98 protein-coding genes and 6 tRNA genes (1 of these 104 running past the window's edge) are annotated in these 115,343 nt (G+C 43.6%); 57 read left to right on the top strand and 47 right to left on the bottom strand.

Features of this window, described 5'->3' with window-relative positions; genetic code table 11:
- Nucleotides 1-715, top strand: partial view of a tRNA 2-thiouridine(34) synthase MnmA gene (gene mnmA, locus HMPREF3034_RS03215; protein WP_036899401.1) — the 3' portion only. The gene continues 362 nt to the left of window position 1, outside the view; only the last 715 of its 1,077 coding nucleotides appear in the window; the start codon falls outside the window, past its left edge; its stop codon occupies nucleotides 713-715.
- 55 nt (nucleotides 716-770) lie between these two features.
- On the opposite strand, the gene HMPREF3034_RS03210 is transcribed toward mnmA, so the two are convergent.
- Nucleotides 771-1,952: an MFS transporter gene (locus HMPREF3034_RS03210; RefSeq protein WP_062433094.1), complete on the bottom strand. Its 1,182-nt coding sequence runs from the start codon at nucleotides 1,950-1,952 to the stop codon at nucleotides 771-773.
- Nucleotides 1,953-2,132: 180 nt separating this feature from the next.
- Here HMPREF3034_RS03210 and HMPREF3034_RS03205 point away from each other — a divergent pair, with 180 nt between their 5' ends.
- The 5 genes from HMPREF3034_RS03205 to HMPREF3034_RS03185 all read left to right on the top strand — a co-directional run bounded on the left by HMPREF3034_RS03205 (nucleotide 2,133) and on the right by HMPREF3034_RS03185 (nucleotide 9,921).
- The gene (locus tag HMPREF3034_RS03205) at nucleotides 2,133-3,878 is read left to right on the top strand and encodes an SGNH/GDSL hydrolase family protein (RefSeq protein WP_036899397.1); all 1,746 of its coding nucleotides are present in this window, start codon (nucleotides 2,133-2,135) and stop codon (nucleotides 3,876-3,878) included.
- Nucleotides 3,879-3,892: 14 nt separating this feature from the next.
- On the top strand, nucleotides 3,893-4,690 hold the full coding sequence (locus tag HMPREF3034_RS03200) for a Cof-type HAD-IIB family hydrolase (RefSeq protein WP_197421719.1): 798 nt from the start codon (nucleotides 3,893-3,895) through the stop codon (nucleotides 4,688-4,690).
- 361 nt (nucleotides 4,691-5,051) lie between these two features.
- Nucleotides 5,052-5,687, top strand: a complete 636-nt coding sequence (locus HMPREF3034_RS03195) for a lactate utilization protein (RefSeq protein ID WP_062433183.1) — start codon at nucleotides 5,052-5,054, stop codon at nucleotides 5,685-5,687.
- Nucleotides 5,688-5,760: 73 nt separating this feature from the next.
- On the top strand, nucleotides 5,761-7,827 hold the full coding sequence (locus tag HMPREF3034_RS03190; RefSeq protein WP_062433091.1) for a DNA topoisomerase 3: 2,067 nt from the start codon (nucleotides 5,761-5,763) through the stop codon (nucleotides 7,825-7,827).
- Nucleotides 7,828-7,863: 36 nt separating this feature from the next.
- The gene (locus HMPREF3034_RS03185; RefSeq protein WP_062433180.1) at nucleotides 7,864-9,921 is read left to right on the top strand and encodes a PorE family type IX secretion system protein; all 2,058 of its coding nucleotides are present in this window, start codon (nucleotides 7,864-7,866) and stop codon (nucleotides 9,919-9,921) included.
- Here the strand turns inward: HMPREF3034_RS03185 and HMPREF3034_RS03180 are convergent.
- The 3 genes from HMPREF3034_RS03180 to HMPREF3034_RS03170 are packed head-to-tail and all read right to left on the bottom strand — an operon-like array spanning nucleotide 9,918 to nucleotide 11,441.
- Nucleotides 9,918-10,268 carry a DUF5056 domain-containing protein gene (locus tag HMPREF3034_RS03180; RefSeq protein WP_062433088.1) on the bottom strand — a complete coding sequence of 117 codons (351 nt, stop codon included), beginning with the start codon at nucleotides 10,266-10,268 and terminating at the stop codon, nucleotides 9,918-9,920. The genes HMPREF3034_RS03185 and HMPREF3034_RS03180 overlap by 4 nt on opposite strands.
- On the bottom strand, nucleotides 10,249-10,791 hold the full coding sequence (locus HMPREF3034_RS03175; RefSeq protein WP_036899391.1) for an RNA polymerase sigma factor: 543 nt from the start codon (nucleotides 10,789-10,791) through the stop codon (nucleotides 10,249-10,251). Before HMPREF3034_RS03175 ends, HMPREF3034_RS03180 begins: the two co-directional genes overlap by 20 nt.
- 5 nt (nucleotides 10,792-10,796) lie before the next feature.
- Entirely contained in the window at nucleotides 10,797-11,441 is a 645-nt protein-coding gene (locus HMPREF3034_RS03170) for a DUF6249 domain-containing protein (protein WP_156431023.1), read from the bottom strand.
- A 123-nt stretch (nucleotides 11,442-11,564) separates the two neighbouring features.
- Here HMPREF3034_RS03170 and HMPREF3034_RS03165 point away from each other — a divergent pair, with 123 nt between their 5' ends.
- Both HMPREF3034_RS03165 and HMPREF3034_RS03160 read left to right on the top strand, forming a co-directional pair.
- The gene (locus tag HMPREF3034_RS03165; protein ID WP_036899387.1) at nucleotides 11,565-12,959 is read left to right on the top strand and encodes a methyltransferase RsmF C-terminal domain-like protein; all 1,395 of its coding nucleotides are present in this window, start codon (nucleotides 11,565-11,567) and stop codon (nucleotides 12,957-12,959) included.
- Nucleotides 12,949-13,434, top strand: coding sequence for a dihydrofolate reductase (locus tag HMPREF3034_RS03160; protein ID WP_036899384.1), 486 nt, complete (start codon nucleotides 12,949-12,951; stop codon nucleotides 13,432-13,434). Before HMPREF3034_RS03165 ends, HMPREF3034_RS03160 begins: the two co-directional genes overlap by 11 nt.
- A gap of 3 nt (nucleotides 13,435-13,437) precedes the next feature.
- Here the strand turns inward: HMPREF3034_RS03160 and HMPREF3034_RS03155 are convergent, their stop codons facing one another.
- From HMPREF3034_RS03155 to HMPREF3034_RS03135, 5 genes are all read right to left on the bottom strand, one after another.
- Nucleotides 13,438-13,938: an Lrp/AsnC family transcriptional regulator gene (locus HMPREF3034_RS03155; protein ID WP_036899382.1), complete on the bottom strand. Its 501-nt coding sequence runs from the start codon at nucleotides 13,936-13,938 to the stop codon at nucleotides 13,438-13,440.
- A gap of 93 nt (nucleotides 13,939-14,031) precedes the next feature.
- The gene (locus HMPREF3034_RS03150; protein WP_036899380.1) at nucleotides 14,032-14,496 is read right to left on the bottom strand and encodes an ExbD/TolR family protein; all 465 of its coding nucleotides are present in this window, start codon (nucleotides 14,494-14,496) and stop codon (nucleotides 14,032-14,034) included.
- Complete coding sequence (locus HMPREF3034_RS03145) at nucleotides 14,493-15,026, bottom strand: ExbD/TolR family protein (protein ID WP_036899378.1); 534 nt, start codon at nucleotides 15,024-15,026, stop codon at nucleotides 14,493-14,495. Before HMPREF3034_RS03145 ends, HMPREF3034_RS03150 begins: the two co-directional genes overlap by 4 nt.
- Nucleotides 15,027-15,028: 2 nt before the next feature.
- Nucleotides 15,029-15,550 (bottom strand): hypothetical protein, encoded by a 522-nt coding sequence (locus HMPREF3034_RS03140; RefSeq protein WP_036899376.1) that lies wholly within the window; start codon nucleotides 15,548-15,550, stop codon nucleotides 15,029-15,031.
- Entirely contained in the window at nucleotides 15,547-16,386 is an 840-nt protein-coding gene (locus HMPREF3034_RS03135; RefSeq protein ID WP_036899374.1) for a MotA/TolQ/ExbB proton channel family protein, read from the bottom strand. Before HMPREF3034_RS03135 ends, HMPREF3034_RS03140 begins: the two co-directional genes overlap by 4 nt.
- Nucleotides 16,387-16,803: 417 nt before the next feature.
- Here HMPREF3034_RS03135 and HMPREF3034_RS03130 point away from each other — a divergent pair, with 417 nt between their 5' ends.
- The 10 genes from HMPREF3034_RS03130 to cls all read left to right on the top strand — a co-directional run bounded on the left by HMPREF3034_RS03130 (nucleotide 16,804) and on the right by cls (nucleotide 26,819).
- Nucleotides 16,804-17,211 carry a DUF4332 domain-containing protein gene (locus tag HMPREF3034_RS03130; RefSeq protein WP_062433082.1) on the top strand — a complete coding sequence of 136 codons (408 nt, stop codon included), beginning with the start codon at nucleotides 16,804-16,806 and terminating at the stop codon, nucleotides 17,209-17,211.
- 350 nt (nucleotides 17,212-17,561) lie between these two features.
- Nucleotides 17,562-18,569, top strand: a complete 1,008-nt coding sequence (mutY, locus tag HMPREF3034_RS03125; protein ID WP_062433076.1) for an A/G-specific adenine glycosylase — start codon at nucleotides 17,562-17,564, stop codon at nucleotides 18,567-18,569.
- A 61-nt stretch (nucleotides 18,570-18,630) separates the two neighbouring features.
- Entirely contained in the window at nucleotides 18,631-19,113 is a 483-nt protein-coding gene (locus tag HMPREF3034_RS03120; RefSeq protein ID WP_036899367.1) for a hypothetical protein, read from the top strand.
- Nucleotides 19,094-19,912, top strand: a complete 819-nt coding sequence (locus HMPREF3034_RS03115; RefSeq protein WP_036899365.1) for a DUF3822 family protein — start codon at nucleotides 19,094-19,096, stop codon at nucleotides 19,910-19,912. The genes HMPREF3034_RS03120 and HMPREF3034_RS03115 overlap by 20 nt, the downstream gene beginning before the upstream one ends.
- 8 nt (nucleotides 19,913-19,920) lie before the next feature.
- Nucleotides 19,921-20,466, top strand: a complete 546-nt coding sequence (gene rsmD / locus HMPREF3034_RS03110; protein ID WP_062433073.1) for a 16S rRNA (guanine(966)-N(2))-methyltransferase RsmD — start codon at nucleotides 19,921-19,923, stop codon at nucleotides 20,464-20,466.
- A gap of 205 nt (nucleotides 20,467-20,671) precedes the next feature.
- Entirely contained in the window at nucleotides 20,672-21,022 is a 351-nt protein-coding gene (locus tag HMPREF3034_RS03105) for a type II toxin-antitoxin system RelE/ParE family toxin (RefSeq protein WP_036899361.1), read from the top strand.
- 2 nt (nucleotides 21,023-21,024) lie between these two features.
- The gene (locus HMPREF3034_RS03100; protein ID WP_062433070.1) at nucleotides 21,025-21,315 is read left to right on the top strand and encodes a helix-turn-helix domain-containing protein; all 291 of its coding nucleotides are present in this window, start codon (nucleotides 21,025-21,027) and stop codon (nucleotides 21,313-21,315) included.
- 361 nt (nucleotides 21,316-21,676) lie between these two features.
- Entirely contained in the window at nucleotides 21,677-23,620 is a 1,944-nt protein-coding gene (dnaG, locus tag HMPREF3034_RS03095; protein WP_036899358.1) for a DNA primase, read from the top strand.
- Between the two features lie 59 nt (nucleotides 23,621-23,679).
- Nucleotides 23,680-25,389: a hypothetical protein gene (locus HMPREF3034_RS03090; protein ID WP_062433067.1), complete on the top strand. Its 1,710-nt coding sequence runs from the start codon at nucleotides 23,680-23,682 to the stop codon at nucleotides 25,387-25,389.
- A 5-nt stretch (nucleotides 25,390-25,394) separates the two neighbouring features.
- Complete coding sequence (cls, locus tag HMPREF3034_RS03085; RefSeq protein WP_062433064.1) at nucleotides 25,395-26,819, top strand: cardiolipin synthase; 1,425 nt, start codon at nucleotides 25,395-25,397, stop codon at nucleotides 26,817-26,819.
- Between the two features lie 160 nt (nucleotides 26,820-26,979).
- On the opposite strand, the gene xseB is transcribed toward cls, so the two are convergent.
- The 3 genes from xseB to HMPREF3034_RS03070 are packed head-to-tail and all read right to left on the bottom strand — an operon-like array spanning nucleotide 26,980 to nucleotide 29,885.
- Nucleotides 26,980-27,171 carry an exodeoxyribonuclease VII small subunit gene (xseB, locus tag HMPREF3034_RS03080; RefSeq protein WP_036899352.1) on the bottom strand — a complete coding sequence of 64 codons (192 nt, stop codon included), beginning with the start codon at nucleotides 27,169-27,171 and terminating at the stop codon, nucleotides 26,980-26,982.
- On the bottom strand, nucleotides 27,171-28,466 hold the full coding sequence (xseA, locus tag HMPREF3034_RS03075; RefSeq protein WP_062433061.1) for an exodeoxyribonuclease VII large subunit: 1,296 nt from the start codon (nucleotides 28,464-28,466) through the stop codon (nucleotides 27,171-27,173). Before xseA ends, xseB begins: the two co-directional genes overlap by 1 nt.
- A gap of 21 nt (nucleotides 28,467-28,487) precedes the next feature.
- Entirely contained in the window at nucleotides 28,488-29,885 is a 1,398-nt protein-coding gene (locus HMPREF3034_RS03070; protein WP_036899348.1) for a S8 family serine peptidase, read from the bottom strand.
- 143 nt (nucleotides 29,886-30,028) lie between these two features.
- On the opposite strand from HMPREF3034_RS03070, the gene HMPREF3034_RS03065 reads away from it, so the two are divergent.
- From HMPREF3034_RS03065 to HMPREF3034_RS03025, 9 genes are read left to right on the top strand one after another with little or no spacing between them, the layout of a single operon-like run.
- Entirely contained in the window at nucleotides 30,029-31,396 is a 1,368-nt protein-coding gene (locus tag HMPREF3034_RS03065) for an MATE family efflux transporter (protein WP_036899411.1), read from the top strand.
- Nucleotides 31,389-32,027, top strand: coding sequence for a cytidylate kinase-like family protein (locus tag HMPREF3034_RS03060; protein WP_062433058.1), 639 nt, complete (start codon nucleotides 31,389-31,391; stop codon nucleotides 32,025-32,027). The genes HMPREF3034_RS03065 and HMPREF3034_RS03060 overlap by 8 nt, the downstream gene beginning before the upstream one ends.
- A gap of 1 nt (nucleotide 32,028) precedes the next feature.
- Nucleotides 32,029-32,526 (top strand): metallophosphoesterase family protein, encoded by a 498-nt coding sequence (locus tag HMPREF3034_RS03055; RefSeq protein ID WP_062433055.1) that lies wholly within the window; start codon nucleotides 32,029-32,031, stop codon nucleotides 32,524-32,526.
- Between the two features lie 47 nt (nucleotides 32,527-32,573).
- Nucleotides 32,574-33,722: a dTDP-glucose 4,6-dehydratase gene (rfbB, locus tag HMPREF3034_RS03050; RefSeq protein ID WP_062433051.1), complete on the top strand. Its 1,149-nt coding sequence runs from the start codon at nucleotides 32,574-32,576 to the stop codon at nucleotides 33,720-33,722.
- 5 nt (nucleotides 33,723-33,727) lie between these two features.
- Nucleotides 33,728-34,048: a hypothetical protein gene (locus HMPREF3034_RS03045; RefSeq protein WP_231725592.1), complete on the top strand. Its 321-nt coding sequence runs from the start codon at nucleotides 33,728-33,730 to the stop codon at nucleotides 34,046-34,048.
- Between the two features lie 21 nt (nucleotides 34,049-34,069).
- A complete protein-coding gene (gene purT, locus HMPREF3034_RS03040; RefSeq protein WP_369793972.1) occupies nucleotides 34,070-35,227 on the top strand; it encodes a formate-dependent phosphoribosylglycinamide formyltransferase in 1,158 nt (385 codons plus the stop codon).
- 5 nt (nucleotides 35,228-35,232) lie between these two features.
- Nucleotides 35,233-35,640, top strand: coding sequence for a sugar 3,4-ketoisomerase (locus HMPREF3034_RS03035; protein WP_062433047.1), 408 nt, complete (start codon nucleotides 35,233-35,235; stop codon nucleotides 35,638-35,640).
- Complete coding sequence (locus HMPREF3034_RS03030; protein ID WP_036899336.1) at nucleotides 35,628-36,566, top strand: GNAT family N-acetyltransferase; 939 nt, start codon at nucleotides 35,628-35,630, stop codon at nucleotides 36,564-36,566. Before HMPREF3034_RS03035 ends, HMPREF3034_RS03030 begins: the two co-directional genes overlap by 13 nt.
- A gap of 12 nt (nucleotides 36,567-36,578) precedes the next feature.
- Complete coding sequence (locus tag HMPREF3034_RS03025; RefSeq protein ID WP_052052945.1) at nucleotides 36,579-37,676, top strand: DegT/DnrJ/EryC1/StrS family aminotransferase; 1,098 nt, start codon at nucleotides 36,579-36,581, stop codon at nucleotides 37,674-37,676.
- Between the two features lie 273 nt (nucleotides 37,677-37,949).
- On the opposite strand, the gene HMPREF3034_RS03020 is transcribed toward HMPREF3034_RS03025, so the two are convergent.
- The 3 genes from HMPREF3034_RS03020 to HMPREF3034_RS03010 are packed head-to-tail and all read right to left on the bottom strand — an operon-like array spanning nucleotide 37,950 to nucleotide 40,668.
- A complete protein-coding gene (locus HMPREF3034_RS03020; protein WP_036900800.1) occupies nucleotides 37,950-38,531 on the bottom strand; it encodes a LutC/YkgG family protein in 582 nt (193 codons plus the stop codon).
- Between the two features lie 29 nt (nucleotides 38,532-38,560).
- The gene (locus HMPREF3034_RS03015; RefSeq protein ID WP_062433044.1) at nucleotides 38,561-39,934 is read right to left on the bottom strand and encodes a lactate utilization protein B; all 1,374 of its coding nucleotides are present in this window, start codon (nucleotides 39,932-39,934) and stop codon (nucleotides 38,561-38,563) included.
- Nucleotides 39,931-40,668, bottom strand: a complete 738-nt coding sequence (locus HMPREF3034_RS03010; protein WP_036900795.1) for a (Fe-S)-binding protein — start codon at nucleotides 40,666-40,668, stop codon at nucleotides 39,931-39,933. The genes HMPREF3034_RS03015 and HMPREF3034_RS03010 overlap by 4 nt, the downstream gene beginning before the upstream one ends.
- Nucleotides 40,669-40,912: 244 nt before the next feature.
- Between HMPREF3034_RS03010 and HMPREF3034_RS03005 the strand changes: the two genes are divergently transcribed.
- From HMPREF3034_RS03005 to HMPREF3034_RS02975, 7 genes are all read left to right on the top strand, one after another.
- Entirely contained in the window at nucleotides 40,913-41,782 is an 870-nt protein-coding gene (locus HMPREF3034_RS03005; protein ID WP_036900792.1) for an electron transfer flavoprotein subunit beta/FixA family protein, read from the top strand.
- 78 nt (nucleotides 41,783-41,860) lie between these two features.
- Nucleotides 41,861-42,883: an electron transfer flavoprotein subunit alpha/FixB family protein gene (locus tag HMPREF3034_RS03000; RefSeq protein WP_036900789.1), complete on the top strand. Its 1,023-nt coding sequence runs from the start codon at nucleotides 41,861-41,863 to the stop codon at nucleotides 42,881-42,883.
- Nucleotides 42,884-42,961: 78 nt separating this feature from the next.
- The gene (locus HMPREF3034_RS02995) at nucleotides 42,962-43,282 is read left to right on the top strand and encodes a four helix bundle protein (RefSeq protein ID WP_062433041.1); all 321 of its coding nucleotides are present in this window, start codon (nucleotides 42,962-42,964) and stop codon (nucleotides 43,280-43,282) included.
- Nucleotides 43,283-43,433: 151 nt separating this feature from the next.
- Nucleotides 43,434-45,146, top strand: coding sequence for an acyl-CoA dehydrogenase family protein (locus HMPREF3034_RS02990; protein WP_062433039.1), 1,713 nt, complete (start codon nucleotides 43,434-43,436; stop codon nucleotides 45,144-45,146).
- 233 nt (nucleotides 45,147-45,379) lie between these two features.
- Nucleotides 45,380-46,288, top strand: coding sequence for a M48 family metallopeptidase (locus tag HMPREF3034_RS02985; RefSeq protein WP_062433038.1), 909 nt, complete (start codon nucleotides 45,380-45,382; stop codon nucleotides 46,286-46,288).
- Nucleotides 46,289-46,417: 129 nt separating this feature from the next.
- Nucleotides 46,418-46,873, top strand: coding sequence for an NfeD family protein (locus HMPREF3034_RS02980; protein ID WP_062433036.1), 456 nt, complete (start codon nucleotides 46,418-46,420; stop codon nucleotides 46,871-46,873).
- Nucleotides 46,874-46,904: 31 nt separating this feature from the next.
- Complete coding sequence (locus HMPREF3034_RS02975) at nucleotides 46,905-47,858, top strand: SPFH domain-containing protein (RefSeq protein ID WP_036900871.1); 954 nt, start codon at nucleotides 46,905-46,907, stop codon at nucleotides 47,856-47,858.
- A gap of 112 nt (nucleotides 47,859-47,970) precedes the next feature.
- Here the strand turns inward: HMPREF3034_RS02975 and HMPREF3034_RS02970 are convergent, their stop codons facing one another.
- Nucleotides 47,971-48,519 carry a cysteine hydrolase family protein gene (locus HMPREF3034_RS02970; RefSeq protein WP_036900868.1) on the bottom strand — a complete coding sequence of 183 codons (549 nt, stop codon included), beginning with the start codon at nucleotides 48,517-48,519 and terminating at the stop codon, nucleotides 47,971-47,973.
- Nucleotides 48,520-48,714: 195 nt separating this feature from the next.
- Here HMPREF3034_RS02970 and HMPREF3034_RS02965 point away from each other — a divergent pair, with 195 nt between their 5' ends.
- Nucleotides 48,715-49,803, top strand: a complete 1,089-nt coding sequence (locus HMPREF3034_RS02965) for a UDP-N-acetyl glucosamine 2-epimerase (RefSeq protein WP_062433034.1) — start codon at nucleotides 48,715-48,717, stop codon at nucleotides 49,801-49,803.
- 594 nt (nucleotides 49,804-50,397) lie between these two features.
- On the opposite strand, the gene HMPREF3034_RS02960 is transcribed toward HMPREF3034_RS02965, so the two are convergent.
- From HMPREF3034_RS02960 to HMPREF3034_RS02950, 3 genes are read right to left on the bottom strand one after another with little or no spacing between them, the layout of a single operon-like run.
- A complete protein-coding gene (locus HMPREF3034_RS02960) occupies nucleotides 50,398-50,661 on the bottom strand; it encodes a hypothetical protein (protein WP_062433030.1) in 264 nt (87 codons plus the stop codon).
- Nucleotides 50,662-50,668: 7 nt separating this feature from the next.
- Complete coding sequence (locus tag HMPREF3034_RS02955; RefSeq protein WP_036897364.1) at nucleotides 50,669-51,019, bottom strand: phage holin family protein; 351 nt, start codon at nucleotides 51,017-51,019, stop codon at nucleotides 50,669-50,671.
- Nucleotides 51,020-51,026: 7 nt separating this feature from the next.
- Nucleotides 51,027-51,242: a YtxH domain-containing protein gene (locus HMPREF3034_RS02950; RefSeq protein WP_036897361.1), complete on the bottom strand. Its 216-nt coding sequence runs from the start codon at nucleotides 51,240-51,242 to the stop codon at nucleotides 51,027-51,029.
- Nucleotides 51,243-51,467: 225 nt separating this feature from the next.
- Between HMPREF3034_RS02950 and HMPREF3034_RS02945 the strand changes: the two genes are divergently transcribed.
- Genes HMPREF3034_RS02945 through HMPREF3034_RS02930 form a run of 4 tightly spaced genes read left to right on the top strand, consistent with a single transcriptional unit; the run spans nucleotide 51,468 to nucleotide 55,000 of the window.
- The gene (locus HMPREF3034_RS02945) at nucleotides 51,468-51,950 is read left to right on the top strand and encodes an SPOR domain-containing protein (protein ID WP_036897357.1); all 483 of its coding nucleotides are present in this window, start codon (nucleotides 51,468-51,470) and stop codon (nucleotides 51,948-51,950) included.
- 16 nt (nucleotides 51,951-51,966) lie between these two features.
- Nucleotides 51,967-52,386 carry a Holliday junction resolvase RuvX gene (gene ruvX, locus HMPREF3034_RS02940; RefSeq protein ID WP_036897355.1) on the top strand — a complete coding sequence of 140 codons (420 nt, stop codon included), beginning with the start codon at nucleotides 51,967-51,969 and terminating at the stop codon, nucleotides 52,384-52,386.
- Nucleotides 52,387-52,432: 46 nt separating this feature from the next.
- Nucleotides 52,433-52,996: a peptide deformylase gene (gene def, locus HMPREF3034_RS02935; protein ID WP_036897351.1), complete on the top strand. Its 564-nt coding sequence runs from the start codon at nucleotides 52,433-52,435 to the stop codon at nucleotides 52,994-52,996.
- An 18-nt stretch (nucleotides 52,997-53,014) separates the two neighbouring features.
- The gene (locus tag HMPREF3034_RS02930; protein ID WP_369796359.1) at nucleotides 53,015-55,000 is read left to right on the top strand and encodes a tetratricopeptide repeat protein; all 1,986 of its coding nucleotides are present in this window, start codon (nucleotides 53,015-53,017) and stop codon (nucleotides 54,998-55,000) included.
- 46 nt (nucleotides 55,001-55,046) lie between these two features.
- Here HMPREF3034_RS02930 and HMPREF3034_RS02925 read toward each other — a convergent pair.
- Both HMPREF3034_RS02925 and HMPREF3034_RS02920 read right to left on the bottom strand, forming a co-directional pair.
- Nucleotides 55,047-55,119 (bottom strand) — tRNA-Lys (locus HMPREF3034_RS02925).
- An 18-nt stretch (nucleotides 55,120-55,137) separates the two neighbouring features.
- Nucleotides 55,138-55,213: transfer RNA gene (locus HMPREF3034_RS02920), tRNA-Lys, on the bottom strand.
- Nucleotides 55,214-55,323: 110 nt separating this feature from the next.
- On the opposite strand from HMPREF3034_RS02920, the gene HMPREF3034_RS12785 reads away from it, so the two are divergent.
- Entirely contained in the window at nucleotides 55,324-55,515 is a 192-nt protein-coding gene (locus HMPREF3034_RS12785; RefSeq protein ID WP_255347963.1) for a glycoside hydrolase family 2 protein, read from the top strand.
- Between the two features lie 254 nt (nucleotides 55,516-55,769).
- On the opposite strand, the gene HMPREF3034_RS02915 is transcribed toward HMPREF3034_RS12785, so the two are convergent.
- From HMPREF3034_RS02915 to HMPREF3034_RS02885, 7 genes are all read right to left on the bottom strand, one after another.
- Nucleotides 55,770-55,842, bottom strand: a tRNA-Gly gene (locus HMPREF3034_RS02915).
- Between the two features lie 5 nt (nucleotides 55,843-55,847).
- Nucleotides 55,848-55,920: transfer RNA gene (locus tag HMPREF3034_RS02910), tRNA-Thr, on the bottom strand.
- 121 nt (nucleotides 55,921-56,041) lie between these two features.
- Nucleotides 56,042-56,686: an HD domain-containing protein gene (locus HMPREF3034_RS02905; protein WP_036897381.1), complete on the bottom strand. Its 645-nt coding sequence runs from the start codon at nucleotides 56,684-56,686 to the stop codon at nucleotides 56,042-56,044.
- Nucleotides 56,687-56,696: 10 nt separating this feature from the next.
- Complete coding sequence (gene menA, locus HMPREF3034_RS02900) at nucleotides 56,697-57,602, bottom strand: 1,4-dihydroxy-2-naphthoate octaprenyltransferase (protein ID WP_062433025.1); 906 nt, start codon at nucleotides 57,600-57,602, stop codon at nucleotides 56,697-56,699.
- A gap of 24 nt (nucleotides 57,603-57,626) precedes the next feature.
- Nucleotides 57,627-59,957 carry a putative porin gene (locus tag HMPREF3034_RS02895; RefSeq protein WP_062433022.1) on the bottom strand — a complete coding sequence of 777 codons (2,331 nt, stop codon included), beginning with the start codon at nucleotides 59,955-59,957 and terminating at the stop codon, nucleotides 57,627-57,629.
- On the bottom strand, nucleotides 59,954-60,208 hold the full coding sequence (locus tag HMPREF3034_RS02890; RefSeq protein WP_036897341.1) for a hypothetical protein: 255 nt from the start codon (nucleotides 60,206-60,208) through the stop codon (nucleotides 59,954-59,956). Before HMPREF3034_RS02890 ends, HMPREF3034_RS02895 begins: the two co-directional genes overlap by 4 nt.
- A gap of 12 nt (nucleotides 60,209-60,220) precedes the next feature.
- The gene (locus HMPREF3034_RS02885) at nucleotides 60,221-61,135 is read right to left on the bottom strand and encodes a DUF4468 domain-containing protein (RefSeq protein WP_062433019.1); all 915 of its coding nucleotides are present in this window, start codon (nucleotides 61,133-61,135) and stop codon (nucleotides 60,221-60,223) included.
- Nucleotides 61,136-61,538: 403 nt separating this feature from the next.
- Between HMPREF3034_RS02885 and HMPREF3034_RS02880 the strand changes: the two genes are divergently transcribed.
- The 5 genes from HMPREF3034_RS02880 (at nucleotide 61,539) to HMPREF3034_RS02860 (ending at nucleotide 70,481) form a co-directional block, all read left to right on the top strand.
- A tRNA-Ser gene (locus tag HMPREF3034_RS02880) sits at nucleotides 61,539-61,626 on the top strand.
- 283 nt (nucleotides 61,627-61,909) lie between these two features.
- A complete protein-coding gene (locus HMPREF3034_RS02875; protein ID WP_062433016.1) occupies nucleotides 61,910-65,086 on the top strand; it encodes a SusC/RagA family TonB-linked outer membrane protein in 3,177 nt (1,058 codons plus the stop codon).
- A 14-nt stretch (nucleotides 65,087-65,100) separates the two neighbouring features.
- Nucleotides 65,101-66,804, top strand: a complete 1,704-nt coding sequence (locus HMPREF3034_RS02870) for a RagB/SusD family nutrient uptake outer membrane protein (protein ID WP_062433013.1) — start codon at nucleotides 65,101-65,103, stop codon at nucleotides 66,802-66,804.
- Nucleotides 66,805-66,849: 45 nt separating this feature from the next.
- The gene (locus HMPREF3034_RS02865) at nucleotides 66,850-68,937 is read left to right on the top strand and encodes a beta-glucuronidase LacZ4 (protein WP_156431024.1); all 2,088 of its coding nucleotides are present in this window, start codon (nucleotides 66,850-66,852) and stop codon (nucleotides 68,935-68,937) included.
- Nucleotides 68,938-68,945: 8 nt separating this feature from the next.
- The gene (locus HMPREF3034_RS02860; RefSeq protein WP_062433009.1) at nucleotides 68,946-70,481 is read left to right on the top strand and encodes a sulfatase family protein; all 1,536 of its coding nucleotides are present in this window, start codon (nucleotides 68,946-68,948) and stop codon (nucleotides 70,479-70,481) included.
- A gap of 530 nt (nucleotides 70,482-71,011) precedes the next feature.
- Here HMPREF3034_RS02860 and HMPREF3034_RS02855 read toward each other — a convergent pair.
- The 10 genes from HMPREF3034_RS02855 to HMPREF3034_RS02810 all read right to left on the bottom strand — a co-directional run bounded on the left by HMPREF3034_RS02855 (nucleotide 71,012) and on the right by HMPREF3034_RS02810 (nucleotide 88,545).
- Nucleotides 71,012-71,815: a gluconate 5-dehydrogenase gene (locus HMPREF3034_RS02855; protein ID WP_062433006.1), complete on the bottom strand. Its 804-nt coding sequence runs from the start codon at nucleotides 71,813-71,815 to the stop codon at nucleotides 71,012-71,014.
- A gap of 40 nt (nucleotides 71,816-71,855) precedes the next feature.
- Nucleotides 71,856-72,767 (bottom strand): 5-dehydro-4-deoxy-D-glucuronate isomerase, encoded by a 912-nt coding sequence (kduI, locus tag HMPREF3034_RS02850; RefSeq protein WP_062433003.1) that lies wholly within the window; start codon nucleotides 72,765-72,767, stop codon nucleotides 71,856-71,858.
- Nucleotides 72,768-72,781: 14 nt separating this feature from the next.
- A complete protein-coding gene (locus HMPREF3034_RS02845) occupies nucleotides 72,782-74,167 on the bottom strand; it encodes a PTS galactitol transporter subunit IIC (RefSeq protein WP_036897322.1) in 1,386 nt (461 codons plus the stop codon).
- Nucleotides 74,168-74,185: 18 nt separating this feature from the next.
- Complete coding sequence (locus tag HMPREF3034_RS02840) at nucleotides 74,186-74,980, bottom strand: hypothetical protein (protein ID WP_156431022.1); 795 nt, start codon at nucleotides 74,978-74,980, stop codon at nucleotides 74,186-74,188.
- A gap of 61 nt (nucleotides 74,981-75,041) precedes the next feature.
- The gene (locus HMPREF3034_RS02835; protein WP_062432997.1) at nucleotides 75,042-76,988 is read right to left on the bottom strand and encodes a heparinase II/III domain-containing protein; all 1,947 of its coding nucleotides are present in this window, start codon (nucleotides 76,986-76,988) and stop codon (nucleotides 75,042-75,044) included.
- A 50-nt stretch (nucleotides 76,989-77,038) separates the two neighbouring features.
- Nucleotides 77,039-78,853 (bottom strand): DUF4955 domain-containing protein, encoded by a 1,815-nt coding sequence (locus HMPREF3034_RS02830; RefSeq protein ID WP_062432994.1) that lies wholly within the window; start codon nucleotides 78,851-78,853, stop codon nucleotides 77,039-77,041.
- A gap of 17 nt (nucleotides 78,854-78,870) precedes the next feature.
- Entirely contained in the window at nucleotides 78,871-80,082 is a 1,212-nt protein-coding gene (locus HMPREF3034_RS02825; RefSeq protein WP_062432991.1) for a glycoside hydrolase family 88 protein, read from the bottom strand.
- Nucleotides 80,083-80,096: 14 nt separating this feature from the next.
- On the bottom strand, nucleotides 80,097-83,114 hold the full coding sequence (locus tag HMPREF3034_RS02820; protein ID WP_062432988.1) for a chondroitinase family polysaccharide lyase: 3,018 nt from the start codon (nucleotides 83,112-83,114) through the stop codon (nucleotides 80,097-80,099).
- A 210-nt stretch (nucleotides 83,115-83,324) separates the two neighbouring features.
- Nucleotides 83,325-87,308: a hybrid sensor histidine kinase/response regulator gene (locus tag HMPREF3034_RS02815; protein ID WP_082721673.1), complete on the bottom strand. Its 3,984-nt coding sequence runs from the start codon at nucleotides 87,306-87,308 to the stop codon at nucleotides 83,325-83,327.
- 16 nt (nucleotides 87,309-87,324) lie between these two features.
- Nucleotides 87,325-88,545 carry a DUF4861 domain-containing protein gene (locus HMPREF3034_RS02810; protein ID WP_062432983.1) on the bottom strand — a complete coding sequence of 407 codons (1,221 nt, stop codon included), beginning with the start codon at nucleotides 88,543-88,545 and terminating at the stop codon, nucleotides 87,325-87,327.
- A gap of 296 nt (nucleotides 88,546-88,841) precedes the next feature.
- Here HMPREF3034_RS02810 and HMPREF3034_RS02805 point away from each other — a divergent pair.
- Nucleotides 88,842-88,912, top strand: a tRNA-Gln gene (locus tag HMPREF3034_RS02805).
- Between the two features lie 121 nt (nucleotides 88,913-89,033).
- Here the strand turns inward: HMPREF3034_RS02805 and HMPREF3034_RS02800 are convergent.
- From HMPREF3034_RS02800 to HMPREF3034_RS02790, 3 genes are read right to left on the bottom strand one after another with little or no spacing between them, the layout of a single operon-like run.
- Nucleotides 89,034-89,903: a 4-hydroxy-3-methylbut-2-enyl diphosphate reductase gene (locus HMPREF3034_RS02800; protein WP_062432980.1), complete on the bottom strand. Its 870-nt coding sequence runs from the start codon at nucleotides 89,901-89,903 to the stop codon at nucleotides 89,034-89,036.
- Nucleotides 89,904-89,914: 11 nt separating this feature from the next.
- Entirely contained in the window at nucleotides 89,915-90,982 is a 1,068-nt protein-coding gene (locus HMPREF3034_RS02795) for a DUF1573 domain-containing protein (protein ID WP_062432977.1), read from the bottom strand.
- A gap of 12 nt (nucleotides 90,983-90,994) precedes the next feature.
- Nucleotides 90,995-96,493 carry an alpha-2-macroglobulin family protein gene (locus HMPREF3034_RS02790; RefSeq protein ID WP_062432974.1) on the bottom strand — a complete coding sequence of 1,833 codons (5,499 nt, stop codon included), beginning with the start codon at nucleotides 96,491-96,493 and terminating at the stop codon, nucleotides 90,995-90,997.
- A gap of 257 nt (nucleotides 96,494-96,750) precedes the next feature.
- Here HMPREF3034_RS02790 and HMPREF3034_RS02785 point away from each other — a divergent pair, with 257 nt between their 5' ends.
- From HMPREF3034_RS02785 to HMPREF3034_RS02765, 5 genes are all read left to right on the top strand, one after another.
- Nucleotides 96,751-97,545, top strand: coding sequence for a hypothetical protein (locus HMPREF3034_RS02785; RefSeq protein ID WP_156431021.1), 795 nt, complete (start codon nucleotides 96,751-96,753; stop codon nucleotides 97,543-97,545).
- 465 nt (nucleotides 97,546-98,010) lie between these two features.
- On the top strand, nucleotides 98,011-99,027 hold the full coding sequence (locus HMPREF3034_RS02780; RefSeq protein ID WP_036897293.1) for a branched-chain amino acid aminotransferase: 1,017 nt from the start codon (nucleotides 98,011-98,013) through the stop codon (nucleotides 99,025-99,027).
- A 74-nt stretch (nucleotides 99,028-99,101) separates the two neighbouring features.
- On the top strand, nucleotides 99,102-99,734 hold the full coding sequence (locus tag HMPREF3034_RS02775) for a DUF975 family protein (RefSeq protein ID WP_082721672.1): 633 nt from the start codon (nucleotides 99,102-99,104) through the stop codon (nucleotides 99,732-99,734).
- Between the two features lie 103 nt (nucleotides 99,735-99,837).
- On the top strand, nucleotides 99,838-100,608 hold the full coding sequence (gene trmB / locus HMPREF3034_RS02770) for a tRNA (guanosine(46)-N7)-methyltransferase TrmB (protein ID WP_036897286.1): 771 nt from the start codon (nucleotides 99,838-99,840) through the stop codon (nucleotides 100,606-100,608).
- A 17-nt stretch (nucleotides 100,609-100,625) separates the two neighbouring features.
- Nucleotides 100,626-101,723 (top strand): Mrp/NBP35 family ATP-binding protein, encoded by a 1,098-nt coding sequence (locus HMPREF3034_RS02765; protein ID WP_062432968.1) that lies wholly within the window; start codon nucleotides 100,626-100,628, stop codon nucleotides 101,721-101,723.
- Nucleotides 101,724-101,871: 148 nt separating this feature from the next.
- Here the strand turns inward: HMPREF3034_RS02765 and HMPREF3034_RS02760 are convergent, their stop codons facing one another.
- The 6 genes from HMPREF3034_RS02760 to HMPREF3034_RS02735 all read right to left on the bottom strand — a co-directional run bounded on the left by HMPREF3034_RS02760 (nucleotide 101,872) and on the right by HMPREF3034_RS02735 (nucleotide 107,937).
- Nucleotides 101,872-102,348: a MarR family winged helix-turn-helix transcriptional regulator gene (locus HMPREF3034_RS02760; protein ID WP_036897279.1), complete on the bottom strand. Its 477-nt coding sequence runs from the start codon at nucleotides 102,346-102,348 to the stop codon at nucleotides 101,872-101,874.
- Between the two features lie 108 nt (nucleotides 102,349-102,456).
- Entirely contained in the window at nucleotides 102,457-103,557 is a 1,101-nt protein-coding gene (locus tag HMPREF3034_RS02755; protein WP_036897276.1) for a metallophosphoesterase, read from the bottom strand.
- Between the two features lie 573 nt (nucleotides 103,558-104,130).
- Nucleotides 104,131-104,814, bottom strand: a complete 684-nt coding sequence (locus HMPREF3034_RS02750) for a peptidylprolyl isomerase (protein WP_036897376.1) — start codon at nucleotides 104,812-104,814, stop codon at nucleotides 104,131-104,133.
- Between the two features lie 141 nt (nucleotides 104,815-104,955).
- Nucleotides 104,956-106,098: a cytochrome d ubiquinol oxidase subunit II gene (locus HMPREF3034_RS02745; RefSeq protein ID WP_036897274.1), complete on the bottom strand. Its 1,143-nt coding sequence runs from the start codon at nucleotides 106,096-106,098 to the stop codon at nucleotides 104,956-104,958.
- Between the two features lie 11 nt (nucleotides 106,099-106,109).
- Nucleotides 106,110-107,687 (bottom strand): cytochrome ubiquinol oxidase subunit I, encoded by a 1,578-nt coding sequence (locus HMPREF3034_RS02740; protein WP_036897272.1) that lies wholly within the window; start codon nucleotides 107,685-107,687, stop codon nucleotides 106,110-106,112.
- A 28-nt stretch (nucleotides 107,688-107,715) separates the two neighbouring features.
- The gene (locus tag HMPREF3034_RS02735) at nucleotides 107,716-107,937 is read right to left on the bottom strand and encodes a DUF4492 domain-containing protein (protein ID WP_036897268.1); all 222 of its coding nucleotides are present in this window, start codon (nucleotides 107,935-107,937) and stop codon (nucleotides 107,716-107,718) included.
- Between the two features lie 238 nt (nucleotides 107,938-108,175).
- On the opposite strand from HMPREF3034_RS02735, the gene HMPREF3034_RS02730 reads away from it, so the two are divergent.
- Genes HMPREF3034_RS02730 through HMPREF3034_RS02705 form a run of 6 tightly spaced genes read left to right on the top strand, consistent with a single transcriptional unit; the run spans nucleotide 108,176 to nucleotide 114,979 of the window.
- Nucleotides 108,176-109,045, top strand: coding sequence for a hypothetical protein (locus HMPREF3034_RS02730; protein WP_062432965.1), 870 nt, complete (start codon nucleotides 108,176-108,178; stop codon nucleotides 109,043-109,045).
- Complete coding sequence (locus HMPREF3034_RS02725; protein WP_036897264.1) at nucleotides 109,045-110,532, top strand: TolC family protein; 1,488 nt, start codon at nucleotides 109,045-109,047, stop codon at nucleotides 110,530-110,532. Before HMPREF3034_RS02730 ends, HMPREF3034_RS02725 begins: the two co-directional genes overlap by 1 nt.
- Nucleotides 110,533-110,546: 14 nt before the next feature.
- Nucleotides 110,547-111,533, top strand: coding sequence for an HlyD family secretion protein (locus HMPREF3034_RS02720; protein WP_036897261.1), 987 nt, complete (start codon nucleotides 110,547-110,549; stop codon nucleotides 111,531-111,533).
- A 40-nt stretch (nucleotides 111,534-111,573) separates the two neighbouring features.
- Entirely contained in the window at nucleotides 111,574-112,743 is a 1,170-nt protein-coding gene (locus HMPREF3034_RS02715) for an ABC transporter permease (protein WP_036897258.1), read from the top strand.
- A gap of 5 nt (nucleotides 112,744-112,748) precedes the next feature.
- On the top strand, nucleotides 112,749-114,002 hold the full coding sequence (locus tag HMPREF3034_RS02710; protein ID WP_036897254.1) for an ABC transporter permease: 1,254 nt from the start codon (nucleotides 112,749-112,751) through the stop codon (nucleotides 114,000-114,002).
- A 38-nt stretch (nucleotides 114,003-114,040) separates the two neighbouring features.
- Nucleotides 114,041-114,979 (top strand): cation diffusion facilitator family transporter, encoded by a 939-nt coding sequence (locus HMPREF3034_RS02705; RefSeq protein WP_036897251.1) that lies wholly within the window; start codon nucleotides 114,041-114,043, stop codon nucleotides 114,977-114,979.
- Nucleotides 114,980-115,343 lie beyond the last annotated feature (364 nt).

Here is a 115,343-nt window from a genome sequence, read left to right as displayed (position 1 = left end):
CTACGACCTCATTGCTACGGGGCATTATGCACAGACTGAAATTATAGATGGGGAGAAATGGCTTGTTACAAGTCCCGACCCGGTGAAAGATCAAACCGACTTTTTGGCTCAGATATACGATTGGCAACTGAAGAAAGCCATCTTCCCAATCGGACATTATGTAAAAGATGAGGTTCGACAGATTGCCGAACGAGAGCATCTTATCAATGCTAAAAGAAAGGATTCGCAGGGTATCTGCTTCCTTGGACAGATAGATTACAACGAATATTTGCGTCGTTACCTAGGCGAAAAGCAAGGCGATGTACTCGAATTAGAGACCGGTAAGAAGATAGGAACACACCGTGGACTGTGGTTTCATACCATCGGTCAGCGCCACGGATTGGGTTTCGGAGGTGGTCCTTGGTTCGTTGTGAAGAAAGATGTAGAGCAGAATGTGCTCTATGTGAGTAAGGGGTATGATCCTAAGACTGCCTATAAGCAAGAGTTTAAGGTGCATGATTTCCATTTCTTGACGAAGCCCGTGGAAATGAAAATGGTCACATTTAAGATTCGTCATACTCCCGAATACCATCCAGCTGTGATGGAAAAGATGGATAACGGAATGTATTTGGTGCGTGCAGAGAAGCCTATTCATGGTGTGGCACCGGGACAATTCTGTGTGGTTTACGATGAAAACCATCATCGTTGTTTTGGTAGCGGAGAGATAACGGTGTAAGGTTCTTCTTGCGATTATTCTGTATGATAAAGATAAGACGAGTTTTCTAAGGAAACTATTCTTCCTCTCTTTTATGCTGTTCAAAGAACTTTTTGGTAGCTGTAAAAAATAAGATGACGCCTGAAGTTTGTGCGATGGCGACCATCCAAAACGTTGCTGAATAGCCTAAATATTCGGCAACGACTCCTCCAAGTAATATTCCAATCCCGAAACCGGCATCCCATGACGTGAGAATACTGGAATTAGCAGTACCTCGTTCATCATGTCTGGCTACAGCGATGAACATATTGAGAAATCCAGGATACATGTGTCCATTGCCTAATCCGATGAGGATGGCCGACCCATAATAACCGATTACATTGGGAAAAGCGGCAAAGAGCGTGTATCCAACCATTGATAGTAACATGCCTTCGGCTGCATTTTGTGTCAGCAAACCACGTCGTAAAGCTTTTGCTCCTTGCAATCTTGATGCGAAGAGTCCTATAGATAAGATGGCAAAATAGGTTCCTGTGCCACCGGTAATACCCATTGTTTCTTTGCTATAAATAGCTAAATAGTTGCTCAAAACGCCAAAACAGAATCCGAAGAAGGCTATGTTGACTGCCATTAACCAACCTCTAATGAGGAAGAAACGGTCTAAGGATAATTGTCTTTTACGGCGTACTATCTGCTTTGTTGGGACTTGAATAGACGACGCAACCCACAATCCTATCAACGCAAAGAATAATGCTATCCAAAAAAGAATGGTGAAATCTTGCAGATATTTATAGATGTAGATGCCTACAGAAGGGGCTATCGCCATGGCAAGATTATTGCTTAAACCATAGAATCCAATTCCTTCATTACGCCTACTCGATGGTAAAACGTCGATGGCTACCGTGCTGTTAGCCACTGTTACAGCTCCGAATGGTCCGCCATGCAGAGTTCTGATGATGGCAAACATGAGCAAAGTCGAAGCTGCGATGTATCCTCCGAAGAAGACGAAAAATAGTGCAAAGCATATCACTAGCACCTTTTTGCGCGAAAAACTGTCTACGATGAAACCGGAGAAGGGGCGCGTGAGCAGGGCAGCAATGGTGTAGCCAGACAGTATAATGCCAATGATATCCTTCGTAGCACCAAATCGTTCGCTTAAAAAGATAGGCAGTAGAGGTGTCAATATGTAGAATGCGAAGTATATCATTGAATTGGCTACCATCGCTTTTAGGTAGTTACCATTCCATAGTTTTTCTTTCATATCGTCCTTGTTATATAGGACAAAAGTAGTCAATTATTCGTAGACAGAGGGTAGGAATGGCTTTGTATTTTATACATGTAGGCATTGTCAAGTTGTTTAATGCGGTGAATACGTGTTAAAATATAATGTTTATAAGTCGGAAAAGCATTATCTTTGCGACAAAGAAAATGAACTTTAATCATGAAAAGACTTTTTACTTCACTTGTTTGTTTGGTTCTTTTGACATTTTCAGGAGCTGCTCAAACAAAATGGTATTCACCTGTTAGTGGTGACACTCTGCTGATTCAAGGGCGTGCATGGAATGCTGAAATCGGCAAAAGTTACCAACGTATGCCCGAACGTTTCAAACCCTCGTTGCGCAAACCTTTGTGGAATTTGTCACAAAACAATGCCGGTCTTTATATAGAATTCATCAGTGATGCCCCTGAAATCAATATTCATTATAAGGTATCCGGCCCATTACAGTTGCCTAATGTGGTGACAATAGCTACGAGTGGAGTTGATCTTTATTCTTTTGATGAGGATGGAACTCCGCTTCCTTGTTCATGTTTTGCCAACAATCGTATTTCTTCTCAGTCGGTAGACTTTCATTATCGTGGCTTGACTTATCCCGGTGGACTTTGGCGTGAGTATCGTTTATATCTCCCACTTTATAACACTGTCGACTCACTCCAGATTGGTGTGCCACAGAATAGCAAATTTGAATTCTTGCCAACATCCACAGAACGTCCCATCGTAGTATATGGTACGTCTATTGGTCAAGGCGCTTCGGCTTCTCGTCCGGGTATGGCTTGGACGAATATAGTACAACGTCAACTCGATTTACCCCTTTATAATTTGGCTTTTTCGGGCAATGGTCGTCTTGAAAAAGCAATGTTCAATGCTCTTTCAGAAATCAATGCTCGTCTTTTCATCATTGATTGTATGCCCAATATGACGGCTAATGATTCTATCATGAACCTTTTGCGAGAGGGGGTAAATACGCTTCGTAGCAAATCGGATGCCCCCATTCTACTTGTTGAGCATTGCGGTTATAACAACTATCTAGTCGTTCATTCAGAGAAGAAGGAAGTAGAGTTGCTGAACAGTCGACTTAAAGCTGCTTATTTACAGTTGCAACGTGAAGGAGTGAAAGGACTGTACTATCTGACCAAGGACGAGTTAGGCGTTAATTCAGATCTAGATTCTCAGATTGATGGAGTGCATGCCAACGATATTGGAATGCGCCATTATGCCGAGGCATATACGAAAAAGATCTCTGAGATATTGGATTATCAACCGATGAAGAAGTTCATGCCGGTGCGCCAAACTCGCGACCAAGCCTTTTACAACTGGTCGCAGCGTCATTATGAAATCATGCAGCGTAATCGCCAAGTTAAGCCCGATGTGGTACTCATCGGTAATTCTATTACGCATTATTGGGCTGGAGAACCTGCTGCACCTATACATCGTGGCGATAAAGCATGGAAGAAATTGTTTGGTAAGCGCAAGGTGACGAATTTGGGATATGGTTGGGATCGCATTGAAAACATATTTTGGCGACTCTATCATGGAGAACTTGATAACATCTCACCGCGCCACATCTTCATGATGGCCGGGACGAATAATATTGGCTATAACACCGATGAAGAGATTGTAGATGGTATCGAAGGTTTGGTCAATCTCATTCAGAAGTTGCAGCCACAAGCTTGCATTCACGTCGTAAAAATCTATCCTCGTCGTGGACAGGAGGCTCGCTTACAACATCTCAACGACTTATTACAAGCGCGATTGTCCAACCATACGGATGTGGATGTGGTTGATGTGACCAAGCAACTTACGACACCTGATGGGCATATTGATGAATCTTTGTTTGTAGATGGACTCCATCCTAATGCCCAAGGATATGAACGCATTGCGCGGGTTTACCAAGATTTCCTTAGATAAAACTGTTTTTCAAATTGAAGAAGATAAAAGATAAATACGCCATATTCTCTGATATAGATGGTACTCTCGTCAGTTTCACTACCCACGAGATACCTCGTTCTGCTGTAGAAGCTATCACTGCTGCCCGCCAAAACGGTCATCGCTTCTATATATCTACGGGGCGTCCGGTGCCTATCATTACCAATCTTGGTGCTATCAGCCATTTAATAGATGGCTATATCACCACTAATGGTGCCCATTGTTTCGTGGGTGACAAGCTTGTTAACATCAATGCCATTGCTGAAGAGGATGTTTGTACGCAGCTGGCTGATGCCGACCGACAGGACTATGCCGTTATTATGGTTAGTAAGCAAGCACTCGTTGTCTATAACAACAAGCCTTGCGTAAAGCGAATTTTCTGCGATGATTTGAAGGTGGATGCTTTGAACTTCGACCTCACAATGGATGATATCAAGGGCGAACCTATTTTGCAGATGACTCCGTTTGTCACGGCTGAGCAGGAAGCCCGATTGATTCCGCAACTTAAAAGTTGTGAGCCGGGACGTTGGCATCCTGAATTTATTGACATCACGGCAGGACATATAGATAAAGGATACGGCTTGGAACGCATGGCAGAGAGCGAAGGCTTCGATATCAACCATACGGTTGCGCTGGGCGACGGTGGCAATGATATACCCATACTTAAGCGTGCCGGTATCGGAGTGGCGATGGGGAATGCGGCCGATTATGTCAAGGCTGAGGCTCAATATGTTACGGCCGATGTCGACGATGATGGCTTCTCGAAGGCTTTGATACACTTAGGGTTGGTGTAACTGTGGCATTCTTGAACCGGTTAACTCGTTAATTTGTCATTTTATCCATTCTTTTATAATTTACTGCGGAGGCTCAACAGCAATGCTGCCAAGCCTCCGCAGTTTTTTTGTTTAGCCTTTGCAGCATTGCTGCAAGGGCTTGGCAGTCTGGTAGTTGACCAGTAAACGAGGAAACAAGTAGATGAGGTGGAGGATGACTTCTTATATTTCTTGAGTTTATAAGTTTCTTGGTTGCTCCTAAGTGTTGATATTTTCCGATTGATAGGTTACCGAGTTGGAGACAAAAGGTGTTTTCCTGATGATTTCGTCTCATCTTTCCTGCCAAATGATTAACTTTGTTGCTAACATCAGATACAAAAACATGACAACTCAAGAATTAAGAAATCAGCGATTAGCCGACAAGTTGATTAAGAATCTTCAACGTCGTCATTACGACGCATATTATTGTTCCGACCGCGAAAGTTTGTTACAACAGGTACGCCAACTCATCCCTCAAGGTAGTTCAGTGTCATGGGGTGGCTCTATGTCTATTCGCGATACAGGCATCACAATGATGCTTAAGAATGGAAACTATGAGGTGTATGATCGTGACGATGTGACTACGCAGGAAGATAAAATGCGCATTTATCGCAAGGCTTTTGAATGTAATTTCTATTTGGCCAGCGTCAATGCCATGACCGAAGATGGCGTACTTGTCAATGTAGATGGTAATGGTAACCGTGTAGCTGCTATCATGTGGGGGGCAGACCATGTCATACTTGTAGTGAGTTTGAATAAAGTTTGTCAGGACGTGGATGCTGCGATGAAACGCGCTCGGTCTACGGCTGCACCTACCAATATGGCTCGTTTCGATTTCAAGACACCTTGTCAAGTAGACGGTATGTGCCACGACTGCAAGTCGCCCGATTCCATTTGCAATTATATCACGATTCAACGTATGTCGCATCCAGCCCATCGGCATATTGTATTGCTTACTCCCGAACCGATAGGTTATTGAAACTAGCATGTTGTCTCTGTCTGTTTTCGGATTTTCTTTGTACCTTTGCCTAACAATTCCATAACGAAAACGCATGATTGTTTGTATTGCAGAGAAACCCAGTGTGGCTAGAGACATTGCCCGAATCCTTGGTGCCAACTCCTCAAAAGATGGCTATATGGAGGGTAATGGCTATCAAGTTACGTGGACTTTTGGTCACTTGTGCGAACTGAAACAGCCCAATGACTACCATGAAAATTGGAAACATTGGAGTTTAGCTGCACTCCCTATGATACCGGAGCGATTTGGTATAAAAGTTATTGAAGATGATGGTATTCGCAAACAGTTTAAGATTGTGGAGCGACTTTACCAACAGGCCGACGAGATTATCAACTGTGGTGACGCCGGACAAGAGGGAGAATTGATACAAAGATGGGTGATGCAAAAAGCCGGAGTGAAGTGCCCGGTGAAGCGATTGTGGATTTCTTCTATGACCGATGAGGCCATCAAACAAGGTTTTGCCGACTTGAAAGACCAGCAACTCTATCAACCTCTCTATTTAGCAGGGCTTTCGCGAGCCATCGGGGATTGGTTGTTGGGCATGAACGCTACGCGGCTTTATACGTTGAAATATGGGCAGAACCGCCAAGTTTTGAGTATCGGAAGAGTACAAACACCGACTTTGGCGCTTATTGTGAACCGTCAGAAAGAAATCGATAACTTCAAACCTGAACCTTATTGGGTTCTAGCTACGATTTATAGGGATACTCAGTTTACTGCCACTAAAGGCAAGTTTATTTCGAAAGAAGAAGGCGAACAGGCCTTTTCTGTTATAGATGGTAAGCCGTTCGTAGTTATGGATGTTACCAAGAAGAAAGGTTCTGAGGCTCCACCTCATTTGTTTGATCTTACCTCTTTGCAAGTAGAGTGTAACCGTAAGTTTGGGTATTCGGCCGAGATGACGCTCAACCTCATTCAGAGTTTGTATGAAAAGAAATATACTACCTATCCGCGTGTAGACACACAATACCTGAGTGACGACATCTATCCGAAATGTCCAAGTATCTTAAATGGTCTTTTTCAAACGAAAATAGATTCGCAACCAGTCTATGCATCGCTCATAAAACCCATCGGTGGGCAGAAGTTGATGAAGTCGAAGAAGGTGTTTGATACGTCGAAAGTGACCGACCACCACGCTATTATTCCTACCGGTGTGGTGCCGAGTGGGCTTACTCAGTTGGAACAAAACGTGTTCGATCTTATTGCCAAACGGTTTATCAGTGTGTTTTATCCCGATTGTAAGTTTTCTACTACGACAGTATTAGGCAAGGTAGACGATATAGAATTCAAGGCAACGGGTAAAGAAATCCTCTCTCCGGGGTGGCGTACGGTGTATACAAAGGATGTACAAATTGTGGAAGAAGACGAGAATAAGAAAGAAGATGAGGAACGAACGCTGCCTACATTCGTGAAAGGGGAGAGCGGAACACATACACCTACACTGACGGAAAAATCGACTACACCTCCACCGTATTATAATGAAGCGTCGCTGTTGAGGGCTATGGAGACTGCCGGAAAGTTTGTGGAAGATGAGGAACTGCGTGCTGCTTTGAAAGAGAACGGTATCGGTCGCCCCTCATCTCGTGCCGGAATTATCGAAACTTTGTTCAAACGACACTACATACGGAGGGAACGTAAGCGACTGGTAGCAACTCCTACAGGTATCGAATTAATTGATACAATTCACGAAGAACTGCTGAAGAGTTGTGAACTGACGGGTATTTGGGAGAAGAAATTGCGCGATATAGAGCACCAAAAGTATGATGCTGGGCAATTTATCAATGAGTTGAAAGAGCAGATTTCAGCAATTGTCTACAACGTACTGTGCGATAATAGCATGCGAAGAGTAACGGTGACGGTGGATGAAAAGCCTGCCAAGAAGGCCTCAACTACTAAGAAAACCGAAGCTAAGCCAAGAAAGAAACGTGCTTCAAAGAAAGAATCGACTGCACAACAAACTAGCTTGAAGGCCGATGACAGCATTATCGGGCAGGTTTGTCCGGTGTGTGGAAAGGGACAAATCATAAAAGGGAAGGCTGCTTATGGATGCAGTAACTGGAAGAGTGGTTGTACTTTCCGTTTTCCTTTTGACAATAAATAGGCTTTTATTGCGTTGATGTTGTTGATTGACATCAACATGAAAAGAAAGTTTTTTCCATATATATTATTTCTTGCAGCCCTGTGTTTATCGTGCGGGGTAGATCGAAACATGCGCCGAGGTGAGACTTATTTGGCGCTAGGGGAGTATCATGATGCTGCCAGAGAGTTTCGCTCAGCTTACCAGAAAACCCCTCCAAAAGACCGAACTAAGCGAGGCGAGCGAGCCTTGAAGATGGCGGTGTGCTACGAAAAGATAAATGAGGCATCACGAGCTACATCGGCTTATCGCAATGCATTGCGTTATGGGAAAGGTAATATACACACGCGTCTTTCCTTAGCGCGGCAACTATTGAAAATCGGAGATTATAAAGCGGCTGCCGCAGAGTTTCAATTGGTACTCGATACGTTGCCCGATGATGTGTTGGCACGCAATGGTTTGTTCTCGGCACAGCATGCTTTACAATGGAAAAAAGATGGTAGTAGGTATCGAGTGCGTCGTGTCGACTTATTCAACTCTCGCCGTGACGACTATTCTCCCATGCTTTTTGGTGACAATTACGACCAACTTTATTTCACGTCTACGCGTAGTGATGCGGTTGGAAACGAATTGAGTGGTATCACAGGAACGAAGCCCGGCGATATTTTCTTTTCACAGAAAGATGATAAAGGGAAGTGGAGTAAACCCGAAGTGGTGGGTGGTAACTTGAATACCGCTTATGATGAAGGAGCTTGTTGCTTCTCTCCCGATGGCCGAGTGATGTATCTCACGCAGTGTACGACGAGTCCGTCGTCGTCTCGTTATGCTCAGATTGTGACCTCTAATCGTTCAGATGCCAATTGGAGTAAGGCTGAAGTGCTCAACATTAGTAGGGATACGTTGTCGGCTTTTGCTCATCCTGCCATCTCGCCTGATGGCGAATGGCTCTATTTTACGTCTGATATGCCGGGAGGAAAAGGCGGACTTGACATTTGGCGCGTGCGTTTATCAGCCAATGGAATGGGGGGTGTGGAGAATCTTGGTGAGCCCATCAATACCCCCGGAAACGAGGAATTCCCTACGTTCCGCCCCAATGGCGACTTGTATTTTTCGTCAGATGGGCATCCGGGGATGGGAGGATTGGATATTTATATCGCCCATCCCGACCGGCAGAAAGGTTATGTGTTGGAGCATCCCGGCTATCCGTTAAATAGTCAAGGAGATGATTTCGGGATGACGTTTGAAGGAAATCACAATCGTGGATATTTCTCTTCCAATCGCAATGATGGGCATGGATGGGATCATATCTACTCGTTTGAGAATCCGGAAATTACTCAGACGATGAAAGGATGGGTATATGAGATGGATGGATATGAGCTTCCTGCCGCACAAGTTTATTTGGTAGGAAACGATGGAACAAATAAGAAACTAAGTGTAAAAGGAGATGGCTCGTTCACGGAAACGCTGAAGCCGAATGTAGACTATGTGATGTTGGCAACGTGTAAGGGCTATCTGAATCATCAAGAAGCGATCAGTACGGGGACTGTGGAAGAGTCGAAAGAGTACATATTGCAGTTCCCTTTGGCTTCGATTACGGCTCCTGTGCTTATAGATAATATCTTCTATGACTTGGATAAAGCCACCCTTCGTCCCGAATCTTCGAAAGCTTTGGACGAGTTGGTAGGCTTGTTGAATCAAAATCCGCACGTTATCATTGAGCTAGCAGCGCATTGTGATTATCGTGGAAGTGCCGAATATAACAGGGATTTGTCACAATGTCGTGCGCAAACGGTGGTGGATTATCTCATCAGTCGCGGTATTGCCAAAGACCGTTTGACGGCCGTTGGTTACGGGAAATCGCAACCCAAGATGGTTAAGAGGAAGAATGTGGAGAAGTATGCATGGTTGAAAGTGGGTGATGTATTGACCGAAGACTTTATCAAAACAATGGATAAAGCACAACAAGAGATATGCAATCAACTCAATAGACGCACGGAATTCCGTGTGCTACGAACCACTTACGGTCTGCTGGATGAGCAAGGAAAACTCAAAGAAGATGCAGAGAAGAATATGAAGAAAGCCACTGAAAAGGTCTCAGATGATGATTTCTATTTCTAATATTCGCTGGTTACGACGTTGTAACACCCCACAATGACAAGGGTCATAATGCCGATATAGACGTACAACGGCGAGATGGTTGCCGACGTATAAAGCGACACGAAGGTGCCCGAAAGGTCACCGCTAAGGTTGGTAAAGAATGTTTTGAACCATTTGAATCCATCGGCATGGATGAATAGGGCGGCTCCGGCCAATGACCAAAATGCTGTCCATAGTCGGTTGAACCAAAGCGAATGCTTCGGTACTTGTCTCATGACGCGCCTCGAAAAGCCTCTATCTTCTATTTCTTGGCGGTTTTCTTCGAAGAACTGTATGAGTAGTTTATCATCATTTTCCATCATATCCATTCTGTTTAAGATAAGTTGTGAGTTTCTGTTTTCCGCGAGATAGATGGGACTTTACGGTGCCTTCAGCCATTCCCGAAATCTTTGCTATCTGCTCAATGCTTTGTCCTTCCATCAATTGCAAGGTGATGCAAGTGCGCTCTGAAGGTGAGAGAATGGCCAAAGCTTGGTAAATATCCATTCTTAAATTGTTATTCATTGACTCCGAGTTACGTTTGTTGACACTCGGAATATCCAACTCCTCGGTCGCTTTATTACGTCTTACGTAGTCGTAGAAAGTGTTGTAGGCAATGCGATAGAGCCATGTCGAGAAGTTGGCTGTGCCTTGAAACTGCGTAATATGTGTGTAGGCTTTTAAGAAAGTATCCTGTGCTAGGTCATCACTAAGCTGACTGTCTCCCATCGTTTGGTTCAGAAAGAAACGCCGTATAGGTGACTGATATTTCACAACGAGTCTGTCGAAGGCTTTACGGTTGTGGAAAACAGCCACCTGCGTAACGAGAGAGATGTCGTCAAGTGCTTTCACCGGCTTTACAAGGATTGGTCTTCGAAATGGTCGTTTTGGTCTTTTCTAGCACGTGTACGAGCCATCAACATTTGTCCGGCACCCATACATAGAATCAAAAATCCGATACCTACCAGCTCTTTTGCGCCCAAGAAAGCAAATAGAAGTGCTAATCCAAGGCCGATAGAGCAGTTACGTATGCCGCGTTGCCATTGATATTCGTTATCTGTTTTGGTCGCAGTGCGTATCACTTCGGGTAAAGGTTGTCCCATAGCCATAGACTTTTCAGCCAGTGCAATCTTGTCATTATGACGCTTAATGAGGTAATAGATGCCCCATGCGAATAGGAGAAAGGGGGCTATGGCGATTAAGAATCCAAAGAAAATAGCGGGGATGATGAACCAAGGTTTGGACATTGTACGTTCAAAGGGAGATATGTTGGAATCATCATCTTCGGCAGAATTCGGCGCCACAGAGTAATAACTGTCTGTTGAGTCGACTGCTTCTGCTGTGACAGATGTGGTATCTGAGTAAGCCTCAATACCTTGTTTGGCACTGTCGGTGGGCGCAACGAGCGTGGATTGATGTTGGTGTCGATGTTTTGGAGCGGCCGGAAGCACGGCTGTACCCACTGCTAACATCATTGTAATTGCGATAAGATACTTTTTCATATAGCTTTTTTGTTCTTTTTCTGATAGTTAGACGACAGAACAACTCTTTTGGTTGCAAAGTAATAAAAAAAGTTGGTAATGCGGGAAATTATACCTATTTTCGCACGAAAAGAAGCGCAGAGAATGAATTTACCACAAGAGTTTGAGCAGCATACACGTACCCTGATGGGAGATGAATTATATCAAATACTCCAAAAAGGGCTTGAAGATACGCCGCCGACAAGCATTCGTTTGAACCCTTTGAAGACCAGTGGGTACAATGTTTCTGTTCCTTTGGCCGATGGGCAAGTGCCTTGGTGTGAGCAAGGAGTGTACCTTCAAGAGCGTCCAAACTTCACTTTTGACCCCTTACTTCATTCCGGTGCCTACTATGTACAGGAAGCGGGATCTATGTTTTTAGACCTCGTGATGCGCCAATATATTCATCGGCCGGTTACTATGTTGGACCTTTGTGCTGCTCCGGGAGGCAAATCGACCGTTGCCAGAGCCGCTTTACCAGCCGGAAGTGTACTTTTCAGCAATGAGCCGATGCATGTTAGAGCTAATGTTCTGGCTGAGAATATACAAAAATTTGGTCATCCTGACTGCATCGTTACCAATAACTATCCGCGTGATTATCGTAAGGTGGGTATCTCATTTGACGTTGTTTTGGCTGATGTACCATGTTCCGGAGAAGGCATGTTTCGCAAAGATGAGGGTGCAATCGGTGAATGGAGCTTACAGAATGTGGATAAATGCCAAACTCTGCAGCTTGATATTATTCGCGATATATGGCCTTGTTTGAAGCCGGGAGGATTGCTCATCTATTCCACTTGCACCTTTAACAGCCGTGAAGATGAAGAGAATGTGAATGCTATCATCGCCGAATTGGAAGCCGAAATACTCCCTGTTGCAATTAATGATGATTGGAATATCACAGGTTCGTTGGTAGATGACCGCCCTATGTATCGTTTTATTCCGGGTAAAACGCGTAGTGAAGGCCTCTTTATGGCCGTGCTCCGTAAGCCCGTAGAGGCTGATGAAGCGAATAAGAAACAGCAAAAAGCTCCCAAGAAGAATGATACTGTCAAAGGAATAGAGCATTGGTTGCAAGGCGATTTTGCTTTTGTAGAGAATAAAGGACAGGTTCGTGCCATTCCAACGGCATGGTATGGGCTTTATTCTTTGGCCGTAAAAGCCTTGAAAGTGATTCATGCCGGTGTAACGATTGGTACACAAAAAGGACGGGACATCATCCCTGACCAGTCGTTGGCGTTGAATATTGCGCTCTGTCAAGACGCTTTTCCGCGTGTTGAGATTGACGAGTCGACCGCCTTGTCTTATCTTCGTAAGGAAGCCATTATGTTGCCGTCGGATACGCCAAGAGGGTTTGTGTTGCTCACGTATCAGTATTTTCCCCTCGGATTTGTGAAGAATATAGGTAACCGAGCCAACAATCTTTATCCGCAAGAGTGGCGTATCAAGAGCAGCCATATTCCCGAAGAGAACACTCACGCCATCTATCTACATGATGATTAATATTATTGCTTGTCTTTCAAAAAATCGAGCTATCGGGCTGAACAACCAATTACTCTACCATATCAAAGCTGATATGGCTCGGTTTAAACAGCTTACCATGGGGCATACCATCCTTATGGGACGACGCACTTACGACTCTTTACCCCACGGTGCATTGCCCGGTCGACGCAATATTGTGCTTTCCCGACAGCTTCAAACTTTGCCCGATAGCGAGGTATATGCCTCATTAGAGATGGCATTGGAGCATTGTGCGGAAGATGAGTATATATATATAATAGGTGGAGCTGAACTTTATGAGCAGACTATTGGGATGGCGCAACGTCTCTATCTCACCATTGTTGACGACCGACCGATGTATGCAGATACTTTTTTCCCACTGTTTGAATCTGATTTTAAACTCGTCTCCATCTCTCAATACGAAAAAAGCGAAGACGCTCATTACGCCTTCGCTTTCTTAGAATATGTCCGTGTATAATTTTTATACCTCGTCTTCCTCTTCGTCTTCTGCAGTCTGTGGGAAATTCGTGATAGGCAACTGACGGTCTATGGGAGTGCTGAACGAGATGGTAGTCTCGCTACGTGCCAAGCCCAAAGGTTGTAACTTGTCGTGGATAATCTGCATCAGATGATGGTTGTTGTGCGCATATAGCTTGATAAACAAGTCCATAGCACCGGTTGTAGCATGACATTCTACCACCTCAGGAATCTTCTTCAAGGCGGCTATTACTTTGTCGTGCGACTCCGGATCTTTCAGATATAGTCCTACATAAGCGCAGGTCTCATACCCAATTTTCTCAGGCTCAATGATGTACTGTGAGCCCTTCAATACTCCTACATTAGCGAGTTTCTGCATACGTTGATGAATAGCTGCTCCGCTAACGTTGCATGCTCGTGCTACTTCCAAGAATGGAATGCGAGCATCTTCAGCAACAAGACGAAGGATTTTCTTGTCTAGTGAGTCCAAATGATGATGTGACATTGATTATTTTTTAATTTGGTTGCAAAGTTAATACGAATGTATGAGTTTTGCAACTTTAATTACAGTTTTGTTTTAAATCGTTAGATTTTTTAATTATTTACTATTCTTTTTTGTTGCAGAATAGTTGATTTTACGTACATCTGCTTGTCTTAATGCTTGTTTAACTTCCGATATGATGTGCATCGGAGTGTTCCTATCGGCTCGCAACGATATCGTCATAAGTGTACGGTCTTCGCTCGACATTCGGTTTTTCTCGGCCGATAAGTAGTCTACAATTTCACCGATTGTAATCACCTTATCATTCAGTTGCAGACGTGTACCAGCCTCTGTGGTCACCCCATCTGCCGATACAGGGCGGCCAACATAGATGGTACTCACAGCTGATTTCTTTGTCAATCGGGTCAATTCCGTACCTTGTGGCACTCTATATTTCACTTTTACGGTCAGCTTTCTCATGTGTGTCACTATCATAAAGAAAAATAACACGGTGAAAATCAGGTCGGGTAGGGAGGCTGTATTCAGCCCCGGAATGCCACGATGATGGTTGCGATAAATCATGGTTGTCCTCCTTTCCCTGCGTCAGCAGTATGTTCTGCTTCCACAATACGTTGCGGACAGATAGTGCGTATCTGGTCTTTTTGCTGCGGAGAGCACTGTTCGTAGCTTCTATGATATATGCTCAAGGCGGCTTGGTTGCGCCAAATGCGGTAGGCAACTGCCAATTCGTTCTGTATATTAAAATAGGTGTCGTAACTTGAAACTGGGTCTACGTCCAGTGAAATAAGATGATTTCTTTTTCTAGTTTGAAGGAAGGTGCCTACTCGTTGGTGCAGTGTGCGTATGTCGGCAGGCTTTCCGTCTATTGTCAACTGATTACGGGCTGTCACTTTCAGCGCCATCATCGTCTTGCTGTCTACACTTGTTTCCATCGCTTCTGCCTGCTTATCTATTGGCGGAAGTACGCGCGAAAGTCCCTTGCTTACGTCCATTGACGAAGCCACAAGGAAGAATATCAGCAACATGAATGAAATATCGGCTGTTGATGTGGTATTCAGTTCCGGGACTTTATGTTTGCGATGGCTGAACATGTTTACTTCAATTGATTCTCACGACGATAGCGTGTCATGCCGAAGATGACTGCTGCGATGGCTGCCAATAGTAGGAATAGCGATGTATAAATCAGCAAATCGGCCACTCTCAGAGCTACAAAGTCATCGAATACATGACCGTTAATGGTCATCGGATTACCAGAACTCAGCACCAATGACAGCAAAATAACCACGCCAAGTGCTATTATTCCGTAACGCCGGATACGTCCCACGGGGATATTGTTGACCACCTTGTTTTCTGTTGCACGCATCATCTTGACCGTTTTTACCATGGCCAGTCCGGCCAATACAAGCGTTCCGACAAGCAATATAGCGGCATACACCATGAGTAAGTCGGTGAACAAGGGGGCATTGAAGTTGGAATCGTCGTCGAAAGGTCGATCGAATCCTATCAGATAGAACAGACCGAATACCACGACAGCCAATCCTGTCAGCACATAGAGCACGCGTTGAGATATTCGCTCGGTGCTCATTGTTTTAAGATGACTCCACTTCCACTTCATCGTTTCAACTTGTATTTCATCACAGCATCAAGCAATGTAATGGCCGACTCCTCCATTTGAGCCGTTAAATGTTCGATTTTCGAGAGGATATAATTGTAGAAAATCTGTAGAATCAGCGCTACGATAATACCGAAGATGGTTGTAATGAGCGCCACCTTCATACCCGATGCCACGATGGTAGGGCTAATATCGCCTGCCATTTGTATTTGGTCAAAGGCCATTACCATGCCGATAACGGTTCCCAAAAAGCCTAGCGAAGGAGCTATGGCAATGAATAATGTAATCCAAGAACAACCTTTTTCGAGGTTCGCAGCCTGTACCGAACCGTATGAAGCAACCGATCGTTCCACGTTACCGATGCTTTCGTTGATGCGTTCCAAGCCTTGATAACAGATGGAAGCAACCGGTCCGCGTGTGTCTCGGCAGAGTTTTTTGGCTTCTTCTATCTTTTCTTCGGCAATTAGTGCGTCAAGGTCTGCCATGAATTTCTTGGCATTAATTTCCGACAAACTCAGGTAGATAATACGCTCAATACAAAATGCCAAACCGATGACCAAGGCCAATGCCACGAGCGACATAAATCCAGCGTTACCCTCAATGAACTTGGTTTTGAGCATCTGGTGCAATCCTTGAGGCGCTTCTTCCATTGCTGCCGATTCGACGACAAATCCACCTGCATCCGCCACACTGTCTGTACCCATGGATAGAGAGTCTAGTGTGGCCGCAGCGGTATCTGTTTTTTCTGGCGTAACAACGCGGCTTTCTGCATTTGCTATGGTGCAGGTCATACCTGTGACGAGTATGCAAATGAGTATCTTGGTTATCTGTTTCTTCATTATTTTAAATGGTTGTATATTAAAATAGAGGGAATATTCTAATTGTAGAGACGGTGTATACACCGTCTGGCTCGTATAGAATCGTATATAAACTGCACTATCACTGAGAGAGACAGTAGACCTACCGTCTCTATACGAGACTGATGCAATTTATGAATATCTTCCTTTTAAAAAAGTAGGATATGTCTTTGACAGCGCCCCTTCAATCAGCTTTCAAAGGTACATATTTTGGTATAGACCGACAAGATGGGGTGTCATAAATTTGTTTAAAACCTTCCTTGGCAGACAAGAACTTCGTTATGGGGCAAAAAAATAGTGACAAAACATTTGGAGTGTATTGGAAAATAGCCTTTCTTTGCGAAAGTCTCTGATGCAAAGGAGTATGAAATGAATTGTTTAACTATTTAAATTAGAGATATGAGTTATAAAATTGAAGACATCGAAGGAGTAGGTTCTGTTTATGGCGAGAAGCTGGTAGCTGCCGGAATCAAGACTGTTGAGCAGTTGTTGGAGAAGTGTACGAAACCCGCAGGACGCAAAGCTTTGGCCGAAGAAACTGGTATATCCGATAAATTAATATTGAAGTGGACCAACCACGCTGACCTTTTCCGTATCAATGGAGTGGATCCTCAATTTGCAGAATTGCTCGAAGCTGCAGGGGTAGATACCGTGAAGGAGTTCCGCCATAGAGTAGCTGAGAACTTGCAACCCAAGTTGGAAGCCACCAATAATGAGAAGAATCTATGCAACCGTGTCCCTTCGGTTACTGAATTACAGAAGATGATTGATCAGGCAAAGGAATTGCCTACGACATTAGAATATTAGGGTATTAGCTTTGGGGTGTGCCGAGATTACAAGATGGAAACATCGTTCTAGGTGCACCCCTATCCCTTACTTGATTGATTGCAAAGGCTCTACAGCAATGCTGCAGAGCCTTTGCTGTTTTGTTGAAGAGACGAGGCAGGAATGCTGATGAGCCGCTGCAGTAACCTGATTAACAAGTAGACGAGTTGACAGGTAAACGAGTTGGATGTCATAAGTAGGCTAGGTATGGTTTTATCACGGTCTTTTCTGAATAAAGGAGGAGGTGTTCGGTCGGCTTATGATATGTTGTTGTGGAATAAAAGGAGGGAGAAAATGCGTGGCTTTCAAAAGAAAATCATACTTTTGTGTGTATGAAACGACAACACGCTTTTGCCCATACTCTGTTGCAATGGTACCGGGAAAATGGTCGGTCGCTGCCTTGGCGAGAGACGCGAGATGCCTATGCTATCTGGCTCAGTGAGGTAATTTTGCAGCAAACGCGTATTCAACAAGGACTTGATTATTGGTTGCGATTTATGCAACGATTCCCTGTTGTGGCTGACTTGGCGGCTGCTGATGAAGACGAGGTGTTGCGATTGTGGCAAGGATTAGGCTATTATAGTCGCGCTCGCAACCTGTATGCTGCTGCCAAACAGATAGTGGAGTTGGGACGTTTCCCCGAAACTTTGGAGGAAATCAAGCGATTGAAGGGTGTCGGCGATTACACTGCTGCAGCTATAGGGTCTATTGCTTTCGGGCTTCCGGTGGCCGCAGTTGATGGCAACGTGTACCGTGTGTTGGCTCGATATTTCGGCATTTCCACGCCTATCAATTCTACTGAGGGCAAAAAACTGTTTGCTGCAATGGCGCAAGACTTGCTTCCGTCCGACCAAGCTGCTACTTACAATCAGGCCATTATGGACTTTGGTGCCATCCAGTGCACGCCACAATCGCCCCGCTGTTTGCTCTGTCCTATCAACGAAACATGTGAGGCTTTGCGCACAGGACAGGTGGAATCGCTGCCCGTGAAACTCAAGACGGTCAAGGTGACGGAACGACAAATGAGTTATGTTTATCTACGTTGGCAAGGCAAAACGTGTATTCGCAGGCGCGGTAAGGGGGATATTTGGCAAGGATTGTGGGAACCGCCAACTTTAGATGTGGTGCAGGCTGTCGGTTTGCCAACGGGCAAACAGCTATGCAAACAGGTGAAGCACGTGCTTACCCATCGTGTACTCTATGCTGATTTTTATTTCCTTGAAGTCGATTTACAACCTCAGTTACCTGCCGACTATCGGTGGATTGAGGAGTCGGATATTGACCAATACGCATTGCCACGGCTCATCGAAATTCTCTTTGAAGCGATAGACAGGCGGTAGGAGGAAGTTATTTGAAATAAATTTCCGTTTGTCTTTGATTTCTACTATCTTTGCATACAAGATGAAACCGAAAGTCAAGAGCAACCATATATTGATGTGCTGTGTACTGGCGTTGGCCGTATTATGCTTTTTAAGTGTAAATGCGCCCGTTCGATTCAAGCGCGAACAGCAACAACGCGAGCTTGTGGTGAAGCAACGACTCTTGAAGATAAGGCAGGCAGAGATGCAATACCGACGTTTACATCGAGTGTATGCGGGCAGCTTTAAGCAGTTGACTGATGCCGGATTGTTGGCGGACAGTCTCTCTTATATTCCTTTTTCAGGTGGGCAACGCTTCTCATTGACGGTTTCCATGGCACTCGGTAAAACTGGCAGACAGATTCCGCTCATGGAGTGTGGAGCCACTTATGGGCAGTATCTGCAAGGACTTGATGCCTATAGTATAACCAATTTAATCGAAGAAGCCAATGCTGCGGGACGCTATCCCGGACTAAAGATTGGCGACATCACAACCGATAACAACAATGCAGGAAATTGGGAATAAACATCCAAACGTCACCGGACGTGTGACACTACGTATCACCAAACACTCACTTTCGATTGCTGTGGTCGATTCAAAGGCTACTGATAAGTTGGTGTACGAACCGTATATCATGCGTAGTGGCATCTCGACGGCTGCCAATCTGCGTGAGGCTTTCCGCGAAAACGCAATTCTTGAACAAGGATATAAGAAAGCGCAGGTAATGATAGACACTCCTGTGTTGATGATACCGTTGGAAGAATTCCAAGAGGAAGCGATGGAATCGCTCTATCACTATACGTTTACGAATAGCGAGAACGACTGTGTGCTGCACAGCGTGTTGCCGGTTATCAATGCTGTGGCGCTCTATTCCATCAATAAAGATTTGAAGTTGGTGCTCGATGATCACTTCGCCGACATCCGTTATATGCCTATTGTACAACCCATGTGGAGCTATTTGTATCGTCGCAGTCAGACCGGTGCATGGCGCAAACTCTATGGTTATTTCCACGACGGGAGGCTTGATGTGTTCAGTTTTGCGCAGGGACGATTCAAGTTTTGCAACTCTTTTGATGCCGGAAACTCACGTGATTCAGCTTATTTTCTGTTGTATGCATGGCAGCAGATGGGGTTCGATGTGCGTGGCGATGAACTCCTGTTGATGGGAGGAATACCTGATCAAGAAGATTTATTAGCAAACTTGCGCCGCTATTTGCAAAAGGTTCATGTGATGACAGCATCGGCAGAATTCAATCGAGCTGCTATTACGAAAATCAAAGGAATACCACTTGATATGGTTGTATTGTTCTTAAAAGGAAGGTAAAGAAGATTATGAGAATCATCACAGGAATCTATAAAGGTCGTCATTTTGAAATACCGCGTTCGTTCAAGGCGCGTCCTACGACCGATTTTGCAAAAGAAAATATCTTCAATGTGATGCAAGGATACATGGATTTCGAGGATGCCAGTGCTCTTGACCTGTTTGCCGGGACAGGCAGTATATCCTTGGAATTGGTGTCGCGTGGCTGTCGTCAGGTGGTCAGTGTGGAGGCCGATCGTGACCATGCCAACTTTATTCGCCAGTGTTTTCAAAAATTGGGTACCGATAAAGATATTCTTGTGCGTGGTGATGTATTTCATTTCGTGAAGAAATGTCATCAACAATTCGACTTTATTTTTGCCGACCCACCTTATAGTTTGCCTCATTTAGAGACGATTCCCGACCTCGTGTTGCAGCAGGGGGTGCTTGCTGAGGGGGGGATATTTGTTTTTGAGCATGGTAAACACAATGATTTTTCGGCTCATCCTTGTTTTGTAGAGCATCGCGCTTACGGCAGTGTGAACTTCTCTATCTTTAAAATGAGAGGTGAAGAATAATATGTTTGTGAGTTTTTAATTTTATCGTTACATATCCAGTTTATGACGGTAGGTTTACTTATGTTTCTTGTCAATGGGTAAAGAGGATAAAGTGTAGAATACGAATGTTGTTTAGCTGTTCTTTTTACTACATGAGGCTAAGTACATGGAGTAAATAATTGGCTTTTTATTTGCTAATATGTAATTTTTAAATTACCTTTGTGGTATGAAGCAAAGGACGGTTATTACATATAAAGACTATTTTGATAAGTTCTTTGCTGCACAGACTCAGAAGGTGCGCGATAAGATTATTAAAGTCCTTGATATAATAGAATGGATGGAACGTATTCCCTCTACTTACCTTAAATATATGGAGGGGACTGACGGACTATTTGAGATACGTGTACAACTTGGAAATAATATATTTCGTATATTCTGTTTCTTTGATGGAAACAAATTGGTAGTTCTTCTTTCCGGTTTTCAAAAGAAAACGCAAAAAACACCAAGCAAGGAAATAAAACGTGCCGAGAAGTTGATGAAAGAATATTTTAAAGAGAAGTCAGAGGAGGAAAGGTAATTATGAAAACAATGACATTAGATGAAATCAAGAATAAATATTATGGTGAAGTTGGTACGCTCGAAAGAACGCGTATAGAAAATGAATTAGAGGCTTTGCGGATAGGTATACAGATAAGAGAAGCGCGTGAGAAACTGAGTATGACGCAAAGCCAATTAGCCGAACGTGTGGATAAGAAACGTACATTCATCTCGAAAGTAGAGAACGATGGCGGGAATATAACACTTAAAACCCTCTTTGATATTGTAGAACGTGGGTTGGGTGGAAAGCTTAATATCCAAATACAAGTGTGATAGCCAAGAAAAGGCAGAATCTTAGAAACTGAGTGTATAGTTTGATTCAAGTAAACTGCGGTTATAAACCATTGTCATATGGAACAACCAAAACAATTTTCTAGAGTTCCTTTCTATCCCGTAAGCAGCTATTAGTAAGTAATATATGAAATGAATGGGAACTACTTGCCGTTTAGGATGTTTGTGTGCAGATATGGTAAATAAATAAAAGTAAACCCTTTGATTTTAGTGTGCTTTATATTATCTTTGTAGAAGCTAAGCTGCACTCGGCAATTTGAAAGTTAACTTTCATTGCGCTCGTTTGCATTATCTTTGTAAAAGTTAAAAAGGGAACTTGTTTTTGCCCTTGTATTTCCTAAACATGATAGATAGACAAACAGTTGAAAGAATCAAAGATGCTGCGAATATCGTAGACGTAGTATCCGAATTTGTGACGTTGCGTAAGAGTGGTAGCAACTTCAAAGGGTTGTGTCCATTCCACAACGAGAAGACTCCTTCGTTCTATGTATCGCCCTCTCGTGGGACATGTCATTGTTTTGGTTGTGGCAAGGGTGGCAATTCTGTGAGTTTCATCATGGAACATGAGCAGATGACATATCCTGAAGCGCTACGTTGGTTGGCTAAGAAATTCCATATTGAAATACAAGAACGAGAGCTCTCTGACGAAGAAAAACGTGAGCAAAGTCAACGTGAAAGTATGTTCATTATGAACGAGTGGGCTGCCAACTACTTCCATGATGTGCTGCATAATCATGTAGACGGTGTGGCTATCGGTATGCAATACTTCCGTAGTCGTGGCTTCCGCGATGACATTATCAAGAAGTTTCAGTTGGGTTATGATACCAATGACCGTCACGCATTGGCCACTGCTGCACGTAATAAAGGCTATCGTGATGAGTATTTATTGAGTACAGGTATCTGTTATCGCAATGATCGAGGGGAACTTATCGACCGTTATGCCGGTCGAGTAATTTTCCCTTGGGTAGGTGTGAACGGCAAGATAGTAGGCTTTGGAGGACGCGTATTGGACTCTAGGACGAAAGGAGTGAATCAGAAATATGTCAACTCTCCGGAGTCGGATATCTATCATAAAGACCACGAACTCTATGGTATCTACCAAGCAAAGAAAGCTATTGCTAAGGAAGATAGGGTATATATGGTGGAAGGTTACACCGATGTCATCTCCATGCATCAATGTGGTATTGAGAACGTAGTGGCCAATTCGGGTACAGCTTTGAGTGTCCATCAGATTCATACGCTGCACCGTTTCACCTCGAATATTACCTTATTATATGATGGAGACGCCGCCGGTATCCATGCAGCATTGCGTGGTACGGACATGTTATTGGCCGAAGGAATGAATTTGAAAGTGCTTTTGTTGCCCAATGGGGAAGATCCTGACAGCTTTGCACGGCAACATACGGCGACCGATTTCCACGATTATATCTTGAAACATCAGACTGATTTCATCCAGTTTAAGACTGATTTGCTCTTGAAAAACGAGACTGATCCACAGAAACGTTCGGAAGCTATCAACTCAATCGTGAAGAGTATTTCGGTGATACAGAACCAAATACTGCGCGATACCTACTTGCACGACTGTGCACAACGTATGGGTATCAATGAAGTAACGCTCATAAACACGATGAACAGGTTTATTTTGGAAGAGCGAGATGAGCAAAAAAAAGAAGTAGAACGGCAGCGTAGACGAGAAGAAATAGGTGTATCTGAGGCTCTTTCTACATCTACAGCCCTCATTATACAGCCTCAAAGCACTAAGGTTGAGCAGATGTTGATGCAGCTGATTGTGCGATATGGTGAGCGTATCATCTATGATAATGTGGAAGATGAAGATGGTCACGTACACAATTTATCACTGTCTCAGTTCGTAGCCTACAATTTATCGGAAGATGGTTTGGAATTTCATGATGAGTTGTTTAATCGTATGTTGGCCGAAGCGGTGGAACATCAGGCGGATGAAGGATTTAAGGCTGAACCTTATTTTGTGCATCATCACGATATTAACATGAGTCGTATAGCCACCGATATGAGCGAAGACAAGGTGATATTATCGGAAAGTCATAAGGTGGTAGAGGATGAGGAGAGTCTTCGACAAAAGGTGTTGCACTTGATACTTGATTTCCGTATGGATTTCGTAGAGCAACGATTGCAAGACCTAAAACGTGAGATTGCCACTGTAGGTAATGATAGTGAACGCATGATGAAGATGCTTGCGGAATACAAGGATATGCAAGAGATACGCAACGCATTGGCTCGTCAACTCGGAAATAACATCATCTTATGACATTTTAACGCATATAACTTGCTGTCAGATGTAATAAAAATGTATATTTGTAATTACGTATGACGGATTTATTTTATCTTTTTATCATTTGGGGAATACTGTATATCATTGCCTTTGTATTCTTTCCGATATGGCGCAAAAGGCGCGATGCCGGCAAAGGATTGTTCGTAAAGCACGACGATGATAACAAAATTACGGTGACAAATGCCCTGAAGAAGTTGAATTGCCATTTCACTTGGAAGCAGGAACAAGGCAAGGATATTACTAAATACGATTTCCAGAGTGGGCATTTCCGTATAGAAATAGAGCAGAATTCTCCCTATATCCAACTATCTTATTTATTCTTTTATACCACCAAGACCGAATATTTGGACTTGGTAAGAGCCTTGATGAATCAGTGTAATCTGAATACTGAGACACTCAAAATGGTGTATTCGCTTGACGAGAAAGATAATTCTGTGGACTTGCACATGACAACCGGATTGCTTATTAACGAACAAACATCGGTCAAAATACTCTCGCGTGCCATGATAGATATGTTTAGATGGCAGAGTGACTTTGTGAGTCGAATCGATAAAATGATTAAAGACAGCAACAAAGCTATTGGTCTTGACTTTGAACGAAAACATGCCGAGCTCGCCAGAGAAACTTTCCTTATTCGTGAACAAGAGATTCAGCACCAAGTGGCAGGGCCGAGATGGCGACAGACAAAGGAGTGTCCCATTACATTAGAACAGTTGTTTAGTTCTGTACTAGGGCTGTCGGGGGTTGTTCCCATGTCGCTTTGCATCTTTAGCGAAAGCGAGATGAGAACTATCAAAGAGACAGACGAGATAAGAAAATTTGCTCCGGCATCTACTATTATAGGTAAGGATGACTTCTTACAAGATGAAGCTTTGTTGTCTGTTTCGCTTTTGACAACCGGTCAACTCGTTGCTGAACGTACGGTAAGTATTCATGTTCGATCGGAGAAAAAGGCTGATAACTCTCTTTATTTTCGCATGACCGTGACCTTACTTCCGCTATCCATGACAACAGATGTGAAGGCAGGAAGTGATGATAATGCCCCTAAAGTGGTGTCGGTATTGGCTGCTTATGACCTTACAAATCCTAAGAAGCGACTCGATGAGTTCCGTTATATGTGGAAAGAAGCAATAGAAAAGACTAAGCGTGGAGAAACTGATGACTTGTCGGAAGAGCAAAAATTGATTGCCAAATGTATGGAGCCGGCATTGGCTTTCAATGCTTATCGGGGGCGAATTCTTTTTAATCAAAAACGATTCTGCGAAGCTTTATTCCTTTTGGAGCCTGCTTATGTAGCCATGAGTCAGCAATTTGATACTTTGAAAGAGGATATGCGAGAAGCTTTCTTTGAGGTTTCTTACCTTATAGGTTTTTGCTATTGCGAATTAAAACAGTATCAGCGAGCTTGTTATTATTTGGAGATGACGCTTCCACAACGGCGCATCACGTACACAGAAGAATACGTTAACTGTCTTGTAAATGGTAAAGATTTCAGGGCAAGTACTGTTATTGATGGCTTATTACAGGAAATGGAACGGACAAAAGCCATTAGTGGACGAACTCATAACGACATGGAAGTTTCGTTTATCAACTTCCTCTATCGTCGGAAAGCTAGTGTCTATATAGATAAACAGCGCTATGATGAGGCCGAGAAATTGCTTCGTAACATGCTTGATGACCCTGAAAATAGCGATTTTGCCATCAATGAATTGGCCTATATCCAAAAGATTAAGACAGGAGGATAGCTGGTATGATTTACATTCATTGGGCATTTTTGGTCGTCTACACATTTGTTGTTGTGGCTGCTATGATTAAAGTACTAATGGACAATAGGCAACCTGCCAAGACAATGGCATGGGTGTTGGTACTTTCTTTTATGCCTATTGTAGGGATAATCCTTTATTTTTTTCTTGGACAGAATACTAGAAAGGAACGCATGATAAGTCAACGAAGCTTGGATCAGTTGACAAAACGCTCCATGCTAGAGTTTGCTGAACAGCGTGATTTACGTTTACCAAAATCGTATCGAGCGCTTATCAAGCTGTTTACCAATCAGAGTCTGTCGCTTCCCTTCAAAGATAATGAAGTAGATATTTGTACCGATGGCTATCAGTTTTTTCTATCCTTATTGAGAGACTTTGGTACTGCCGAGCATCATATCCACCTAGATACATATATCATAGAAGACGATCCACTGGGCAATCTTATTGCCGATGTACTGATAGATAAAGCTCGGCAAGGAGTTGAAGTGCGTCTGGTTTACGATGATATGGGATGTTGGAAGACGCGTAACCGATTCTTTGAGCGTATGAGAGAGGGCGGGGTGGACACTCGTTCGTTTATGCCGGTAAAGTTTCTGTCGTTTTTTAGTAGCAAAGTAAACTATCGCAATCACCGTAAACTTTGCATCATTGATGGTCGAGTGGGGTATATTGGTGGTATGAACATTGCACTTCGATATGTTAAAGGGGATAAAATGCCGTGGCGAGATACCCATTTGCGTATCGTCGGAGGGGCTGTCTATGCTATTCAAAAAGCTTTCTTGATAGACTGGTATTTCGTTGATCGCACATTAATAACCGACCATGCGTATTATCCGGAGCCCGATTCGCGAATAGACAACAACTGTTTGGCGCAGATAGTAACCAGTAGTCCGGTACAACCTTGGCCCGATATCATGCAGGGATATGTGCGTATTCTGCTCGAAGCCCGCCGATATGTGTACATGGAGACGCCTTACTTTCTACCTACCGAGCCCATTCTTTTTGCCATGCGAACAGCTGCTTTGGCCGGAGTAGACGTCAGATTGATGATTCCGATGCGTACCGATGCGAAGCTAGTGGAATGGGCTAGCATCTCATATGTGATGGAAACGCTTGAAGCCGGGGTAAAAGTTCATCTTTATCAGGCAGGATTCAACCATTCCAAAATGTTGGTTAGCGATGACTTCCTGTGTAGTTGTGGAAGTTCAAACATCGATTTCCGTAGTTTTGAAAACAACTTTGAATCAAATGCTTTTTTCTATGATAGCGCGTTAGCTTTACGTATGAAGAAAGTGTTCTTAGACGATTTGCAACAGTGTGTACCCATTGAGAAGGTACAAAGGCTTATGCGTCGTCCTTTCCTCTTGCGACTTTGGGAATCTATTATTCGCTTACTCTCGCCACTGCTGTAGGGAGGCAACGTTACTGTTTGGGCTTTGCAGCATTGCTGTTCGGTTTAGGCAGTAAGTCTGTTCGGCCTTTGCAGCGATTTAAACTTTTTAGTTTATGAGTTTGTGAGTTGCAAATTAGGAAACTCATAGAGACTTTCTCATCAATCAAGATGTTTTTTCTTTATTTCTCCAAGACCTTTTTTATCTCGGCATCTGTCTTGGTTAGCTTGTCCTTACACAGCTTGATGAGCTTTTGAGCCTGCTTGAGTTGCTCGGTCATGTGGTCGATGTCAAGTTCATTATTCTCCATGCGAGCCACAATTTGTTCCAATTGTCGTACGGCTTCTTCGTATTTAATATCTTCTTTTGCCATTATTTGATGATTGATTTGATGGTTCCTTGATAGAATCGGGTTTCTATTTCATCGCCCGATTTTAATACTTTGGTATTGCGAACGGCACGTCCGTTGTGAATGGTGATGCTGTAACCGCGCTTTAATAATAGTGTTGGGTCGAGGGCCTCGGCGCGTTGTGCCAACATATCCAAGCGATGATGCCCTTGCAAAAGTTTACGCTCGGCACCCGGATGGAGTCGCAATGCCAGTTGGTCTATGCGATGACTGGCTTCGGCAACAGACTGCTCCATGAGTTGAGACAGATGCTGATAGAGGCGATCGAGACGTGCCGACTGTTGCGTTTTAACCAATGAGAAGAGCATGGGTATCTTGTCTGTGAGTCGACTAAGCCGTACTTGCTCCATTTCCATGCGTCGCTCAATGGTCTTAACTATGGTCTGTTCGGCTTCTTCTACGCGAATAAGCACCTCAGCCAAGTGGTTGATGAGAAACGCTGCGGCTGCCGTTGGTGTCTTTACGCGTGTATGCGAAATCATATCGAGCACCGATTCGTCGCGCTCGTGTCCTATGCCGGTGATGACTGGGAGGGGGAAGTTGGCTACGTTCTCGGCCAATGCCAATGTGTCGAAACCGCTTAAATCGCTCGTAGCACCACCACCTCGGATAATGACAACAACGTCGAAATCGTCTAATCGATGGTAGATGAGGTTGAGAGCAGCGATAACACTCGCCTCAACCCCTTCTCCTTGCATCGTCGCGGTGAATAATGTTGGGTAGAAAGCCAGTCCATATTCGTTGTCCGATAGTTGATGGCAGAAGTCTCCATAACCTGCAGCTCCAGCACTAGAGATAACAGCTATGCGCTGAGCAAACATGGGGATGCGTAGTTCGCGTTGCAAATCGAAGACCCCTTCTTGTTGTAGTTGTCGTATAATTTCTTGGCGCTTACGTGCCATGTCGCCCATGGTGTATTCCGGATTGATGTCGGTGACAATCCATGAGAAACCGTATGCTTCGTGAAAATTGGCGTAGACCTTGAGCAAAACTTTCATGCCGGGATGGATTTGCTGGCCGGTGATGCGCTCGAAATGTGGTCGTACGTATGCCCATGTGTTCTTCCAACACTTGGCAGAAGCCCTAGCGATGGGCGTATTGGTGGCGTTGTCTTTCTGTATCAGCTCCATGTAGCAGTGCCCACGAACCTCGCGTGCCTCTGACAGTTCGGCTTCTACCCAATATTCGCGAGACAGGGTTGTCTCAATAGTCTCGCGTACCAATTGGTTGAGTTCGTATAAAGTGAGTGTATGCTGCATAGAGATGAGAGAATAAAAGGGTTATTTACCTGACTGGAAAGCTTTCCAGAAGTCGGGCAAACCGTATCCCATGATGGTGTCTGGATGAACGAAGTTATTGCCACTCTTGCGTACTAAATCGATGATTTCGAGTGCAGTCTTGTCGGGAAGTGCCTGCCATAAGCAAGCTACCATACCCGATATGAGTGGAGCAGAGAACGAGGTGCCCATATCGTTGATGATGGTTCCACGTCCTGAAATGACAGTTGTGGGACTTCCATAAGCCATTACGTCGGGTTTGATGCGCCCGTCTGCCGTTGGGCCAACGGCACTGAAAGCCGCATTAAGACCGTTGGGACTGATGGAGCCTACGGTTAGTATATCGGTAGCATCGGCTGGGAAATTGATTTTTTTCCATGTTCCCATACCGTCGTTTCCAGCACTGTTGACCAGTACAATACCCTTGCCGGCCAACATAGATGCCGTATGTGAGATGAGTGTTTGCTGGCCGTCAAGTTCTTGGTAAGTATGACTAGTGGTGCGGTCGTCAAATTCATGAAAGCCCAGTGAGGAGTTGATGATGTCTACACCGGCTGAGTCGGCATACTCTACAGCCTCAGCCCAGTAGTCTTCTTCGGCTAAACTCTCTGTATATTGGTCTTCGCAACGTATCAACATGTACGAAGCGTCGGGGGCGGTTCCCCTGTATGTGTCTGCTTGATTGGCTGCCATGGTTGATAAAACCATCGTACCGTGGTCTAATTCCGCGAATATATCTGTGCTTCGGGGAACCACGAAGTCGGCCAATCCAGCCAATTTGATGTTATGAAAGATGGGGATTCGGTCTACATTCATGAATCCGGCATCGAGTACGGCTATCACTTTGTCTTTGCCGGTATAGCCTGCTCGATGCATCTGAATACCGTTCATGGCTTTGATTTGTTCCTCGGCCATGCCGTAAGGATTGTGCGAAACGGTGTCCCAACGGTTGAAATCTTTCTTGAAATTGACGCGTTGGGAGGGCTCGATAGAGTCGGGTGAGGAGAAAACGTGGCGGATGTCGCGGATGAAAGGGAGACCTTTCAAGCAGTCAATCTGTGATACTTTGGTGCAACGCACAAGTACAGAATTGTTCCATTTGCTTTTGCCAACAACCTCAAGTCTATTATTTTTGAGTGTTTGAATATAGCCCGGGCTCACCGGAAGATCGGTAGAATCGATGGCAATATGCTGTCGTTGGCGGCGAGCAATGGCTCGTGGCGAGAGGAATTCCTCCGGATGCAGGATAGAAAAAGGGGTACCTTGCTTATCGGTAAGTATGATTCTGAACATAAAACATTTACCGCCGGGGTAGGAAATCTTATGCGATTCGTAGCCTTTTGCAGCTATCTGAAGGCTCGTTATCATCATGATAAACGCTAGCGATAAATACTTTCTCATGCCTATTTTACTGATATTTTGACTTGCAAAAATAATTAAAACCATTTGAAACACAAAAGAATACATCGCTTTTTCAATAAAATCGCATAGGGACGATAGCATGTGTGTTATTTTTTTGTAACTTTGCAACAATGACAACCGGTATAGATAATAAGGCGGCTACCCTCGAATTAGGTACCCAACCGGTGGGGAAGCTGCTTTGGCAATATGCTTTGCCCGCCATCATAGCGATGACGGCAGCTTCGTTATACAACATTATCGACCGCATATTTATAGGACAGGTGGTTGGGCCTATGGCTATTTCGGGGCTTGCCATCACGTTCCCGTTTATGAATTTATCGGCAGCTTTCGGTGCTGCGGTGGGCATCGGGTCGTCTACGGCGGTTTCGGTGAAGCTTGGACAGCGCGATTATGACTCGGCAGAGAATATTCTTGGCAACACCGTAACGCTGAATTTGATGGTCGGATGCTTCTTGACGATAGTGTGTTTGTTGTTTCTTGACCCTATTCTTCGATTTTTTGGAGCGAGCGACCAAACCATTCCTTATGCACGAAGCTTCATGCAAATCATCCTATTGGGTAATGTTTTTACACACATGTATTTTGGTATGAATGCCATGCTGCGTGCTGCCGGCAAGCCCCAAAAGGCGATGATGGCCACCATTATGACGGTGGTGATGAACGTATTGTTGGATGTTGTCTTTATTTGGTGGTGGCATTGGGGAATCCGCGGTGCTGCTTTGGCAACCGTATTGTCGCAAGCTACTGTACTCGTATGGCAATTGAAACTCTTTAGCAACAAAGATGAATTGCTACATTTGAAGCGGGGTATATATCGATTGAAAGAAAGTTTGGTGAGGAATATTATTGGGATAGGTATTTCACCATTCCTCATGAACGTGTGTACTTGCATCATTGTCATTTTTATGAACAACCAGTTTGTGCGTTATGGAGGCGACATGGCGGTGGGCGCATACGGCATAGCGAACAGCATTGAAACCGTGTTTGTGATGTTTGTCATGGGCATTAACCAAGGTATGCAGCCCATTGCGGGTTATAACTATGGGGCATTGCAGTTTGATAGAATGCTACGTGTGCTGAAACTTTCTGTGTTAGCTGCCAGTGCTATCACCTTTGTGGGATGGTTGGTGGCCATGTTCCTGCCACAGATGTGTGCTCGTATGTTTACGACCGACCTCTCTTTGATAGATAAGGCCGTCCATGGTTTGCGTATCACGATGTTAGTATTTCCGATTATCGGGTATCAAATGGTGGTGACGACATTCTTCCAATGTATTGGCAAAGTGAAGATTAGTATCTTCCTTTCGCTGTCTCGACAGCTATTGTTTCTGCTGCCTTTGTTGGCCATATTGCCTCAATTCTACGATGTTAATGGCGTATGGGCATCGTTACCGGCATCAGATTTCATTGCAGCTGTGGTGGCCGCGTGGATTATGGTTGTCTATATGAGAAAATTCAAAAAGCAATTTAACGACTCTATACATGAATAATAAGCATATCATCATCAATATCGGGCGGCAGTTTGGAAGCGGCGGTCGTATCATAGCCGACCTATTATCCAAGGAATTTGGGTGTACGCTCTATGATAAGGAACTCCTGAATTTGGCAGCAAAGGAGAGTGGTTTCTGTGCAAAGTTTTTTGAACAGAATGATGAGCAGAAAGGTTTTATGCGTGTATTATTTCATGCTCACGTGCCCATTTTAGGTGAAAGTAACTTCTATCGAAACAATATTTCGCAAGAAAGTCTGTTTCAATTCCAGAGTGATGCCATCAGAAAGGCGGCCGAAAGTGGCAGTTGTGTGTTTGTAGGACGTTGTGCCGACTACGTATTACGAGATCGTAAAGACAGTGTTAACATCTTTATCACAGCTGATATAGATGAGCGTGTACGGAGAGTATGCGATCGTAAAGGCTTAACAGAGGAAGAAGCACGCAAGTTGATAGAGTATAAAGAAGACGAAAGAGCATCATATTATAACTATTACACGGGCAAGAAATGGGGGCATAGTGCCTGCTACGACCTGTGTATCAACTCGACTCATTTGGGAATAGAAGGTACTGTGCAGTTGATTGCCGACTATATTCGCAAGCGTTTCGACCTAGCTGAGGTTGCAGAATAGCATGAGGAAGATAGGAATTATCAGCGATACGCATGGATATTGGGACGATCAATACTTGAAGTATTTTGAACCTTGCGATGAGATATGGCATGCCGGTGACATCGGAACAATGGAATTGGCCGACCGGTTGGCTGCTTTTCGCCCATTGAGAGCCGTCTGTGGCAATATAGATGGTGGCGATTTACGTTTGATGTATCGCGAAACGCTTCGTTTTAAATGCGAAGATGTGGATGTGTTGATGAAACATATAGGGGGCTATCCGGGCAATTACGACTGGTCGATTCGCAAGATTATCTATGCCTCTCCGCCACAGTTGTTCATCAGTGGACACTCGCATATCTTGAAAGTGAAGTTCGACAAATCGCTCAATCTGTTGCATATCAATCCCGGAGCAGCCGGGATGCAAGGTTGGCATCACGACCGTACCATCGTAAGACTCGCCATTGACGGTAGTAAATTTACTGATTGCGAAGTGGTGACGTTAGGAACCAAGGGGTAAATATAGGAACGATAATATTATTATATAATCATTTAAAGATTTAGATAATGAAGACTTATCTCGTTACAGGTGCCGCAGGTTTCATTGGAGCAAACTTTATTAAGTACCTGCTTGGCAAGAAATATAAAGATCAAGACATCAAGATTATTATCTTGGATGCACTGACTTATGCCGGAAATTTGGGCACTATTAAGGATGATATCGACAATAAACGTTGCTTTTTTGTGCGTGGTGACATTCGCGATAGGGAACTAGCCGACAAGCTTTTTGCTGAAAATGATATCGATTATGTGGTCAATTTCGCTGCCGAAAGCCATGTCGACCGTTCTATTGAAGACCCTCAACTCTTCTTATCTGTTAATATTCTCGGTACGCAGAACTTGCTTGATGCAGCTCGTCGTGCTTGGGTGACAGGCAAAGACGAACAGGGGTATCCTGTTTGGAAGCCCGGTAAGCGATTCCATCAGGTTGCTACCGACGAGGTATATGGTTCACTTGGAGCCGAAGGATACTTCACCGAAGAGACTCCTGTGTGTCCTCATAGCCCCTATAGTGCGTCTAAAACGAGTGCCGACCTCTTTGTGATGGCTTATCATGATACCTACCACATGCCGGTAACCATCACTCGTTGCTCTAACAATTACGGCCCTTATCATTTTCCGGAGAAGCTCATTCCATTAATCATCAACAATATCTTGGAAGGCAAGAAACTCCCTGTTTACGGCAAGGGAGATAATGTTCGCGACTGGTTGTACGTAGAAGACCATTGCAAGGCCATTGATATGGTCGTGTGTGAAGGTCGCGACGGCGAGGTCTATAATGTGGGTGGACATAACGAAATGAAGAATATCGACATCGTGAAGTTGACCATTAAGACCATCCACGATATGATGATGGACGACAAGAGTCTCCGTCAAGTATTGAAGAAGCAGGAACTTGATGAAAACGGAGAGATTCGTATAGATTGGATTAACGACGATTTAATCACTTTCGTATCTGACCGTTTAGGGCACGATCAGCGTTATGCCATTGATCCAACCAAGATTAAGAACGAGTTGGGATGGTATCCTGAGACGATGTTTGCACAAGGAATCGTGAAGACTATCAAGTGGAATCTAGAGAATCAACAGTGGATTCAAGAGGTAACCAGTGGCGATTACCAGAAGTACTACGAACAGATGTACGGCAATAGATAACGATAATGGCAGACAAGCATGCTATAGATACGGTGGGAGCGGAACTTCATGCTTTCCTCATCCAATTGGGGAAGAAGCCCGATTGTGTCAGTCATAAGACAGCACATTACGTAGAACACATTCTTCACCTGTTGAGTGCGGACGATGAAGAAACCTTGCTTCATTTCTATGGTATCTTCGGTCATCGGCAAGAAACGTTGAAGTCGTTGGCCGATGAACGCAAGATATCGATGGAAGAATTGGCTGCACAGATAGCAAAACATTTACGTCAACTAGCCATTACGCCTGAGTGGCAGATGGTAAAGAATTTGATACACCCTCAATAACCTATACACAACGTCATGACAATGAAGAAGATTATGCTGCTAGGTTCAGGAGAACTGGGCAAAGAATTTACGATTGCGGCCAAGCGTGCCGGCCAGTATGTAATAGCATGTGATAAGTATGACAACGCTCCGGCTATGCAAGTAGCCGATGAACGCGAAGTTTTTAGCATGCTAGAGGGTGATGCTTTGGCTGCCATGGTAGCTAAACACCGTCCTGATATCATCGTTCCTGAGATAGAAGCTATCCGTACCGAGCGACTTTTCGACTTCGAAAAGCAAGGCATACAGGTCGTTCCGAGTGCCCGTGCCGTCAATTATACGATGAATCGTAAGGCTATTCGCGACCTTGCAGCTAAGGAGTTGGGCATTCGTACAGCCAAGTATTTCTATGCAAAGACCTACGATGAGTTCAAACAGGCAGCCGACGAGATAGGTTTCCCTTGCGTTGTGAAGCCGTTGATGTCGTCGAGTGGGCATGGTCAAAGTATTGTTCGTGGCGACGAAGAACTCGATGCTGCTTTCCACAATGCGATGGAAGGGAGTCGAGGGGATGTAAAAGAAATCATCATAGAGGAATTCATACACTTTGAAAGTGAATTTACGTTGCTCACTGTAACGCAAAAAAGTGGTCCCACATTGTTCTGTCCGCCTATTGGACATGTGCAGCAAGGTGGCGATTATCGCGAGAGTTGGCAGCCTTATGCCATTCCCGATGAGGCTTTGAAAGCCGCGGAAGAGATGGCCGACAAGGTGACTAAGGCGTTGACGGGAGCCGGTATATGGGGCGTAGAATTCTTCCTGACTAAGGACAAAGAGGTTATCTTCTCTGAATTATCGCCCCGTCCGCACGATACCGGTATGGTAACATTGGGGCATACCACCAATTTGAGCGAGTTTGAATTGCACTTCCGTGCCGTTATGGGACTTCCTATTGCCGGCATACACTTGGAACATTACGGTTGTTCGGCCGTGGTTTTGGCGAAAGAAGAAGCCGACCATGCACCGGAATTTAATCTAGTTGAAGCGTTGAAAGAAGACCATACACGTATTCGTATCTTCGGAAAGCCCGACCAGCACGTAGGCCGTCGCATGGGTGTGGTGCTTTGTTATGGCGAGATAGGGTGCGATATGGATGCCCTACGTGACAAGGCTAAGCGATTGGCAGCAACTGTATTATAAACATCATGGAGCTAGGTAAACTCATTCATTTACAAAAAATCAGAGACCTTCGGGGCAATCTTACTGTGGCACAAAAGGGCGAAAACCTCCCTTTTGTGCCACAGCGTGTTTATTGGGTTTACGATATTCCGAGTGGCGGCTGCCGTGGTGGGCATGCCCACAAGCTGTGTCTAGAATTAATAGTAGCCGTGAGTGGCTCGTTCGAAGTGGTGCTTGACAATGGGAAAGAGCAGAAAACATATTTCTTGAACAATCCCAATCAGGGCTTATTAGTCGATACCGGCGTTTGGCGTACGCTCGAAAAGTTTTCTTCAGGAGCCGTATGCTTGGTGCTGGCTTCTGAACCTTTCGAGGAGTCCGACTATATTCGGGAGTACAACGAATATATCAATTACATGGAATGTTTGAAATAAAGCGATATAGTCCGGATATGAAAGAGGCTTGGGATGGCTTTGTCAAGACATCCCGGCAGGGCACTTTCTTGTTTGAGCGCGACTATATGGATTATCATTGCGACCGTTTTTCCGACTTCTCTTTGATGATTTATGTAAAGAACAAGCTCTTTGCCGTGTTACCGGCCAATCGCGATGGTGACATGCTTTATTCTCATCAGGGACTTACTTATGGCGGTTTGCTCACCCAATGGCAAGCTACTGCCGAGACAGTGTGTGAGATTTTCCAATGTATCAACGACTTTTTGAAGTGCGAAGATATTCATCGGGTGGTCTATAAAGCCATTCCGTGGATTTACCACCGGCTACCTTCCGAGGAAGATTTATACGCACTTGTCCATGTCTGTAAAGCACGGTTGATGGCACGCGATATAGCCAGTACCATCGTATCTTCTACGAATTTGAAATTTACAGAACTGCGCCGACGAGGCAGTCGCAAAGCTTTGCAACATCAGGTAACGATAGAAGAAACCACAGACTTGGCTTCCTTTTGGGATGTACTTAATGCCAATTTGCAATCAAAGTATCATGCGACACCGGTACACACGTTGGCAGAAATACGCCGACTTAAAGATTTTTTTCCTCGAAATATTCGTGCTTTCGTGGCCAAATTAGGCGATGAAACACTTGGAGGTGTCCTTGTTTATGTGTCAAATCAAGTCGTTCATTGTCAGTATATATCAGCCTCACCAAGCGGTAAGGCTTTAGGAGCATTGGACTTACTTTTCGATACACTCATTCATCATACATTCAAAGACGTACCATATTTTGATTTTGGAAAATCAACAGAGCAACTTGGCAGTTATCTGAATACTAAACTAATCTTTCAGAAAGAAGGTTTTGGTGGTCGAGGCGTTTGTTATGACTGGTATGAGTGGCAACTTTAAATACGCGGCAGTATGATACCATTTCTTCAATATAAAGATGTGAATGCGCCTTACGAGGCGGAAATTCGACATGCTATCAACTGCGTGATAGAGAGTGGATGGTATTTGCAAGGTACAGCTACGCGGCGGTTTGAAGAGGAATATGCCGAATACATCGGTAGCCGACACTGTATTGGGTGTGGCAATGGGTTGGATGCGCTTACGCTTATATTCCGTGCTTATATCGAATTGGGATTATTACGCGAGGGTGATGAGGTCATAGTGCCCGCTAATACTTATATTGCTTCAATTTTATCTATAACACGCTGCAGGTTGAAACCGGTTTTGGTAGAACCGAATATAGAGACTTTGCAGATAGACGAGCAAGCTATTGAACGATCCATTACCTCTCATACGCGAGCTATTCTTATCGTACATTTGTATGGACGATGTGCTTATACTGCTCGGATAGCCGAACTTTGTCGGCAACACCACCTATTATTAATAGAAGACAATGCGCAGGCTCACGGGTGTACATGGCATGGTAAGAAGACGGGTTCGCTGGGTGATGCAGCTGCACACAGCTTTTATCCCGGCAAAAATCTAGGCGCCTTGGGTGATGCCGGGGCTGTTACGACCGATAACCAAGCCTTGGCTGACTGTATTCGGGCATTGGGTAACTATGGTAGCAATCGCAAATATGTATTTGAATATCAAGGCGTGAACAGCCGAATGGATGAGATTCAGGCTGCCGTTCTGTCGGTAAAACTGAAGTATTTGGATGAAACGAATGCGCGTCGCAAGGCAATTGCCCACTTTTACGAGACCCATATCAATCATTTAAGGATTCATATTCCGCGTATATCAGCAGATAATGTGTACCATCTTTTCCCTATATTATGCGAAGGGCGTAATGTGGTACAGGCCTATTTGCAGGCACATGGCATTGGAACTATGATTCATTATCCCATTCCACCGCACAGGCAGAAGTGTTATGTAGATTGGAATCAACTTGATTTCCCCATTACCGAGCAGATTCATCGACAAGAATTGAGCTTGCCCCTTCATCCCGCTTTAAGTGATGAAGAGGTGGAAGAGGTGGTTCAAGTGATAAATTCCGCTCCTAAATAATGAAATAAGAGACTAGAAGAAATATAAGAATTTTGAAATCTTAAGAGGTATATTAAAAAGATATATAGTGTTTTTTGTAGATGTATATATACGATAAAAGGCGATGAAACCATCGCCTTTTATCGTGTCTTTTTTTATCTAGCTTCACTGCAAGAGTGAGGCAACATTGCTGTTGGGGCTAGGCAGTGATGCTGTAGAAGCTTGGCAGCAAAATTGAACCGTCTTGGCAGTAAATCAATCAAGATGCTTGAACAGTGCCCAACTGATTGATGCTTAGTCTAAGATGACCACCGTTACGCTGCGAGCTGCTTGTGCACCCATGACAAGAGACTGTTCGATGTCGGCCGTTTTAGATGGTCCGCTGATGAAAGTACCGAAGTTATATCGTTCATCCATCTTGATACGCTTGTAAGCATCGTGCATGTTATCGACGATGTTTTGGCGATCGAGCAGGATAACCAGATTCTCTGAGATAAACATGATAGACTTCTCTTTCATGGTTTGAGGTACCCATACGCAGGCATTCTCAGCCACCCCAACCTCTCCTTGAATAATTCCGACATCGGTACCATTAAGGTCTGCGGCTTCAGCCGCGGTATCAGGATTCTTTTGAGCAATGGTAATGGCCGGTAGATTGCTAGCAAATACTTGCGCTTCGGGGTAAGCCTGACGTACGATTTCGTTTAAGTCGTCGGTCTTCTTGGCTTCCACTATCTTTCCACCGGAGGTGATAGTCGTTTGAATAAATTGCTTGACGGTGTCCTCATAGCGGATGCCGTTGATGTTCATATCGGGCATGTCAAACTGCTCCTTAGTGTTGGCGCGTAATTTGGCGAATAATTCTTCCTTGTTCATTTCTATGTTCGTTTAGTCGCAACAATGGATTATTTTACTTTTCCCTCGTTCCATAATTCGTGGAAAGACTTCTTGGCAAATTCCGGTTTGGCATGTCCGATGCCCCACGGATTGAGTCTTTGGAGATGTGTGAGAGCTTCTGGTACGTAGTTGGCAAGTGGTGCAAACTTCAAAGCTGTGGTATAGAGGGTGGGCGAATTGAATAGCATTTTCATCCCCATAGACATGGTCTTCTTCATCGGATCAGCTTTGCCGTAACTGTCAAGCCGTTGCCGCCAGAGATAGATTTGGCTTCCCGGATCGACGTGAGTGGGGCATACGTTGTCGCAACTCAAGCATAATGAGCATGCACTGACGTTGTCGCTGTACTTCTGTGGATCTTTCAACATACCTAAGTTTACGCCGATTGGGCCGGGAATAAAGTATGTGTAGCTATATCCACCCGACCGACGATAGACCGGACAAGTGTTCATGCAAGCACCACAACGAATGCATTTCATGCTTCTCCAGTGGTCGTCATCGGCGAGCATATTGCTACGACCATTGTCTACAAGAATCACGTGCATCTCGGCATCCGGACGTGCTTGGCGGAAATGAGAGGTGTAGGTGGTGGTAGGTTGACCTGTTCCGCAACGACAGAGCAGGCGCTGGAATACGGCCAATGAGTCGTAGTCGGGCACCAATTTCTCTATACCCATTGACACGATGTGCAACTTTGGCATCGAAGTGGTCATGTCGGCATTTCCCTCATTGGTGCAAACCACACAATCCCCCGTACTTGCCACACCGAAGTTACAGCCTGTCATGCCGGCTTCTGCTCCCATAAACTCCTCACGAAGGTGATAGCGTGCGCAGCGTGTCAAGTAGGTAGGGTCGTAATTTCCAATCTCTTTGCTGATACCTTTTTCCTCAAACATGCGCCCAACCTCTTCTCGTTTTAAGTGAATAGCAGGCATCACGATGTGGCTGGGACCTTGATGGAGCAATTGGATGATGCGCTCTCCAAGGTCGGTTTCCACAACGTCTATGCCGCGACTCATGAGATAATCGTTCATTCCGCACTCTTCGGTGAGCATGGATTTCGATTTCACCATCTTCTTCACTTTGTGACTTTCGAGAATATCAAGTACCGTCTTGTTGAACTCTTCGGCATCTTTGGCCCAATGCACGATGACACCTCGGGTCTCCAAATTCTTGGAAAACATTTCCAAATAGTCGGCTAGATGAGTGATGGTATGCTTCTTGATAGCGCTGGCATGGTCGCGTAGAGTCTCCCATTCGGGCAGTTGCTTGGCCATGATGTCTCTCTTGGCGCGTACTGACCAAAAGGTTTGGTCGTGCCATGTGGTCTTTTCCACATCTTTATTAAATAATGTGGCGTTCTTAGAATGAAATGTGCTCATAGTCCTGCTGCTAAGATTTCTGCTACATGAATGAATTTGATAGGCTTGTTTTCGCGCTTGGCAATGCCTTGCATGTGCATCAAGCACGAGCTATCGGGGCCTGTAATATATTCAGCTCCGGTAGCTATGTGACGCGCAATCTTGTCGCGTCCCATGCGAGTAGAGACCGCAGGCTCTTCTACGGCGAACATTCCACCGAACCCACAGCACTCATCCGGGCGTTCAGGCTCTTTCACCGTGATACCTTCTACAAGGTTCAATAAGTCTATAATTTTATTATATTGGGGGATGTTTCTCTCGGAAGGAGAAGACAGTCCTAATTCTCGTACACCATGACAACTGTTGTGTACACTCACAACATGTGGAAATTTGCTGGGCAAAGACCTCACCTGAATGATGTCGTGGAGAAATTCCACGATGTCTTTGATGCGTGTAGAGGTGACGCATTCATGCTCTCCTTCAAGGATACGAGGATAGAATGTTTTGACAAAAGCTGCACATGAGGCCGACGGAGCTACTACATAGTCAAAGGCTTTGAACATGTCTTCAAACTTCATGGCCAATGGTTTGGCCATGTTTTCAAATCCTGCGTTGGCCATAGGTTGGCCACAGCATGTCTGCTTAACAGGATATGTTACGTCTAGTCCTAAGTGGGTAAGCAACTTATAGGTAGCCACTCCTGCTTCTGGGTACAGTGCGTCTACGTAACAAGGTATAAATAAACCTATCTTCATATTATTAGTTTGTTCGCTAAATCTTCTTATCGCTTACAAATTTAACTAAAATATTAATATCTTTATCAAGTCGTGTTATAAAGTTTCGGGCATTGTACTTATTTAACTAGAAAGGCTCTTTTACATTGATTCACATTCGTGTTTTATACGTTCGATTTCATGTTTTTTATTTGGAATTACGTGAGAATTTAAGTACTTTTGCGACCATGTTGACGTAAAATCGAACAATATATATATTAAATTTATGACTTTGAAAATCGTTGTACTTGCCAAACAAGTACCAGACACAAGAAATGTTGGCAAAGATGCGATGACTGCTGAAGGAACAGTTAATCGTGCTGCTTTGCCCGCAATCTTCAATCCTGAAGATCTAAATGCGCTGGAACAGGCTCTTCGTTTGAAGGACCAGTATCCGGGGTCTACTGTAGGTGTACTGACAATGGGTCCTCCTCGCGCAGGCGAGATTATCCGCCAAGGACTTTATCGTGGTGCCGATACGGGTTGGTTGTTAACCGATAGACTATTCGCCGGTGCTGATACGTTGGCCACAAGTTATGCTTTGGCTACCGCTATCAAGAAGATTGGTGGTGTAGATATCGTAGTTGGTGGTCGTCAGGCCATTGATGGTGATACGGCACAGGTAGGTCCTCAGGTGGCTCAGAAGTTGGGTTTGAATCAGGTGACATATGCTGAAGAAATCCAAAAGGTAGAGAATGGTAAGGCAACAATTCGTCGTCATATTGATGGAGGTGTGGAAACAGTGGAGGCTCCGTTGCCAGTTGTCGTGACAGTCAATGGAAGTGCTGCTCCTTGTCGCCCATGTAATGCGAAATTGGTCATGAAGTATAAGTATGCTACATGTCCTATGGAGCGTAAAGGCAATGAACCTTGGACAGCGCTGTATGCCGAACGTCCTTATCTGACATTGAATCAATGGTCGGTAGCCGATGTTGATGGTGATGTTTCACAATGCGGTTTGAGCGGCTCTCCTACAAAGGTAAAGTCGGTTCAGAATATTGTGTTCCAAGCAAAAGAAAGCCAGACTCTGACGGGTAGCGATGCTGATGTGGAAGGTTTGATAAAGGAATTGTTGAACGAAAAGATTATAGGATAAGTGATTGAGTTTTTGAGTTGTCGACCTTTGTAGGACGGCATAGACTCATAAACTCATAGGCTCAAAGACTTGATCATTATGAATAACGTATTTGTATATTGTGAGATTGAAGGCACAGAAGTAGCTGAAGTATCTCAAGAATTGCTGACCAAGGGCCGTAAACTGGCTAATCAGCTGGGCGTAGACCTGCATGCTATTGTTGCCGGAACAGATATCAAAGGCAAGGTTGAAGATCAGATACTGCCCTATGGTGTGGATAAATTGTTTGTATTCGACGCAGAAAGACTATTTCCTTACACCTCTGCTCCCCATACAGATATACTCGTAAATCTGTTTAAAGAGGAGCAACCCCAAATCGCTTTGATGGGTGCTACGGTGATAGGACGTGACCTTGGTCCCCGCGTATCTTCTTCATTGACCTCTGGCTTGACTGCCGATTGTACACAATTAGAGATTGGTGACTACGACGATAAGAAGACCGGTAAGCACTATGAGAACATGCTTTATCAGATTCGTCCGGCTTTTGGCGGTAACATCGTGGCTACTATCGTGAATCCAGACCACCGTCCTCAGATGGCAACGGTTCGTTCTGGTGTAATGCAGAAGGCTATATATGAGGGACAAGCAAAAGGCGAAGTCGTATATCCTGATGTAGCTAAATATGTACCAGAGACCGATTACGTGGTAAAAGTCATTGACCGCCATGTGGAAGCAGCGCAAAACAATTTGAAAGGTAGTGCTATTGTAGTAGCCGGTGGTTATGGTGTTGGCAGCAAAGAGGGCTTTGAACAGCTTTTCCAGTTGGCTAAAGAACTTCATGGAGAAGTTGGTGCCAGTCGTGCAGCTGTGGATGCCGGTTGGGTAGACCACGACCGTCAGATTGGTCAAACAGGCGTTACCGTTCATCCAAAGGTATATATTGCTTGTGGTATCTCAGGTCAGATTCAGCACATTGCAGGTATGCAAGATGCCGGAATCATCATCTCTATTAATAATGATCCGGATGCTCCGATTAACAAAATCGCCGATTATATCATCAATGGTACGGTAGAAGAGGTTGTTCCGAAACTCATTAAGTATTATAAACAGAATAGCAAATAATAAAAGAATAGGAGATAACGGAAGTTATTAGGATTTAGTCGGTCTTTTGACCGACGGAAGTTAACAGACCAATGTCTTATGGCGAATAGTTTTACCGATATTATTGCTTGGAGAGAAGCACACGATTTTGTATTGCGTGTGTATGGAGTTACAAAGATGTTTCCAAATGAAGAGAAGTTTGGACTTACCTCTCAATTCCAGCGTGCAGCAGTATCTATTGCAGCAAATATATCGGAAGACTATCGTAAACTATCCAAAGCTGATAAGCTCAAGTTTATGAATATAGCTCAAGGAAGTTTGGAAGAGTGTCGTTATTATATCATTCTTTCGCACGATTTGGGATATATTAATGAGGATAAATATTTGGAATTGAACACCCAAATAGAAAAGACAAGTTAGTTTCTCAATGCTTATGTAAAGGGAATTGTGGAAAACCATGCTTTACAAAAAGAGCAAGATGCTCAATCATAGATAAGCTATTGTCTGTTAACTCCGGCGCGTAGCGCTTAACTTCAGATAACTTCAGTTACCTACCATAAACGATAATAACATGGCAAACTATTATACAGACCATCCAGAGATAGGATTCCACTTGAATCATCCTCTGATGAAACGCATCGTAGAACTAAAGGAACGTAACTTCGTAGAGAAGGAACAGTTTGAAGATGCACCCGTAAATTATGAGGATGCGATTGAAAATTACAAGCGTATCTTGGATATTACAGGTGATGTAGCGGCTAATATCATTGAGCCAAACTCGGAAGATGTGGATATTGAAGGGCCACACTTGGAGAATGGACGCATGATTTATGCAAGCAAAACATACGAGAATTTGGACGCAACACGTAAGGCCGGACTGTGGGGAATATCCATGCCACGTCGCTTTGGTGGACTCAATCTGCCCAATGTAGTGTTCTCTATGCTCTCTGAAATCATCTCTGCCGCTGATGCAGGATTCCAAAATATATGGAGTTTACAGTCTTGTATCGACACGCTTTATGAGTTTGGAACAGAAGAACAATGCCAAAAATACATCCCACGTATCTGTGCCGGCGAGACGATGTCAATGGATTTGACCGAACCGGATGCCGGTTCCGACTTGCAACGTGTAATGTTGAAGGCTACATTCGACGAGAAAGAAAACTGTTGGAGGCTCAATGGTGTGAAGCGTTTCATTACCAATGGCGATTCAGATATCCACTTGGTATTGGCTCGTTCGGAAGAAGGAACACACGACGGACGTGGACTTTCTATGTTTATTTACGATAAACGCGATGGTGGAGTAGACGTTCGTCACATCGAACATAAACTCGGTATCCACGGTTCTCCTACTTGTGAGCTTACTTATAAGAATGCTAAGGCAGAGCTATGTGGTAGTACTCGTCTCGGACTTATCAAGTATGTGATGGCCTTGATGAATGGTGCTCGCCTTGGAATTGCAGCACAGAGCGTCGGCGTAGAGCAGGAAGCTTACAACGAAGGACTTGCTTATGCTAAAGATCGTACCCAGTTTGGCAAGAAGATCATCGAATTTCCGGCTGTCTATGACATGCTTTCACGTATGAAGGCGAAGCTGGATGCCGGTCGTTCATTGCTTTATCAGACGGCTCGTTATGTGGATATTTACAAGGCTCTTGACGATATTTCACGCGATCGTAAACTCACTCCAGAAGAGCGACAGGAACAGAAAAAGTACACACGTTTGGCCGATGCGTTTACTCCTTTGGCTAAGGGTATGAACTCAGAATATTCCAATCAGAATGCTTACGATGCTATCAGTATCCATGGTGGTTCTGGTTTTATCATGGAATACAAGAGCCAACGCTTGTTCCGCGATGCTCGTATCTTCTCTATCTACGAAGGTACCACGCAGCTACAAGTGGTTGCTGCCATCCGTTATATCACCAATGGAACTTATCTTGGCATCATGAAAGAGATGTTAGAGACAGAGGTTTCTGATGCTTTCAAGCCTTTACAAGCTCGTACAGCTAAACTCGTGGCTCTCTATGAGGAAGCTTTAGAGGGGGTGAAAGCAGCCGATAATCAAGAGGTACAAGACTTCTTAGCTCGTCGTTTGTACGATATGACGGCTGATATCATCATGTCATTGCTTATCATTGACGATGCTAATCGTGCTCCAGAACTCTTTACCAAGAGTGCTAACGTATATGTTCGTCATGCTGAGGAAGAGGTTTGTGGTCATGCGACTTACATCAATAACTTCGATGCAGACAGTCTTGAGAGTTTCCGTGCTACTGAATAAGTAGACATATACGTATTATATAATAAGGTATATTCCCACATTAAAAAAGGGAATATACCTTTTTTGTTTTCTTACAGTTCAGCGTTCTACAAAGATATGATAATTCTCTTCGATTTCCAAGTATATTCAAGTGAATGTTAAAAAACTGCATTTTCCACCATCTTCACGACCTCATCATTGCGAAATTATTTACCTTTGCCATGTATTTATAGATATTTCAAAAATTAGAGAAGATGAAAAGTTGCAAGTTATTATTGCTCTCTTTAGTGGCATCTATGTTGATGGCTTCTTGTGGAACTACATCAACAGTGCCAATTACCGGGCGTAAACATTCCTTAATGGTATCGGATGCCGAGGTTTTAAGTTTGAGTAAACAGGAGTATACCAAGTTTATGAAAACGGCTAAGACGTCTACCGATGCTGTCAATGTTGCCATGGTGAAGCGAGTAGGACAACGTTTGGCCAATGCCGTAGAGACTTATTTGCGTAACAATGGTATGGCTTCAGAAATTCAGAATTTCGCTTGGGAGTTTAATTTGGTACAAGATAAAGTGGCCAATGCATTCTGTATGCCCGGTGGTAAGATTGTGGTTTACGAGGGACTCCTCCCGTACACACAAACCGAAGCAGGCTTGGCTATTGTTCTAGGGCATGAGATAGCTCACGCCGTAGCCAAACATAGTGCCGAACAAATGTCTAAGAAGATGCGTCAGCAGTATGGTACACAGATTGGTGGTAGCGTACTATCGGCTATCGGATTGGGCGATGTGTCGGGTATTGCTTCTGCTGTTGCCGGCCAATATTTCTCGTTCCGTAACTTGAAGTATTCTCGCGACAACGAGACCGAGGCTGATCATATGGGCTTGATATTTGCTGCCATGGCTGGATATAATCCCGAAGTAGCTATTCCTTTTTGGAAACGCATGGCACAAGGTAATGGTAATAACAACGACATGTTTAGCGATCACCCCTCTGATGCCAAACGTATCGCAGCTTTACAGCAGCAGATGCCTGAAGCTTTGAAGTATTATCAAGCATCGGGAGCAGCTGTCAAGGCAACAACATCCGGATCTTCTACAACCTCAAAATCTTCGAAAAAGACTTCTTCAAGAAAGACAACCGTCAAGAGTAAGAGACGTTAGAATGTTGTAGCAGGAGCTATTAAATATATAAATGGAGTTATAGTCATGAGATTATAGCTCCATTTTTTTTGTAGTCAAAAATCTTTTCTTTATCTTTACAGGCGCGAACCTATATTCACAAAATAAGCTATGATAGAATACTTTACACAACATTATTGGCTCTTTTGGACAATTATTGTCTTCGTATGTTTAATCCTTGAACTTACTTCGGGCGACTTCTTCGTCACTTGCTTTGCCATAGGAGCATTCGTAGCATGCGGTGTCAGCCTGTTTGATGTGCCTTTCTGGGCACAAGTTTCTATTTGGGCTGTTGCTTCGGTTATGAGTATTTGGCTCATCAGACCTCGTTTGGTAGCTTATATTCATGCAGGTGGCGACGAGCGATTGAGTAATGCTGATGCTTTGATAGGACGTGTGGGGCGTGTGAGTGAAACTATTGTGGCCAACGCTTCCGGTCGTGTGAAGATTGATGGTGATGATTGGAAAGCCGTGGCACCGACTGTATCTGAAGACATTGCTGTCGGAAGTAGGGTGAAAGTGGTGTCGCTTGACAGCATCATCCTAACCGTGGAACCTGTAGACTAATTTTTATTTTAAACTAAATATCTATCAAATTATGACATTAACCTCTATCGTATTGATTGCTATTGTCGTCTTGGCGCTTATCTTTGTCAAGATGGCTGTGGTCATAGTTTCGCAGAGCGAGACGATGATAATAGAACGTCTGGGACGCTACTATGCTACGCTTAAACCCGGAATCAACGTGATTATTCCAATCATAGACCAATCGAAGACTATCGTAACAATGACGCGTGGCATGTATCGATATTCGAATACCATTGATTTACGTGAGCAAGTGTACGATTTTGCCAAGCAGAATGTGATTACCAAGGATAATATTCAGATGCAAATCAATGCTCTGTTGTATTTCCAAATCGTTGATCCATTCAAGGCTGTGTATGAAATCAACAATCTGCCCAATGCCATTGAGAAGCTTACGCAGACCACTTTGCGTAACATCATTGGTGAGTTGGAACTCGACCAAACGCTTACCAGTCGCGACACCATCAACACCAAGTTGCGTGCAGTGCTCGATGATGCCACCAATAAGTGGGGTATCAAGGTGAACCGTGTGGAACTTCAAGACATCATTCCGCCCGAAAGTGTACTTCAAGCCATGGAGAAACAGATGCAGGCAGAGCGTAATAAGCGTGCCATGATTCTTACAAGCGAGGGTGATAAGCAGTCGCAGATATTGCAGTCTGAGGGTGAGAAAGCAGCTACCATCAACCGAGCTGAGGCCGACAAACAGCAGGCTATCCTTCGCGCCGAAGGTGAAGCACAGGCTCGAATCCGTAAGGCTGAGGCCGAAGCGGTGGCTATTGAGAAGATTACGGAAGCCGTGGGCAAGAGCACCAATCCGGCCAACTATCTGCTCGCTCAGAAGTATATTGCCATGATGCAAGAACTGGCTTCGGGCGATAAGGCAAAGACTGTATACCTGCCTTATGAAGCAACCAACGTGATGGGAAGCATAGGAGGCATCAAAGAACTATTCAAAGGCGAATAAGTCTAAGCTATCATTAAATCATAACAAAAGCCGGAATCAATATCCGTCTATCATCTTCTACAGGTGAAGACAATGGATATTGGCTCCGGCTTTTTAGTGTATATACGTATCGTTAAATCACTTCTGCACCGAGCGAGTGTTCGAAATGACCGAGCGCCCAAGCATGTCCTTGTGGATTGAAACTAGCTACGGCAGCCTGATGTACAACAATTTTAAAGCCAAGGTTGTAAGCATCCATAGCCGTATGAAGCACGCAGATGTCGGTACAGACACCTACTAGATGCACCTCTTCAATGCCACGCACACGCAGTTGTAGGGCTAAATCGGTGTGAGCAAAGGCCGAATAACGTGTTTTGTCGAGATAGTAGACGTTTTTATCAGCCTTGATGGTTTTGTAATAGTCGCCCAGTTGCCCATAGAGTTGTCGTCCCTCAGTGCCTTCAAGGTTATGGGGCGGGAAGAGTTTGCTCTCCGGATGGAACTCATCATTGGTTTTGTGTAAGTCGATAGCGAATACAACGAATTCGCCTTCATCGTGAAACTGCTTGGTAATATCTACGATGGCAGCTTCTATCTGCTGTCCCGGTTCGCCACAAGTGAGTTTTCCGTCGGTAGCCACAAAGTCGTTGGTGTAGTCGATGTTGATAAGTGCTTTCTTCATGTCTCTATATTCTTAGTTTTCGATGATTGTCTACAAAGTTACTCAATAATGTGTATATTGGGGCATGGTTGGTAGGGTTATTTACATATGGCTGTGAATCTTCTCCCTTTGTTCCTGCTGTATTCCCTATTAAATCGTTACCTTTGCCAATCAAGAATAAATATGATATAAGAATCGTTTTAACAACTTTATGATATGAATATTTGTATTGTAGCCGGTGCACGTCCCAATTTTATGAAGGTAGCCCCTATTGTCCATGCCATTCAGCGGGCAGCGAAAGAAGGTAAGGATATTAATTTCAAATTAATTTATACTGGTAGCGAGGATGACCCTACGCTTGAGCCGTCGCTGTTTGATGACTTAGAGATAGCACGTCCCGATATGTATTTGGGTGTAGACTGTGAGAATCTGAACGAACTTACCGGTCAGGTGATGTCGGCATTCGAGAAGTATTTGGATGCTACTCCAACAGATGTTGTCATCGTTGTAGACGATTTGGCCTCCACGATGGCAGCAGCTATTGTCACCAAGAAGCGTGGTGTGTGTCTGGCTCATTTGGTTGCGGGCACTCGCTCGTTTGATATCAATATGCCGAAAGAAATCAATCGGCTTGTCATTGATGGCTTGAGCGATCTTCTTTTCACTGCCGGGATAGGTAGTAGCAGTATGGCTACGCGTGGCGGTACGGACAATGCGCAAGTTTATATGGTTGGGAATATCTTGATGGATACGCTACGTTTGAACCACGGAAAGGAGCAACGTCCTGCTGTTTCAGATGATTTGAAAGATGGGGAATACTTGATGTTCACGCTCAATCGCAAGGCTTTGATGGCTAATGAGGACAATTTGAAAATTATGTTGGCCCGTTTAATAGAGTCTGCACAGTCATTACCCATTATTGCACCGTTACGTGGAGCTGCAGCCGAAGTAGTCGAGGCTTGTTTGCCGGCCGACGCTGAAGGGTTTAAGATTATCAATCCGTTGACATATTTGGAGTTCGGATACCTCATGGAGCACGCCAAAGGGGTGATTACCGATTCCGGTAACGTGGCCGAAGAGGCTACTTTCCGCCAAATACCATGTATCACGCTCAATAGTTATACCGAACATATCGAGACTGTCAAGGTGGGTACGAATGTGTTGGTGGGCGAAGATGCCGAGTTATTAGGCAACTCTGTCAGTGGGATGGTGAATGGACAGTGGAAGAAAGCCGGTATCCCTGAACGCTGGGATGGCCGTAGTGCCGAGCGCATTGTGCAAATTTTGTTAGATTTAAGGCGATAGTTATCGCGACTTATTGGTCGCTGTTACGTCGATATTTTTTTGTATAATAGATAAAAGGCAGGTCTGAGCGTACTCTATATTTATCGTGTATGAATATAAGGAAGTCTTTCAGATCTGTCTTTTATATTCTTATTATCTGAGAGTCTAAAGGTATTCAGGTGTGAATAGGATTGTGCTTCGGACAAAAGATATTTTGTTTGTCGGATGAGTTGATTGGTTATAAACTCAAAGACTTATCAACTCAACTTCTTGCAGGGGCTGGACAATAATGCTGTTCGGCCTTTTCAGTAATGCTGCATAGACCGAACAACGAGTTTGCAAGGCTTTGGCAGTAAAATGAAAGTGGAGCTTGTAGAGGCTCTGAAAGCCTTGTTAAGAAGGTAAAATGTCGCAAATAAGTTAATAATTGTTATAATAATGCGTTTTTATCCTTACATAGTTTGCACGTGTTTAAATAATTCGTACATTTGCAATGTGTTTTTCATAGTATTAGATTTAAGGTTAACAAGGTTGGAGTACAGCGGTACTCCTTTTTTTATGTCTTATAGTTAACAGTCTATATTCAAAGTGTCTACAAACTGCTTGCTATCAACTTTATTTCTTTTTGAACTTCTGATAGAGTTTCCATCCTAGTATGATGCCATCAAGAAGTCCTGCTCCGGTATTCATAAATCCGGAGAAACGTTTGGATGGAGTGGATGAAACCATATCTTTGGGCGCATGGAATAAGTCGGTCCAAAGTGTTTTGATGCGTTTGTCATCGTGCTGAATCTCGCTGAGCAACACTTCTTTGCGCAATCTGATATCGCTGAGTGAGCGGAAACTTTCTATGGGTTGGTTTGGCTGGTCGGTATACATAATGCAATTATTTAGACATGAGAAGGCTTGCTAAGAAGCGTACAAGTGGACGTTCTATCCATGCCTTTCTGAATGCCACAAATAAAATAAGAATAAAGATATAGCCACCTGCCACCAAGCCGAAGGCACCGACACTGCCCAGCAATGGTTGCAATGCGTAGGCAAGTGCAAATGATAGGTAGATGAGAGCCAACAAAAGAAGCAGGGCAAAGGTCGCCGCTATGGCGATAGCAGTGAACAAACGCACAATCTTATCTATTACATCGAGCTTCACGTATTCGCTTTGAAGCCCGATGTAATGCTTGACAACCTCTACCAGTTGCCCGATGTTGTCGATGTTTCTGTCGTTAGAAAACATGTACTCCTTATTCTGTAACGGTGCTGGCGTCCTTGATGTCGTCTACCAAGTCGTCTACTTCCTTACGTGTGAGTTTGATGTTATGCTTCTGGCAGAAGTCTTCTACAGTGTCAGCAATCTTGTTACGAGTGTCTGTTCCCTTTTCGGGAGCCATGAGAATGCCAAGTGCTGCGCCGGCAATAGCGCCACCAAGGAAAGCTCCGATATAACCTAATGTCTTCATAAGCTTGTTTTTTAATTAAACGATAAAAATAGTCTTAGGCAAATATACTAAATGTTTTGTGAACGCAACCGGTATCCTAGGTGATTTTTTGTTAAATAGGTTGTATTCAAACGATTTAACAATCTTTATGCGGGGTTGGCTCCTGTATTCATTGGATATTTTGTAATTTCGCAAGATAATATTAGTAACGACCAATTAAGTTTAATCGTCTAAACAATAAGAAATATGAAGAAGTATATGGTAGCATGTGCCGGACTATGTGTGGCATTGGCTTTTACAAGTTGTAAATCGAGTGAAAGTGCTTATAAGAAAGCTTATGAAAGAGCTAAAGCACAGGAACAGACAACAACCGAACCAGAGACAACTACTCCGACAGTGACACCAGTAACACAGCAGCCTGTAACCCAAACTACGGTTGTAGACAATGCTGATAACGCTACCGTGCGCCGTGAGAACTATGCAGTAGTGAGTGGCCCGGCTATTAACGGATTCGGTGTGGTAGTTGGTTCTTTCTCTTTGAAGGCTAACGCTGAAGGACTTCAGAGCACATTGCAGTCTGCAGGTTATACCCCATCTATCGTGTTTAACAGCGAACGCGGTATGTATCGTGTTGTAGCAACGTCTTTTGCGTCTAAGAGTGATGCTGTTCGTAGTCGTGACGACTTGCGTAGTAAGTATCCCGATGCATGGTTGCTCTTTAAAAAGTAAACCATACATATACTGAGTGGGACGTATACTTGCTATAGATTACGGTAAGAAACGTACAGGACTTGCAGTCACCGATCCGTTAAAACTTATTGCTAACGGATTGGCGACTGTTTCTACGTCTGAACTATTCGACTATCTCCAACAGTATATTGGACGCGAGCCGGTGGAGCAATTGGTCATAGGTAAGCCTATGCAAACCAATGGATTGCCGAGCGAGAACCTACAGCGTGTGCAGCAATTTGTCAATCGTTGGCGCAATGCTCATCCCGAAATTCCCATCGACTATTATGATGAACGGTTCACATCGGTGCTTGCTCATCGCGTGTTGATAGAAAGTGGAGTGGGGAAGAAAGTCAGAAGGGAGAACAAAGGACTGGTAGATGAAATCAGCGCGACTATTATCTTGCAGGATTATATGTCGAGCCGTAGGCTATAAGGCCGAATAAACACAGAAACAACAAAAAATAAATTAGAACGAGAAAGTGATATTACCCATTTATACTTATGGTCAGGGTGTGCTTCGTAAAGTGACAGAAGACATCACACCTGATTATCCTGAACTTGACAAACTCATTGCCGACATGTTTGAAACGCTTACAGCTAGCGAAGGTGTAGGGCTTGCCGCACCGCAGATAGGAAAAGCTATTCGCTTGGCGGTGATTGATTTGGATGTGTTGAGTGGTGATTTACCCGAATATAAAGACTTCCGTCATGCTTACATCAATCCCCATATCTTGGAGATAGACGAAACTTCTAAGAAGGTGACGATGGAAGAGGGATGCCTCTCGATTCCCGGTATTCACGAGGGAGTGCCACGTTATTCGCGCATTCGCGTGAAGTGGATGGATCCTGATTTTACCGAGCATGAGGAATGGATAGATGGTTATTTGGCTCGTGTCATGCAACATGAGTTTGACCATTTGGATGGAAAAATGTTTGTAGACCATCTGACTCCATTCCGTAAACAGATTATCAGTAGTAAATTAAAGTCCATTGTCAAGGGCAAATTCAGTTGCAGTTATCGCGTAAAGGTAGCTCGCAAATAAGATAATTCTTAGTTTGCGATGATGAAGAATAGAAAACTTGTAGTCTTGATATTGTTCTTGTGGTGTACCGTTTCTATGCGAGCGCAGTACAACACGAACAGACTTTTAATCTCAGCAGAGATTGCATTGGACTATCATGACTATGTGGTTGCTATTCAGCATTGCAACAATATTCTTTCGGGGAAACCGTATCTGTACCAGCCTTGGTATTATCGGGGAGTGGCCAAAGAGTGTTTGGGTGATTATGCTGGGGCAGAAAGTGACTTTACGGAGGCTGTCAAACTGAATCCCTACATCTATCAGATATTCAATTTTCGTGCGGAGAGTCGCATGAATCAAGATAAGTTTCAAGATGCCATCACCGATTTTGATGCGGCATTGAAGCTGAATCCCGATCAGAAAGGAAGTTGGTTTAATCGTGCTTATGCTCGCTATAGAAGTAAAGATGTAGAGAAAGCACGCGAAGATTTAAAATATGTCATCAAACGGTGGCCTAGTATGCCCAATGCTTATGGCTTGATGACAGAAACATATTTGAATGCCAACGACACGGCTACGGCTTCACGGTGGTTGGAAAAGACGTTGAAGGTGAATCCATACGATGGCAACTCGTGGTCTATCGTGGGGCGCTTGAATCTTCAACGTAAGAATTGGGCTGCGGCAGAGAAGGCTTTCTCCAGTGCTATTCATTATACTCCGAAGGTTGTCAACAACTATACTTACCGTGCAATGACACGCGTCAATCTCAATAAATTGCGTCAAGCAATGGAGGATTACGACCGTGCAATCAGCATGAATGGTAATAATTTTATTGCACATTACAACCGCGGATTGCTCAGACAGACATTGGGAGATGATAACCGTGCTATAGAAGATTTTAATTATGTGCTTGGTTTGGAGCCCGATAATTTATTGGCGCTTTATAATCGTGCAATCCTATTGGACCGAACGGGTGATTATCGGGCTGCTATTCGAGATTATTCGCGGGTAATAGAGAAGTTCCCAAACTTTTGGAATGGTTTGACGAGTCGTGCCAACTGTTATCGTAGACTCGGTATGACGGCCAAAGCGGAACTAGATGAGTTTAGGGTATTGAAGCGACAGATGGATAAACACGTGGGTATCCAGCAACGTTGGTCGCGTAGTAAACTTCGTCAAGTACGCAAAATGAGCGATATTGACGTTGAGAAGTACGACCAATGGGTGGTTCAAGACAATGAGGTGACGACACCGGAATATAAGAATGAATATCGTGGAAACGTACAAGATAGAAATGTGGAAGTAGAGTATATGCCGATGTTCTTGCTGTCTTATATGCCTTATAAGAATGGTATTAACAGCTATCAATTGGTTGATCGCGATGTGGAGACATTCAATCGAACGATTCGTCCAACTTTGCCGGTATATATTTCTTGCAAGTCCAATGCGTTGACGCAGGAACAGTCGCGTCGGTATTTTGTCGCTATTGATAGCTTGACGACGCGAATCTCTGATATCAAGAATTACAATCAGGTAGCCACTTTGCTTTTTCAACGTGCTGTAGCCCACGCAAGTACGCACAATTTTTCGGAAGCTTTGAACGATATTAACGATTATATGACCATGGATTCGGTCTCGGTATTGGCCTATTGGCAGCGTGGAGTGTGCCAAGCCATGATGTCTAATTATGCTCAAAGTAATGGGAATGATTTGAAAGTTGTTCTAGGTAAGTCGCTTGATGACCTGCGACGAGCTTCTGGAATGGCCGGAGAGAAAAATGCATTCGTCATCTATGACATTGCCAATCTACATGCTATGCAGCGTAATTATAATGATGCTATTGATACATATACACAAGCCATTACGCTGAATCCTAGTCTTGCGGAAGCTTATTTCAATCGTGGATTGACTTATATCTTTAGTGGTAATAAGTCGAAAGGGCTTGCTGATTTGAGCAAGGCCGGTGAACTAGGTATCTATGATGCTTACAGTGTGATGAAGAAATACGCTTCGGAAAAACATTAAACTTACGGGAATAAAAAAAGAGAAACATCGAAATGTTTCTCTCTTGTGCGCCCTTAGGGACTCGAACCCTAGACCCACTGATTAAGAGTCAGTTGCTCTACCAGCTGAGCTAAGGGCGCGTTGCTCTGCCTTTTGTGTGGTGCGCCCTTAGGGACTCGAACCCTAGACCCACTGATTAAGAGTCAGTTGCTCTACCAACTGAGCTAAGGGCGCATTCTCTATCCAGCGAAATGAGCATTTCTGAATAGCGAGTGCAAAGGTAATGCGTTTTTCGTTAACCTGCAAATGTTTCTCGTGTTTTTTGCCAAAAAATCGGCTTAAAGGTGCAGAACACTGCACTTATGGTGCGCTTGAATCTTAAGGGAAATGATGGCGAACAGATTCTACCTGTTATCTATAGTGATAATTATTTTCATCTAATGCCGTCGGAGTCTAAGACTATTACTATCACATGGAATAATCAAGACTCCCGTGGGTGTACTCCTGTTATAGACGTAAGTGGTTTTAATATGTGATGTATTAAGTTAAAGTTACTTCTTGGGGCTCAGTTTTATTAACTGAGTCCCTTTTTTAGTTTGATCATCATGCTTCTGTGGCTGAAAGTAGTCTTGCTATAAAGTTCTAAAAAGCCAAACTATATCTTAGACTACAGCCCACATAAATACGCATAATTATGCCTCATTTTGACATTTCAGCGCTTAAACATATATAAAAACAAGGGATTTTTGCTTGTTACAAAAACTTTGTAACTACTTGATAAACAACGAAGAGCGGTAAACGAGACTCGAACTCGCGACTTTTGGCTTGGGAAGCCAACGCTCTACCAACTGAGCTATTACCGCTTGTGAGCCGATACCCGGACTCGAACCGGGGACCTATTCATTACGAATGAATTGCTCTACCAACTGAGCCATATCGGCATCAACATGCAGATTGCATCTCTCTGTGTAGATGTGAGTGCAAAAGTAGTCTTTTTTTTTAGATTGACCAAACTTCCTGTAAACTTTTTGAGCGTTGAAATTGAAGAACAAAAAACGAGGGTTAAGCTTGTTTTTGCTCTGCAATCTCTTGGTCGTATATACGGTCGAACTGCGTTCTAAGAGCTGGTTCAATGGCTATTATATCTCGTATCTCCTTGAGATTCTTCTCGTTCGGGCTATTCCTAATCCATAGATGGATGTACCCACTGGCAGAGTACTTCTCCTGCATGTGCGATTTGAAGCGTTCCCATTGTGCTTCCTTGTCAAATTCCGGATGCTGTTCCAGTCCGAATTGTACAGCTCGTGTGAATACTGTATCGGGTTCTAAATCGCGGTCGGCCTCTGCTACTATTTTGCCATAGATGCTTCGTGGTGCATGACTGGCACTTGCTCTGTGGTCTTCCACGGCCTCTTTCATAATCTTGATTTGCTCCGGTGAGAACCATTTCTTGAGTCTTGCATCGGCCAAAAGTATCTTTCCTCCAGTGATATGATGGATGGCGCGAGGTCCCTTCATGCCCAAGTCATGGTAGGCAGCAATGGCATACGACATGTTGATATTGGCTCCTACGGTTTTGGCAAGCAGCAAACTATTTTTGATAACCCGATTGACATGACCTAGTCCATGACTTCTTCCGAATTCATTATAGCGCGGGAGAATGTTTTGCTCAACAAACTCCATCAACTCCAAATCTACGTTTTCTATAACCATATTATTATAATAGGAGACTTAAGGAAGTCAATACACCATATATAAACATATTACGTGCCGTTTGTCCCAAAATGAGATTAAGGGTCTTACCACGATTTATTTCTACCATCTTGCGCCATGTACGTGTATGCATGATGAGGTAAATAGCAGGTAAACCAATTGCTACTAAATGGACATCAACCATCCATAGTACTATGATATTCAGTGCTACAGCTACCCATCCACACGCCAAATACAGCCACTCGGTATTCTTTTCACCTATCATGGTGACCAATGTGTGCTTTCCGGCAGCCATGTCGTTCTTCCTATCGCGATAGTTGTTCACGAGCAACAGGGTATCAATGACAAGTCCGCAGGCTATTGAGGCAATGAATACTGGCCATGTAATGTCTGTTGTTACCAGATAATAGGTACAGCAAACCGGTATGATGCCGAAAAAGACAAGTACTAATATGTCACCCATACCAATATAGGAAAGATTCGTGGTGTATAGAAAACAAAAGACTACACACAGCAATCCCACGACGACCATCTCAATCCCGCCATACCATATAAGAGGTAATCCAATCAGACAAGCTATGAGCGTAGTGACGATTAAGCCCTTTTTCATGGCTTCAGGTGTTATCCATCCCTGCGCACAAGCCCTTCGAGGACCGAGTCGGGTATCATCGTCATTACCTCTGATAAAATCAAAATAATCGTTGATGAAGTTTGCATTGATTTGCATTGTGAATGCGAAGAGCAGACAAAGGATGGCAGGTACAGTCCTGAACAGCCCTTGTTCCATGTGCATAGCAGCCATAGCTATGGCCACCATGATAGGAACTGCTGCTCCCGTCAAGGTCTTTGGCCGCGACGCCAACATCCATGCTTTCAGTGAATTTATCTTGATTCCGTTCTGTCCTTCCATGATAAACTGACTCCGGTATATTGATTAATTGAAGAAGTTCCAACTAACCCCGAATCTCAATAGGCTTCCGTTCAGTGGGTGATGAGGTGTCAAGAAGTAGTTCCTCGTACCACTTCCAGCGTTTACATGACTGTACATCACGAAGAATCGAGTATGTTTCAGGTGGAAATTGGCATATACGTTTACGATAGGGTAGTTGCCTATCTTCACTCTGCTATCCTCGCCTGTGGTGTTGGTATTCGTTTGTACGGCATATTGACCAAGTGCCGGACTGTAGTCGGGAGCATAGTACGAAGTGAAATAACGGGCATCGGCTCCGAAGTCACAGTTCAATACACGGGCTATCTTGAATCTCAGATAGAGGTTGGTATAAGCATTCAATGTTGGGAGAGGGAGTACATCGCTTTTGCTCGACTTCTGATATGTGATGACACTCTCCCAATTTATCGGGCCGAAAGTGAAATCTTGGCTCAGTTCTGCTGTTAATACATTGATGGCACCACTGTGTTGTTTCACTGCCACGGCATTGGCTGTACGCATATTTTCACCTGCAGTGTAACTTTGGGCGAAATAAGTATAGTTCTTCAGATTGTCGGCAGATACTCGCAAGAGTGTCCGTGTCTTTTTAATAGATAACGCACCTTGTAACCTTGTATGCAGTATCTTGCTCATGTTATCGTTGTCCCACCAGAAGTGACGGGCATGATAATGGCGATAATAGAAGGTAGGGTTGTTGCGGTGGAAGAAGCCCGATGCAGCGAGTTGAACCGTATCTCCGAGAAATTTGAAGTTCAGGTCTGCCGTGGCATCCAGCTTTAATTGTCCTGCATCCTTACCTGCCAACCACGTCTCTAACACGGCATTGTAGTGCAACATCTTCCCTTGGGTCTTATTCAACTGTGCCCCCACGCTGATATTATGCTCGTTGTAGGTGTCCACACCCTCGGCCGAGGGTAGGGTGAAGTGGCGCATGTCGCTTGTCAAGAAACCTTTCAAGCCTGCCTTGGCATACTTGTTGAATCCCTCTAACAGCGAGATGGCGAATGTGTTCTTCAACTCGTAGTGGCGTGTAGCATCGTAGATGGAGTCACCCCCTAGTCGCTCTTGGGCTTTGTATGTGTTGGCGTAGAAGTTCTCCGGTGTATTATAGGCCTGATAGATGCGCCGTGCATAGTCGAATTGCAGGGTATGGATGAAGCTCGTTACAGGCACATATTCGTTTTTCAACCATGTTGTATCTTCTTTAGCCTTGTTAGCTACAGCTATCAAACTGTCTGCATGTTGTTGTCCGTTCACCTTGATTCGCTCGCTGTTTTGGTCTTCTTTTACAGGCTCATTGCCCATTACCTTTGCGTCGTCTGGTCGTCCGGCAAAGGTCACGGGTTCTTTTTCCTCTTCGTTTCTTCTTCGTTTAGGTTCATCGGCAAGTCCCTCTTTTTCTTTAGCTTTCCTTAGCTCTTGCTCTTTTTTCGATGCAAGAGCAAATTTGCGTGCCTTGATTTCATCCTCGCTCATAGGTACCTTGCGGTTGAATCCTAGGTTATATCGCTGCGAGAAGAATATATGTTGGTTGTCGTTTCGATTCCAGTTTTTAGACAGGGCGGTCGGTATCTCGTCGGTGGAGTAGTTATCGGTGAAACTCTCCGGGTGCTTGATATAGTTGTCGTTGGTGATACCACCGTTCTCGGCCACCTTTTGATGGTTGGTCGAAAAGAGCAAGTGAGCCTGATAACGGTCGGCTATATAGCTGCCATACATGGTATAACCAAAGTGCGATGTACTCTGATTGGCATAAAAACCGCGTCCATAGAGATAGTCCAAATTGAATCCTACTCCCAATTTCTTGCCCGCATTGACTCCGAATTTTGCAGTAAAATGATCCTCACCATTGATTTTCCCACCGCCTGTATTGTAAGTTAGATTGGTGAAAGGAGACAAGGTGTTGGTAAATTGGAATTTGTCTACGGGTATCACGAAGAAGTCGTAGGGGGCCGTAAAGATAAACTGTCCTATTTCGGGACGGTCTATAAATACCCGATGGATGCGTGGTGCGCCAAGATTTCCTGTGGTATTGTATTCGCCTCTTAATCCCGTCGTGAAGTTGGTATTCATGTACATGTGGGAGAGGGTATCCAACTTGGCAGACTGCATGTCTCCAAAGCGCGAATCCACCGTCCACACTTTGATGCCTTTGGGAATCTCTTTGTGGCTGCCAAGACTGTCAGCCTGATTCTTCTTATTCCTCGTACTGATGTTTCCACTAGCGTCTATTTGGTTGAATTCGTTGTCGTCAAACTGTGCTAGTGCGACTCCCGAGACGCACAATAGACATAGTGTGATGAATATTTTTCTCATTTATGGAACATTCGTAATGCGACCTCAATGAACTTAATCACTACGCCTGCCAACATGACAATGATGGCAATGTTTTTCTGCATCGTGAAGAGATACATGCAAACACCGATGATGGCTAGTACCATGAAGCAGATGTTGAGTATGTTTCTCAACTTGAATAGAGAATCTCTTGTGTCGATACGCTCCATACGATGCTTGGGTCTGACAGCTATTTGCTCTTCTGTCGTGTGTTCCTTATTATCCTGTGTCATACTTGTCTCTTTTTATCTTAATGCTCCTGCTAATACTGTGAAAATCTCATTCTTGCGGTCTATGGTGCCTCTTCTGAACTTTCCGGTCAGTTTGACAAGCTTTGTACCGGCCTTGTTTAGACACTTCTTGTCTGTAATCAAGTCTTCGGCCGACGATTTGAAACCTGTCGGGCGGTCGGCCTCATACGAATAGTTCATGCGTTCCATTGAGATGTGGGCGCGTCCATCTTCGCATTTGGCAACCAATATGTAGTTGAATTCGGTTCTGTCTACCGAAAGGAAGTTGTTGCTGAAGACCATCCATTCCTTGAATTTGCCTGCAATCACATTCTCATCTTCATTGACAAGAGCCATACGACTGTCTATTTGGCCATCTTCTGTCATCAATTCTTGCATTCTTTCGTATAGCAATTGATAGATTTCCTTGGCACTTTTACCGTTTGCTTCAAGTTCTGTCTCAAACACCACCTTGCCATCTACTTCAGGAACTGCGCCTATCAGATAGCTTTGTGCTTCTGCTTGCTGTGCAGCAACAGCTGTTTCTTTCTTCTTATCTACGGCTTTGGTAGGAGCTGTAGGTACTATCCACCCTCTCTTGACATCACTGGTAGTTTTCTTCATTGTGCCCTCATCGGTTGGCTGTGTAACTGGTTTTTCTATTTTTGTAGCCGGTATTACAGTCTTTTGAGCCGGTGTTAATGGGGTAGCCGGTATTGTTTTTGTAGGTGTAGACTCTCCTGTTTCTGCTTTTATTTTAGCCAATTTCTTTTGCAGCTTAGCTGCTTTCTTAGCTTCTTTGATGGCTTGTTTAGCTATTTTTTGAGCCTTTTTGGCTTCTTCTAGTTGCTGTTTAGCATTTTCTACGACGGTTTGCGCTTGCATGCCTAGTGACAAACATAACATGATGGCAGTGAAAATCTTTTTCATTAGCTGATGTTTTAAACTAGTAATAATAGGCAAAGTTAGTAAAAAAGATGAGAGATGGGGATATAAAGAAAATGGAATAGACTAACTTAACCATTATTAACGCTTTGGTGCAGAGCCTCGGCAGCCTTGCTGTTCTGCCTATGCAGTATCGCTGTTTGGCTGTGGCAGGAATACTGCCTTGCCCCTGCAGTTTGATAGTAGATGAGTTAACGAGTAAACAAGTAGACGAGTTCTTGGGTGGAGAGTGGTGAGTTAGGAGTGAGAAGTGATAAGTTATAGGTGTGAATTAGAACACTTATTTATGTTAAAAACTCTCAAACCTAATGTTACTATCTACTTTTTAGCTCGTTATATGCCGGAAATCGCTAAAAAAGTAATACTTTTGCACCGCTTTATAATACAAGGAGAGGTGCTCGAGTGGTTGAAGAGGCACGCCTGGAAAGCGTGTAAACCCCTAAAGGGTTTCGTAGGTTCGAATCCTATTCTCTCCGCAGTTCAAGTATGATAATTAATCCATTATGTAATTATCAGTCCTCTTTCAGCCTTTTTCTTATTATAGAATTATTTGATATTCATAAGATTCGTCGTTTGGTTTCCTTATGGTTGTCAACGATGACGGCTATTCTTCGTGCTGGGAATTATCGTATAATGAATAGGAAAAATACGATTTTGTACATTGTTTGTACGATTTTGGACTTTCATTTTCTGCATATTTTATATATTTGCAACCATAATTATCGATGAAATAACACTAACCTAAATAATTTATAGTCTATGGATTTATTCATGACCAATTCATTTTTACGACGATTGTGCCTTGGTTCTGTAATGGCCTTTCCGTCTGTTACAATGTTTGCAGGGGGGGCTATTCCCACCTTCAATACTGCTGTTATTCAGTCTCCTATGCAGAAGACCGTTACGGTTAAGGGAACTTTGACAGATGCTTCCGGCCCAATGATTGGGGCGACAATTCTAGAAAAGGGAACATCCAATGGCGTAATCTCTGATTTAGATGGTAAATTCTCTATTCGTGTATCATCTCCTAATGCCGTATTGGTGGTATCCAGTGTAGGCTATCTCACCAAGGAAGTGAAGGTAGGTGGACGTGAGAGTATTAATATTGTATTGGAAGAAGATCGTCAAACCTTGAATGAGGTAGTGGTAGTAGGTTATGGTACGCAGAAGAAAGTGAACATGACAGGTTCTGTTTCTGCTGTCAATGTAGCCGAAATGGCTAAGAGTCGTCCTATCACGAATGTTTCTCAAGCTTTGGCCGGAGTCGCTGCCGGTGTGTCGGTGATGTCAAACAACAACCAGCCGGGTAACGACAACGCTTCTATTTTGGTTCGTGGTCAGGGTACGTTGAATAGTTCTGCACCTCTTATTATTATTGATGGAACCGAAGCCGGTATCAATACTGTGAATCCACAGGATATAGAATCGGTATCAGTATTGAAAGATGCAGCTTCTTCTGCCATCTATGGTTCGCGTGCAGCTAATGGTGTTATCCTTATTACTACGAAGTCTGGTAAGCGCGGTAAACTTACTGTTGACTACAATGGCTATGTGTCTTTTGAGTCAATTCGTAAGACATTGACCCCTGTATCAAACTATGCCGACTACATGGGAATCATCAATGAAGGTTATAAGAACAGTAAAAAGTCTGAACCATTTACCCAAGACGTGATTGATGCTTGGCGCAATGATGGTGGTAAGGATCCATTGAAGTATCCTAATACCAACTGGATTGATGAGACGTTTAAGACAGCTGCTTCTACCAATCATGCCATTTCTGTATCCGGAGGTTCTGAGAAAATTCGTTTCTATGGCTCATTTGGCTATCTGAATAATCCGGGTGTCATGTACAATGCGGGCTTTAAGAAGTACAGCGGACGTCTGAACTTGGATGCCGACGTGACTAAATGGTTGAATATCGGTATGCATATTAACGGTTATGTATCGGATATGGAACCGGGTAATAATGAGATTGATAATGTCTTTAAGTATACATCAGCCACCACACCGGGTATGGTTTTCCGTGCTCCTGATGGTCGTTTTGGTGCCATGAACAATGAGCAAGACGCTGCTCAGTGTGCTAATAATAACCCTTTGGTACGCGCTTTCAAGTGGACAGGAAACAATCGTAAGAATAATTTCCACCCTCGTTTCACTGCTACCTTGAAGCCGATGACGGGCTTGTCTCTTGCATTGAGCTATTCATACGAGCTAGTAGACCAAGAAATTTCGCGCAAGCCTGTATTGTTAGAGAGTTGGAATTTCCAAACCGAAAAGGTTACTGCTACCACTAAGTCTAGATATTCTTATTATAATTATGACGGTAAAACAGAGCGCTATTTCAATGATGCTGTGTTGCGTTATGAGAATAAGTTGTTCAAGAACCAACTGTCTTTCAATGTGATGTTGGGTGCCAGCCAAGAGCTATATAGAAGTAAACACTTCAATGTTTCAAAGCAAGACTTGATTGATTTGAGCATGGATGCACTCGATGGAGCGACCGGTCAAGCCAGCGCCGGAGGTAATAAGACCGAGTGGGCGATGCGCTCTTACTTCAGTCGTTTGAATTTAAACTGGCAAGATAAGTATCTTTTTGAGTTTAATCTTCGTGCCGATGGTTCTTCTCGATTCCAGTCTAACAAGCGTTGGGGATACTTCCCTTCAGCTTCTGCTGCATGGCGTATTGATCAAGAAAAGTTTATGGAAGCTGCTTCCAGCACTTATTTGAGCAACTTGAAGCTCCGTGTTTCATACGGTTCTTTGGGTAATAACGCTGTCGGAAACTACGATTCTCAGTCGCTTTATACAAGTAATGCCGGTGGTTACAACTATGTATTAGGTAATTCAATGGTTACAGGTATGGCCATGAAGGCACTTGCTAATCCGCTATTGACATGGGAAACGACAAAGGTATTCGACATTGGTTTGGACTTTGGTTTCTTCAATAACCGTCTTACCGGTACTATTGACTACTTTAATAAGCGCACAACCGACATCTTGATTAATCTACCTGCACCCAACGTACATGGTATTACGTCTCTTCCAAAGACCAATAGTGCCATCGTTACCAATAAGGGTTTAGAGTTAACATTGGGTTGGCAAGACCATATTAATGATTTCACATACGGTATCACAGGTAACCTTACCTATGTCACCAACAATGTTGATAAGTTTAAGGGTACTGATAAAGGTGGTCAATCTATCAGCGGTGCCAACCTAATTTGGGAAGGTCACAGCATTAATTCACAGTATTTGTTGCGTGTAGACCGTCTGTTACAGACCGATGAAGACATGAAGTTGGTACAGCAGATGATAGATAATGCACCGGTAGACGAAAATGGTAAAAAGAAAAATCCGTTTGCTGCATTCGGTACACCCCAAAAGGGAGACCTCCTTTATAAGGATGTTAATGGTGATGGAATTATCGATAACCAAGATAAAGAAATCGTCAGCGATGGTCCAAATCCCAAGTTCCTCTTCGGTCTTAATTTGAATGCATCTTGGAAGGGATTCGATTTCTCTGCCTTGATTCAGGGAGCTATGGGTGCAAAAGTATTCTGGCAACACGATGCTTACAATACTCCTAGTGTACGTATCGGCTATCAGTTGAACAGTGATGTTGTTAAGGGACGTTGGACAGAAGGCCGTACTGATGCCACATACCCACGTCTTTTGGAGTACCAAGACCGTCGTAATATCCAGACAAGCGACTTCTTCCTTGAGAATAAGAGCTTCGTTAAGATTCGAAATATCCAGTTGGGTTATACCATTAATCAGAAGTTGACCAGAAAGATCGGTCTCGAACGTCTGCGCTTCTATGGCAGTTTAGAGAACTTCTTTACTTTCACCAACTACAGAGGATTCGATCCTGAAGTCAGCGGAATGGCTTATCCTTCTATGAAGCAGGCTGTACTTGGTATCAACTTATCATTCTAATAAATTCTAAGAACATGAAAAAGATTTATTCTATTATACTAGGTCTGCCCCTTATCCTAACGTTGTCGGGATGCTATGACCTCGGACGTGTACCGGCAGACCAAATGAATGCTTCTCAATTCTACCAGAATGAAGAGCAGACAAAAGAGGCTATGATGGCCGTATATAGCAACATGCAAAACGACCATGCGTTCGGAATGCACTTTGCTATGGATGGTTTGGGTGGTATATCTATGGGGTATGGTGTGTATGCTTACCAGAATTTCCAAACCGGTAGGTATGATGTGAACAACAATTGGATTCTCAATAAGTGGACATATCTGTACGAAGGTGTTGCAAGAGCAAACAATGTGTTGCAGAATGTGGACAAGGCTAACATGTCAGACGACTTGAAGAAGCAGTATAAGGCGGAAGCTAAGTTCATGCGTGCATTGTATTATTTCACCTTGATGGACTTCTTTGGTGAAGTGCCTATCTATGATGAGACGCTCGTTATTACCGATAGCTACAGCGATATGAAGAAGCCACGTAACTCGATGGACGAAGTTCGTAAGTTTATATTGGATGACTTAACCGAAGCTTCAAACGGTTTACCGGAGAAGTGGGGCAAATCTGACATGGGACGCGCAACTAAATATGCGGCTGTTGCTTTGATGGGTAAGGTGTATCTTTATGCAAAAGACTATACCAAAGCATCCGAAAACTTCAAGAAAGTCATCGATAGTAAACTCTATGCATTGTACGATGACTATGCAGGATTGTTCAAACCGGGTGGTGACGAAAGCTCTGAGATGATATTTGCAGTTCAGAATATGGGTGGAGTTGGTACCGATCATGGTATGCCGATGGCATTCTATATGGGTTCTCGTGAAACCTTCGGAAGCTGCTGGAATAATGTGATGGTTTCTCCGTATTTCGTAGATTCGTACGAATATAAGACTGGTGAGCCTTTTGATATGGAGAAGTTATTCCCCGGAATCACGAAAGATAATAAGGTGAAAATTGCTACATTCCGCGCAACTCTGAAGGATGGTAAGGTTGTAAAATACCCGGCAGCCAAGGATAAATTGCTTGAGATGTATAAGCAGCGTGATCCACGTATGATGGCAACAGTTATCTTACCTTATACGCGCTATGCTGGTTGGTATGCCAATGCACCCGAAGATTGCGAATTTATCATAGCTACCGGTATTAACAGCGGTAATGGTTATATCCGTCCAAATCAGAACTATGAGACATATCTTTGGCGTAAGTTCGTACCCGAAGGTAATATGGGTGGTGCTATCAACAACCGTCAACATACACCTATCAACTTCCCATTGATTCGTTATGCCGATGTTTTGTTGATGCAGGCTGAGTGCCTGAATGAACTCGGACAGCAGGATGAGGCCGTGAAACTTATCAATGAAGTACGTAATCGTCCTAGTGTTAAGATGCCTGGAATCAATAGTGGTCCTGACTATTTGAAAGCTACTACGAAGGAAGAAGTCTTCAAGCGTATTCGTCATGAGCGTGCCGTTGAGTTCGCTGGAGAAGGTTTGAGTTTCAGCGATATGAAGCGTTGGAAGACACTTGAAGAACTCGATGGTCGTAAAGAAAGCGACATTACAGGAAAATATCGTTATACCCGTTCTGTAAAATCGAGAGATTATCTCTGGCCTATTCCCGGACCTGAGAGAGAAAAGAACTCTGCTTTGACGCAGAATCCCGATTGGTAAGATATGAATATAGATGATAGAACTTTATTGCAAAGCCGAGGCAGCATGGCTGCCAAGGCCTTGCTGCATCGTAGCGAAGGCTTTGCAGCAGCCCTGCAGAGCCTTTGCAGCATTGTATTGTTTGGTGTATTGTTGTGCTATTCTGTTCCGATACAGGCGCAACGTAGTTATCAATCCTTAAACGAAAAGTGGCAATTCCGCTTCTCTCATCAGGTACAAAAGGGGAGTGGAACATTGGTTGATCTCCCACATACGTGGAATGCCACAGATGCTTTGAGTGGTAAGCCCGACTATAAACGTGGTATCGGCAACTATACCAAGAAGTTTTTTATTCCTCAAGAGTGGAGTAGCAAGCGCTTGTTCATCCGTTTTGAAGGAGCAAACAGTGTGGCTCACGTCTTTATTAATGGCAAGTTCTTGGGCGAACATCGCGGTGGTTATACGGCCTTTATCTTCGAGTTGACCGATAAGGTTGACTACGGAAAGGATAATACAGTCCTCGTTCGTGTGAACAATGCTGAAGATTTGAGTGTGATGCCACTGGTGGGCGACTTCAACTTCTATGGTGGTATCTATCGTGGAGTGTCGTTGTTGTTGACCGAGAAGACTTGTATCTCGCCTCTAGACCATGCCTCGCCGGGTGTATATCTCCAGCAAGAGCATGTCAGTGCAGCCTCGGCTCATGTCAATGCACGCGTAGTTCTCTCCAATTCAAGCGCTGAAATCAGCAAGGCTCAAGTGCGCTTGACCGTCTCTGATGGTTTGAAAGAGATTTTGAAGGAAACAAAATCGGTGGATATTGCAGCCAAAACCGACTTGCAAACACTCGATATTCCCTTTACTATCAATAAGCCCCGACTATGGAATGGTTGCTCCAATCCATTTATGTATCGGGTTAATATTTCGCTATGGGATGGTCAGCGAAAGATAGATGAAGTAGAACAACCATTAGGTATTCGCAGTTATTATTTTGTTGCTAACCAAGGATTCTTCCTCAATGGCAGACATTTGCCTTTACATGGTGTATGCCGTCATCAGGAAAGAGCGGTTGTTGGCAATGCCTTGACTCCTCAGCATATAGAAGAAGATGTGGCTCTTATGCGCGAGATGGGTGTCAATGCTGTGCGCTTAGCTCATTATCCACAGTCTACTTATACCTATGATATGATGGATAAGACTGGCATTTTGGCATGGGCAGAGATACCCTTTGTAGGTCCCGGAGGATATGCCGATAAGGGCTTTGTAGATACCAAAGCTTTTCGAGATAACGGAAAACAGCAGTTGCGTGAGTTGATTCGACAGAACTATAATCATCCTAGTATCTTTGTATGGGGACTGTTCAACGAGTTGAAATATTTCGGTGATAACCCCGTGGAGTATGTGAAAGAGTTGAATATTTTGGCTCATCAAGAAGACCATACACGTCCTACTACCTGTGCGAGCAATCAAGATGGTGACATGAATTTCATCACCGATGTCATGTCGTGGAATCGTTATGATGGCTGGTATGGTTCAACTCCTAAGTCACTAGCCACTTATTTGGACAAGATGCATGCCACCTATCCGAAATTATGTATCGGTATTAGTGAGTATGGAGCAGGTGCAAGCATCCGTCAACAGCAAGATTCGTTGAAGCAACCGATACCTACGAGTATGTGGCATCCGGAGAATTGGCAGACTTATTACCACATGGCTAACTGGGATATTCTCTCTCATCGTCCATTTGTATGGGGTACGTTTGTGTGGAATATGTTTGACTTCGGAGCAGCACATCGTACCGAAGGCGACCGCATAGGTATCAATGATAAAGGATTGGTAACCCACGATCGCAAGACGAAGAAAGATGCTTACTTTTTCTATAAAGCGAATTGGAATCCCGAACCAATGGTTTATATAGCCGGAAAGCGTGCCAAAGAGCGCACTCATCGCCAAACCGAGGTTCTCGTTTTCTCTAATTGCAAGGTGGTAACATTGTCGCTCAATGGCAAGAAAGTGGCTACACAGCGTCCTGATTCCATGAATGTATGCCGGTTCCATGTGTCATTACAAGATGGACAAAATACGCTTCAGGCTGTTGGAGCAGATAAGAAGATAAAACTATCTGATACTTGTGAATGGATTTTAAATAAATAAACCTATCAATGAAGAATAAGACAAACAAAATATTATGTGGTCTGATGCTTGCACCATACACTTTGTGTGCGGCCGCACAGACCGACAATCGCCCCAATGTAATCTATGTATTTCCCGACCAATTACGTAATTGTGCGCTGAACTTCTGGTCGCAAGAAGGCTTTAGAGACAATGTTAACTTCAAAGCCGACCCCACGCATACACCGCATATCGACCGTTTTGCGCGAGAATCGGTGGTACTCACATCGGCTCAAAGCAATTTCCCTTTGAGTAGTCCGCACCGTGGTAGTCTTTTAACGGGCATGTATCCAAATCGCAGTGGTGTATCGCTCAATTGCAATTCCGACCGTCCGAATAGTTATATTCGCGAGTCGACGACCTGTATAGGCGACGTGTTCAGTAGCAATGGATACGATTGTGCCTATATCGGAAAGCTGCATACCGATCGTCCGGAGAGGAATGATCCAGATCGTCCCGGGCAGTATGTACAAGATGCGAACCCTGTGTGGGATGCCTTTACGCCCGTAGAGCGCCGCCACGGATTCAACTATTGGTATTCTTACGGAACGTTTGACCAGCATAAGAATCCCCATTATTGGGATAATAAAGGCGTGAAACATGAGCCACATGAGTGGTCACCGATACACGAAGCCAAGGTGGCTGCAGCCTATATTCGCAATCAAGCCAATGTAAGAGACACGAAGAAACCTTTCTTTATGATGGTTGCGATGAACCCGCCTCACAGTCCTTATCGCTCAATGGACGACTGTATGCCCGAAGACTATGCACTCTATGCCAACAAACCGATAGATAGTTTGCTCATTCGACCGAATGCAAATCTAAATATGGATAAGGTAAAATCGGCAGCATATTACTTTGCTTCGGTGTCGGGCGTAGACCGTGCGTTCGGTATGATACTCGATGCGTTGAAGGAAGCTGGGCTTGATAAGAATACTATTGTCATCTTCTCATCAGACCACGGAGAGACCATGTGTAGTCAGAATACCGACGACCCCAAGAATTCACCGTATACAGAGGCGATGAACATTCCGTTTATCGTGCGTTATCCGGGACATCTCACTCCACGTGTAGACCCATTGTTGATGTCTTCTCCAGATATTATGCCCACAGTATTGGGTTTAGCCGGACTTGGAAAAGATATTCCATCAACGGTTCAAGGGCGCGATTATTCGGATCTGCTCAGTCATGAGAACTTGAAAGCTAAGCGTCCGGATGCAGCTCTCTATATCCAAAATGTGAATGGGGAGAAAGATGCTGCGGGCAAGACAATAGACTATTTCCCATCGGCACGAGGCATCAAGACGGCGCAATATACGCTGGCTATCTTTATAGATAAGAAGTACAGAGTGAAACAAACATTGTTCTTCGACGACCAAAACGACCCTTATCAGCAGCATAATTTGGATGTAAATGCGCATAAAGCTGTTTATAAGAAGTTGTTTAAGCGCATGACGCAGTTATTGAAAGAGGTGGATGATCCTTGGTATTCCAAAGGAATCGTGAAGAAACTCAAGAATAAATAGGGATTATAGAAATTGCGTTTGTAGAATCAAATTGTAGTAACAATAGCCCGGAGGGCTACCCATTCATAGCCGGAGACTGTTGAGCGAAAGCGAAGATAGTCTCCGGCTTGTTTGTGAGTCAAAGTTCCAATCTGATAAGACTACCCGTGTCTATATTTAATATATGGTATCATCTTGATATGGGGAGTCTTTCAGACTCAGACATGTATTTTGTCCTTTTTCCGGAGGTTTACGCTATCGCTTTAACCACCGGCTATGTATGGGTTGTCCTTCGGACAGTTCTTGATTGTAGGGATACACATGTCGGATTCACAAGCAAATCGTATTCTTGATACATGATGATGAGTCGATGGTTGAGGCGGAGTGTATAGCCAACAGGAAAAAGCGAGGAAAAGAGATATTAGATGGCAATCGGGCTTTTTGATACCATTGTCTTAGGAGACCGGAAAATAATAAGGGCTGACTCTATATCACATAGAATCAGCCCTCTCAATTGTATACCTAATCTTAAAAAAACGTTGATGACAATTTTATGGTTGCTTACCGATGTAAGCGAGGATGCCACCGTCTACATACAAAATGTGTCCATTGACGAAGTCGCTGGCGTTGGATGCAAGGAAGACAGCGGGACCCATGAGGTCTTCGGGAGTTCCCCAGCGTGCAGCCGGAGTCTTACTGATGATAAAACTATCAAAAGGATGACGGCTTCCATCAGCTTGGCGTTCGCGCAAAGGTGCTGTCTGTTGGGTGGCGATATAGCCCGGACCGATACCGTTGCATTGGATATTGTGCTCTCCGAACTCCGAACAGATATTGCGGGTAAGCATCTTTAATCCGCCTTTGGCAGCTGCGTAAGCCGATACGGTCTCTCGTCCAAGCTCGCTCATCATTGAACAAATATTGATAATCTTGCCTGCACCTTTCTTCTTCATGCCCGGAATGACGGCTTTACTCACGATGAATGGAGCATTGAGATCGATGTCTACCACTTGTCGGAAGTCTTCTACCGACATCTCTTCCATAGGGATGCGCTTGATGATACCGGCATTGTTGACCAATATATCGATGGTTCCTAGCTCATGTTCAACGTTTGCTACGAGTTCACGTACCTGCTCTTCGTCGGTCACGTCGGCGATATATCCTTTTACTTCGATGCCTTTGGCTGCATAATCGGCCAATGCACGGTCTAGATGTTCTTGACTGCGGCAGTTGAAAGCGATCTTAGCTCCTGCCTTATAATATGCTTCAGCAATGGCAAATCCTATTCCGTAGGCTGCTCCTGTAATCAAAGCTACTTTCCCCTCAAGGGAGAAGTTTTTTGAAAATGTGTCCATATAACGATTGATTGTTAGGTTTCAAATTCTGATAAAACATTTATTTCAGGTCGTTCGTCTTGATTACCTGCATGTCGCCATAGTCAAGATTCTCACCAGCCATACCCCAGATGAAGCTGTAATTACTTGTTCCGGCAGCACAGTGGATACTCCATTGCGGAGAAATAACGGCCTGTTCGTTGCTCATCCACATAGGACGTGTTTCCTGTGGTTCACCCATGAGATGGCAAATCATTTGGTCTTGAGGTACTTGGAAATACAAGTAGGTCTCCATACGGCGCAAGTGTGTGTGGGCAGGCATGGTGTTCCAAACGGATCCGGTCTTCAATTCTGTGAGTCCCATCTGCAACTGGCAGGTGCGAACTCCGGCTACACCGTCGATAATTAATTGATTGATGACACGGTCGTTTGAACCGGCCAAAGAACCGGCTTTGATAATCTTGGCTTCTTTCAACGTCACTTTACGCACGGGATAAGCTGTGTGGGCAGGTGCACTGTTGATATAGAACTTAGCCGGAGAGGCTGCATTCTTAGAAGTGAGGGTTATTTCTTGAGCGCCACGACCGATATATAGTGCCTCTTTGAAGCCTAGCTGATAGGCCTTTCCGTCGACTGTGACGGTACCTTCGCCACCAATATTGATGATACCCATCTCGCGATTGTCGAGGAAGTGTTGCGTGCGGAGTGGGGCGATAGATTCTAGTTTCAGTGGAGTAGCAGTGGGCTCAGCTCCACCAATAAGGAATCTGTCGTACATAGAGTACACCCAGTTCACCTCGCCGGGAGCAAAAACCTTTTGTATAAGGAACTCCTTGCGTAGGCGTTGAGTATCATAATGCTTGGCATCTTCTGGATGATTGGCATATCTTACCTCATAGTGGGTATAGCTATTTTGCGCCATCAGGGTGATAGCCATGAAAGCGAACGAGAGTAATAGGAATGTTTTCTTCATAATTTTATAATTGATTAATTGGATTTACTGACTGATTCTTTCTCTTCTTGTAGGATTCTACGTCTGTTGATAAACATCAAAACGACAGCAATAATAACTAATATTGCTGCCCCGATATAGGCTGTATGGCATGTAAGTTTGTAGATACACCAGCCAAATAGCGAAGAAGCGAAGTCGAGAGCACCGCCTGCAAAGCCTTCTGGAATTTTGGCTGCGGCATCTTGTGTGGCAGCATATACGGCATTGGCTGCGATGGTGAAGTCGGGTGCCATGTCGGTAACGAAGTATAGACCGACGGTGAGTGCCACCAAGCCAATGATGAATGTTTTGACAACATTACCTTTAGTAATAGGTAGAACCATTGGGAATAAGTAGAACATACCGGCTAATGACGCCAAGGGAAGGAATTGATTGCCGGGTAAAATGACTGCGAGGAAGAGTACGGTAGGGATGAGGAGCAAGCTCACAACGAGGGTTGTGGGATGTCCGATGACCAATGCCGGACTCATACCGATATTTACTTGTCGGCCGTTGAACTTCTTTTCTACGAGCGTTTTGGTTTTCTCAGAGATAGGTAAGAGACCATCTATGAACAAGCGAGTGATGCGTGGAATCAACTCCATTACCGCTCCCATGATGATACCCAGTGTGAGGATGCCTTTTACATCGGATTGTGCGAGGTAGCCGATGAGTACTCCGACGATGACTCCGAGTACAAGTGGTTCTCCCAACACACCAAACTTCTTCTTCAATCCCTCGGCATCAATGTCGAGGCGGCTGAATCCCGGTATCTTGTCTAAGAGTTTGTTGATAACCAATGCAAAGGGTACAAAACTCTGACAGAAAGGTTGTGGGATGGAGATACCATCGAGATTGCCATAATATTTTTGGAAGTTATTGGCTGTCAAATCTGCCATAACCATGGTGATGATATAGCAGATGATGGCGGCAAAGTAGCCCCACAACAAGCTCTCGCCCATGACAAAGTAGACCACAGCACCAATAAATGCAAAGTGCCAATAGTTCCAAAGGTCGATATTAACGGTACGGGTGGTCTTAGTGAGTAGCATCAAGAGATTAACGCCTAGGCATACAGGGATGACGAGAGCTCCCACTGCGGTGTTGTAAGCCACGCTAGCTGCTGCCGGCCAACCCATATCGAAGACACCTAACTGGAGGTTGTAGATACTGGCAATCGATTTCAATGGAACGTCGAAATTACTGGTGAGCAGTCCGGTAACGATACCAAGACCAACAAATCCGACTCCCACATAGAGGCCGGATTGTAGAGATTTTCCCGGACGCAAACCGATACAGATGCCTATAATCGTGAAAAGAATAGGCATCATGACGCTTGCGCCAAGGCTGATGATGTAGCTGGAAATTTGTTCGAGAATCATATTGATGATACTTAATAATTATTTTTTAATGACTTTCTTGCCGTATTGTATATATACACCTTGAGGAAGTTTATTTAAATCTGTTCCAACAAACTGTCCATTTAGATTGTAGATATTTTCCGGTCGACCAATTACGGAAGTGCGTAATTGGCTGATGTCGGTTGTAGGTTTCTTGACTTCAACGCTCAACAAAATACTGGTCTTTCCTATAGAGCCAATTAAAACGTTACCATTAACTTTGGAAACACCCTTGTTGAGGACATTATTAGGTTCTATAGTAGATTCAAAACCACTTAAAATCGTAAGGTTTTCTGATGTTAGTCCACGACCATCTTTACCACCGGGACGGCTTACGACGATGACAGTATCGCCCACTGCGACGTTTGGAATAACGAAGAATGCACCTGGCATTTGTGGGTAAATGCCGTAGCCTTTTTTCCCTTTGTAAATACGGAAAGCTTTGTTATTATTTCCTTGGAAGCGTCTACTACCCTCATTTGCAAATCCAAATTTCAATCCTTTAGTCATTTCGAGTTCTACACCGTTAGCTTCGACAGTGCTAGAATATTTGGCTGCAGAATCTGCTACATTGAAGTATGGACTATAGTCTTTACCCTTTTTTGAATAGCGGCCTACGTATATGCCCTTTCCACTAGTGCTTGTGTTATAATAATAGGGATCGGAAAATGACCAATCTGCAGTGAGGTTCGCTTCATCATTTGCTGATAATGTGAGAAAATCCCATTTCTGTTGAGCCATGCTGGCCATACAGATGGATAACAATGTTAGTGTTAACAGGTAGATTTTTTTCATAAGATAGATATATTAAAGATTTGTATAATTGTCATTCATTGTATCAATAAGGTATGATTTATTATTGAGTAATGGTGAAATTATATTTTCCTTTATTCATAACCGTTTTTGCTTTGAGTGTCACTCTAAATATTTCGTTGCCCCAAACATTAGAGAGTCGCTTGTCGGTAAGGGTAACGGTCTCTATTGATGGGCTGAAAATATTGGCATCATAATGCAGAAAAGCCTTTTGTCCTTTGACAGAAACACTTACGATACCGGCTTTAGAAATGTTTACCTGTCCCCATGTCATGAAGTTGATTTCATTAGCTACGGTTGCATTTGACAGCTCAAAAGCATCGGTGATGATTACTTTATCCTTCAGAAGTTTATACGTGCGGTTCCAAGTTTTAACGCCTGCTGTAGCTGGATAAGCTTTAGCAATATCTATATTGAACTGCATTTGTTTGGCATTGAAGACTGTGTTTGTTGCTTTGTATTGAGTGCCATTATGTTGAGGAACACCATTAATCAACGGGAGATTATGGTAGTTGCTCTGCATAGTCCAAATATTGTAGCGCTCGCTACTGAAAGTCTGTTTGGTATAGGTACCCACTCCGGCATCAATAAAAATTGGAGTAGAGTTGATATAGAAAGAGAATGTACCTACATCATTGTGGTTATGACTCTCGTTGTTAAAGCCACCTTTCATGGCAAGGAACATCTTGTTCTTGTTTGTTAGGTAGCAAAATTCGGTTTCGGGATACCACGTATAGGCTGGATGGTTGAGTGTTCCCTCAGTAGCTTTCAACTCTTCCTTGATGGAAAGTGTAGCCAACATGCGGTAAACATCGGTGCCTGAAGAAAGGTAGCGACCTTGTTCTTCGGTCTTTGTGCTCTTCTTATCAAGGTAAGCTGCGAACTTTTCCATGAGCTGGCTGCCTACACCTTTACCATAGCGGAAGACTGTTGGAATGTAAGCTAAGTCGGCTTTGGCTGATGCATCGGCAAAGTTGACGACATAATCATTACCTACGTAGCTTCGAACGATATACTCGCCCATGTTACGCACCATTGGTTCGTGCGTCACATCTAGCTTTCCACCGGTACTCATACGGAGTAGTTCGATGTAATCAAAGAACTTTCCGGAAGCATGCCCCCAATAAGATGGGCCTTCTTCACAGGCTCCGTCTTGTTTGATATAGTTGAGGAATTTGTCTACAGACTCTATTGTTAAGTATACAGCATTGGCCAGTTTGTCACGGTCGTTTTCTATTAACATGTAGCTTTGGAGCACATTGAAGTTGCACCAAGGGGTCCAATTGTTGAGTAGGCTTCCTTTCTTATAATTACGAGCCATCCACCATAAGTCGTTATTGTGGATGAATGGAAGCAATTGGCGTTGTATAATCTCATACTTCAAGCGTGGGGCTATCGTCTTATCCACCTTATCAAACTCGCTGTGGAAGAAGTGATAAATCCACGACATCATGGCTCCTACCTCGCCACTACCAAGGTCTATAATTTCTTCATCGATGGATGGAAGAGGAGAATGTGACTTTTGTAGACTGCTCAAATGGGCTGAAAGTACCCACGAAGCCCGTTCGCAGGTGAAGTATACACCATTGATGAGTTGGGGTATGAAGCGACCCTTGCCCTCAGCAAGTTCTGCTATCATCAAAGCGGAGATAGCAGAGTTATTGCTAGTGTTTGGTTCTTGCATAGCGCTACGGTTGCCTGTCTTGCTGTATTCTAGGTAATCGGTTGCCTTTATAACTCGCCATTCATAATTGAGATAGCGTTTGCCGCGCTTGATGGCAGCCTCTTTGGATGCACCGAAGAGTTTATCCCATCCTGCTCTATCACTATAAGTTGGATAAGGAACCCACTTTTGGTTCATTACAAGTGCTTCTTTCAATGCTTCTTTAGAGATTTGACGCTCTAGCAAATTCCTTTCTGTATAAGCTTTGCTTGATATACTACAGAGTAGCATCAAGGTAAGAAGCGAATATTTAATAATATTTTTCATGTCAGTTCTTGATTGTTAGAATCATGTATTTATGTAATGCTACACGATTATTAGTGAATTAAGGTCTTCTTTCCATTGATGATATAGATACCCTGTGGTAGTTGTTTGGCATCTACATTCAGTTTTTCTCCCTTCAGTGTGTAGATACCTTTATTCAACTCTTCGGTTGGTCTGAATATTTGAGGTGTCTCTATACCAGTGGTGATTTGCTTCATCCATACGTTGTCTTTACCTAGACGGCGCTCCAATTGAGCTAAGTATAGCGAGCGAGGATTAACAGCTGTGCCATAGCTTTCGTTACATTTCATTTGGTCTTCAGCAAAGGTGATAAGATGTCCATGGAATCCAACGACCATTGGCGGCATTACTTTTACCCATGTTTTACCATAGTTCCACCAATTAAAGGTACCAAAATCCTTGGTCTGAGTTTCCTTTGATTCAAAGTTCCAAATCACTAAATCGTCTAAGTGATTAGGCAATTGGGTCTTATCTCCTCCCATTCTTCTAGGCATAAATCCACCTTTACATACATCAATAAGGGTAGCGCGAGGCTGTGTGGCATGGCTTTCAAAGCAAGCATCTTTACCCCAATCGCAGTTCCAAATTACACATCCAATGCTTTGTTTAGATACGCCGCATGCATGATATTGACCTAAACCATCGTAATGCGTCTGATAATCTTGCTCTACATAATAACCATCAGAGTGGTCATATACGTTTCCTATGAATGCACGTGTACTGTTTTGTGCGCGTACCGCAGAGTGTCCACGATTACCAGAAATCTCAATCTCGTAAGCACTTGTATTGGCACATTGTTCAAAAGTGAGTGCTTCGCTGACACTCTCAAATCTAACTCGTCTTACCCAAGAATCTGTCAAGCGCATCAAATTAAGGGGTTTATAGGCTCCATCGTCCTCCCAAGAGCCATGATGTTTAAACTTATCACGAGCATGTCCAATGAATGTAAGATCTTCAATACCCACTTCTTCATAATGTGGATATTCTTGTAATATCCATCCCCAATTTTCTTTTACCTCGTGCATAATGGGTTCTTTGAACGTTACAACATTGCCGTTGACAGATTCAACAACATGGTATTCATTTACTTGAACGCCTATATCGATAAGGTTTTCCATTGAAGGCTCACGCTGGCAGGGATGTAATTCCTCATCAATGACATCATCATTATTATTATTCACAAGTTTGAGCCAGACCCATTGATTAGGCTTTATTTGACTTACATCGTCTAGAGTAATCGAATGTGACCCTTTCTTTGAATCAGCTATAACATCACCGTATTTAATAATGTCATTATCTTTTTTACCATTGTTTTTTACCTGCAACATCATTTTAGAACTATACATGACTTTTTCGTTTTCAGGTAAATTTGGATCTTTCATCTCAATGAAAGTTTGATCCTTACCATCTCCTCGGATAACAAAACCGCCCATATTTATTATAATAGGTTTGGAATGCATCTTACCAGCTTTATTAAAGTTATCATCTTTATCATGCAGTATATAATGTCCTTTAGGAAAGTAGATGATAACTTTAGCTAGATTTTTTTTCCCAAGTTTCTTGATAAGTGCTTCAAAAGCTGTGCGATCCGACTTCCCATCATCGGGTATTAATCCCTCTTTGGTGACGTCATATTCTGTATATCCTTGGGCTTTGAGTTCTGCAATTGTAGGAGGAACTTTCTCTCCACGTTTATAGCCAGCATAAGAATAGTCCAAGATAGCACTACTTGTAGGATTAGCTTTGAATTCAGTCCAATAGTGATTGTCGTCTTGTGCATAAGCACTAAGCGACAGCCCTAATCCGATAAAGATAGATATATGGTGTTTCAATGAATGGTAATGCATATTGAATAGATTATAAGTTAATGCTTCATGTTATTGCTTGTAGCTTCTACTTTTCTGCTTAATGCTTCCAAGAAGTAGTAATCAGCATAGTTCAAAGGCACATCGATTTCGTTGTTATGAGGTATACTACCAACAGAATGCATCAGTAAGAAGCATCCATTTGCTCCTATGGCAGAGCGATAAGCCGGTGTAGAAAGGCTTTTCATCATCTTATCGGCAATCTTAGCATACCCTTTGTTAGGTGCATATTGCTCCATCTCGTAAAGAGCTGAAGCTATACAAGCGGCTGCAGAGACATCTCTCGGTTCGTTAGGAATCTCCGGAGCATTATAATCCCAGTATGGGATCAAGTCTTTCGGCATGTGCTTATCGTACAGAACGAAGTTGAGTGTACGCTCTGCTAAGTCGAGATAACGACTGTCTTTGGTGTATCGATAGCAAACGGTGAAACCATAAATGGCCCATGCCTGTCCGCGAGCCCATGCTGATTCGTCGGCATATCCTTGTGCGGTTACACGACGACGCACCTTTCCCGTAGCATCATCATAGTCAACGACATGGTAGCAACTCGCATTCTTACGGAAGTGATTTTTCAATGTTGTATTGGCGTGAGATACGGCAATATTCCAAAAAGTAGAGTCTCCCGATAGCTTGGTAGCTTCGAATAGGAGTTCCAAATTCATCATGTTGTCGATGATGACAGGGCATTTCCAACCGCGTTGTGACTGCCATCCGCGGTCTGTATTCCATGATTGAATGACGCCGGCTTTAGGTCTGAATCTGGTACAAAGCGACTTCGCTGTTTGTACTATGACATCTTTATATTCCTTATGACCTCCTAGGCGATAGCCATTAAGATAGCTTGAACCAATCATGAAGCCCACATCGTGGTGCCATGTCAGATATTTGATGGAGTCAAGGATGAGTGTATACTGTTCTGCGTGGTTCTTCCAACTTGTTTTGTTGGTAAGATTGTACAGATACCACATACATCCTGCTGGGAATCCGGAGCACCAATCGTCGGTAGGAATATACACGACTTGCTGCTTAGAGTAATTATATGTCTTTGGTAGAGCGAGTGGTTGAACCTTTGAAATGTTGTCTACCATGAGTCCATATTGCTTGTCGGCAAATTGAATGTCTTTTTTAATCCACGTGTTATTTGCCTCTCCTGAGAAGACAGAGAGGGAAAAGAAGACTGTTAGTCCAAGTGATAGTAATTTTTGCATGGTTGATTAACTATTTATTGTTTGATGAATTCTAAATCATAGCTTGCACCATCTTGCGTTTCAATAAGAATCGTTGTAGTGTTTTGCTGTATCGTTGTTTTAACTTTGTTCAAAGGTTTTTGAAGTACCCATTTTCCATTGATGGTTAGTGTTACAGGCACTATTTGGCTTTTGTTTTTTGGCCATGAACGCGAATAGACACTACGTTCTATCCATTTTCCATGTTCATCATATTGCTCATCGCTCTTGCCACGATATAAAGCCAAGTCGGGTTGTGCGATGGTAAGGGTCAGTTGACTAGGCTTTTGAGTGTTGGTCATGAGCAAACATGGGGTGTCAACACTGCGAACCAAGTCTCCCGGAAGTGGGGTAGTAGTCGCTTTCCAAATGACATATGAGTCTGTATGCTGTGCTTTAGAACGAACAATATGGGCAATACTATCTTGCTTCAGCATCTCATAAGTGGGCGCTTTGGCAAAGGTCTCTAGCTTTTGGGGTGTCGTGTTTGGCAATATCACATATTGGTATTGTGCATTCTGTGGTGCCATGCCATGCTCAATAACGAGTGATACCCAGTCGCCTTTCGTCTCCTCGTCTGTATCTTCTGTGCGTGATAGCTGTGGAAAATTCTTTCGTAGGCTTACACTGTTGGGGCAATAGTAGCCTGTTGACAAAGCATCAAGATAAGTATGGCCTGCTGTAGAGACTTGATTCCAATAGTCATGTTGGGCAGCTGTAGTTGCCACTTGCTGAAATATAGTGGTCTCTGTTGGATATTCCGCAACCTTATTCTTGATATTTGACCCTACACAGACTATCATTCCGTCAATAAAGTGGAAAGATTTATGAGCCCACAATGTACCATTATACTTCTCATTCTCATGTAGTATCATCCCAAAGTTACCATTTCGCCCTTGTTGTGAGAGTCCGCCTGCGAAGCTTTGGTCGGATAGTAACATCTCTTCTAAGCCTGAGAATCTATCTACATTGTATATTTTGGCTTTCAATAAGTCTAGTGGTAAGATAGTAGTCGTAGTTCCGGGAATATGCGCCCAGTCGAATCCCGCTTCTTGCCAACCACTTGTTGTTGGAGTCACATCGCCTTCTTTACTTGTCAATAGTTGTAGGCTTCCATGCGCCAAATAGCGTCCATAAAGATTCTCTTTGTTGTAATGTTCGGCTGCCCAAAGGTATCTTGAATGGCCTACAGCTACAGCCGCCCATTCTCCTCTGCGATGGATGGAAGCACAAGCGTATGGCATCGACCAGTTGCCTTGTGGAGCTTGTTCTGCTTTGAAGCCTTTAGCTTGAAGTGTTTTCCAGATTTGCTTTTCTAAATATGACTTTTTGGGCTGGGCCAATCTTAGATAAGCTGTAGCCATAGTTGCGTCTATTTCATCATCGTTCTCAGGATTTCCAACCATTGCCATAAGGGCATAGTGTTCCAGAATCAACTCTCCCAATCCGTCAGGATGGCGACCAGACATGGTTAAAGGAAAGTGACGCTTATTGCAATAGAATCGCATGGCCAGTAGGGCTTGGCGTACGGTGCGATGTGCTTCTGCCCCCATTTTGAACGAGGTTTGTTTTAATATGTAGGCCATTTGAGTAATTCCACTCAACCCACCGATAGCGTATGCGGGATAATGGTGGCAGTGATGATAGGCACTGCCATCTACTTTAAACGCATCTCTTAATCCGTCTGCCGGCAGACAACCATTGCTCAACCAACTACTGAAGGCCTGTAGACGCCCTACTTTCTCCGGACAGTCTTCCATCATCAGTATGCTTGCCATGCAACCAATGGCTTCTGTATTAAATGTATCCATGTCCGAACCGGGGGCTGTAGGTATGTCATAGAGCGAATTGGTCTGTGCATACCATAGCAAAGTTTGCTCGGCTTCATGCGAACGGCCACTTGCTCTGAGTACACCTCTCATGAGATAATAGGCCGGGAACATTTGTCGTAGGCTGTAACCATAATGATGGATGTTTCCCCAACAACTACCATACACAACTCCTTGGTCAGTAATATGGTCGTACATATTGAGGAACATGCCTTTTAATTCGTCTTTTTGTTCTGCTGAAGTGGCATGATGGTAAGCTGTTGCAATCTGATTCATCAACTTGAAATAGTTTCCCATTTCTACTCCGGCTTTGATGAATAGGTTTTTATCCCATTGGGGGAGCAAGCGCTCGTAGGCTTCCGAGTGGCGTACAAAGTAGATAGGTGTACCTACTATATGACCGTTTCTGCGTTCAATGTGGTATTTCTCATATTGTTTCCGCATATGCTCCATAGACTTGGAAGATAGTTTTCCGGGACTGTAGATAATATCCAAGAAACGTTTTTCCATCATTCTAATGTCATTCACTTGCGATGAGGTGAGTGTTGAAAATGATGTTTGAGGCTTTTTGAGAGAGTTATTGTATATCTGTAACCAATGGTTTTTCGTATCCTTATTGACAAAAGGTACTTGTATGTCGGCAGTTTGCTGACGAGCATCTACCTTGGTTGCCAATATCATGTGATCGAAATATAAGTCGCCGGCAGTCTTTGGAGCTTCTACACGTAGTTCGTTCATCCCTATTTGAGGAGTTCCTTCCATATCGCGTTCGTAGCATACCCATACACCACGCCATCCCTTAAAATTGATGTTCATAGGAAAAGAACAACATGACTTACCTTCTTTCAGAAATGAAAAGCGAATCAGTGTATTCTGTGGTTTCTCATTATAAACCCATACAATGAATGCCGAGAGGTAGGTGTCTTTGCCGGTTACGTCCTTAGGTTGAAACTCGATATTCTTTGAGAGGCTCAGTACACCATTCGCTTTAAACTTCCAGTGCATGGAGTTAGCACCATGCTTGAAGTGGTTAGATGAAATTTCGACCTTTGATTTTGAGGTTTGAATATCACTTAAGTCTTTCTTGTTCTCAAACGACAATAATTGTCTCACCTCCACATCCTTTGCCATAGACGGGGTGGAATTGATAATGAATGCCAACAAGATAATTAGACTCCGAATCATTACAGAATGATATTTTGATACGATTATTTGATAGTGGTAGGTTATCAATCCTCGTATTAGGTTTTAATATTTTTAAGACATAGCCTATATATTGGCTAGAATCTATGCGTGAAGTTATTATGGTTATCGCAAATTTACTTCTTTATTCGCGCGTATCAAAAAATATCTGTGACGAAAAAGTACAAAAAGACTCAAAATTAATACAATTGCCTAATTATCAGTATCTTCTGTTCTATACTTCGAAGGCATAATGTGGTAGAAGTCTTTGAAGCATTTACAGAAATAACGAGCAGATGAAAAGCCGTTTTTATCGCTTACTTCTGCAATGGAAAGGTTGGATCTTGTCTTCAACATGTGGGCGGCTTTCTTCAGGCGGTAAGACTGTATGAAACTCATCGGAGTGTCTGAGGTAAGGCTTTTCCACTTGTTGAATAAGGCTGTTCTCGACATACCAATCTCGCGTGCAAATTTGTCTACATTGAAACTTGGATCGGTGTAGTTTTCCTCTATCAACTTGAGTGCACGCTCTAATAGCTGCTTATCTATTTCGTTGGTGGCTAGCATATCGGGCTGTTGTTCTGCTGATTTAGAGAAGCGTTGCTGTAACATTCTACGATTATTGATGAGATTATTGCATCGCGCCAATAAGATACTAGCTACGAAAGGTTTAGTGATATAGTCATCGGCGCCTATCTTGAGGCTCTCTACTTGGTTGTCGACAGATGTACGAGCCGTTAACAGCACCACAGGGATATGGCATATCTCCGGATTACGCTTGATAGAGCGACAAAGTTCGGTACCCAGCATTTTGGGCATGACCAAATCTGTCAATACAATATCAGGCATCGTCTCTTTGACTGCGACTAATCCTTGTTCGCCATCTTGTGCCGTCACCACTTTATAATAAGGACGGAATAAGTCTAGAAGCATTGTGAGGAGAGTTTCGTTGTCTTCAACAATAAGGATAGTGGCAGTCTCTTCGGGCTTTTCTACGATTTGCTCTACTTCCTTATCGGCTATCATGGTGGTCTCTACAGGGAGTGTCTGAACCATTAATTGCTGTTGTCCGGTAACCTCTCCTTTTGGAATTTCTATGATAAAAGAGGTACCGTTGGCTTTGTCACTTGTTACATGTATCTTTCCTTGATGCAATTCTACGATACCTTTGACAAGTGCCAGTCCGATACCGGTGCCTAGTTCGCGTGATGATAATTCCAATTGTTCTACCTGATAGAAACGGTCGAATATCTTTTCTATTTGTTCGGTAGGAATAGGATTGCCCGGATTATTCACAGATAGGGTGAAAGTTGTTTCGTTGGCAGATAGTGCTATCGACACCTCTCCGCCTTGTGGAGTGTGCTTGATGGCGTTGGCCAACAGATTGTTGATTACTTTTTTCATTTGTAGCAAGTCGAGCTTAGCAATAATATGTTCCGCATCGCATTGCAATTTCACTTCGATACCCTTGGCTACGCCATATTCCCGATAGATGAGGAAGGTCTCGTAAATAAGTGAGGTTAAGTCCAATTCCACGGGATGTATCACCATCTTGCCTTGTTCCTGCTTTCTGAAGTCGAGCAATTCCGTGATAAAGTCTCTTAGTTGCATGCTACTTTTGTGTATGCTGAGGAGTTTTGAATACCCTCTAGGACTGAATGTGTCCATACCAAGCATACTTTCCGACAACCCGATAATGACCGTAAGCGGGTTTCGTATCTCGTGTGAGATGTTCGTAAAGAATCGCAGTTTTGACTGATTCATCTCTTCTATGTCCGACGCTCGTTTACGTTCGTACTTCAAAGAGGCGTATAGCTTGACACGTTCTAGATAGTTGCTGGTGAGATACCAGATGATAAAAAAGAGAATAAATGAATATGCCAAATAGGCCCACCATGTCTTATACCATGGCGGTAGAATACGAATCTCAAGTTTTGCCGCTTGTATCTCCGGTCTCGACGATTTACAGATTAAGGTATAGCTGCCCGGATTCAAGTTGGTGAAGCTTACTACCGATTGTCCCTCATGCAGTTCATTCCATGTCTTAGAGTAACCTTCTAGCTGATAGACTAGCCGTGCACGGTTGTCTTCTATGTGGTTTGAATTGGCTATCTCGATGGCGAACATTTTCACATTATTCTTCAGTATAAGTTTAGAAGTGTATTCCAATGCATGCTCTAACAATCCTGTTTCGTCTTGAGGGCTCACCTCTTTGCCATTGACGAAGAGTTTGCCAAATTCTATATTGTATTTTTTTGAAATATTGTGCAACAGTTTCTCGTTGAAGAATAGCATACCATTGACACCACCCAAGAATACCTGGCCGTCTCTACTTACATAGAGTGCACGCTCATTGACGGCCGATAAGGGGAATCCGTTATCTCTTCCGAAGTTTTGGAAATGTTTTTCTTTGAGATTGAGTTCGGAGTAACCTTGATTGGTAATGACCAACATCTTGTTGGTGGATACCGACGATTCGCAGATGGAATAGACACAATCACTTGCCAATCCGTTCTTATTAGAATCATAATTTTCAAAGTTGTTGGTCTGCGCAATGTATCTGTCTATACCTGTACCTGATGTGCATATCCACACGTTTCCCTGTCGGTCGGTGTAGATTTTATTGATGTTGTTGCTACTGAGCGAATGTTGATTATGCTCATTGTGTCGATACCAATACAACATTTGCTTCCTCATGTCATAGCAGAACACACCGTCTCGTTCTGTTCCTATCCAAAGTTGCTGCTTCTTATCAATGGTAATACACGGTATAACCGATATATGCTTACTGAATTTATTTCGTTTCAGCAGTGGTGTACACTTGCCTGTCTCCGGCGTAAAGAGGCAAACTCCATTCTGTGTGGCGAGTATCAGCTTGTTGCCATAGGGCACGATGTCTCTTACGATGTTAGAGGGTAGGGAGTGAGAGTCACCCTCTCGGCGACTATAGTTGGTTATTTTGCCTGAATTCAAGTCCATTCTGTTAAGACCGCCCAAGTGTGTTCCTGTCCACAGGCATTGTCTTTTTCTGTCGTAGTATATGGATTTGAGGTTATTATGTGCAATGTTATTGGGGGTAGAAGGTAGCGAGAACCATTTAATCTTTCCGGTATTTCGATCGTACATGTTAAGACCGCCACCTTCCGTACATATCCATATGTGGTTTTGGTCATCTTCTGTCATACTTCCTACGATAGGACTACTTAGTCCGTCAGCAGGGCTTTTGCCCTCTCTGAAGTAGTTGTATATTTCATATTCCGGGTTGAAATAGTTCACTCCACCGAAGTATGTACCCATCCATAGTGTACCTTGTGAGTCTTTGGCTATACTCCAAATAGAAGCATTTGTCAGGCTCCCGGCCTTGTCATCGGCGTTATAGAGTTGGAAAGTACCATTGCCTTTATCAAATCGCTGTAGTCCCCTGAATGTACCAATCCATACATATCCTAAGTTATCTTGGCAGAATGTACGTACAAAATTGCTCTGCAAGCCGGTATGGTCTTCTGCTCTTATATTTCTGATGCGCCCGTCAGCGCTTATCCGATACATGCCGTCGGCCCAACTACCAATCCACGTCTCACGTTCTTTGTCGGTATAAATATCAATGATACTTCCCCTTTGGATGATGTGTTCCAGCTTTCCACGCTTTGTTCTGCGGTATACCCCTCTGTTTTTTGTGCCAATCAGCATATTGCCTTGGCCGTCGAATCCGATGTTGCTGATGGTGGTATTATCGGGAAGAACGGTAAATATAGTATGCTGGAGATCATGATCATAGGTATAGACGGTATTCTCTATGCCTACATATAATTGTTTGTTGAATTTGATAGCACTTACAGGTGCGTGATTGATGGTCTTAAATCGTCGGGTAGAAATGTCCATCATGGCCAGTCCTTCGGTACATTGCAGATATAGTCTTCTGTGTCCGTCGGATATAACCCGGCTTACGGTGTTACAAAAAAGCGAATGTGGCTCCCCTTTCTTTTTGCGATATACGGTGATGGTCTTACCATTATAGTAATTCAATCCCTCGCGTGTTGCAATCCATATCATGCCCAATGAGTCTACACAGACACTATTTACAGATACTTGCGACAAACCGTTCTCAGGCATCAAATGCTTGAAAGTGATGTTTTGAGCTGATAGCGATGTTGCTAATAGGAGTATTGATAGGAATAGGAGAGAGAGTCTTTTCATGTAGTGAACTGCGTAATTAGTGAATGACAACCTTGAGTGGGCTCTTTAAAGCGGCCATATATTCCTCACTTCTGAGTTGCCATTCGGTTTGTGTACGGACATCGTAGTTACTCCATGCACTACCGAAATAGTAGGTATAACGTGCATTGTTCTGCAATTTCTTCACGATACCTACTACATGGCCTTCATATCCTTTGTCGCTATTGGTCTTGGGGAGATACTTTGTTTGGGCACTTTGAGGGAACAGGATGCCTGTATAGATCTGGAAGTTATGCTTCTCCGGTGCATCCGTAGGGTCTACATATAATAGGTAGTCCTTACCTAACATCATGTCGTGTTTGTCGGTAGAGTGCACTACAATGCCGGCTGCCATGTCCATAGGCTTTTGTAGACCGTCGTACCACACTGTCATCTTATTATAGTTGGAGCCCTTGTCAAGGCTGATGATGCGATGTTCGGTCACTTGGTCGTTGTCACCGATCTTCTTGGTCTCGTATGTGAGAGCCAGTGTAAAGCGCAATGGACCGTTGTCTAGTATATCGTAGTCTTTGAAACAATAGGGGAAGATGAGTTCGCCTTTGCTCATAAGAGCCGGGGTGCCACATCCTAATGTCGGACCAACATTGTAACAATCCATACCGTTTCCTTGGTCTAAGTGGAACGTTGTAGCCAATCTGATAGCCTCGGCTTGTTCCTTTTTCCCCTCTCTGAGGAGTTTTTGTTGGCGGGTCGTACCGTCTAAGGCCTGCGTGTAGCGGTCTTTGACGACAAGCTCAGATGTATTTTTCGTCCAAACATCAATACCGAAAGCGCGTTCGCCGGTCTTTTGTAGTGCCGGTCCGTATACGCGATAGATACCTCTATCGTTTTCCCATGTAATGTCATCTACTCGCTCGCGGTAGAATTTCCCATATACCCATGCTTTCATGGGGTGGGGAATACCTTTCTCAACCGTGAATATGGCTTTGCCAAGAGGCAAGATTTCTACATCAAAAAGGAGTTTCCTGTCATGTGTAATTTGGTATGTTATCTGCTGTCCAAATGCATTTTTTACGATGATAGACTCGTATTGTCCGGGAGTGATGTGCTTGACGATGCTGTCGTAAGATACTTCCACGAGCTCTTGTCGTTGTGTAGGTAATTCGTTTGTGACGGTAACGGTTACTTTTTGAGCATGTCCAGCCAATGGTAACAAGTAAAAAGCTGATATGATGCTGGCGATTTTTAGTTTTTTCATGATATATTGTGTTTACTATTTTAAATGAATTGCAGTTGTGTCAGGGCTTTTTTGAACTACAAAAATACGTAAATATCTCTTTTTTACAAGCTTTTTTGTATTTGTTTAACAAAGTGCTTCTATGAGTAGATTTGCGATATGTTAGTTCGTTGGTGAATATGATGCTGGTTGACTCTGCGTTTGACTCTACCCCAAACAAACTGAATGAAAAAGTTGAATGAAAATTTTGCGGATTCAAAAAAAACGCATACCTTTGCATCGCAATTCGGAAATGGACTTTTGAGTTGCGAATAAATTGGGATATGGTGTAATGGTAACACTACAGATTCTGGTCCTGTCATTCTTGGTTCGAGTCCGAGTATCCCAACAAGAAAGAGGTTAACAAGTTGTCAATACAACGAGTTAACCTCTTTTCTTTTATACATAATATCGACAAATGAGGAAAGAGCGAGATATAGTTTGATAGGCTATATCTCGCTCTTTTGTGTTTATTTCGTTTCTAAGTGTCGTAGAATATAGTCCCTACATTCTTCCATCAGCCACTTCGGTGTGCTTGTTGCACCACATATACCGACAGTTTTGATACCTTCAAACCAACTCATTTCAATCTCTTCGGCTCGTTCTATTTGATGGCTGTTGGGATTGATATTCTGGCATTGCTTGAATAATACTTTGCCGTTGGAGCTCTTTCGCCCACTGACAAAGAGGATAACATCGTGGCGTGTGGCAAATGTGGCGATGTTGGGCATGCGATTGGCCACCTGCCGGCAGATGGTGTCGAAGCTCTTAAAGGTTGCTCCATCTTGCATGTGAGTCTGTAGGTAGTCGATGATTCGGTGAAATTCGTCGAGACTCTTTGTTGTTTGTGAGTACAGATAGATGTCGCGTGAGAAGTCCAACTTTTTCACATCTTCAAACTTCTCTATCACAATGGCCTTGTCATGGGTTTGTCCAACAAGTCCCAAAACTTCGGCATGACCATTTTTTCCAAAGATAACAGTCTGCGCATTGTCTTCGTTGTTATCGTGTTGTCTCTTGATTCGGCGCTGTAATTGTAGTACCACGGGACAGGTAGCATCTATGATTTCGATGTTGTTACGCCGTGCTATCTCATAGGTTTCGGGCGGTTCTCCGTGGGCACGGAGTAGCACTTTTACATCATGAAGGTTGCGCAACTGGTCGTGATCAATTGTAATGAGGCCGCGCTCGTGCAAGCGTTCCACTTCCATCCCATTGTGTACAATATCGCCAAGACAGTAAAGCGTCTTGCCGGAAGCCAGCTCTTCTTCGGCTTTTTGGATGGCTGTGGTGACTCCAAAACAGAATCCACTGCCATTATCTATTTCTATTTGTAACATGTAACTTCTTTCTATAGTTTGTAATCAATATTGATAATCACCTTCGAATGTTTTGGGTCGTTGGTTATCATCAATACGCGTGGTTTGGTACGAACCTTTCGTAACAGGCCAGCCACGCCTGTAATCTTGAGTTTCGTCTTCTCTCCGGGAGCAATCTTGGTTTTGTTCAGCGCCACTTCTATGCCGGCGGTGAACATTTGTAACTGCCGAATGTCGAGTACAGCTTTTCCCTTATTCTCAATTTCGATGACTCCTTTCAAACGCTTCCGTCCTTGGAAACTACCCAAATTAAGTGTTGTGGCAGAGGCTGAGAAGACAGGATTGCCTTTCTTGAAGACCGAATTTAGTTGGTTAAAGTCAGGCAATAACACTGTAGAAACAGATATTGCTTTGTTTTCAGACACCTTATCACCGGGCATAAAGCCTAGGTAAATAGTTGTCTGATTAAGTCCTAAATCGCGCACCAAACGTGAATTGAGTGTCACGGTAGCCACTCCAGTATGTCCCGGAGCAATGCGCGATGGAGCAACCTCGGCTTTCAGATAGTTCGGTAAATGCATCATGACCGGCTCAGCCGTGCGATCGGTGCTATTATAAATATGTATCTTCTGAATCGGGGTATCCCCTCTATTCACGTCGTCGAACTCTATATCGCCAATGTCGGTGTGCAATTGGCCGAGTTCAATGGGATATGTTCCGGCAAAAGAGGTCAATTGTGCCACCACGACACCCTTTAAGGTGAGCATGGTAGGAGTCGTTCCACCAGCTGTATAGATACCAATCTGTTTTTGGAAATGTCCCAGTTGCTTGGCATCGTAAGTAGCTTTTACACTGAATGCTGCACCGGGTGCGATGCCGTTGATTGGGAATTTTACTTGTGTACAACCACAATCCGACAGTACTTTGTCTATTCGTAATTCTGTCGTTCCTGTATTCTTTAGTTTGAATTCCACTGTTGAGGGAGTACGAAAGAGCACCTGTCCCATGTTCAACTCATGACGATCAGCGGTAATCTGTTGTGCCTGAAGACCTAAAGAGGCTATCATGAACAACGCTGTTATCATTGTTTTTTTATTCATTCGCTTGTTTTCTTATTTAATATGTAGGGATTTGGCCGTAGCTCGTCCGCTATATTCGGGAGCATAAGCACATTGTACAGTGCACAGCCCTGTTTGGTATTCGCCGGCACGGTCGATGTAGTATTCGGTTTCTACGATGTGTGTGCCTTTAGCCAATTGGTCAAAATAATAGTTCGTAGTATTGTCGCGTGGGGCACAATAATAGCCCCAACGATAGCCACTAAGTTGTTTGACAGGCTCTAGGCAGGCGGCACGCTTATCTTGTACTTGTACAAAGTCATAGTCACGATCGGCAATTATCGTGATACGAATCTTTATCTTGTCGCCTACTTTCAATGGGGTAGACCGGGGAGCAACGATTTCTCGTTTCACCTGAATACCCATACTTGCAGCTTGGATGTCTATTGTGTTTTGGGTAAACTGGGCGTATAGTGCACCCCAACTAGTGCCTTCGCCCTGCTTTTCAACCGTGAATGTCTTCATCGTTTTGCCCTCTTTCATCATTTTCACATATCCGGTTGCAGTCGAAGGCTTTGCTTCGAGCGCTGTACCATCAATGGAGAGTTTGGCAGGTGTAGCGTCTATCTTGAATGCGGATAGCCCTTTGGCAGGATTAGAGCCAAGTGTAAATGCGTAAATAGCATTAACAGCATTGATAGGAGTGTCCCAACTTTGGGTACGTTTGCATTGCAAGAGCCAGCGTTGCATGTCGTTGATAGTCTGCTTTTCAGTGGGATGAAGCAAATGGAAAGCTTCTATGGCAGCTACCTCTGTAGGAATCTTGTAGTCGAACCAGCTGTAGTAAGCATTTCTAGAGTCGTAATATCGTCCCATTTCTTCCTTATAAACACTGTATTCATTCAGGCTCTTGAGATTGGTCTCTGCCTGTTTCTTATATCCGTTTCGAGCCAAAATGACGGCTGTGTTGGCCTTTCCATAGATGGTATAATCGGCCGATGAGGCGGCAATCTGCTTCAACATGTAAGCTTGTGCTTCTCCTCCTTGGCGTCCAAGGTTTTTCAACAGTGACTTGATATAGAGTGTCTCTATTGTCATTTCGCTCGGCTCATCTATCTTAACACCGCGTTTTCGTTCCGCCATCATATAGTCGTATTCTTCTTGGAGCTTTTTATCCAAATACGTAATAGACTTTGTGATAAGCCTAAAAGCCTCTTGGTCGAGTGTCACAGTGCAGAGACGAGCCAGCATCTTGGTCACTTCGGCCGTCACATAACGACTCCCTCGCATGCCGGGCCACCAACTCCATGAGCCATCGGGGTTCTGCAGACCGCTTAATTTTTTCAATACGATGGTCTGGCGTTTCTCCAATTGCGACTCATCCAAGTAGTCAGCAAGCAACTGTTGTTGCTCCGTCTCGTTCTTAGCATCTGTCAACCATGGCGTTTCATCCAATGCCAGCGTCTTTAATTCTTCATTCTGCATCAACTTACTCTTCTGTTGGCTGTTGTTTTCTATCTTCCATTGCTTGATGACGCGGCTGATAGCAGAGTCTGAATATACAATATGTGTTGCTAAACTATTGGCATAATAGGCAGCCGCTAAACTGATAGCGTCGTCGTCACGTGTGTTGCTGACGGTGGGTAATGCCTGTATCATCAACCATTCTGGATTGTTGGTATACTCTATAGTCAACTTCACATCCTTGTCGATAGGTGCTAATTTCGTCAAATCCACGTTTTTTACACCTGCTCCTATTTGTGAGAAAGCGTACGTATTGGTCACTATTTCCTGCTCAGGCATGATGAGTAGGTAGTGCTGTTCGCCATCGCTGAAGCCACGACCTTCTACCATTGTACGGCAAATCAACAATGAAGAGTTGAGGCCTCGACCTTCCATGAAATTCTTAGGAGTTACGGTGAAGTTAACGTTAGCTGTCTTTGTAGCCTCCACATTGAAGTCTTTTACCACTTCGGTAAGCACTTTCTTCGTCTCTGGATCGATAATTTGCAGCGTCGCTTTGCCCTTTACAGCCTTATCAGAAGTATTAGACAGACGTGCATTGATTTCTCCCTTATCGCCTTGACGCAAAAATCTTGGCATGTTAGGTTGTACCATTACGGTCTTTTGAGCTACCGCCTCATCCTCCAATATGCCATATTTAATATCGGAATCGTGTGCTAATCCTATGAACTTCCACGTGGTTACGCTCTCCGGAAGGGTGAATTTTACGTTTATATTTCCGTTCTTATCGGCCGTTAAAGCAGGATAGAAAAAAGCTGTTTCGTTGAGGTTCTCGCGTAGTTGAGTCGTAGTCTTCGCGGTTTTTTCCTCTTCCTGAGCCTTTGGCGTCTCAAGGATTTGAATTCCGGCAACCTGACCTTCAAATGCATCTTTGCTATTCATCAACCTTTCTGCCTTTGTCATGGCAGAGCCGACCATCACCGATCGTGTTTTTGTTGCGGCAAAAGCGTAGTAAGGCATGGTTGCCCTAAAACCATAATCTAAATTAAACAACCCATTATCGAAGTGCGAGAAGTTGAACTCTTTCTCCGGTAATGCCCGCATGGGTAGCTCCCCATACATCGATATGTCGTTGAAATCGATTGTCTGCCAACGTGTGTTAGGCAGGTTCAGATACAGTAATGGTGAGAAATTCCACTTGTTTTTACGTATTTGGTCAAGGCTTTTGTCGTACATCGTTGCCATTAATTGTGCATTTGCAGCCTTGCCATCGGGGTGCTTGATGGTCAATGTCCATTCCTCATTTTGCCCCGGAATCAAACGGTTACGGAATGTTTTCCACTCCACCTGTAAGCGTTTGTCGGGTAAAGCTCGGCTAATTTCTGCTCTATGTGTATGGCATTGACCGTCTTTCACCCATGCGTAAGTAAGTAAAATGCCATCTCCCCATTCCTTTTGATAGCGGAAGGCGCGTGTGTTCAGCGCCTCACTTTGCTTGATAACGCCACTTTCCAACACTTTCTCATCACTCAACATGGTGTACAATATATATTGGTCGGGATCGCTCGACCCTATCTGCACATATACCGGTTTACCATCTTTAGGGAATGTATTGGCACTCTGATAGAACCAATCGTGAGTAGGTATAACGGGGTTCCTGTCTTTCACAGAGAAGACCACGAACTTTTGTTCCAATGTGTCTTCATTACATATAGCCTTCAACACGTGCAAACCCGACTTCAATTTCGTCATACGTGAATCGCTGATAGGCTCGTTAGCCTGCCCCGACATCGACATGTCATCAATCTTGAAGTATACTTTCCCAGCCACAGGTTCGCCCGATATATTCAAGTAACTGAAAGTAATGGCTTTTAAACTGTCGCTTTCTATCTTCTGTGGGAGATTATTTGTGAATATCGACGTGCGATTACTGAGTGGCAAACGTGTCTCGCCCGTATGGCTTTCACCGTTCAGGTCGGTTACCTTCGCCTGTATTTCGTACGAGTAATAGCGTGGTGTGTTTATGTCGCCTTCTTCAGGCAACTGCATCGGAACCTCTATTTTGAAAGTTCCATCGTCCGTTGTTACAGTAGTATCGCTCTTGATAGTCTGATCTGAACGTTCTGACCGATACCACCTGAAAGCCGAACGACGTACCACAGAGTATGCCACTTGAGCTCCTTGTACGGATATTCCTGCATACGTATGTGCCTTCCCTTGTACACTCACCGTGTCTCCGCTGTGGTAAACTTGTTTTACCTTATCGAATGAAACTTCAAATGTGGGGCGCTTATATTCTTCTACCGAGAAATCTGTATAGGCATAATCTACGTTTGCACGCACCGAGAATCGCCCGGTCAAACCTGTAGATGGCAACGTAAATTCGGTCGAGGCGGTACCGAAGGCATCGGTCTTCACGTCGCGCGAAGCCACTTTCTTGCTATTGGCATCGTACAAAGAGAGTGTCACTTGTTTGTCGGCGATAGCCTTTGTCTCTGTATGAGCGATGTTGTTATACACGATTGCGGCCACATGCACCGTTTGCCCGGGACGATAAATCTTTCTGTCGGTGAGCAATTGAGCCGTCTCGCTTGTTCCCTTATGATTGGTATAGTTGAAGTAACCGTTAAATTTTGTCTCCGGACAGTACTTGTCTTCATCGGTATAAGCGTGAATCCAGTCGGGCATGCGCTTCGAATAAGAGACCATTGCCTCTCCCTTCTCGTTGCAAACAACCGTTTGTATATCAGTCTTTTCTTCGAAATCCGGATGAGTAACTAGTTTCACCTTTGCCCCCGGAATTGGTTGACCGGTAGTAGCACTTACCACGGCAAGCCTGATTTGATGGTTGGGTAATACCTCGGACATCACATGTATATCGCTCACATGGAGTAAGGCACGCTCGACAGCGATGTTAGTATTGTCAGTTGTAAACTCTATCAAGTACACGCCTTTTGTTAGTCCCTCTATCGTCATAGAGTCGCTTGTCACCTTATAAGCAGGCAGTCCGATGTATCTATGAGTAATAGTCTTCTGTGTATCTAGCTGTAGATGCTTACGCAATTCGGTATAATCGTCTTCGTCATCAGCCTCTAACTCTACATAGCCGGTATAATCCAATCGCGTTACCGTCATCCTCAACTGCTGTACATTGGTGATACTGCGGATGGCAACCGTACGTTTCTTATCGGGTATCTGAACTCCTTTTCCCATATCTACCAAGAAGCAGGGTAGGGTGAGACGTGTTTTGGCATTGCGTAATATATTCATACGTGGCCAAGTTCCCCAGCGGCTGAGTGCATAGTTGATGTAGTTGATTTTCTCTTTTACCGATGTGTCTATTGCCTTATCCATGAAATTATAGCGCTCAATAGCCACTTCGCCGGCCATGGGTAGGTCATGGTATTCGTAGATAAGAGAGTCGAGGGTTTGTAGATAGTGCGATTTACGTGCTAATGCCACGTCTTCCCGACGGTCTTTTTGGGTGATGAGATAGGCACAGATACACGCTGCGGCCCTGTTTCCATGCGCTTTATAATAATCGTGTAGCTGTTGATAAGCCTCAGCTTCCATGCCAATGACATGTAATAGATCTTCATAGAAGATGTTGCTATCGTAACCTTTTACCACGAGCGGTTCGTAGTTTTTCGCCAATTGATGAGCCAACAAGTCCGGATGGCGCATAGATTTCTCGTAATACTCTTTGCTGATACGCTCATGTTCTTCCTGTGTTTCATAGTTTTTATAGATATGTCCCAGCACCGAGGCATAGACATCGGCTAGCACCTGATTCTTCCTTTCTGCTTTCTTTTGCTTTGTTTCTAGCAGTACGATGTGTTTCTTTAGGGAATCGGGCGATATAGATGTCTCGGCATCAGCCATTTTCAACTGTGCCTTGATGAGTTGTCCGTAGTCTCCGGCAGCCGTAGCTTTATCCACAATTACATTGAGTATCGAGATTTGCGTCTTGGGTAAATCCTTCTTTTCAGCCGCAGCCACTTTCTTCCAAAGCGACACATAACTCTCTGACATTCCTACAAAGGGAAATAAAGTAATCATCGTGATGAGAGCTAACAAATATTTCTTCATATCGTGATGCTTAAAAATCGATTCCCAATAAGTCTTGATTGAATGTGGAAACCGAATAATATTTTATTCAGAAGTGTATAATATATTATGCAAAGATACAAGAAATCTGTAGCGAAGCAAAAGAAAAGAGGCTTTTACTATGTGAAAAACTGCTATATTATATTTTATTTCATGAATAGAACGACAAAATATCAGACAGATTTTATACTTTTGCAACATACGAAAGAATATGATAATATCAAAACACTAACTAACCAATGAGACATGGAATCGGTAAAAAAAACTTACACAAAAAACTCTTTAATTTGCTAGTAATGCTCGTTTGCAGTCTGTTATTGACTGCTTGTCACGAGGAAGAGGAAGACAATGGTTTTCCTGATGAGAAGAATGCGGTGGTCTTCAACGGGCGTATAGTCAATTCAGAAGGTATCGGTATCAAAGACGTTAAGCTGCAAGCTTACTTCATCGATAGATATTATCTATATAGCAAGACTCGTAAAAAGGGTGAAACCAAGACCGATCAAAATGGTAATTATCGGCTGAAAATCTATGTAAGAGCTGATGAAGACTCACTTCTTAAGAAGAGAAGTGAGTCCTTTTATCAATTGACAGCCGATGTAAGTTGTCTCCCAAAAGATAAGTACCTGATACCGGAAGACGAGAAATATAGTATAGAGTTGTATGGAGAACGTCCGGATCCTGTAGAGCAATTAGCGTGTTTGGTTCCAGAATATCGTAAGATAGACGTGACTCTGACTGGATTCAGTGCGAAAGACGATACCCAAAACAAATTTAGAATCACTGTAAGGCCGTCCGCGGGATTCTATGTGAAAGACAAGAATGGCAAACGTCAATTCTTATATAAACCCGATAAGAGCTACGAAGCCACTCAGGCCAATGCCCGGTATACGATTCCTTTTGCCATCAACGACAGTACGGAAGTTGCGGTACTTCGCGAGAAAGATGGAAGGATAAACTATGTGTGGAAGAAAGTTTTCATCGGTAAGACGTCGCCAACTAGCTTGACGTTCGACTACAATGCAGCGGATTAATAGCTTCAATCTCTGAAATCTCATCCCCAAGAAGCTTCTCTTTTAAGAGGAAAAGTCCCATCCCTTCTTTCCCCAAAAGGGGAATGAGGGGGAAAAAGAGATAAGGAAAAGCTAGTAAACTGATGAACTTAAAGGCTTATTCAATTACTTATTAACTCAACAACTTATGGACTTATCTTGCTGCACCGGCTCGCCAGCATCGCTGCCTAGGCTAGTCAGCATGGCTGAATGGGCTTTGCAACATTGCTGGCGAAGCCCTGCAGTGAGTTAATTGTTGAGTAGCTGAATAGACTATTTGGTAAGATTGCAGCCATATATGTCGTTACTTGATGATGAAAGTCCCCTTTTCTATGCCTCATAAGTATCGATATTGTAGAAAAAAGGAGAGTGTGTTGTTGCGAATGAAAGATAATATTGTTACTTTTGTGGAAAATTATAACATAATATATTAAATTCGTTGACATTATGAAAGATTTGGATTGGTCTAATCTGTCTTTTGGTTATATACCAACAGACTACAATGTCCGCTGCAATTATCGTAACGGCAAGTGGGGTGAAGTGGAAGTTTGCTCCGATGAATATCTGAAACTTCACATGGCTGCCACCTGTTTACATTATGGTCAAGAAGCTTTCGAGGGCTTGAAAGCCTATCGTTGTCCCGATGGTAAAGTGCGTGTTTTCCGCATGGAAGAGAATGCCGCTCGCTTGCAAAGTACTTGTCGTGGTATCATGATGCCGGAGGTTCCGACCGAGCTTTTTGAAGAAATGGTGAAGAAGGTTGTACGTCTTAATCAAGAGTATATACCTACCTACGAGAGTGGGGCAACGCTTTATATTCGCCCATTGCTCATTGGTACGAGTGCACAAGTGGGTGTACATCCTGCCGACGAATATATGTTCTTGATATTTGTAACGCCTGTAGGGCCTTATTTCAAGGGTGGTTTTGCCAGCAATCCATACGTGATTATTCGTGATTATGACCGTGCTGCGCCTCTGGGTACAGGTATTTATAAAGTAGGTGGAAACTATGCTGCGTCATTGAAAGCCAACCAGATAGCACATCAAAAAGGCTATGCCAGCGAATTTTACCTAGACTCTAAGGAGAAGAAATATGTGGATGAGTGTGGTGCAGCCAATTTCTTTGGAATCAAGAACAATACATATGTCACTCCAAAATCGACTTCGATACTGCCTTCCATCACCAATAAGAGCTTGATGCAGATAGCAGAAGACTTGGGATTAAAGGTGGAAAGGCGTCCTATTCCGGAAGAGGAACTCGATACATTTGAGGAAGCTGGAGCTTGTGGAACGGCTGCTGTCATCTCGCCAATATCGCATCTTGATGATCTCGATACAGGTAAAGTATATAACTTCGGTGACCAACCGGGACCGTGGTCTAAGAAACTTTACGATACACTTCGCGGTATCCAGTATGGTACGGTGGAGGATAAGCACGGTTGGACAACCGTGGTCATTGAATAAAGAAATAGATTTAAAGGCATGTTGAGCAGAGCTTGGCATGCCATTCTTTGTTATACTAATTAATAATTAAATTCATGGATTCACTCAGTAATTATCGCAATCGAGCCTTGGCTTCGCTCGAAAACAATTGGGGAAAAGCTGTTATTGTAACGATTGTTGTCTTGCTCATCTCTTTGCTGTTTCAAGGTGGGATACAGATTGCATTTTCGTTTGGTGGTAAATTGTCAAAGCTTACTAGCAATATTTTTGCTGCTTTGATATTAATCCCTATATCGTGGGCATTCAAGGTGTTCTTCTTGAGAATGCTAAGAGGTGAAAATTTAGGTGTAAAAAATCTATTTGATGGCTTTTCTGATTATGGGCGTATACTCCTTGCTATCGTATTAAAGAATGTATACATATTCTTATGGACCTTGCTTTTGATAGTACCGGGAATCTACAAGTCTTTTTCTTACGCTTTGACGGAATTCGTACTTCTAGACCATCCGGAAATGAATGGAGAGCAGGCTATCAAAGAAAGTATGCGCTTGATGGATGGTAGAAAGATGGCATTGTTTCTACTTCTTCTCTCATTTATAGGATGGTTGATACTTTCTTTTATAACACTTGGTTTGGGATTTATATTTTTATTCCCTTATGTGCAGACGGCTATGGCTCATTTTTATGAAGATGCCGTAAAGGAAGATGGAGCAAGTATCAGCGATTAAATAGCTAGAACTGTCTTTTTGTTGTTTGGTTTGAGGGGGCTTCTTTGCACTCTCAAAATAATTATTGTACCTTTGTGTCCTAAATAAAAAGAGGATATTACAAATGGGAAAAGGGAAATTAGCAAAGTTTGCAGAGATGAAGGAGATGGCTAACGTCTTTGAATATCCATTCTCTGTGGTCGATAATGTGCCGTTTACCATGAAAGGTCATTGGCGCGAAGAGTATTTCCACAACGACAATCCTATCGTCTTGGAGTTGGGGTGTGGCAAAGGTGAGTATACCGTAGGACTGGGTAAACTCTTTCCGAACGTCAATTTTATCGGTGTAGACATTAAAGGTTCGCGCATGTGGACAGGTGCAAAGCTAGCTCTCGAACAGCAATTGCCTAATGTTGCATTTCTCCGTACCAGCATCGAAATCATTGATCGATTCTTCGACCAAGACGAAGTGCAAGAGATATGGCTTACTTTTTCTGACCCTCAAATGAAGAATCCACACAAGCGATTGACCTCTACCTTCTTTATGGAGCGATACCGTCGTTTCCTCGTAGATGGAGGATTGATTCACTTAAAGACCGATTCCAACTTCCTCTTTACTTATACCAAGTATATGGTGGAGCGCAATCAACTGCCCGTAGAAGTATGTACGGAAGACTTATACCATGATACTCCTGCTTATTTGGTGGGTCAGCCTATCCTTACGATACAGACTTATTACGAGTCGATGTGGATAGAGCGAGGACTTAATATCCGTTATCTCCAATTCCATTTGCCCCATACAGTCCCACTCGTTGAGCCAGATATAGAGATTCCGCTTGATGAGTATCGTAGCTATCATCGCACGAAGCGCAGTAGCAAAGATATGGCAAAGTAAACAAAAACATTAGAATGATGACATTATATCCTAAATTAATAACAGATGCATTGGCTACCGTGGTTTATCCCGGAACCAAAAAGAATCTGATAGAAAGTGAAATGTTGGCCGATGATGTGCGCATCAACGGCATGAAAGTCGAATTTACACTCGTGTTTCCACGCGAAACCGACCCTTTCTTAAAGTCTACAGTGAAAGCTGCCGAAGCTGCTATACACTATCATGTGGATAAGGATGTGGAGGTAACAATCAAGACTGAGTTTAAGAACGCAGCCCGTCCGGAGGTGGGAAAATTGCTCCCTCAAGTTAAGAATATTATTGCTGTGAGTTCTGGTAAAGGCGGGGTGGGCAAGAGTACGGTGTCATCTAACCTTGCCATTTCGCTTGCTCGACTCGGCTATAAAGTCGGTTTGCTCGATGCCGACATCTTCGGTCCGTCGGCACCTAAGATGTTTGGTGTTGAAGATGCGCGTCCGTATTCGGTTCAGAAAGACGGTCGTACGCTCATAGAGCCCATTGAGAAGTATGGCGTGAAGCTGTTGAGTATCGGCTTTTTCATCGATCCTGATACGGCAACGCTATGGCGTGGCGGTATGGCGACGTCGGCTTTGAAGCAGTTGATAGCTGATGCCGACTGGGGAGAACTAGACTATTTTATCCTCGATACGCCACCGGGGACCAGCGATATACATCTTACGCTACTGCAAACACTGTCTATTACCGGTGCAGTGATAGTCAGTTCGCCTCAGAAGGTAGCGTTGGCCGATGCGCGTAAAGGCATCGATATGTATCGCAATGACAAAGTGAATGTGCCAATCTTGGGTTTGGTGGAGAACATGGCATGGTTCACGCCGGCCGAATTACCGCAAAACAAATATTATATATTTGGCAAAGATGGATGTAAGAATCTCGCCGAAGAGATGCAATGTCCACTGTTGGCGCAGATTCCTATCGTACAAAGTATCTGCGAGAGTGGCGACGCGGGGAAGCCAGCTGCTTGTAATATCGATACCATGACGGGACAAGCATTTATCAATTTGGCTCAAGCTGTGGTGACAGTAACCAATCGTCGCAATAAAGAGCAGGCACCCACGAAGATTGTAAAAGTAGATTGATGCGAGTTTCGCATGTATGCTCAAGTTGGGAGTTAGCAGGAGTTAAAAGGAAGTTAACAGGATGTAGCGGACAAATGGCTATTATCTTCCATTATCTCCTACTAACTTCTGTTAACTCCCAAATATACATTTACCTAAGAAAATTATTTTATTTAGTCTTCTCCTCTGCCAATTCGCTTTTGCGATGGTCGAGAATTGGATTGATGAATCGGTCTAGCTGGTCGCCTAATTTCATCAATTCGTCCATGCTAATGTCGTAGTTATTGAAGATATTGATAAGGCATCCGGGGAAATCCTTACATTCATCTTGCATTGTTTTTCCTTTCTTGGTGAGAGACACTATCTTCTGTCTACGATCCACCGGACCGACGTTGCGGACTACCAAATCAAGTTTTTCCATGCGCTGGATGAGTGGAGTTACCGTGTTGGTCTCTAATACTAGTTTCTTAGCAATGTCATTTACCGGTTGGTTATCCTGTTCCCAAAGAACCATCAATACCAAATATTGTGTGTACGTGATGCCTAATTGTTTGAAGAATGGTTCGTAAGCTTGAATGATGAGTCGACTAGCTGTATAGAGTCTGAAGCAGACCTGATTCTTTAACTTTAATTGTTCGTATGCCATAAACAAAATCTTTTTATTCGCTATATTTATTCTTTTCAATTGAGAAATTAGAATGCAAAGATAAAGATTTGTTTTTGTATCGAAGACGATAAGGATGTTTTTTTCTTATCATTTAACCGATGTTAAGGTCAAAACGACATATTCCGACCTCGTTCCGATGCGAAATTTACCTCCCCAAATGCCCATGCCGCTACTTACATAGTATTTGGTTTTACCTTTTGTCAATGGGCCGAAAGCATCTTCATAAATGATATCTTCTATCCAACTGATAGGCCAAACCTGCCCGTAGTGGGTGTGTCCACTGAATTGAAAATCTATTCCTGCCTGTTCGGCTTCCTCTAAATGATAGGGCTGATGGTCGAGTAGGATGGTGTAGGTAGACTGGTTGGTTGTGGCAACAAGAGCTTTCAACGCCTTTCTATGCTTGTTGGTACGGTCGTCACGACCAATAATTGTTAGTTCGTTTTTGAAGACAATGCTGCTATCTTGTAGCAAATGAATGTTGGCATCGCGATAGAATTGCTCGCTCTTTAGTTCGCCTGCATAGTAATCGTGGTTGCCCAATGCCGCATAGACAGGCGCTTGGAGTCGGCGAAATTCCTCGGCCATGTTGGCTCGGAGCAGTGGTTCGACACTGATGTCGACTATATCGCCGGCAATTAAGACTAGGTCGGCGTGCTCGGAATTCACCTTATTCACCCAGTTGGCTAAGTCTGTCCGTGTATTATGATAGCCCAAGTGTAGATCGCTCATTAATACAATCTTCAAAGGTCGCTGCAATGGCTTCTCGGTAGTGACGTTCAGAGGCACACGCACCTTGTGATAATAGTTCAAATTGCCATAAATGAAAATTGCCGACATGATGATTAGTACTGTTAACGAACCTTGTATGCTATTCTGAATGAATGATGCCGGGACGAGATGGACGGCTCGTCCGAGGTCGAGTACCAGAAAAATCATCACCAGATAGAGGAGTACGAAGAGCGACGAAGTGCCTATTTCGTACATGAAGCGTGCCACGGTCGGTGGCATTTTATCCAGCCCTATGAGGATATTAAGAAAGAGTAGGGAGAAGCACAATATCATACAGGTGATGATGATACTCTTTAGCAGATTACTATAAGGCAGCATCATCCACACATGCCATCCCACATAACTGCATCCTATGATTGGAAGCAATAAGAAAAGTAAAGCCCACATTTTATTCATATCTTTTGTGTGGTAAAGATAGGGGGAGTTTCTTAAATAGCGAAACTTTCTTTGTCTTTTTGTTTTCTACTCGCTTTAACACCTTATTTTATAAACTTGTCAACTCATATCTTGTCTACTTATTATCTTGTATCTTGTCTACTTGTTAACTCAAATAACCTTCTTCACATAACTCACTTCTTACTCTCCGCTTACTGCAATGGCTTGGCAAGCTTGCTGCCTCGCTTTTGCAGCAATCTTGTTTGGCTTCTGCAGCATTGCTGCGAAACCCTTGCAGCAGAATACAATAAGTTCTTTAGTATTAAGTTTGTGAGTTGTTGGGATTTGAAAATGGCGGAATAAGGAAAGCATATCTTTTTAGATTATCAGGAGGTAAGGAGTTAATGGGAGATTAAGGCAAATGCTTATAACTTTTTATGTGCTTCCGTTCTTCGGTATAAATCTGTAAAGCCCAAAGTACCAATAGGTACTCTGGGCTTTACGTAGTCCCTTATCCCGATAGTTATACGCTTTGCTCTAACTATCGGCTATTAATACTGCAGCGGTTTCACTGCTAAGATAGTATCTCTATCTCTACTTTACTACTGTGGCACGAACGATGGCGATGTCTTGTAAGGGGCGGTCGTTCTTGTCGGTTTCTGTGTTTTGAATCTCTTCAACGATGTTGAGTCCTTCCACGACTTCACCGAATACGGTGTATTGTCCATCGAGATGGGGCGTGCCACCTTTGCGGAAATATGCCTCACGGAGTTCGGACGGAATGATGATTTTGCCTTTAGTGGATTGGTCAAGGCGTGCTTGTACTTGGTCAATCATATCTTCGTTGTAACGTCGCCCGAAGACAATGTAGAACTGACTGGCTGATGAACGGTGTTCGGGATTTACGTCGTCTCCCTCACGAGCAGCAGCCACTGCTCCCCGTTTATGATATAATTGTGGGTAATGTATCTCTGCCGGTAAGGTGTAGTCGGGTGAATAAAGTCCTAATTCGGCTCCCGGTTCAGCGTGACGCGATGTGGAATCGCCCGTTTGAATCATGAATCGGTTGATGACGCGATGGAATAAATTACCGTCGTAGTAGCCTCCTTTCACAAGCTTCAAGAAGTTGTCGCGATGAATAGGAGTTTCATTGTAGAGTACGATGCGAATATTACCCTTGGTCGTTTCTAAAAGCACTTCATGGCGTAGAGTATCATTCTGCGCCATGAGTGATAGGGGAAGCAATAGAAGTACTATTGCATAAATAAGTCGTTTCATATATTTATGAATAATACTAAAAGGAGTGATGGAGTTAAGGAGTTGAAGTTGCGAAGCCAAATGTGGAAAGAACATTTCCTGACAAAGCATATGGCATCACTTCTTGATTCCCCTTTAACTCCATCACTTTTTGTGTCTCAATTAATAAGCGTCACCTTGTGATACCTCATCTTTTGTGATTTCTTTCTTGTCGAGTGCTCTCCATGCCACTACGATATAAGCTAATACAAATGGGATGAAGAGTGAAACGATAGACATGGTTTTGAGTGTGAACGGACTACTGCTGCTATTGGCAATGGTCAGCGAACTCTGTAGGTCGACATTAGAAGGATAGTAAGCTGTGTTGTTCCAACCTGCCATGAGGAAAAGAACCAGTACAACGAGTACGACACCGATGCCGGTTGGCCAAATACCGCGAATAAAATCTTTTTTCAAAAGAGTAACGATGACACCGCCAAGTACCAATACCACGCCCACTAAGAAGATAATGGTGAGATACCACATGTCCACAAAGTTGTGTAGATATTTATAAGGTTCCATGGCAATGATGCCTGTAGCAGGGTCGTAAGCAAAACCGTCTTTGCACAGTGTGCGGCCTAAGAACGATAGGAAAAACACGAGGAAGGGGACGGTGGCATACAATAATTGCTTGCGAGCATTGGTACGAATGTTCTCATCGTTCACATTATTAATAATATAAAGCGTGCCGAGCATACGAGCAAGGAAGAAGACCGCAAAGCCAAGAATAAGATTCCATGGGTCGAGCAATGCATCTAATCCGTGGCTGAGATTAGCCCAACGGCTGATGACCGGTTGTAATTCTTGGGTGATATTCATCTTGTCGACAATGAAATTGCTACCATCGAAGAAGGTTGCTACAGCACCACCAAGCAATAGCGGAGCCAAGATACCGTTGATGACAAGCAGCCATTGGAATGTACGAATACCGAGCAAGTTGCCCAGTTTGTTTTGGAATTCGTAGCTGACAGCCTGCATGACAAAGGTGAAGAGAATAATCATCCATAGCCAATAAGCGCCACCGAAACTGGTGCTATAGAACAATGGGAATGAAGCAAAGAAGCCTCCACCGAATGTTACCAGTGTAGTGAAAGTGAGTTCCCACTTGCGTCCGGTAGAATTGATGACCATACGACGCTCTTCAGGGGTCTTGCCGAGGCTGAATATCAGCGAATTTGCCCCTTGTACAAAGAGTAAAAAAACGAGCAGTGCTCCCAATAATGAAACAAGGAACCACCAATAATGTTGTAATATGCTATAGTCCATAATTGTTCAGTTTAGATAGTTGTTGATGTTGCAGATTCTTCTGTAGCAGTGATACTATGCTCAGGTCCTTTCTTAATCTCTTTGATGAGAATGCTGATTTCTACTGCCAACATAGTGGTGAAGAGACCAAGGAAGATGAAGAAAGTGAGGGCTATGCTACCCGAATTGATGTCGCTGACTGCGGCCCATGTAGGAAGCATGTCTTGAATAGTCCAAGGTTGGCGTCCCATCTCGGCAACAATCCATCCCGATTCGCTGGCAATGTAAGCGAGTGGGAGAGTTGCGACGGTAGCCCATAGCAACCATTTGGCTTTGCTGATGTCCTTGCGATAGACAAAGAACAGGGTTACGGCGAAGAGTAGGATGAACAAACTACCCAAACCAACCATAATGCGGAATGCCCAGAAATTGATAGGAATGAATGGTACTACTTGGTCGGCTGACTTCACATAGCCATATCCGAAGTAGCGCATGTTGTCGGCTAGAAGTTTTTTAGTACCCTCGTCTTTCTTGCCGGCACGATATTGTTGTAAAGCTGCAATAGCCATTTTGCCTCTGGCAATTTTCTCTTTGACAGACGGTTCGCGTGTTCCGTCGGGTTTCGTATAGCCGTTGATGAGCTCGTTAACACCGGGAACAAAGCCGTGGAAGTCGCGTGTAGCCATGAAAGACAGAGCATTTGGTACGGCAATACGGAGAGGCGGTTCTTGTAGAGTCGTGTAATCGGGCTGTTGGAATGGATTTACCCATGCAGCTACGGTCAGACTTTGGTCGTTTCCACCATTATATAATGCTTCCATTGCAGCCAGTTTCATGGGTTGAACCTTACTGATTTGGTAAGCACTGCTATCTCCGGTAAGTGCAGCGAGTAGCGAAGCTATGAGTCCAACACAAGCACCTATCTTGATACTTTCGATGGCTAACTTCTGTTCACGTTTTTTTAAGAGGTACCAAGCACTCACTGCGACGGTGAAAGCTGCACCGATAATCCATGACGAAGTGACGGTATGGCAAAACTTATCGACTGCAAATGGAGACAAGGCTACGTCGATGAACGAGTTCATCTCGAAGCGCATGGTGTCGGGATTGAAAGTTTGTCCGATGGGATATTGCATCCAAGCGTTGGCAACCAGTATCCACCATGCGGAGATAGTGGCTCCAAGACCGGTAAGCCATGTCGATGCGAGATGGAATCCCGGTGACACTTTCTTCCATCCGAAGAACATCACAGCAACGAAAGTCGATTCCATGAAGAAGGCGATGATACCTTCGATGGCCAATGGTGCGCCGAAGATGTCGCCTACGAACCAAGAGTAGTTACTCCAGTTGGTACCGAATTCGAACTCAAGAATGATACCGGTGGCAACACCCATGGCAAAGTTGATACCGAATAACTTCTGCCAAAAGCGAGCCGCATCGCGCCAAAAACGCTTTCTGGTTCGATAATAACAGGTCTCGACAATGCCCATGATGACAGCCAAGCCCAATGTTAATGGAACAAATAACCAGTGATAAATTGCCGTCAAGGCAAATTGTGCTCGTGACCAATCGATGGTTGCGGCAGAGATGTCTAAAAGTTGATTTACCATACTTTGTATATAAATATTGTGTTATTAACTATTTGGCTCTATTGATTAATTGTTCAGAGACGAATTGACTCTTTTGACCTTTGGGTGCTTTCTTGCCTAGGAAGTTGGGAAAGAAAAATACCTTGAGAATGGCAAACATGATAAATAGTTTGATGAGGATGACAGCCCAAAGTGTTTTCCCCAACGTCATGTGGCGAAAACCGTCGTAGTATAGGTCGTAAACTCTATATAAGAAACTATCTCTTTTCATGATATTTTTGTATAAAATATAGTTAGACAATGCCTTGTCAGACTCATTTGAATGTGTAAAATAGTAATGATTACAATTTTCGCCGGTAAAAGTACAAAATAAAATTTAATGTAGTTGTCTTTTTTCCATAAAAATGCTAATTTTTAATATATTATGGGATTGAATAGCTAGAATCCTTGGAAAGTTAAGATAAAAACTCTAAATTTGCATAACTGTTGAATTGAAATCGAATTTCAAAATGAAAAAGATATTCTATCCTTTGATTATTATAGCTTTGTTGCTTGTGGCAGGTATCGTGTATTTGGGTATTAATTTGCACAACCAACAACAGCAAAATAAGGAGATGCAGGAGCTGGCTGAGTTGGATAAACAGGAAATGGAAAACGAATACCAACAGTTTGCCAACCAGTATAGTGAGATGAAATCACAGATTTCCAATGATTCTATTGTGGCTCAACTGACCGCCGAGCAAGAGAAAACCCAACGCTTATTAGATGAGTTGAAGAGTGTGAAGAGCTCTGATGCTCGTGAGATTGCTCGTTTGAAACGCGAATTAGCCACAGTAAGACAGGTGTTGCGGAGCTATGTAATGGAGATAGATTCACTGAATAGACTGAATCAAAACCTTACAGCAGAGAACACTCATATCAGAGGACAGTACGAAGAAGCGACACGACAGATAGAAGGACTGAGTACCGAGAAGGCTTCGCTGTCGGAGAAAGTCGCTATTGCTGCACAGCTGGATGCTACAGGAATTAACATGATATTGAAAAACCGTCGTGGAAAGACTACTGATAAGGTGAGCAAATGTACCGTTGTTCAGGTGAATTTCAGCTTGGCCAAGAATGTGACTGCGGCTAGTGGGACGAAGACTGTTTATGTGAAAATCGTCTCACCAACAGGTTCTACACTTGGAGAAGGTGGAAACTTCAACTATGAGAATCGGACATTGACGAGTACGATGAGAAAAACTATAGAGTATGGTGGGCAGGAAACGCCGATTACTCTTTATTGGAATGTGTCTCAAGCACTCGAAGGTGGAACTTATGCAGTAAGTATCTTTGCCGATGGAAATATGATAGGATCGAGGAACTTTACATTTAAATAATGAAGAAGTTACTAACTTTATTTTTATGGGTTGGTATTCTTGCGCCGGCCGAAGCGCAGAGAATATTGAGCTTGGATAGTTGTCGTGCCCTGGCATTGCGCAACAATAAGCAGCTTAATGTCTCGAAGTTGAAGCAACAGGTGGCCGCGAATATCAAGAAAGCAGCGCGTACTAAGTATCTACCGAAGGTGGATGCGCTAGGTGGTTATGAGTATACCAGTCGCGAAGTGTCTCTATTGAATAAAGACCAGAAGTCTGCCTTGGGCAATTTAGGAACTACTGTAACTGCGGGGGTAGGAGGTAATCTCACAAACTTAGCAACGACATTGGTGCAGCAAGGTGTTATTTCACCGGCCGTAGCTCAACAGCTCTCTGGTGTCTTGGGGCAACTGTCGCCTGCTTTAGCGCAAATGGGAAACCAGTTGGGAAGCAGTATTCGAGATGCTTTTGAAACTAATACGCACAATATTTTTGCCGGTGCGGTGATGGTTCGTCAACCTCTTTATATGGGTGGAGCTATCGTTGCGGCTAACAATATGGCTCGTATTAGTGAGCAATTGGCACTCAATAATACTGATGTTGTCACCCAATCTACCTTATATAATATAGATCAGGCTTATTGGACAGTGGTGTCTCTCCGTCAAAAGCACAAATTGGCGAAGAGCTATCATGAGCTTGTTTCAAAGCTTGATTCCGATGTCCACAAGATGATCAAGGCAGGGGTAGCAACCAAGGCTGATGGATTGAAGGTCGATGTTCGTGAGAATGAAGCCGATATGCAGGTGATGCAGGTAGAAGACGGGCTGTCTTTGGCTAAGATGTTGCTATGCCAACTCTGTGGTATTCCATTGGATGAGGAAATCGTTTTGGCCGATGAAGGCAAGGAAAGCTTGAGTGTTGACGAGTTTGCGCCGACAATGGAGAAGGAACAACTCGACCAATCTCGTCCAGAATTACGCATGCTTCAGAATTCAATAGATTTGAGTAAGGAAGCTACGAAGGTGATTCGTGCCGCTTATTTGCCGCAGGTTCTCTTGACCGGTGGTTATCTCATATCTAATCCAAATGTCTTCAATGGCTTTGAAAATAAATTCTCAGGCATGTGGACGTTGGGAGTCATGGTGCGAGTACCGGTTTGGAACTGGTTTGAAGGCAGCTATAAAGTGCGAGCATCGCGTATAGCTACCGATATGGCTACACTGGAATTAAGTGATGCCCGCGATAAGATTGGATTGCAAGTTGCACAGAGTCAATTCCGCGTAAAGGAAGCACAGAAGAAGCTAAACATGGCTAGAAAGAATATAAAGAGTGCAGAAGAAAATCTACGTTGTGCCAATTTGGGATTCAAGGAAGGGGTAATGGAGTCGACGGATGTCATGGCTGCTCAGACAGCATGGCAACAAGCGCAGAGTCAAAAGATTGATGCGGAGGTCGATGTCAAGCTTACACTCGTTAATCTAAAGAAAGCTCTTGGTATATTACAATAATCGAATAGAATATCATGTCAGTAAAATCTCAACATAATAACATTCTGTTAGCCGTCATAGGATTTGCGGCTGCCGTCATCATAGTGGCTCTTATAGGTTTCTTTACGTTAGGAAAAACCGAAGAAATCATTCAAGGTGAGGTAGATGTATCGGAATATCGAGTATCCTGCAAGCTACCCGGGCGAGTGGTAGAACTCTGTGTAAAAGAGGGAGACTACGTACATGTGGGTGACACGTTGGCACTATTGGAGGTTCCGGAAGTCGATGCACAGAAGCAAGTAGCTGAGGCTACACAGGGAGCGGCGGCTGCCATGCGCGATATGGCGGACAATGGGGCACGCAAGGAACAGATACAAGGAGCTTATCAGTTGTGGCAACAGGCTCTTGCAGCGAGTGATATAGCTCAGAAATCCTACACTCGTGTACAGCGTTTATATGATGAAGGAGTATTGAGTGGACAGAAACGAGACGAAGCTTTCGCCGCTTATAAGGCTGCACAAGCGCAGGTGAAGGCTGCTGAGAGCCAATATGAGATGGCTAAGAATGGAGCTCGTGCCGAAGAAAAGCAAGCAGCTACTAAGCAGGTTCAGGCTGCTAAAGGAGCTGTGAATGTAGTAAAGGCTCTGTTAAAAGAGACTGTTCAGATTGCCCAAGTAGAGGGTGAGGTGAGCGATGTATATCCTAAAGTGGGAGAACTTGTAGGAATTGGTTCGCCCATTATGAGCATCTCGGTGATGAAAGACATGTGGGGAACATTCAATATACGTGAAGATCAGTTGAATGGAATGAAGGTTGGTGATATCATTACAGCCTATTCTCCAGCATTCAATAGAGACCTCAAGATGAAAGTCTACTACATCAAAGACGAAGGTTCGTATGCTGTTTGGAAAGCAACCAAGTCGAACGGACAGTACGATATGAAGACATTTGAAGTCAAAGCGCGTCCTATTAAGCCTTTTGAGGGGCTTCGTCCCGGCATGTCATTGATTGTTAAGAAATAATTTATCTATTCGGTTATCGTAAAAACTAGTCATTCTTAGAATGCACACCATTAAACAGATATATCATATTGCCCTTCGCGAGTGTGGCATCTTGTCTCACAACCCTATTTATCTGTTTTGTATGGTGGTGTTCCCTATTATTGTCGTAGTCTTTTTTACGTCGTTGATGAGTGCCGGTCAACCCACAGACATGCCTGTAGGTGTAGTTGATTTAGACCGCACATCGACTACTCGGCAACTTGTTCGTAAGTTGGATGCATTCCAGAGTACGCAGGTGGTGGCTCATTATGAAAACGTGAACGAAGCACGCACGGCCATTCAGCGCAATCAGATATACGCATTTCTGTATATCCCACATGGTACTACCGATGGTTTGATGACAGGTAGCCAACCCAAAATTTCTTTTTATTATAGCAATACGTCGTTGACGGCAGGCGCATTGTTGTTTCGCGACCTCAAGACCATATCCACATTAGGTTCGGCCTCGGTTGGTATGAAAAAGTTGTCTGCCATCGGTAAGACCGGAAATGAGATTCGTACCTATCTCCAGCCCATCGCTGTCGATCTCCATACTATTAATAATCCATGGGTAAGTTACAATGTTTATCTGAGTAACATGCTCATTCCCGGTTGCTTGATGGTGTTTATTTTCCTGATTACGGCTTATTCTTTGGGTACGGAATTGAAGTTTAATCGTTCCAAAGAACTTATGCAGATGGGCGATAACAACATTTTCCTTGTTGTTTGCGGTAAGTTCTTACCCCAAACACTCATCTTTCTTGGCATCGTATATGGCTATATGGGCTATGTCTACGGTGTCTATGGATTCCCACACCCCGGTGGTATTGTCCCCATGTTGTTGCTAGGACTGCTCATGGTTTTGGCTTCCCAATGTTTTGGTATCTTTATTTTCGGCCTCATACCCTCCATGCGTATGTCGATGAGTGTGTGTTCGTTGTGGGCTGTATTGAGTTTCTCCATGGTTGGAGCAGCTTATCCAGCCTTTGCCATGTCACCGGCTTTGGAGATGTTGGCAAACCTTTTCCCTTTACGACATTATTATATTATTTATCAGTTATGCATTTTCAACGGTTATCCGTTGCTTGAAGCATGGCCTTATATATTGGCTTTGATGGTATTCATTGGGCTGCCTTTATTTATAATTCGTCGACTCTACATCGTTCTGTTGACTTATGATTATGTATCATAGAGAGTATGGAAAAAGATAGTTTGATATATAAAATAAGCCATGGATTACGCGATATGTGCTATATCTGCATGCGTGAGTTGCGTCAGACGGTCACCGATGAGGGAGTACTTATCTTCTTTATCCTCGTGCCTTTGCTCTATCCGCTGGCCTATTCTTGGATTTATAACAACGAGGTCGTGCGCGAAGTGCCGGTAGCAGTGGTCGACTTCTCGCACAGTCATGCTAGTCGTGAGTTTACTCGCTTGCTTGATGGTACGCCCGATACCAAGGTTGCTTATCATTGTAACAGCTTGGATGAGGCCAAAGACTTGGTGGGTAAGCAAGTAGTAAATGGCGTGATTTATTTTCCAAAGCAATTTCAGAACAAACTTTATCGACAAGAACAAACGCATGTCGGAGTATATTGCGACATGAGCCTGATGCTTACTTATAAAGCCATCTACCAGTCGGCACAGGCTGTAGCTTCGCAAATGAATACGAAGATACAATTGTCTCTATCCAAGAATTTTACTTCGCGCGACGAAGAGGTGAGCAGTAAACCGCTTGATTTCGATGAAGTTCCCATTTTCAATACTACCGGTGGATATGGTAATTTCATTATTCCGGGTGTCCTTATGTTAATTATTCAGCAGACGCTTTTGCTGGGAATAGGATTATCGGCCGGTACTGCGCGTGAGACAAATCGCAATCATGAATTAGTCCCCATCAGCCGTTATCATGCCGGAATATTCCGTATTGTGTTGGGTAAGTTCATGTGCTATTTTATGATTTATATGGTCTTGGCAGCTTATCTCACATTGATTGTGCCACGATTGTTTGGCTTCATCTCGTTAGTATATGCCTACGATCTCACCATGTTCATGCTACCTTATCTGTTATCGTGTATTTTCTTCGGCATGACTATGTCGTGTTTGGTTCGCCTTCGTGAGAATGTTATGCTGTTGGTAGTGTTCACATCGGTACCATTCCTCTTTATGTCCGGTGTCTCATGGCCGCAAAACGACATACCTGGAGTATGGCAAGGCATAGCTTGGTTGTTCCCCTCGACATTCGGTATTCGTGGATTTGTACGTATGGGTAGCATGGGTGCGCGTCTCTCTGATATTCATCCGGAGTACATCGCTCTATGGATTCAAACGCTTGTATATTTCTTTTTGACTTGCATAGTCTATCGCAATCAGATGCGTAGGGCACGAGCTAGCTCGTCAGAGTCGCCCATGATGGTCGATTCATCCAATTCTTCTGAAGTGGCGGATTAGGCTACTTTTTTGTTTTTTCAATTGTAAATTCATATCTCATGAAAGAGAAATCTCATGGAATGGCAAGTGTGTTGGCTGCCCTTGCTGCGAATATACTTGTTGCAATATCCAAGTTTGTAGGTTTTGCTTTATCCGGTTCTACTGCCATGTTGAACGAGTCTATCCACAGTGTGGTAGATTGTGGCAATGAAATCCTTTTGCTGGTAGGCGACAAGCGTGCCAAGGGAATGGTCAGCGAGAATCATCCTTTTGGTGAATCGCGTGCCAAATATTTCTTTAGTATAGTGGTAGTCATGATGTTATTCTTTGCCGGTGGTGCTTTAGGTATCATGGAAGCCTCTGAGAAACTATTCCATCCTGAACATTCGGTTGAAAATACTTGGTTGGTAATGGGCATCTTGGTATTTGGTTTGATAGTGGAATGTTTTAGCTTACGGGTTGCTTTGAAAGAGATAGCCGAGTTGAACACGGAGAACTTACCGCTATTCCGCTTTCTACGTGAGAGCCGACATAGCGAGGTCCTTATTATCTTTGCTGAAGACGCATGTGCTGTTGTGGGATTACTCTTGGCCATGCTTGGTACGATATTGGTGGCTGTTACCGGTCTAGCATTCTTCGATGCTTTGTCTGGATTACTGATTGGACTCATGCTTTGTTTGGCTGCTTTGTTCCTCGCCCGCGAATTTTACGGTCTCATCATTGGAGAGTCTATGACCTCTAATGACCGTCGGTTGATGAACAGAGCTTTTGAACGTGAAGAGATAAAACACCTCATCAGTCTTAAAACCATCCATTTAAGTTCGACAAATATACTGGTGGCGGCGAAAGTAGAGATGCAAGATGCATATCGGGCAGAGTCGGCCGGTGTCATTAATAGAATAGAGGAAGAGATAAGAAAGAGCTTCTCACATTATAAGATATACATCTATATAGAGACTGATGTATATCAATCTGATTATCAAGTAAAGTCGGAGTAGTTGACTGCAGTGGCTTTGCAGTAATTCTGAAACGCCCAAACAGCATTACTGAACAGTTGATACAGCAATGTTGTCTCAACCTTGCAGATCGGGAATAGATAAGTTGATGAGTACCTTGCTATATGCAAAAAGCTCCCTCCCTATTCGTTTTTAAAACGATAATCTCATTGGAAATGCCTTTTACTAATTTTTTATATTCGAATGGGATAATCAAATTTTTTATGTCTTTTCGTGTTTTTGTAGAAAGTATACTCTTTTTAGGGGAATTATACTATAACTTTGTTATTACTGAAAATGAAATGTTTAACCTATGTTAACACATTTCTTGTAGCAGGTAACTATTCAGCGATAGGGCATGACAAGC

Origin of the sequence: Prevotella sp. DNF00663 (genome assembly GCF_001553265.1) — a bacterium.
Lineage (GTDB): Bacteria > Bacteroidota > Bacteroidia > Bacteroidales > Bacteroidaceae > Prevotella.
The sequence above is the reverse complement of the archived record's forward strand: the minus strand, read 5'-3'. Positions and strand labels throughout refer to the sequence as shown.

Bases quoted from the DNA above. Each gene is read 5' to 3' on its own strand.
- HMPREF3034_RS02960 (WP_062433030.1), bottom strand. From the start codon at position 50,661: ATGTATACCGACCAGCCAAACCAACCCATAGAAAGTTTCCGCTCACTC.
- HMPREF3034_RS03145 (WP_036899378.1), bottom strand. From the start codon at position 15,026: ATGTTCAGCCATCGCAAACATAAAGTCCCGGAACTGAATACCACATCA.
- HMPREF3034_RS02725 (WP_036897264.1), top strand. From the start codon at position 109,045: ATGAAGAAGTTACTAACTTTATTTTTATGGGTTGGTATTCTTGCGCCG.
- HMPREF3034_RS02750 (WP_036897376.1), bottom strand. From the start codon at position 104,814: ATGAAACGACTTATTTATGCAATAGTACTTCTATTGCTTCCCCTATCA.
- menA (WP_062433025.1), bottom strand. From the start codon at position 57,602: ATGGAAGGACAGAACGGAATCAAGATAAATTCACTGAAAGCATGGATG.
- HMPREF3034_RS03185 (WP_062433180.1), top strand. From the start codon at position 7,864: ATGAAAAGAAAGTTTTTTCCATATATATTATTTCTTGCAGCCCTGTGT.
- HMPREF3034_RS02800 (WP_062432980.1), bottom strand. From the start codon at position 89,903: ATGTTACAAATAGAAATAGATAATGGCAGTGGATTCTGTTTTGGAGTC.
- HMPREF3034_RS02705 (WP_036897251.1), top strand. From the start codon at position 114,041: ATGAAAGAGAAATCTCATGGAATGGCAAGTGTGTTGGCTGCCCTTGCT.
- HMPREF3034_RS02730 (WP_062432965.1), top strand. From the start codon at position 108,176: ATGAAAAAGATATTCTATCCTTTGATTATTATAGCTTTGTTGCTTGTG.
- HMPREF3034_RS03100 (WP_062433070.1), top strand. From the start codon at position 21,025: ATGAAAACAATGACATTAGATGAAATCAAGAATAAATATTATGGTGAA.
- HMPREF3034_RS03205 (WP_036899397.1), top strand. From the start codon at position 2,133: ATGAAAAGACTTTTTACTTCACTTGTTTGTTTGGTTCTTTTGACATTT.
- HMPREF3034_RS02755 (WP_036897276.1), bottom strand. From the start codon at position 103,557: ATGAATAAAATGTGGGCTTTACTTTTCTTATTGCTTCCAATCATAGGA.
- HMPREF3034_RS02895 (WP_062433022.1), bottom strand. From the start codon at position 59,957: ATGAGAAAAATATTCATCACACTATGTCTATTGTGCGTCTCGGGAGTC.
- HMPREF3034_RS03090 (WP_062433067.1), top strand. From the start codon at position 23,680: ATGACGGATTTATTTTATCTTTTTATCATTTGGGGAATACTGTATATC.
- cls (WP_062433064.1), top strand. From the start codon at position 25,395: ATGATTTACATTCATTGGGCATTTTTGGTCGTCTACACATTTGTTGTT.
- HMPREF3034_RS02890 (WP_036897341.1), bottom strand. From the start codon at position 60,208: ATGACACAGGATAATAAGGAACACACGACAGAAGAGCAAATAGCTGTC.
- HMPREF3034_RS03015 (WP_062433044.1), bottom strand. From the start codon at position 39,934: ATGAGCACATTTCATTCTAAGAACGCCACATTATTTAATAAAGATGTG.
- HMPREF3034_RS03020 (WP_036900800.1), bottom strand. From the start codon at position 38,531: ATGAACAAGGAAGAATTATTCGCCAAATTACGCGCCAACACTAAGGAG.
- HMPREF3034_RS02975 (WP_036900871.1), top strand. From the start codon at position 46,905: ATGACATTAACCTCTATCGTATTGATTGCTATTGTCGTCTTGGCGCTT.
- HMPREF3034_RS02790 (WP_062432974.1), bottom strand. From the start codon at position 96,493: ATGAAGAAATATTTGTTAGCTCTCATCACGATGATTACTTTATTTCCC.
- HMPREF3034_RS02875 (WP_062433016.1), top strand. From the start codon at position 61,910: ATGGATTTATTCATGACCAATTCATTTTTACGACGATTGTGCCTTGGT.
- HMPREF3034_RS03115 (WP_036899365.1), top strand. From the start codon at position 19,094: ATGCAGGAAATTGGGAATAAACATCCAAACGTCACCGGACGTGTGACA.
- xseB (WP_036899352.1), bottom strand. From the start codon at position 27,171: ATGGCAAAAGAAGATATTAAATACGAAGAAGCCGTACGACAATTGGAA.
- HMPREF3034_RS02715 (WP_036897258.1), top strand. From the start codon at position 111,574: ATGCACACCATTAAACAGATATATCATATTGCCCTTCGCGAGTGTGGC.
- HMPREF3034_RS03195 (WP_062433183.1), top strand. From the start codon at position 5,052: ATGACAACTCAAGAATTAAGAAATCAGCGATTAGCCGACAAGTTGATT.
- HMPREF3034_RS03160 (WP_036899384.1), top strand. From the start codon at position 12,949: ATGATGATTAATATTATTGCTTGTCTTTCAAAAAATCGAGCTATCGGG.
- HMPREF3034_RS02760 (WP_036897279.1), bottom strand. From the start codon at position 102,348: ATGGCATACGAACAATTAAAGTTAAAGAATCAGGTCTGCTTCAGACTC.
- HMPREF3034_RS03140 (WP_036899376.1), bottom strand. From the start codon at position 15,550: ATGAAGTGGAAGTGGAGTCATCTTAAAACAATGAGCACCGAGCGAATA.
- rfbB (WP_062433051.1), top strand. From the start codon at position 32,574: ATGAAGACTTATCTCGTTACAGGTGCCGCAGGTTTCATTGGAGCAAAC.
- xseA (WP_062433061.1), bottom strand. From the start codon at position 28,466: ATGCAGCATACACTCACTTTATACGAACTCAACCAATTGGTACGCGAG.
- HMPREF3034_RS02740 (WP_036897272.1), bottom strand. From the start codon at position 107,687: ATGGTAAATCAACTTTTAGACATCTCTGCCGCAACCATCGATTGGTCA.
- HMPREF3034_RS02820 (WP_062432988.1), bottom strand. From the start codon at position 83,114: ATGATTCGGAGTCTAATTATCTTGTTGGCATTCATTATCAATTCCACC.
- HMPREF3034_RS02970 (WP_036900868.1), bottom strand. From the start codon at position 48,519: ATGAAGAAAGCACTTATCAACATCGACTACACCAACGACTTTGTGGCT.
- HMPREF3034_RS03000 (WP_036900789.1), top strand. From the start codon at position 41,861: ATGAATAACGTATTTGTATATTGTGAGATTGAAGGCACAGAAGTAGCT.
- HMPREF3034_RS02785 (WP_156431021.1), top strand. From the start codon at position 96,751: ATGAGACATGGAATCGGTAAAAAAAACTTACACAAAAAACTCTTTAAT.
- HMPREF3034_RS02845 (WP_036897322.1), bottom strand. From the start codon at position 74,167: ATGATTCTCGAACAAATTTCCAGCTACATCATCAGCCTTGGCGCAAGC.
- HMPREF3034_RS02735 (WP_036897268.1), bottom strand. From the start codon at position 107,937: ATGAAAAGAGATAGTTTCTTATATAGAGTTTACGACCTATACTACGAC.
- HMPREF3034_RS03130 (WP_062433082.1), top strand. From the start codon at position 16,804: ATGAGTTATAAAATTGAAGACATCGAAGGAGTAGGTTCTGTTTATGGC.
- HMPREF3034_RS02865 (WP_156431024.1), top strand. From the start codon at position 66,850: ATGGCTGCCAAGGCCTTGCTGCATCGTAGCGAAGGCTTTGCAGCAGCC.
- HMPREF3034_RS02985 (WP_062433038.1), top strand. From the start codon at position 45,380: ATGAAAAGTTGCAAGTTATTATTGCTCTCTTTAGTGGCATCTATGTTG.
- HMPREF3034_RS02835 (WP_062432997.1), bottom strand. From the start codon at position 76,988: ATGAAAAATATTATTAAATATTCGCTTCTTACCTTGATGCTACTCTGT.
- HMPREF3034_RS03210 (WP_062433094.1), bottom strand. From the start codon at position 1,952: ATGAAAGAAAAACTATGGAATGGTAACTACCTAAAAGCGATGGTAGCC.
- HMPREF3034_RS02870 (WP_062433013.1), top strand. From the start codon at position 65,101: ATGAAAAAGATTTATTCTATTATACTAGGTCTGCCCCTTATCCTAACG.
- HMPREF3034_RS02720 (WP_036897261.1), top strand. From the start codon at position 110,547: ATGTCAGTAAAATCTCAACATAATAACATTCTGTTAGCCGTCATAGGA.
- HMPREF3034_RS02775 (WP_082721672.1), top strand. From the start codon at position 99,102: ATGGATTCACTCAGTAATTATCGCAATCGAGCCTTGGCTTCGCTCGAA.
- HMPREF3034_RS02780 (WP_036897293.1), top strand. From the start codon at position 98,011: ATGAAAGATTTGGATTGGTCTAATCTGTCTTTTGGTTATATACCAACA.
- HMPREF3034_RS03055 (WP_062433055.1), top strand. From the start codon at position 32,029: ATGAGGAAGATAGGAATTATCAGCGATACGCATGGATATTGGGACGAT.
- HMPREF3034_RS02990 (WP_062433039.1), top strand. From the start codon at position 43,434: ATGGCAAACTATTATACAGACCATCCAGAGATAGGATTCCACTTGAAT.
- HMPREF3034_RS03105 (WP_036899361.1), top strand. From the start codon at position 20,672: ATGAAGCAAAGGACGGTTATTACATATAAAGACTATTTTGATAAGTTC.
- HMPREF3034_RS03025 (WP_052052945.1), top strand. From the start codon at position 36,579: ATGATACCATTTCTTCAATATAAAGATGTGAATGCGCCTTACGAGGCG.
- HMPREF3034_RS03120 (WP_036899367.1), top strand. From the start codon at position 18,631: ATGAAACCGAAAGTCAAGAGCAACCATATATTGATGTGCTGTGTACTG.
- HMPREF3034_RS02885 (WP_062433019.1), bottom strand. From the start codon at position 61,135: ATGAAAAAGATTTTCACTGCCATCATGTTATGTTTGTCACTAGGCATG.
- HMPREF3034_RS02815 (WP_082721673.1), bottom strand. From the start codon at position 87,308: ATGAAAAGACTCTCTCTCCTATTCCTATCAATACTCCTATTAGCAACA.
- HMPREF3034_RS03010 (WP_036900795.1), bottom strand. From the start codon at position 40,668: ATGAAGATAGGTTTATTTATACCTTGTTACGTAGACGCACTGTACCCA.
- rsmD (WP_062433073.1), top strand. From the start codon at position 19,921: ATGAGAATCATCACAGGAATCTATAAAGGTCGTCATTTTGAAATACCG.
- HMPREF3034_RS02830 (WP_062432994.1), bottom strand. From the start codon at position 78,853: ATGCATTACCATTCATTGAAACACCATATATCTATCTTTATCGGATTA.
- purT (WP_369793972.1), top strand. From the start codon at position 34,070: ATGAAGAAGATTATGCTGCTAGGTTCAGGAGAACTGGGCAAAGAATTT.
- HMPREF3034_RS02710 (WP_036897254.1), top strand. From the start codon at position 112,749: ATGGAAAAAGATAGTTTGATATATAAAATAAGCCATGGATTACGCGAT.
- HMPREF3034_RS03060 (WP_062433058.1), top strand. From the start codon at position 31,389: ATGAATAATAAGCATATCATCATCAATATCGGGCGGCAGTTTGGAAGC.
- HMPREF3034_RS02745 (WP_036897274.1), bottom strand. From the start codon at position 106,098: ATGGACTATAGCATATTACAACATTATTGGTGGTTCCTTGTTTCATTA.
- HMPREF3034_RS03005 (WP_036900792.1), top strand. From the start codon at position 40,913: ATGACTTTGAAAATCGTTGTACTTGCCAAACAAGTACCAGACACAAGA.
- HMPREF3034_RS03190 (WP_062433091.1), top strand. From the start codon at position 5,761: ATGATTGTTTGTATTGCAGAGAAACCCAGTGTGGCTAGAGACATTGCC.
- HMPREF3034_RS02950 (WP_036897361.1), bottom strand. From the start codon at position 51,242: ATGAAGACATTAGGTTATATCGGAGCTTTCCTTGGTGGCGCTATTGCC.
- HMPREF3034_RS02795 (WP_062432977.1), bottom strand. From the start codon at position 90,982: ATGAATAAAAAAACAATGATAACAGCGTTGTTCATGATAGCCTCTTTA.
- mutY (WP_062433076.1), top strand. From the start codon at position 17,562: ATGAAACGACAACACGCTTTTGCCCATACTCTGTTGCAATGGTACCGG.
- HMPREF3034_RS03135 (WP_036899374.1), bottom strand. From the start codon at position 16,386: ATGAAGAAACAGATAACCAAGATACTCATTTGCATACTCGTCACAGGT.
- HMPREF3034_RS03170 (WP_156431023.1), bottom strand. From the start codon at position 11,441: ATGAAAAAGTATCTTATCGCAATTACAATGATGTTAGCAGTGGGTACA.
- HMPREF3034_RS03045 (WP_231725592.1), top strand. From the start codon at position 33,728: ATGGCAGACAAGCATGCTATAGATACGGTGGGAGCGGAACTTCATGCT.
- HMPREF3034_RS03155 (WP_036899382.1), bottom strand. From the start codon at position 13,938: ATGTCACATCATCATTTGGACTCACTAGACAAGAAAATCCTTCGTCTT.
- HMPREF3034_RS02810 (WP_062432983.1), bottom strand. From the start codon at position 88,545: ATGAAAAAACTAAAAATCGCCAGCATCATATCAGCTTTTTACTTGTTA.
- HMPREF3034_RS02995 (WP_062433041.1), top strand. From the start codon at position 42,962: ATGGCGAATAGTTTTACCGATATTATTGCTTGGAGAGAAGCACACGAT.
- HMPREF3034_RS03180 (WP_062433088.1), bottom strand. From the start codon at position 10,268: ATGGATATGATGGAAAATGATGATAAACTACTCATACAGTTCTTCGAA.
- HMPREF3034_RS02855 (WP_062433006.1), bottom strand. From the start codon at position 71,815: ATGGACACATTTTCAAAAAACTTCTCCCTTGAGGGGAAAGTAGCTTTG.
- HMPREF3034_RS02945 (WP_036897357.1), top strand. From the start codon at position 51,468: ATGAAGAAGTATATGGTAGCATGTGCCGGACTATGTGTGGCATTGGCT.
- trmB (WP_036897286.1), top strand. From the start codon at position 99,838: ATGGGAAAAGGGAAATTAGCAAAGTTTGCAGAGATGAAGGAGATGGCT.
- kduI (WP_062433003.1), bottom strand. From the start codon at position 72,767: ATGAAGAAAACATTCCTATTACTCTCGTTCGCTTTCATGGCTATCACC.
- HMPREF3034_RS02765 (WP_062432968.1), top strand. From the start codon at position 100,626: ATGACATTATATCCTAAATTAATAACAGATGCATTGGCTACCGTGGTT.
- HMPREF3034_RS02930 (WP_369796359.1), top strand. From the start codon at position 53,015: ATGATGAAGAATAGAAAACTTGTAGTCTTGATATTGTTCTTGTGGTGT.
- HMPREF3034_RS02980 (WP_062433036.1), top strand. From the start codon at position 46,418: ATGATAGAATACTTTACACAACATTATTGGCTCTTTTGGACAATTATT.
- HMPREF3034_RS02840 (WP_156431022.1), bottom strand. From the start codon at position 74,980: ATGAAAAAAATCTACCTGTTAACACTAACATTGTTATCCATCTGTATG.
- HMPREF3034_RS02955 (WP_036897364.1), bottom strand. From the start codon at position 51,019: ATGTTTTCTAACGACAGAAACATCGACAACATCGGGCAACTGGTAGAG.
- HMPREF3034_RS03035 (WP_062433047.1), top strand. From the start codon at position 35,233: ATGGAGCTAGGTAAACTCATTCATTTACAAAAAATCAGAGACCTTCGG.
- HMPREF3034_RS02965 (WP_062433034.1), top strand. From the start codon at position 48,715: ATGAATATTTGTATTGTAGCCGGTGCACGTCCCAATTTTATGAAGGTA.
- dnaG (WP_036899358.1), top strand. From the start codon at position 21,677: ATGATAGATAGACAAACAGTTGAAAGAATCAAAGATGCTGCGAATATC.
- HMPREF3034_RS03165 (WP_036899387.1), top strand. From the start codon at position 11,565: ATGAATTTACCACAAGAGTTTGAGCAGCATACACGTACCCTGATGGGA.
- HMPREF3034_RS03150 (WP_036899380.1), bottom strand. From the start codon at position 14,496: ATGATTTATCGCAACCATCATCGTGGCATTCCGGGGCTGAATACAGCC.
- HMPREF3034_RS03030 (WP_036899336.1), top strand. From the start codon at position 35,628: ATGTTTGAAATAAAGCGATATAGTCCGGATATGAAAGAGGCTTGGGAT.
- HMPREF3034_RS03070 (WP_036899348.1), bottom strand. From the start codon at position 29,885: ATGAGAAAGTATTTATCGCTAGCGTTTATCATGATGATAACGAGCCTT.
- HMPREF3034_RS02825 (WP_062432991.1), bottom strand. From the start codon at position 80,082: ATGCAAAAATTACTATCACTTGGACTAACAGTCTTCTTTTCCCTCTCT.
- HMPREF3034_RS02860 (WP_062433009.1), top strand. From the start codon at position 68,946: ATGAAGAATAAGACAAACAAAATATTATGTGGTCTGATGCTTGCACCA.